General features: G+C 40.3%; 111 protein-coding genes and 1 pseudogene (2 of these 112 only partly in view). 61 read left to right on the plus strand and 51 right to left on the minus strand.

What is annotated here, in order from left to right; all coding sequences use genetic code 11:
* On the plus strand, nucleotides 1-56 hold the final stretch of the coding sequence (locus tag ACXAFE_RS20580) for a glutathione S-transferase family protein (protein WP_475157347.1). 553 nt of this gene lie to the left of the window's left edge; 56 of the gene's 609 nt are visible here — the last part of the coding sequence; its start codon lies off the left edge, out of view; its stop codon occupies nucleotides 54-56.
* A 44-nt stretch (nucleotides 57-100) separates the two neighbouring features.
* On the opposite strand, the gene ACXAFE_RS20585 is transcribed toward ACXAFE_RS20580, so the two are convergent.
* From ACXAFE_RS20585 to ACXAFE_RS20600, 4 genes are all read right to left on the minus strand, one after another.
* The gene (locus ACXAFE_RS20585; RefSeq protein WP_475157349.1) at nucleotides 101-1150 is read right to left on the minus strand and encodes a hypothetical protein; all 1050 of its coding nucleotides are present in this window, start codon (nucleotides 1148-1150) and stop codon (nucleotides 101-103) included.
* A gap of 54 nt (nucleotides 1151-1204) precedes the next feature.
* Nucleotides 1205-1507 carry a hypothetical protein gene (locus ACXAFE_RS20590; RefSeq protein WP_475157353.1) on the minus strand — a complete coding sequence of 101 codons (303 nt, stop codon included), beginning with the start codon at nucleotides 1505-1507 and terminating at the stop codon, nucleotides 1205-1207.
* A gap of 63 nt (nucleotides 1508-1570) precedes the next feature.
* Entirely contained in the window at nucleotides 1571-2059 is a 489-nt protein-coding gene (locus ACXAFE_RS20595) for a hypothetical protein (RefSeq protein WP_475157358.1), read from the minus strand.
* A 144-nt stretch (nucleotides 2060-2203) separates the two neighbouring features.
* Nucleotides 2204-3247, minus strand: coding sequence for a ChaN family lipoprotein (locus ACXAFE_RS20600; protein WP_475157361.1), 1044 nt, complete (start codon nucleotides 3245-3247; stop codon nucleotides 2204-2206).
* Nucleotides 3248-3445: 198 nt separating this feature from the next.
* Between ACXAFE_RS20600 and ACXAFE_RS20605 the strand changes: the two genes are divergently transcribed.
* Nucleotides 3446-5398, plus strand: a complete 1953-nt coding sequence (locus ACXAFE_RS20605) for a hypothetical protein (protein WP_475157363.1) — start codon at nucleotides 3446-3448, stop codon at nucleotides 5396-5398.
* A gap of 52 nt (nucleotides 5399-5450) precedes the next feature.
* Here the strand turns inward: ACXAFE_RS20605 and ACXAFE_RS20610 are convergent, their stop codons facing one another.
* The 3 genes from ACXAFE_RS20610 to ACXAFE_RS20620 all read right to left on the minus strand — a co-directional run bounded on the left by ACXAFE_RS20610 (nucleotide 5451) and on the right by ACXAFE_RS20620 (nucleotide 7808).
* A complete protein-coding gene (locus ACXAFE_RS20610) occupies nucleotides 5451-6059 on the minus strand; it encodes a superoxide dismutase (protein WP_475157366.1) in 609 nt (202 codons plus the stop codon).
* 31 nt (nucleotides 6060-6090) lie between these two features.
* Nucleotides 6091-6585 carry a hypothetical protein gene (locus ACXAFE_RS20615; RefSeq protein ID WP_475157369.1) on the minus strand — a complete coding sequence of 165 codons (495 nt, stop codon included), beginning with the start codon at nucleotides 6583-6585 and terminating at the stop codon, nucleotides 6091-6093.
* A gap of 290 nt (nucleotides 6586-6875) precedes the next feature.
* Entirely contained in the window at nucleotides 6876-7808 is a 933-nt protein-coding gene (locus ACXAFE_RS20620; protein ID WP_475157373.1) for a LysR family transcriptional regulator, read from the minus strand.
* Nucleotides 7809-7932: 124 nt separating this feature from the next.
* Between ACXAFE_RS20620 and ACXAFE_RS20625 the strand changes: the two genes are divergently transcribed.
* Nucleotides 7933-8151, plus strand: coding sequence for a hypothetical protein (locus ACXAFE_RS20625; RefSeq protein ID WP_475157375.1), 219 nt, complete (start codon nucleotides 7933-7935; stop codon nucleotides 8149-8151).
* A gap of 3 nt (nucleotides 8152-8154) precedes the next feature.
* Complete coding sequence (locus tag ACXAFE_RS20630; protein ID WP_475157380.1) at nucleotides 8155-9090, plus strand: sodium-dependent bicarbonate transport family permease; 936 nt, start codon at nucleotides 8155-8157, stop codon at nucleotides 9088-9090.
* Nucleotides 9091-9144: 54 nt separating this feature from the next.
* Here the strand turns inward: ACXAFE_RS20630 and ACXAFE_RS20635 are convergent, their stop codons facing one another.
* From ACXAFE_RS20635 to ACXAFE_RS20655, 5 genes are all read right to left on the minus strand, one after another.
* The gene (locus tag ACXAFE_RS20635; protein WP_475157383.1) at nucleotides 9145-10254 is read right to left on the minus strand and encodes an OmpA family protein; all 1110 of its coding nucleotides are present in this window, start codon (nucleotides 10252-10254) and stop codon (nucleotides 9145-9147) included.
* Between the two features lie 418 nt (nucleotides 10255-10672).
* Nucleotides 10673-11431 (minus strand): DsbC family protein, encoded by a 759-nt coding sequence (locus ACXAFE_RS20640; protein WP_475157385.1) that lies wholly within the window; start codon nucleotides 11429-11431, stop codon nucleotides 10673-10675.
* Between the two features lie 139 nt (nucleotides 11432-11570).
* Entirely contained in the window at nucleotides 11571-12593 is a 1023-nt protein-coding gene (locus ACXAFE_RS20645) for a winged helix-turn-helix domain-containing protein (protein ID WP_475157387.1), read from the minus strand.
* An 82-nt stretch (nucleotides 12594-12675) separates the two neighbouring features.
* Nucleotides 12676-13425 (minus strand): DUF805 domain-containing protein, encoded by a 750-nt coding sequence (locus ACXAFE_RS20650; RefSeq protein ID WP_475157390.1) that lies wholly within the window; start codon nucleotides 13423-13425, stop codon nucleotides 12676-12678.
* Nucleotides 13426-13508: 83 nt separating this feature from the next.
* Nucleotides 13509-14249 carry a transporter substrate-binding domain-containing protein gene (locus tag ACXAFE_RS20655; RefSeq protein ID WP_475157395.1) on the minus strand — a complete coding sequence of 247 codons (741 nt, stop codon included), beginning with the start codon at nucleotides 14247-14249 and terminating at the stop codon, nucleotides 13509-13511.
* A 1132-nt stretch (nucleotides 14250-15381) separates the two neighbouring features.
* Between ACXAFE_RS20655 and ACXAFE_RS20660 the strand changes: the two are divergent.
* Nucleotides 15382-16541: pseudogene (locus ACXAFE_RS20660) on the plus strand (LTA synthase family protein).
* On the opposite strand, the gene ACXAFE_RS20665 reads toward ACXAFE_RS20660, so the two are convergent.
* The 3 genes from ACXAFE_RS20665 to yiaY form a co-directional block, all read right to left on the minus strand.
* Entirely contained in the window at nucleotides 16538-17434 is an 897-nt protein-coding gene (locus ACXAFE_RS20665) for a hypothetical protein (RefSeq protein ID WP_475157397.1), read from the minus strand. The pseudogene ACXAFE_RS20660 and the gene ACXAFE_RS20665 overlap by 4 nt on opposite strands.
* Nucleotides 17435-17583: 149 nt before the next feature.
* Nucleotides 17584-17817 carry a phage tail tube assembly chaperone gene (locus tag ACXAFE_RS20670; RefSeq protein WP_010558784.1) on the minus strand — a complete coding sequence of 78 codons (234 nt, stop codon included), beginning with the start codon at nucleotides 17815-17817 and terminating at the stop codon, nucleotides 17584-17586.
* A gap of 202 nt (nucleotides 17818-18019) precedes the next feature.
* Nucleotides 18020-19168, minus strand: coding sequence for an L-threonine dehydrogenase (gene yiaY / locus ACXAFE_RS20675; protein ID WP_475157402.1), 1149 nt, complete (start codon nucleotides 19166-19168; stop codon nucleotides 18020-18022).
* A 335-nt stretch (nucleotides 19169-19503) separates the two neighbouring features.
* Here yiaY and ACXAFE_RS20680 point away from each other — a divergent pair, with 335 nt between their 5' ends.
* The 6 genes from ACXAFE_RS20680 to ACXAFE_RS20705 all read left to right on the plus strand — a co-directional run bounded on the left by ACXAFE_RS20680 (nucleotide 19504) and on the right by ACXAFE_RS20705 (nucleotide 23576).
* Nucleotides 19504-19683 carry an alpha/beta fold hydrolase gene (locus tag ACXAFE_RS20680; protein WP_475157409.1) on the plus strand — a complete coding sequence of 60 codons (180 nt, stop codon included), beginning with the start codon at nucleotides 19504-19506 and terminating at the stop codon, nucleotides 19681-19683.
* A gap of 240 nt (nucleotides 19684-19923) precedes the next feature.
* Entirely contained in the window at nucleotides 19924-20835 is a 912-nt protein-coding gene (locus ACXAFE_RS20685) for a hypothetical protein (protein WP_475157414.1), read from the plus strand.
* A gap of 383 nt (nucleotides 20836-21218) precedes the next feature.
* Nucleotides 21219-22022: a DUF2071 domain-containing protein gene (locus ACXAFE_RS20690; protein ID WP_475157417.1), complete on the plus strand. Its 804-nt coding sequence runs from the start codon at nucleotides 21219-21221 to the stop codon at nucleotides 22020-22022.
* Between the two features lie 42 nt (nucleotides 22023-22064).
* On the plus strand, nucleotides 22065-22301 hold the full coding sequence (locus ACXAFE_RS20695) for a helix-hairpin-helix domain-containing protein (RefSeq protein ID WP_475157422.1): 237 nt from the start codon (nucleotides 22065-22067) through the stop codon (nucleotides 22299-22301).
* 25 nt (nucleotides 22302-22326) lie between these two features.
* Nucleotides 22327-22824 carry a P-loop nucleotide/nucleoside kinase family protein gene (locus ACXAFE_RS20700; RefSeq protein WP_475157428.1) on the plus strand — a complete coding sequence of 166 codons (498 nt, stop codon included), beginning with the start codon at nucleotides 22327-22329 and terminating at the stop codon, nucleotides 22822-22824.
* A gap of 119 nt (nucleotides 22825-22943) precedes the next feature.
* The gene (locus tag ACXAFE_RS20705; protein WP_475157430.1) at nucleotides 22944-23576 is read left to right on the plus strand and encodes a LysE family translocator; all 633 of its coding nucleotides are present in this window, start codon (nucleotides 22944-22946) and stop codon (nucleotides 23574-23576) included.
* A 62-nt stretch (nucleotides 23577-23638) separates the two neighbouring features.
* On the opposite strand, the gene ACXAFE_RS20710 is transcribed toward ACXAFE_RS20705, so the two are convergent.
* The 3 genes from ACXAFE_RS20710 to ACXAFE_RS20720 are packed head-to-tail and all read right to left on the minus strand — an operon-like array spanning nucleotide 23639 to nucleotide 25761.
* Nucleotides 23639-24877, minus strand: a complete 1239-nt coding sequence (locus ACXAFE_RS20710; protein WP_475157433.1) for a serine hydrolase domain-containing protein — start codon at nucleotides 24875-24877, stop codon at nucleotides 23639-23641.
* A 36-nt stretch (nucleotides 24878-24913) separates the two neighbouring features.
* Nucleotides 24914-25516, minus strand: a complete 603-nt coding sequence (locus ACXAFE_RS20715; protein ID WP_475157438.1) for a hypothetical protein — start codon at nucleotides 25514-25516, stop codon at nucleotides 24914-24916.
* Nucleotides 25517-25530: 14 nt separating this feature from the next.
* Nucleotides 25531-25761 (minus strand): helix-turn-helix domain-containing protein, encoded by a 231-nt coding sequence (locus tag ACXAFE_RS20720; protein WP_475157443.1) that lies wholly within the window; start codon nucleotides 25759-25761, stop codon nucleotides 25531-25533.
* A gap of 429 nt (nucleotides 25762-26190) precedes the next feature.
* Here ACXAFE_RS20720 and ACXAFE_RS20725 point away from each other — a divergent pair, with 429 nt between their 5' ends.
* Nucleotides 26191-28443, plus strand: coding sequence for a carboxypeptidase-like regulatory domain-containing protein (locus ACXAFE_RS20725; RefSeq protein WP_475157447.1), 2253 nt, complete (start codon nucleotides 26191-26193; stop codon nucleotides 28441-28443).
* Nucleotides 28444-28491: 48 nt separating this feature from the next.
* Here ACXAFE_RS20725 and ACXAFE_RS20730 read toward each other — a convergent pair whose 3' ends face one another.
* The 3 genes from ACXAFE_RS20730 to ACXAFE_RS20740 all read right to left on the minus strand — a co-directional run bounded on the left by ACXAFE_RS20730 (nucleotide 28492) and on the right by ACXAFE_RS20740 (nucleotide 32370).
* Nucleotides 28492-30918, minus strand: coding sequence for a TonB-dependent receptor (locus ACXAFE_RS20730; protein ID WP_475157449.1), 2427 nt, complete (start codon nucleotides 30916-30918; stop codon nucleotides 28492-28494).
* A gap of 68 nt (nucleotides 30919-30986) precedes the next feature.
* The gene (locus ACXAFE_RS20735; RefSeq protein ID WP_475157452.1) at nucleotides 30987-31874 is read right to left on the minus strand and encodes a FecR family protein; all 888 of its coding nucleotides are present in this window, start codon (nucleotides 31872-31874) and stop codon (nucleotides 30987-30989) included.
* A complete protein-coding gene (locus ACXAFE_RS20740; RefSeq protein ID WP_475157456.1) occupies nucleotides 31867-32370 on the minus strand; it encodes an RNA polymerase sigma factor in 504 nt (167 codons plus the stop codon). Before ACXAFE_RS20740 ends, ACXAFE_RS20735 begins: the two co-directional genes overlap by 8 nt.
* Nucleotides 32371-32615: 245 nt before the next feature.
* On the opposite strand from ACXAFE_RS20740, the gene sdhC reads away from it, so the two are divergent.
* The 5 genes from sdhC (at nucleotide 32616) to ACXAFE_RS20765 (ending at nucleotide 35230) form a co-directional block, all read left to right on the plus strand.
* Nucleotides 32616-32999, plus strand: coding sequence for a succinate dehydrogenase, cytochrome b556 subunit (sdhC, locus tag ACXAFE_RS20745; protein ID WP_100915526.1), 384 nt, complete (start codon nucleotides 32616-32618; stop codon nucleotides 32997-32999).
* On the plus strand, nucleotides 32987-33325 hold the full coding sequence (gene sdhD / locus ACXAFE_RS20750; protein WP_475157459.1) for a succinate dehydrogenase, hydrophobic membrane anchor protein: 339 nt from the start codon (nucleotides 32987-32989) through the stop codon (nucleotides 33323-33325). Before sdhC ends, sdhD begins: the two co-directional genes overlap by 13 nt.
* Nucleotides 33326-33633: 308 nt before the next feature.
* Nucleotides 33634-33801, plus strand: coding sequence for a hypothetical protein (locus ACXAFE_RS20755; protein ID WP_475157465.1), 168 nt, complete (start codon nucleotides 33634-33636; stop codon nucleotides 33799-33801).
* 128 nt (nucleotides 33802-33929) lie between these two features.
* Entirely contained in the window at nucleotides 33930-34529 is a 600-nt protein-coding gene (locus tag ACXAFE_RS20760) for a Crp/Fnr family transcriptional regulator (RefSeq protein ID WP_475157470.1), read from the plus strand.
* A gap of 41 nt (nucleotides 34530-34570) precedes the next feature.
* Nucleotides 34571-35230 carry a cysteine hydrolase family protein gene (locus ACXAFE_RS20765; protein ID WP_475157472.1) on the plus strand — a complete coding sequence of 220 codons (660 nt, stop codon included), beginning with the start codon at nucleotides 34571-34573 and terminating at the stop codon, nucleotides 35228-35230.
* Between the two features lie 115 nt (nucleotides 35231-35345).
* On the opposite strand, the gene ACXAFE_RS20770 is transcribed toward ACXAFE_RS20765, so the two are convergent.
* Nucleotides 35346-36638 (minus strand): hypothetical protein, encoded by a 1293-nt coding sequence (locus ACXAFE_RS20770; RefSeq protein WP_475157474.1) that lies wholly within the window; start codon nucleotides 36636-36638, stop codon nucleotides 35346-35348.
* Nucleotides 36639-37035: 397 nt separating this feature from the next.
* On the opposite strand from ACXAFE_RS20770, the gene maoP reads away from it, so the two are divergent.
* On the plus strand, nucleotides 37036-37374 hold the full coding sequence (maoP, locus tag ACXAFE_RS20775) for a DUF413 domain-containing protein (RefSeq protein WP_475157477.1): 339 nt from the start codon (nucleotides 37036-37038) through the stop codon (nucleotides 37372-37374).
* Nucleotides 37364-37507, plus strand: a complete 144-nt coding sequence (locus ACXAFE_RS20780) for a hypothetical protein (protein WP_475157479.1) — start codon at nucleotides 37364-37366, stop codon at nucleotides 37505-37507. The genes maoP and ACXAFE_RS20780 overlap by 11 nt, the downstream gene beginning before the upstream one ends.
* Before the next feature lie 267 nt (nucleotides 37508-37774).
* Here ACXAFE_RS20780 and ACXAFE_RS20785 read toward each other — a convergent pair whose 3' ends face one another.
* From ACXAFE_RS20785 to ACXAFE_RS20810, 6 genes are all read right to left on the minus strand, one after another.
* A complete protein-coding gene (locus tag ACXAFE_RS20785) occupies nucleotides 37775-38173 on the minus strand; it encodes a hypothetical protein (protein ID WP_475157482.1) in 399 nt (132 codons plus the stop codon).
* Between the two features lie 140 nt (nucleotides 38174-38313).
* Nucleotides 38314-40011: a DUF2326 domain-containing protein gene (locus tag ACXAFE_RS20790; protein WP_475157484.1), complete on the minus strand. Its 1698-nt coding sequence runs from the start codon at nucleotides 40009-40011 to the stop codon at nucleotides 38314-38316.
* Nucleotides 39998-40231 carry an ABC-three component system middle component 6 gene (locus ACXAFE_RS20795; RefSeq protein WP_475157487.1) on the minus strand — a complete coding sequence of 78 codons (234 nt, stop codon included), beginning with the start codon at nucleotides 40229-40231 and terminating at the stop codon, nucleotides 39998-40000. Before ACXAFE_RS20795 ends, ACXAFE_RS20790 begins: the two co-directional genes overlap by 14 nt.
* Complete coding sequence (locus ACXAFE_RS20800) at nucleotides 40218-40766, minus strand: hypothetical protein (protein WP_475157491.1); 549 nt, start codon at nucleotides 40764-40766, stop codon at nucleotides 40218-40220. The genes ACXAFE_RS20795 and ACXAFE_RS20800 overlap by 14 nt, the downstream gene beginning before the upstream one ends.
* 2 nt (nucleotides 40767-40768) lie before the next feature.
* Entirely contained in the window at nucleotides 40769-41053 is a 285-nt protein-coding gene (locus ACXAFE_RS20805) for a hypothetical protein (RefSeq protein ID WP_475157496.1), read from the minus strand.
* A 900-nt stretch (nucleotides 41054-41953) separates the two neighbouring features.
* Nucleotides 41954-42835, minus strand: a complete 882-nt coding sequence (locus tag ACXAFE_RS20810) for a class II glutamine amidotransferase (protein WP_475157498.1) — start codon at nucleotides 42833-42835, stop codon at nucleotides 41954-41956.
* Nucleotides 42836-43088: 253 nt separating this feature from the next.
* On the opposite strand from ACXAFE_RS20810, the gene ACXAFE_RS20815 reads away from it, so the two are divergent.
* The 8 genes from ACXAFE_RS20815 to ACXAFE_RS20850 all read left to right on the plus strand — a co-directional run bounded on the left by ACXAFE_RS20815 (nucleotide 43089) and on the right by ACXAFE_RS20850 (nucleotide 47923).
* The gene (locus ACXAFE_RS20815; protein WP_475157503.1) at nucleotides 43089-43883 is read left to right on the plus strand and encodes a polysaccharide deacetylase family protein; all 795 of its coding nucleotides are present in this window, start codon (nucleotides 43089-43091) and stop codon (nucleotides 43881-43883) included.
* A 187-nt stretch (nucleotides 43884-44070) separates the two neighbouring features.
* On the plus strand, nucleotides 44071-44385 hold the full coding sequence (locus ACXAFE_RS20820) for a hypothetical protein (protein ID WP_475157507.1): 315 nt from the start codon (nucleotides 44071-44073) through the stop codon (nucleotides 44383-44385).
* Nucleotides 44386-44490: 105 nt separating this feature from the next.
* Complete coding sequence (locus ACXAFE_RS20825; protein ID WP_475157510.1) at nucleotides 44491-45051, plus strand: GNAT family N-acetyltransferase; 561 nt, start codon at nucleotides 44491-44493, stop codon at nucleotides 45049-45051.
* The gene (locus ACXAFE_RS20830; RefSeq protein WP_336436042.1) at nucleotides 45052-45405 is read left to right on the plus strand and encodes a 2OG-Fe(II) oxygenase; all 354 of its coding nucleotides are present in this window, start codon (nucleotides 45052-45054) and stop codon (nucleotides 45403-45405) included.
* Nucleotides 45406-45724: 319 nt separating this feature from the next.
* Nucleotides 45725-46582 carry an alpha/beta fold hydrolase gene (locus ACXAFE_RS20835; protein ID WP_475157516.1) on the plus strand — a complete coding sequence of 286 codons (858 nt, stop codon included), beginning with the start codon at nucleotides 45725-45727 and terminating at the stop codon, nucleotides 46580-46582.
* A 38-nt stretch (nucleotides 46583-46620) separates the two neighbouring features.
* Nucleotides 46621-46890: a hypothetical protein gene (locus ACXAFE_RS20840; protein WP_475157521.1), complete on the plus strand. Its 270-nt coding sequence runs from the start codon at nucleotides 46621-46623 to the stop codon at nucleotides 46888-46890.
* Nucleotides 46891-46912: 22 nt separating this feature from the next.
* Entirely contained in the window at nucleotides 46913-47251 is a 339-nt protein-coding gene (locus tag ACXAFE_RS20845; RefSeq protein ID WP_475157525.1) for a GNAT family N-acetyltransferase, read from the plus strand.
* Between the two features lie 66 nt (nucleotides 47252-47317).
* A complete protein-coding gene (locus tag ACXAFE_RS20850; protein ID WP_475157530.1) occupies nucleotides 47318-47923 on the plus strand; it encodes a DUF998 domain-containing protein in 606 nt (201 codons plus the stop codon).
* A gap of 73 nt (nucleotides 47924-47996) precedes the next feature.
* Here ACXAFE_RS20850 and ACXAFE_RS20855 read toward each other — a convergent pair whose 3' ends face one another.
* Complete coding sequence (locus ACXAFE_RS20855) at nucleotides 47997-48467, minus strand: nucleoside deaminase (RefSeq protein ID WP_475157533.1); 471 nt, start codon at nucleotides 48465-48467, stop codon at nucleotides 47997-47999.
* Nucleotides 48451-49146: an FMN-dependent NADH-azoreductase gene (locus ACXAFE_RS20860; RefSeq protein WP_475157538.1), complete on the minus strand. Its 696-nt coding sequence runs from the start codon at nucleotides 49144-49146 to the stop codon at nucleotides 48451-48453. The genes ACXAFE_RS20855 and ACXAFE_RS20860 overlap by 17 nt, the downstream gene beginning before the upstream one ends.
* A gap of 119 nt (nucleotides 49147-49265) precedes the next feature.
* On the opposite strand from ACXAFE_RS20860, the gene ACXAFE_RS20865 reads away from it, so the two are divergent.
* The 6 genes from ACXAFE_RS20865 (at nucleotide 49266) to ACXAFE_RS20890 (ending at nucleotide 55412) form a co-directional block, all read left to right on the plus strand.
* Nucleotides 49266-50114: a LysR family transcriptional regulator gene (locus tag ACXAFE_RS20865; RefSeq protein WP_475157541.1), complete on the plus strand. Its 849-nt coding sequence runs from the start codon at nucleotides 49266-49268 to the stop codon at nucleotides 50112-50114.
* A 402-nt stretch (nucleotides 50115-50516) separates the two neighbouring features.
* A complete protein-coding gene (locus ACXAFE_RS20870) occupies nucleotides 50517-51203 on the plus strand; it encodes a hypothetical protein (RefSeq protein WP_475157546.1) in 687 nt (228 codons plus the stop codon).
* Nucleotides 51203-51679 carry a hypothetical protein gene (locus ACXAFE_RS20875; RefSeq protein ID WP_475157549.1) on the plus strand — a complete coding sequence of 159 codons (477 nt, stop codon included), beginning with the start codon at nucleotides 51203-51205 and terminating at the stop codon, nucleotides 51677-51679. Before ACXAFE_RS20870 ends, ACXAFE_RS20875 begins: the two co-directional genes overlap by 1 nt.
* A gap of 71 nt (nucleotides 51680-51750) precedes the next feature.
* Nucleotides 51751-52761 carry a tetratricopeptide repeat protein gene (locus ACXAFE_RS20880; RefSeq protein WP_475157552.1) on the plus strand — a complete coding sequence of 337 codons (1011 nt, stop codon included), beginning with the start codon at nucleotides 51751-51753 and terminating at the stop codon, nucleotides 52759-52761.
* Between the two features lie 184 nt (nucleotides 52762-52945).
* A complete protein-coding gene (locus tag ACXAFE_RS20885; RefSeq protein WP_475157557.1) occupies nucleotides 52946-55063 on the plus strand; it encodes a methyl-accepting chemotaxis protein in 2118 nt (705 codons plus the stop codon).
* Nucleotides 55064-55250: 187 nt separating this feature from the next.
* Entirely contained in the window at nucleotides 55251-55412 is a 162-nt protein-coding gene (locus ACXAFE_RS20890) for a hypothetical protein (RefSeq protein ID WP_475157559.1), read from the plus strand.
* 68 nt (nucleotides 55413-55480) lie between these two features.
* Here ACXAFE_RS20890 and ACXAFE_RS20895 read toward each other — a convergent pair whose 3' ends face one another.
* On the minus strand, nucleotides 55481-56674 hold the full coding sequence (locus ACXAFE_RS20895) for an ROK family transcriptional regulator (RefSeq protein WP_475157563.1): 1194 nt from the start codon (nucleotides 56672-56674) through the stop codon (nucleotides 55481-55483).
* Between the two features lie 177 nt (nucleotides 56675-56851).
* Here ACXAFE_RS20895 and ACXAFE_RS20900 point away from each other — a divergent pair, with 177 nt between their 5' ends.
* From ACXAFE_RS20900 to ACXAFE_RS20930, 7 genes are all read left to right on the plus strand, one after another.
* A complete protein-coding gene (locus tag ACXAFE_RS20900) occupies nucleotides 56852-57946 on the plus strand; it encodes a substrate-binding domain-containing protein (protein WP_475157568.1) in 1095 nt (364 codons plus the stop codon).
* A gap of 9 nt (nucleotides 57947-57955) precedes the next feature.
* Nucleotides 57956-58948: an ABC transporter permease gene (locus ACXAFE_RS20905; RefSeq protein ID WP_475157575.1), complete on the plus strand. Its 993-nt coding sequence runs from the start codon at nucleotides 57956-57958 to the stop codon at nucleotides 58946-58948.
* Nucleotides 58941-59738 (plus strand): ATP-binding cassette domain-containing protein, encoded by a 798-nt coding sequence (locus ACXAFE_RS20910; protein WP_475157580.1) that lies wholly within the window; start codon nucleotides 58941-58943, stop codon nucleotides 59736-59738. The genes ACXAFE_RS20905 and ACXAFE_RS20910 overlap by 8 nt, the downstream gene beginning before the upstream one ends.
* A 124-nt stretch (nucleotides 59739-59862) precedes the next feature.
* Nucleotides 59863-61461 carry a glycoside hydrolase family 3 protein gene (locus tag ACXAFE_RS20915; RefSeq protein ID WP_475157587.1) on the plus strand — a complete coding sequence of 533 codons (1599 nt, stop codon included), beginning with the start codon at nucleotides 59863-59865 and terminating at the stop codon, nucleotides 61459-61461.
* 235 nt (nucleotides 61462-61696) lie between these two features.
* The gene (locus ACXAFE_RS20920) at nucleotides 61697-64282 is read left to right on the plus strand and encodes a TonB-dependent receptor (RefSeq protein ID WP_475157590.1); all 2586 of its coding nucleotides are present in this window, start codon (nucleotides 61697-61699) and stop codon (nucleotides 64280-64282) included.
* Between the two features lie 395 nt (nucleotides 64283-64677).
* Nucleotides 64678-66855, plus strand: a complete 2178-nt coding sequence (locus ACXAFE_RS20925; RefSeq protein ID WP_475157594.1) for a carbohydrate-binding protein — start codon at nucleotides 64678-64680, stop codon at nucleotides 66853-66855.
* Between the two features lie 379 nt (nucleotides 66856-67234).
* A complete protein-coding gene (locus tag ACXAFE_RS20930) occupies nucleotides 67235-68701 on the plus strand; it encodes a DUF1254 domain-containing protein (protein WP_475157597.1) in 1467 nt (488 codons plus the stop codon).
* 99 nt (nucleotides 68702-68800) lie between these two features.
* Here ACXAFE_RS20930 and ACXAFE_RS20935 read toward each other — a convergent pair whose 3' ends face one another.
* Nucleotides 68801-69247, minus strand: a complete 447-nt coding sequence (locus ACXAFE_RS20935; protein WP_475157600.1) for a hypothetical protein — start codon at nucleotides 69245-69247, stop codon at nucleotides 68801-68803.
* 220 nt (nucleotides 69248-69467) lie between these two features.
* Between ACXAFE_RS20935 and ACXAFE_RS20940 the strand changes: the two genes are divergently transcribed.
* On the plus strand, nucleotides 69468-70307 hold the full coding sequence (locus ACXAFE_RS20940) for a GNAT family N-acetyltransferase (RefSeq protein WP_475157604.1): 840 nt from the start codon (nucleotides 69468-69470) through the stop codon (nucleotides 70305-70307).
* A 284-nt stretch (nucleotides 70308-70591) separates the two neighbouring features.
* Here the strand turns inward: ACXAFE_RS20940 and ACXAFE_RS20945 are convergent, their stop codons facing one another.
* The 3 genes from ACXAFE_RS20945 to ACXAFE_RS20955 are packed head-to-tail and all read right to left on the minus strand — an operon-like array spanning nucleotide 70592 to nucleotide 75252.
* Nucleotides 70592-73138 carry a family 20 glycosylhydrolase gene (locus tag ACXAFE_RS20945; RefSeq protein WP_475157606.1) on the minus strand — a complete coding sequence of 849 codons (2547 nt, stop codon included), beginning with the start codon at nucleotides 73136-73138 and terminating at the stop codon, nucleotides 70592-70594.
* Nucleotides 73131-73997, minus strand: a complete 867-nt coding sequence (locus ACXAFE_RS20950) for an ROK family protein (RefSeq protein WP_475157608.1) — start codon at nucleotides 73995-73997, stop codon at nucleotides 73131-73133. Before ACXAFE_RS20950 ends, ACXAFE_RS20945 begins: the two co-directional genes overlap by 8 nt.
* A 10-nt stretch (nucleotides 73998-74007) precedes the next feature.
* Entirely contained in the window at nucleotides 74008-75252 is a 1245-nt protein-coding gene (locus tag ACXAFE_RS20955; RefSeq protein ID WP_475157611.1) for an MFS transporter, read from the minus strand.
* Between the two features lie 646 nt (nucleotides 75253-75898).
* Here ACXAFE_RS20955 and ACXAFE_RS20960 point away from each other — a divergent pair.
* Nucleotides 75899-76771 carry an AraC family transcriptional regulator gene (locus ACXAFE_RS20960; RefSeq protein WP_475157613.1) on the plus strand — a complete coding sequence of 291 codons (873 nt, stop codon included), beginning with the start codon at nucleotides 75899-75901 and terminating at the stop codon, nucleotides 76769-76771.
* Nucleotides 76772-77163: 392 nt separating this feature from the next.
* Complete coding sequence (locus ACXAFE_RS20965; RefSeq protein WP_475157614.1) at nucleotides 77164-77685, plus strand: GrpB family protein; 522 nt, start codon at nucleotides 77164-77166, stop codon at nucleotides 77683-77685.
* Between the two features lie 163 nt (nucleotides 77686-77848).
* Here ACXAFE_RS20965 and ACXAFE_RS20970 read toward each other — a convergent pair whose 3' ends face one another.
* Both ACXAFE_RS20970 and ACXAFE_RS20975 read right to left on the minus strand, forming a co-directional pair.
* Nucleotides 77849-79138: a hypothetical protein gene (locus ACXAFE_RS20970; RefSeq protein ID WP_475157617.1), complete on the minus strand. Its 1290-nt coding sequence runs from the start codon at nucleotides 79136-79138 to the stop codon at nucleotides 77849-77851.
* Between the two features lie 523 nt (nucleotides 79139-79661).
* On the minus strand, nucleotides 79662-80978 hold the full coding sequence (locus tag ACXAFE_RS20975; protein ID WP_475157619.1) for a Na+/H+ antiporter NhaC family protein: 1317 nt from the start codon (nucleotides 80976-80978) through the stop codon (nucleotides 79662-79664).
* 339 nt (nucleotides 80979-81317) lie between these two features.
* On the opposite strand from ACXAFE_RS20975, the gene dapB reads away from it, so the two are divergent.
* From dapB to ACXAFE_RS21005, 6 genes are all read left to right on the plus strand, one after another.
* Entirely contained in the window at nucleotides 81318-82118 is an 801-nt protein-coding gene (gene dapB, locus ACXAFE_RS20980) for a 4-hydroxy-tetrahydrodipicolinate reductase (protein WP_475157622.1), read from the plus strand.
* 217 nt (nucleotides 82119-82335) lie between these two features.
* Nucleotides 82336-83466 carry a glutamine-hydrolyzing carbamoyl-phosphate synthase small subunit gene (gene carA / locus ACXAFE_RS20985; RefSeq protein WP_475157624.1) on the plus strand — a complete coding sequence of 377 codons (1131 nt, stop codon included), beginning with the start codon at nucleotides 82336-82338 and terminating at the stop codon, nucleotides 83464-83466.
* Between the two features lie 17 nt (nucleotides 83467-83483).
* Nucleotides 83484-86702, plus strand: coding sequence for a carbamoyl-phosphate synthase large subunit (carB, locus tag ACXAFE_RS20990; protein ID WP_475157628.1), 3219 nt, complete (start codon nucleotides 83484-83486; stop codon nucleotides 86700-86702).
* A gap of 105 nt (nucleotides 86703-86807) precedes the next feature.
* Nucleotides 86808-87284 (plus strand): transcription elongation factor GreA, encoded by a 477-nt coding sequence (greA, locus tag ACXAFE_RS20995; RefSeq protein WP_010558849.1) that lies wholly within the window; start codon nucleotides 86808-86810, stop codon nucleotides 87282-87284.
* 89 nt (nucleotides 87285-87373) lie between these two features.
* Entirely contained in the window at nucleotides 87374-88489 is a 1116-nt protein-coding gene (locus tag ACXAFE_RS21000; RefSeq protein ID WP_475157633.1) for a tetratricopeptide repeat protein, read from the plus strand.
* 53 nt (nucleotides 88490-88542) lie between these two features.
* Nucleotides 88543-89235, plus strand: coding sequence for a potassium channel family protein (locus tag ACXAFE_RS21005; protein WP_475157635.1), 693 nt, complete (start codon nucleotides 88543-88545; stop codon nucleotides 89233-89235).
* On the opposite strand, the gene ACXAFE_RS21010 is transcribed toward ACXAFE_RS21005, so the two are convergent.
* The 3 genes from ACXAFE_RS21010 to ACXAFE_RS21020 all read right to left on the minus strand — a co-directional run bounded on the left by ACXAFE_RS21010 (nucleotide 89232) and on the right by ACXAFE_RS21020 (nucleotide 95629).
* On the minus strand, nucleotides 89232-91016 hold the full coding sequence (locus ACXAFE_RS21010; RefSeq protein WP_475157637.1) for a hypothetical protein: 1785 nt from the start codon (nucleotides 91014-91016) through the stop codon (nucleotides 89232-89234). The genes ACXAFE_RS21005 and ACXAFE_RS21010 overlap by 4 nt on opposite strands.
* 251 nt (nucleotides 91017-91267) lie before the next feature.
* Nucleotides 91268-94426 (minus strand): efflux RND transporter permease subunit, encoded by a 3159-nt coding sequence (locus tag ACXAFE_RS21015; RefSeq protein WP_475157640.1) that lies wholly within the window; start codon nucleotides 94424-94426, stop codon nucleotides 91268-91270.
* Between the two features lie 3 nt (nucleotides 94427-94429).
* Nucleotides 94430-95629 (minus strand): efflux RND transporter periplasmic adaptor subunit, encoded by a 1200-nt coding sequence (locus tag ACXAFE_RS21020; RefSeq protein ID WP_475157642.1) that lies wholly within the window; start codon nucleotides 95627-95629, stop codon nucleotides 94430-94432.
* A gap of 278 nt (nucleotides 95630-95907) precedes the next feature.
* Between ACXAFE_RS21020 and ACXAFE_RS21025 the strand changes: the two genes are divergently transcribed.
* A complete protein-coding gene (locus ACXAFE_RS21025) occupies nucleotides 95908-96156 on the plus strand; it encodes a YkgJ family cysteine cluster protein (RefSeq protein ID WP_040642593.1) in 249 nt (82 codons plus the stop codon).
* Between the two features lie 75 nt (nucleotides 96157-96231).
* Here ACXAFE_RS21025 and ACXAFE_RS21030 read toward each other — a convergent pair whose 3' ends face one another.
* The gene (locus ACXAFE_RS21030; protein WP_475157645.1) at nucleotides 96232-96795 is read right to left on the minus strand and encodes a DUF4136 domain-containing protein; all 564 of its coding nucleotides are present in this window, start codon (nucleotides 96793-96795) and stop codon (nucleotides 96232-96234) included.
* Nucleotides 96796-96927: 132 nt separating this feature from the next.
* Between ACXAFE_RS21030 and ACXAFE_RS21035 the strand changes: the two genes are divergently transcribed.
* The 3 genes from ACXAFE_RS21035 to ACXAFE_RS21045 all read left to right on the plus strand — a co-directional run bounded on the left by ACXAFE_RS21035 (nucleotide 96928) and on the right by ACXAFE_RS21045 (nucleotide 99879).
* Nucleotides 96928-97971: a PLP-dependent cysteine synthase family protein gene (locus ACXAFE_RS21035; RefSeq protein WP_475157647.1), complete on the plus strand. Its 1044-nt coding sequence runs from the start codon at nucleotides 96928-96930 to the stop codon at nucleotides 97969-97971.
* Between the two features lie 67 nt (nucleotides 97972-98038).
* Complete coding sequence (locus tag ACXAFE_RS21040; RefSeq protein WP_475157649.1) at nucleotides 98039-99397, plus strand: Na+/H+ antiporter NhaC family protein; 1359 nt, start codon at nucleotides 98039-98041, stop codon at nucleotides 99395-99397.
* Between the two features lie 131 nt (nucleotides 99398-99528).
* On the plus strand, nucleotides 99529-99879 hold the full coding sequence (locus tag ACXAFE_RS21045; protein WP_475157652.1) for a VOC family protein: 351 nt from the start codon (nucleotides 99529-99531) through the stop codon (nucleotides 99877-99879).
* Nucleotides 99880-99947: 68 nt separating this feature from the next.
* Here ACXAFE_RS21045 and ACXAFE_RS21050 read toward each other — a convergent pair whose 3' ends face one another.
* The 7 genes from ACXAFE_RS21050 to ACXAFE_RS21080 all read right to left on the minus strand — a co-directional run bounded on the left by ACXAFE_RS21050 (nucleotide 99948) and on the right by ACXAFE_RS21080 (nucleotide 104234).
* A complete protein-coding gene (locus ACXAFE_RS21050; protein ID WP_475157654.1) occupies nucleotides 99948-100247 on the minus strand; it encodes a DUF3088 family protein in 300 nt (99 codons plus the stop codon).
* Between the two features lie 25 nt (nucleotides 100248-100272).
* Complete coding sequence (fos, locus tag ACXAFE_RS21055; RefSeq protein ID WP_475157657.1) at nucleotides 100273-100671, minus strand: fosfomycin resistance glutathione transferase; 399 nt, start codon at nucleotides 100669-100671, stop codon at nucleotides 100273-100275.
* Between the two features lie 54 nt (nucleotides 100672-100725).
* Nucleotides 100726-101514, minus strand: coding sequence for a motility protein A (locus ACXAFE_RS21060; RefSeq protein WP_475157660.1), 789 nt, complete (start codon nucleotides 101512-101514; stop codon nucleotides 100726-100728).
* Between the two features lie 8 nt (nucleotides 101515-101522).
* Entirely contained in the window at nucleotides 101523-102347 is an 825-nt protein-coding gene (locus ACXAFE_RS21065; RefSeq protein WP_475157664.1) for a flagellar motor protein MotB, read from the minus strand.
* Nucleotides 102348-102367: 20 nt separating this feature from the next.
* Nucleotides 102368-103102, minus strand: a complete 735-nt coding sequence (locus tag ACXAFE_RS21070) for a hypothetical protein (RefSeq protein WP_475157666.1) — start codon at nucleotides 103100-103102, stop codon at nucleotides 102368-102370.
* 12 nt (nucleotides 103103-103114) lie between these two features.
* On the minus strand, nucleotides 103115-103450 hold the full coding sequence (locus ACXAFE_RS21075; protein WP_475157668.1) for a PadR family transcriptional regulator: 336 nt from the start codon (nucleotides 103448-103450) through the stop codon (nucleotides 103115-103117).
* A gap of 262 nt (nucleotides 103451-103712) precedes the next feature.
* Nucleotides 103713-104234, minus strand: a complete 522-nt coding sequence (locus tag ACXAFE_RS21080) for an NADPH-dependent FMN reductase (RefSeq protein ID WP_475157671.1) — start codon at nucleotides 104232-104234, stop codon at nucleotides 103713-103715.
* Nucleotides 104235-104346: 112 nt separating this feature from the next.
* Between ACXAFE_RS21080 and ACXAFE_RS21085 the strand changes: the two genes are divergently transcribed.
* Nucleotides 104347-105240 (plus strand): LysR family transcriptional regulator, encoded by an 894-nt coding sequence (locus ACXAFE_RS21085; protein WP_475157675.1) that lies wholly within the window; start codon nucleotides 104347-104349, stop codon nucleotides 105238-105240.
* A 144-nt stretch (nucleotides 105241-105384) separates the two neighbouring features.
* On the plus strand, nucleotides 105385-107127 hold the full coding sequence (locus tag ACXAFE_RS21090) for an amidohydrolase (RefSeq protein ID WP_475157677.1): 1743 nt from the start codon (nucleotides 105385-105387) through the stop codon (nucleotides 107125-107127).
* A gap of 81 nt (nucleotides 107128-107208) precedes the next feature.
* Here ACXAFE_RS21090 and ACXAFE_RS21095 read toward each other — a convergent pair whose 3' ends face one another.
* Together ACXAFE_RS21095 and ACXAFE_RS21100 are read right to left on the minus strand one after the other, a co-directional pair.
* Complete coding sequence (locus ACXAFE_RS21095; protein WP_475157679.1) at nucleotides 107209-108267, minus strand: hypothetical protein; 1059 nt, start codon at nucleotides 108265-108267, stop codon at nucleotides 107209-107211.
* Between the two features lie 55 nt (nucleotides 108268-108322).
* On the minus strand, nucleotides 108323-109387 hold the full coding sequence (locus ACXAFE_RS21100; protein ID WP_475157791.1) for a hypothetical protein: 1065 nt from the start codon (nucleotides 109385-109387) through the stop codon (nucleotides 108323-108325).
* 622 nt (nucleotides 109388-110009) lie between these two features.
* On the opposite strand from ACXAFE_RS21100, the gene ACXAFE_RS21105 reads away from it, so the two are divergent.
* Both ACXAFE_RS21105 and ACXAFE_RS21110 read left to right on the plus strand, forming a co-directional pair.
* On the plus strand, nucleotides 110010-110891 hold the full coding sequence (locus ACXAFE_RS21105) for a LysR family transcriptional regulator (RefSeq protein WP_475157680.1): 882 nt from the start codon (nucleotides 110010-110012) through the stop codon (nucleotides 110889-110891).
* 187 nt (nucleotides 110892-111078) lie between these two features.
* On the plus strand, nucleotides 111079-112539 hold the full coding sequence (locus ACXAFE_RS21110) for an aerolysin family beta-barrel pore-forming toxin (RefSeq protein ID WP_475157682.1): 1461 nt from the start codon (nucleotides 111079-111081) through the stop codon (nucleotides 112537-112539).
* Nucleotides 112540-112728: 189 nt separating this feature from the next.
* Here the strand turns inward: ACXAFE_RS21110 and ACXAFE_RS21115 are convergent, their stop codons facing one another.
* Nucleotides 112729-112869 (minus strand): hypothetical protein, encoded by a 141-nt coding sequence (locus ACXAFE_RS21115; protein WP_475157684.1) that lies wholly within the window; start codon nucleotides 112867-112869, stop codon nucleotides 112729-112731.
* Nucleotides 112870-113149: 280 nt separating this feature from the next.
* On the opposite strand from ACXAFE_RS21115, the gene ACXAFE_RS21120 reads away from it, so the two are divergent.
* The 4 genes from ACXAFE_RS21120 to ACXAFE_RS21135 form a co-directional block, all read left to right on the plus strand.
* The gene (locus ACXAFE_RS21120) at nucleotides 113150-113791 is read left to right on the plus strand and encodes a TonB family protein (protein ID WP_475157686.1); all 642 of its coding nucleotides are present in this window, start codon (nucleotides 113150-113152) and stop codon (nucleotides 113789-113791) included.
* Between the two features lie 155 nt (nucleotides 113792-113946).
* Entirely contained in the window at nucleotides 113947-114504 is a 558-nt protein-coding gene (locus tag ACXAFE_RS21125; protein WP_475157687.1) for a sigma-70 family RNA polymerase sigma factor, read from the plus strand.
* Nucleotides 114497-115117 carry a hypothetical protein gene (locus tag ACXAFE_RS21130; protein WP_475157689.1) on the plus strand — a complete coding sequence of 207 codons (621 nt, stop codon included), beginning with the start codon at nucleotides 114497-114499 and terminating at the stop codon, nucleotides 115115-115117. The genes ACXAFE_RS21125 and ACXAFE_RS21130 overlap by 8 nt, the downstream gene beginning before the upstream one ends.
* 9 nt (nucleotides 115118-115126) lie before the next feature.
* Nucleotides 115127-115343, plus strand: partial view of a DsbA family protein gene (locus ACXAFE_RS21135; protein WP_475157690.1) — the 5' end (the start) only. The gene runs 395 nt beyond the window's last position; only the first 217 of its 612 coding nucleotides appear in the window; its start codon is at nucleotides 115127-115129; the stop codon falls past the right edge of the window.

A 115343-nucleotide genomic window follows, 5' to 3' on the forward strand; every position in this document is an offset into this window, starting at 1 on the left:
ATAAACAGCGATTACAAACGACTTTCCCACAATCAGAAACCTTACAAAATATTTAAGTTACCACCGTACTAACAACACATGCTTAGTACGGTGTAACTCGCTACTTGATGTGATTATCGGTAAGTAACGAATTAAAGCGGGTTTCGAGTTTGCCACCTATAATCGCAACACGCTTTTTCATTTCTGTTATCCATTTTTCATCGCTCATCACATCTTTTGAAAATGTCATATCGCGTTTAGTATGACCCACATACAGCAAGGCATCGGCAAGTGATTGAAGTGTCGCATCTTTACTGTTTATTTTACTAAGCATAGGTCGCGCTTTTGGCATTATGTCGCGAAATGGGATATCGGCGAGGACGGAATTATCGTCTAGCTTAATAATTTTTGCCGTGCCTGAATTAGGCAACACGTCATACAACACGTTTTGAATAACAGGCCACACAGTAAATACTGAGTTAGGTTTAGCCATCTCGATACGGGAAACCAGCGATAAATCGTGCTGATTAACCGTTTCCGGATGCGTTGCTTTTAATAAGTGAAAACCGCCAAACACTAAAATAGCTTTTTGGTTAGACTGAATAATCGGTTTGAGTGTATCGTAAAAGCCACCTACTTTGCTCGATGCAGCACGCTGCCACGACTCGGCGGTGGCATTTTCCCAGTTAAAGTGTTTTTCTGCTAACAGTACCGTTAGTTTTTTGTCATCGGGTAATGTTTGGTTTATGGCTCTTATCGATTGCAATAACTCCTTATACCCGTCGCCAAGCCATGCGGTGAAATAGAGGGTTTCGCGCAGTACGTGTTTTAGCTGTGACTCATCAACAGCATCACCTTTAATATACTGATTTATATATTTTTGGTAATTTTGATTGCCAAATTCCAACACAATAATTGGCTGCTGCGATACAACTTTTGGTGAGGTAATAATGTTACTTATTGCCGGCATAAAACCAGGATAGTAATGGGCATCACCAAGTGCAACAAATTGATAGGTTGAGAGTGCATCGGCGACAACCTGTTCGCTTGGCTGTAGCTGTGTTTGTAATTGGCTAATTTGCTCTGGCGATAGATTTAGCGTCGCATTTTTCGGTAAGTAGTCGCATGCAGCTAAGCAGGCAGCAATTAATATAATAGCAAAGTACTTCATGATAATCCTTGAGAAAATAGGGAAACGTAAGATTTTGATTAGGCGTTTGTTGATTTAGTCTGATTCATCTGGTTCGAGTGTAAAGAGCAGATCGAGCGCTGGCAGAAACACGCTGACGGTAAATAGTGCCGCCGCGAGAGCGTATAAATAATTTAAGCTGGTGGTATTTTTAATTAGCCATGAAATGCTCATACTTAGCCAAAATACGTTAAACAAAGTGATGTTTACATTTGGTTTAAGCGGCTTAGCGCAATACTTACAGTTGAGTGGCTCGCGATTTAATAATTCAAGGCGGTCACTTAGTTTAAGCGGCTTGTTGCAGCATGGGCACGAGCGAGTAATGAATTCGTTTAACATGGCTTAATATTAAATTGCAATTGATAATCATTATTATTTAATGTTAAGCCATATGTAAATAAATTAAAAGGACTTTATAAGGGCTTTTAATGCCTTGCTACTGTCCACTATATTAACTTGCGTTATGTTGCCGTTATTGAGTGTTAATACAGTAACGTGATCATCTTTTTTGGGAATAGCATTTAGTGCGTTGCCCTCTTTATCCATAATTACCGGATAAGTGAGCTTCTTCATTTTAGGAATAGCAATAAAACGGCTAATAAGTGACGGCATGGCGCTAATATCGGCGTAGTATTGAACATTTGCAGCCAATAAATCATCACTTTTTTTATTCTCAAATGCCGCTTTAACAAGCTTGCTACTATCCATATCGTGACTGAGTACCAGCCACTTTGTACTAGGTAAAAGTACCTGTTTTTTATCAAATTGGTCATTAAGCTCGGGTAACGAGAGTGTTTGACCCACGGTTAATGTTGGTTTTGCAGTTTCGGCAACACTAACCCATGAGGTTAAAAGTAGCGAAAAAACAGCGAAAATTTTTAGAAATCTCATAATATGCTTTAAATCCTGCGTTATTTAAACGTGGCGTAATAATTTAAACTAAGTTCTGGGCAATCAGTGTGCCTGCAACGTATTTACGCTCCACAACTATTTACCCTTTAATTTGTACGTTTTATCTAACAGCTTAGATTAGGCTTATTTAGTGCCGAAAGTACAGTCTTGTTCGGAGCGTTTAAATACGGTTTGCATCCAAATACGTCGGTTTTCTTGAGTTTTAACTTGCTCTGGCAGCGGGTGAATTAACAATAGGTAATCGCCTTTGTTCATATCATCAACTGAAAATGAGGGAGCGCTGGGGTTATCTACTAAAATAGGTTGTATCACCGCGACTTTTCGCTTTTTTCGCTGTATTACCCGCTCAACGGTACCGAGGTGCGATGCAGAGTGAAAATGGCCATTTAAGTGCACTAGCTTGTGATTTGGGTGATTTTCTAATGCATTATGGATTGATTCAGCCATGGTATCGTCACGAACAACTTGGGCAAAATAGCGATTTAACGTACTTGGTTTAATTGTTTCCTGACTGTGCCCCATATTGGCAGTAAACTTGTTAAAGTAAGCCCCCTCGGTTGGTGTATAAAACGACTGTGCCACTTGATGTTTTCGTTTTTCTGGTAAGTTGTCTAGTATCTCTAAGCCATGTCTTCCAGTACATACCACAGTATCTTTCGGTGCGTTAGCAGCAATAACAGGTAAACCATGTGCTTTTGCCATTTCAACAAGGGGGCGATAACTGCTTTGGTAATTATCCCATGCACGGCCAAAGTGGCGTAATGACCACTCACCAATTTCACCATTTAAATACGCATTTAGGTATGTTTGCGTATCTCGCTCAAATTGTTCTAACGAAAGGATGATTTTAGGGTTAGTTTTCAGTAGCGCTTGATAAATGTTTGCCTGTGCTAAATGATTACCTGGATGGCGATGATTTTCACCAATAAATATCACGTCATAATCGCTCAACCCGCCAACGTCTTTTGCTAAATCAACAGCCTTAGGCTGCCCTGAACGCACATCGATCAGTTGATAATCATACAAGCTTGTTAGCGGTGAAGCTAAGTGCCATTGGTTGCTTTTCATGGGAATTAAGTTCGAATTGGTTTGTGAAAGTTTGATAGATTCACATGCGCTGACAAGCAGCGAGATAAGTAAAATGATGATTTTTTGTTTTTTATTCAAACGGAAATCCTTAAATATTTTATTAAAATCTAGCTTCTGGGATGAAACATATATCTTAACTCGTAGTGAGAATTATTTCTATTTGGTTTAGTGATATTTTCATTCTATTTAATGTAAATTAACTCAATGATTATCCTGTAAAAATAAGGCTTTTTTTGATAGGATTCGTCTGATTTTAGACAAGGATTAAGGAATAAAATGTTTAAGAAATCAGCGATAGTGTTGGCCGTAACTGCCGCATTACCATTATCTGGCTGCTTAAAAGTCGAAGACAGTGATTCAAAAGAGACGATAGTCATAGAGCAAAGTGAACAAACTCCAGCAACGGTGCAAGTAGTGCTAGAGCTAGTTGACCATGCATCCGGTACAATGGTTCAAAACGTGAGCGCTCGTTATAAAGTCGGTACGCAATGGTCTGATGAATTAACAGTAGCAAATGGACAAATTGTTATAGATGATTTGCCAGGCAATAGCGATGTCTTAATTGATGTAACATCTGACGATGGTAAATATGTAAAACGTATTTTCTCATTTAAAACGTCCACGGTAACACAAGGCCAAAGCAGTGTACAAAGCTTGGGGCAGCAATATTTATACCAAGCTTCTGTTGCTCAATTTAGTATTCTGGACAGCCAAAATCAATCAGTTAAAGACGTAGCTGTTAGCTATCCTATAGTTACTTACCTAACTAATTATTATCCTGAACAGAAAATCGATAACAGAATTGTGGCAACATACAATGAGGAAACAGGATTATATTCATTACCTTTAGCTGCTCAAATTAATTATCAAATTGATTTTGACGGTGATATAGATAATGACGGAGTAAGCGATTACTTATTTGGGTACTCAAGCTTTACAAGTAAAATTTATTCACAAGAACTTAGTGATGCGGATGTTGTTTATGCAAAGAAAACAGCGGAAAGTTATGAGTTCCCGGTTAACATAACGCTATTGAATAATAAAAACGAGCCTGTTATTGATAATGAAGCGCTTTTTGTTACGTCCAAGTATAAGCTTCCTCAAGCGTTAATGTTTGATGCACAGAAAAACGCATATAGATATACATACAAAGGATCGTCTGAAATTAAAATTAACTTTTCGGATATTAAGTCTAATGACGTGAACTATAAAGCTGGTTATGTAAAGGTAATACCAAATCAAAATGACATTGATGTTAATTTTCAAAATTCGAAAAACAGCAGTAGAGATTATAGCTTAGATGAACTTGGAGAACTTAATTTAGTAATTTTGTTAGATGAAATTGATGTGGGTTCAAATTACTATTTTCAATCTCTTAGTAATTTTATTAACTCTGAAGACGATTCGTTAAATTTATTTTTGTCTCATCCAGTGCAATTGAGCGAAGATTCAATTGAGTTAGTAAATAAGGAAGTTATCACCATTACGCGAGGTAATGCTAGTGACAATGATATGGTTCCACCAGGGACTACGCTTATAAAGCGTTCAAATGTTGAACAAGAAGTGAACGCTGAATTGTTGTATGGCAATAATTTACTGGTTGTTACACCGAAACAGCCATTAACTGGTGGTAGCTATAAGTATACTGTGAGAAACCTTAAATCTGCCGAGGATGGCACATTGTATTCAAGATCTTTTTCAAATGATTTTGAAATAGTTAAGTATGATGATGAATTTAGTATTGATGCTGTTAAAGTTGATAATAACAACGGTTTTAGTCAAGGTCAGCGTTTGGTAGAAAGTAATTCAGCGGGTATTGTTGATAACAGTGCGGTTAGTGCTCAACGCGCAAGGCTTTTCTTACCTTTGAACATGAAATCTTTAGATTATTTAGATATTTCAGTAATTAAATCTGTGATTAATAATCAAGAATCAGAGCTATTTTATCGATATAGACTTGTTAAGGATGGCGAAATACAAGTGAGTAAGCATTTTGCGACATCGCTAGCAATGAATGAAAATATCTCTAATGAAGGGTATGCATCAAACCTTAAGTTATATACAACGTTGGAGGAAGGCCAATATTATGTAGTTGAGCTAGACAATGTTAATTATAGGTTTGATGACCATACTGAGCAAAATAAGAATAGCATTACATTTAACTATGAATATCGTCTTAAAGGCGGCACTGAAGTTGTTTCAGGTACTAAAACGCTAAATGTGTTATAGATAATCACTTGCTTTAAAAAGGCTTACCATTTGGTAAGCCTTTTTATCGAGATTAGATTAAAGCTAAATAGCGGCGCTCTACTTCTTGCCAGTTTATTACATTGAAAAATGCACTAATGTATTCTGGACGACGGTTTTGGTATTTTAAGTAATAGGCGTGCTCCCACACATCTAAACCTAAAATTGGTGTTTCGTTATTCATTAGGGGGCTATCTTGGTTTGCAGAGCTCGTCACTGCTAGTTCACCCTTGGCATTCACAACAAGCCATGCCCATCCACTACCAAAGCGAGTTAATGCTGCTTTAACAAACAGATCATGGAACGCATCAAATGAGCCAAATGTTGCAGTAATCGCATTGTTAAGTTCCCCCGTTTGAAGCTCACCACCAGTGGGTGACATCACTTGCCAAAATAAGCTGTGGTTATGATGACCACCTACATGATCTCTTACAGCCCCCTGCAATGAGTGAGGTAAAGCAGCAATATTAGCCAGCAACCATTCATCACTTTTTTGCTCAAACTCAGAACCTGCTAGCGCTTCGTTAGCTTTATTCACATAAGTTTGGTGATGCAAAGTGTGATGTATTTCCATTGTTTTTGCATCAATGTGCGGCTCTAATGCATCATATGCATAGTCGAGGTTCGGTAGTGTAAATGCCATATTTTTTTCCTTTATAATTTAGCGTTATCCGCTAGTGAATCGTGTTGTTTTGAGCACTGATTGTGTTCATGATGGTATTTAACTTGCTGACGATATTCGTATCGTCGCCATATTGCTTTAGTAAAACAAAGCAATGGTGCTTTAGTTGTGAGAGATGCTTTAATACGATGAGCTGATGCGAAGACTGGGTTGAAGTAAAAATATGCGCGGCGCATTTGCATACGCTTTTGTAGCCTTCAACTAACAGATCGCAGGCGTTGTTAATATTTTGCTGTGCGATATTGGAATCTACTAAGTTTAAATACGACACCACTACAGCGGGAATATACTGATCTACTATCCATGCTTCTGGTGGAGGTGAATCAGATTCGATTTCTGCCTCTATTTGCTCTAACGCAATTAAACAATCGGCATAAAAGAGATTAGCGTAAGAAAACTGGCAGCTATCGAAAGCTTGGTTGCCTTTTGATACATGCTGTTGCCAAATTTGCATCACGTTATGAATACAGGTTTTAGTATCGGGCATCTCAAACAGTTAACTCAAATAAAAACCATTATCATTAATATTTAAATTATTTCAAGCGGTAATTTGATTTTAGCTATGGGATGAAGTAGTAAGATTGGTAGCAGATTGCGTTAATTGTCGGACTTTCATGTGTTTTGAACGAATAGTAGCGTAAGATTTGGTGGTTTGAAAAATGTCTCACGTAACGTTAGCACTTGCTCCATATTGGTATTTGCTTATGTGTATTTGTGCTGGTAATTATGGAGTGGCGTGCTTTAACAAGTGCATTGCAATGTATGCTTTGCGTTTGCCTACAAGCGAATGGCTTTTGTCATCATCTCTTTACCTTCAGTTTCCACGTAATCTAAAAATACCTTGGCAATGGGCGAAAGCTGCTGCGATTTGGCCCAAGAGAAAGACCACTTGGATTGAATAGGTAATGACGATACGTTAATCACTTTTACATTATAGCTGTCGCCAAATGCTAATGTATGAGCTGATAAAATGGCTACGCCCATGCCAGAAAGCACTGAGTGGATAATCGCCTCGTTACTGGCAATCGTCATACGAACATTAGGTTTTATTTGGTGCTCTTTAAAAAACTGCTCGGTAACGTAGCGTGTACCTGAGCCTTCTTCACGAATAATAAAGTTTTCCGCTGCAAACTCTTCTAATGAAACCTGTTTGCGTTTTGCAAACGGGTGATCCGCATTGGCTATTGCCACAAGGTCGTTTGACATAAACTCAATAACTTCAAGGTCAAGCTCTTGCGGCACGTAACTGAATACATAAAAGTCATCTACCCCTTGTTCAAATCGCTCAATGACTTGCTGTCTGTTAGCAACGGTAAATTGAATGTCGATTCCCGGATAACGCTTACAAAAAGGGCCCAATAAGTGTGGAATAAAGTATTTTGCTGTGGTGGCACAGGCGATACGAAGCGTACCCGACTTAAGTCCTCGCAAGTTAGATAAATGCATATCAAGCGCTTCGCATTGCTGCATTATTTGACGACTTGTTGCCACTGTTGCCAATCCCGCATCGGTGAATTTAAGTTGCCGTCCTACTTGTTGATAAAGCGGTAAGCCAATGGCTTCACTTAATTTTTTAAGTTGCATGGAGACCGTAGGCTGGGTCAAAAATAATGATTCTGCTGCAGCTTTAATGCTGCCACCTTCAAATACGGCTAGTAGAATTTCAAGTTGACGAAAGGTGCCTATGTGCGCGTGTAATCGTGATGCCATACTCATTCCAAAACATTTGGTTAGATAAAAATATAATCTAAACATAGTTAATATCTATTTTTATCTAATTAAAACGGTGTGTAAACTTTTTTCTGTCGCTTAATTTAATAGATGGGAAAGTAAAATGAAGAACCGAAGTTTTATATTGTCTCTCGTTACCTGTGCAATGCTGCTGGTGTTTTACGCGCTAAGCAGTCAAATTGGTCAGCCTCAGTTGGCATTTGTTATTGTTGCAGCGTTATTGTTTAGCTTTTCACTTTATTCACAGTTAGTCGCACGCAACAAGCTAGGCTTGTCTCGACCTGCCGCAGAGCACTATATGCAACGCGTGGGAGAAAAATAAACCATGATTATTGATGCCGTTGTCGCTTTTTTTATTCTGGGTATCGTTAGTCAGTTATTAGGTGCCAAAATAGGATTTCCTGATGGGCTGTATAAGTCACTAAGCATGTTTTTGATGATTGCGATTGGCTTAAAAGGCGGCCTTGCACTGCAAAAACATATCGACCCCGCGTTACTTACAATGTCACTGGCAGTAGTTGCTTTTGGCCTTATTCTACCGTTAATCGCATACCCAATTTTGCGTTATTTCGGACAGCTCGATAAAATTAATGCTGGCGCAATTGCTGCACATTATGGCTCGGTGAGTGTGGCCACGTATGCTGTTGCAATTGCTATTCTTGAAGCGAACAATATTTCGTATGAGGCATACTTCCCGCTGTTTGTTGTTCTATTAGAAATGCCAGCAATTATTGTAGGCTTAGTATTAGCAAAAGGCAGCTTGAAAATCATCAACGGTGAATTTGTTAAAAAAGAGCTTGTGGCGAATCCAAGCATTCTTCTCATGCTCGGGAGCTTAATTATTGGTTATTTGGGTGGTGAAAGTGTTGCTAAATTATCGCCTTTCTTTATTGAACTTTTTTCGGGCATTCTTGCGCTGTTTTTATTCAAAATGGGGCTAATCGCAGGCAAACAGCTTGTGTCGGTTAAAAAGAACAGTGTGTTCTTAATTAGCTTTGCCGTACTTATGCCAATGATTGGTGGCCTTGCGGGTACAGGGCTCGGGTTAATGCTTGGGCTAAGTAGCGGTGGTATTGCATTAATGGCGGTGCTTGGCGCAAGTGCGTCTTATATTGCGGTGCCTGCTGCCATGAAACAAAGCCTGCCAGAAGCCAATGCTGGTATGTCGATTACCGCATCTTTAGGTATTACCTTTCCATTTAACGTACTGATTGGTGTGCCATTTTTTATCACGTTTGCAGAATATCTTGCGGCAAAATAATCGTAAAATAAAAACGGCGAACCTAAGTTCGCCGTTTTTTAATTTTTACTAGTGTTAACGCGTAACTTTTACACGCTTTTCAACCATCAATTTTGCTTCAATGCGACGGTTTTCACTGTGTGCTTCAGCTGTGTTTGCGTCGTTTAATAAACGCGTTTCACCGTAACCTACAGCGCTAATACGTGATTCATCAATGCCGTATGTGTCAATTAACACCTGCTTAATTGCTTTGGCACGTTTTTCTGACAGTTTCAGGTTATAAACCGCGTTACCTGGTGCAGAGCTGTGGCCTTCAATTTGTACATTTTGCTCTGGGTATTTTTTCATAAAGTCAGCAAAACGGCGTAAGTCAGTGCTGTTTGGATCAAGTACTTCGCTTGAGTTGTTATCAAACTGTACCGCTAATTTAATGCTGTCTTGCATGTCTTTAAACAGTGTACACCCTTGTGCGTCTGTTTTATCTGTCGTTGGTGTATTTGGACATCTGTCTTCGTTGTCGTTTACACCGTCGTTATCGCTATCAAGTACAATAGCGCAGCCAGTGCTGTCGACACGTACACCTTGTTTTGTGTTCGGGCATTGATCGTTTGCATCAATAACTCCGTCGTTGTCGCTGTCAATTACCGGCGCTGCTTTAGGCGCTTCGGTTGCAGGCGCACTGTTACCGCCAAACTGATAAAGCAGACCAAGTTTACCACTGTAATCTTTATGATTTTCACCAAAGTCATGGTAAGCCGCCACTTCTGTGATCACTTTCCATTTGTCGGCTACTGGCCAATGCATACCTACACCTAAATTACCCAGGTTATAACCCGTATCAAGTGATTCGTGTTTTAAACCTGCAAATACGTATGAATTGCCTTGGAATGGGAAGAACATCGCATCTAAACCGTAGCGATGACCGTCAATACTTTCTTGACCCGGATATGCTTCTAAGTCGATGCGTGCATATTCAAAACGACCACCCCATGACGGAGTGAAACGTTCGCCAAGTTCTAAGCCCCAACCCCAATCAATGCGATCTTTTGGCATAGCTTGGAATTTATCTTTGTCTGCATAGTAATATTCGGCAAAGCCACCAAGCCAGATTTCCTTATCTTCAGCAAGTGATGGCATGCTTGTTATAGCTGCCAAAATAGATAGCGCAAGAGTGTGTTTTTTCATTTAATGATCTCCGTTTTCTCATGTAAACGTCATTTAGTTTAGTAGATTGCTGCAGTGGCGAAGTAAATATGTTCGTTCTGCTTTTTACGAACTGGCTTACAAATTTTATGCCTATTATTTTTCATTTATATTTCAATGGATTAATAAGGCTTCTTAGTTTTTTAATACTAACTGTGTAAAGAGTTACTCGGTAAAAAAGTTGCAATTTGTAAGTTTTACATTGCTCAATGGTACACAGGGGATATTGTAAATCGGTACAAGCTTGGTTTGAAAGCAAAAAACAGCACTATGTTGTGGTTTTATGATTAGATAATGGTATTACACACAATGTGTTTATAAACCGAACGGCAATGGGGAAAGAGGGTTCAACAGACCCTCAATTTATAATTTGGTAAAGTAATATAACAAAGGGAAAATGCTAAATACTTGCTAATCGCTGTAGTAACTCATCGGTTTTGATTAACCCCGAAATAGCTTCACCATTTTGTAGCAAAATAGTAGGTGTTGCACTAAAACCAAATCGCTGTGCCAGCTGTTGCTGTGTAACTAAGTTATTCTCGCAGACGTTTGTAACATTACCTTGGTAACGACCTACTTGCATTGCTTGGTTCATTGCTTCTTGTGGATTGCGGGCACACAGTGCTGCGGCGGTTTTTTCAAATGCGCTGCTGCGGACTTTGCCTCGTGGGATCATTACATAGTCAACCGTAACGCCTTGACGATTGAGTTCCTCTATTTTTCCATGCAACTTACGACAAAACGGGCAATCGATATCGGTAAAAACCGTGATGACATGCTGTTCGTTACTCGCTTTGTAGCTAAGCAGAGCATCTCTTGGCAAGGTTTTGATAAGTGCTACACGTTGCTGCTGTTTTACTAATTCAGTTAGGTCTATTTTGCTTTCGGTGTCGATAACTTGTCCTAAATACAAATATTTACCATCGGGACTGGCGAAAAACGTATGGTTTTGTGTCGTGACCAAGTGGAGATCATTGTTATAGGGCTCGACGGAAAACTGTGTATTTTCATCGAGTAAATCAAGCAGCTTTTGTTTTATCGCTGCAAGAGTCGAGTGATTATTTTCGAGCGGTTGCACTGTTTGTGAGTGCACAAACGCAGCGCAAAAAAAGAGTGAAAGTGTGAATAATAACGCGATAATTCGATTAACTGATTGCATATAACTAGCCTATTAAAATTGGATTAAGCCAACTTACTAGGTAGCAGCGTTTGACGCATTTAAAACTATCTATAATCATCTATAAATAACTATAATTCATTTACTATTAATGGCTTACAGTTATTTGGGTAAGGTTTTTTTAGGTGCGCATAGTGCGTTGTCGTGAGCCAAAAATATCATTATGCAAGGTGCTATTTGTGAAATTAAAACTAGTTGGCTGATTTAGTTGGTGGCAAAGCGCCAGGTGCTCAGCATTTTGTTCTGTGTTGGCTTGCTGCTTGTTATTTGTCACTATTGTTGCAATAAGAGATTCTCTGTTAACCGGGTTGTGCTGAGCTGTGCTTGCAGTTGCTGGTTTGTTGGTGATAATTGTCACAATACGCTGGTTTACTACTTCACTACTGCACACTGCTATACTTGGGTTAAGTAGCGCTTTACTTTCAATTGCATAGTTGAGTGCATCATTTATTTCACTGTTTTCTAATGATATACGGCTTAATAGGTCGAGTGCTTGCGTACGATAATAATCTGAAGTTGGCGTTTGATTAATAATCTTAAACGCTAGCTGATTTGCTTTATTTAGCTCTTTTTTGTGTAATTTCACTTCAGCGAGTAATAGTTGCGCCTCTATGGAGTGGGGATTTTCTTGCAAACTAAAGTTAAGCCATTTTTCGGCAACCTCCAAATCACTTTTTTGAAAAGCGATTAGCGCATTTGAATAGCTGCTCATTGCTGGCAATAAATTTGTTGTAGGCGGTGTATCGCTGTGTGATACCCACATAGCACTGGTAATTGTAGATACCATTAAGGTTAGGCCAGCAGCAATGGCGCGCCAAGGCAGCTGTGCTCTTTGAACCGGCGTTACCTGTGTTACTGTGGCTTGCCAAATATAACCTTGATTAGGTTGGGTGCGAATAAGGGGATGCTCTGGTGCAAGTTTACGCAATTCACTGATCACTTGGAAAAGGCGGTAGTCTTGCACGTCTTCACTTTGCCACAGTGCCTTAAACAATGCGTGTTTTGATATCAATTGCTCTGGCTGTGTTAAAAAAAACAGCAGTGCCTGTGCAGTTTTAGGGCGAATTGGCTTTTCTTTACCTGATTGCGTTAAGGCAAATGTTGTTGCGCAAAACGTGAAATCGAGAAATTGATAAATAGCCATAAATTGTCCTTAACAGCATCTGTTTGCTTTTTCTTTAGTGTTATAAAGATAAAACAAGGTTAAGGCAACTGCTGCTTTATTTTTACCCGTTATTTATTTCGTTAGGTACGGGGTTATTGGTAACGCTGGCACTTATTGAAACTGGCTGACCATATTTATTTTCTGAACCGCCTCCTTTGGCAAAACCTAGGTATAACATACAACCGATAGGACCAATCACAGGGATCAGACTCAAAAACATCATCCAACCCGACTGATTACAATCGTGCCAACGCTTTATGTGAATCATTAAGGTCATCCAGGAAATCACACACAGGGTGAAAAAGAATACTAAGAAAAAAATCGCTTCAGCGTAAACGGGCAGGCTAGAGTTTGATTTAAAGAAATTATTTAATACGTTAAATAACCCTAAGCATAAAACTATGTAAAGCAGCGATATACCCCAAAACATGCTTCGAGTAGCACGTCCTCGCCACGAAAAGAACAAGGTATGAATTGGTATGTTTAGATTTTTCAGAGCCCATAAATTAAGTAAAAAGCAGGGCAGTAAAATATTAAATTTTAATAAATTTAGTACGTTCATCGTGTCGTTATAATGTTTGTATAAATAAAGTAAATCGCCCCATAATGTATATTGCGCAATTTGAATAGCAGAATAAAACACGCTCGAAAATAACGACAGCACAGCAAAACTAATTAGCCAAGGGCGACCTGGGATATTGCGTAGCATAAAAGCAAGAATTACGATGCCACTAGCAAAGATTGGATTTGAAAGTAAGTAAGCAATTTGAAGGAAGTCTTCTACACAATAAAGCACATGAGAGCAGTTCATTACAGTCCTTGTAGTGATTTTAGATAAAATGTGGCGTTAGGCTACGCGTTAAAGAGATTTTGTCAATTAAATCAATTGTTAAATTAGTCTTTGTAATTAGATTGCAAGGCATCTAACTGGCCTGACGAAAGCAGTGTTTGAAGCGCTGAATTAAGTTTGTCGAGCAGTACTTTGTTGCCTTTTTTAACGGCAATGGCAACGGGGGTACCACGATAATTCGATTGCACAATTTTAACGTTAACACCGTACTGTTTAGCGAGGTACAGCCCCACCGAACGCGGCATAATAGCTGCGGTGGTTTCACCGTTGGCGAGCATTAACATAGCTTGCTCTTTTGACTCTGTTTGGATTAAACGAAAGTTATCTTTTATGTGCTTCTCTTGCCATATGGTTTCGGTGATCGAGTGTTTGTCGCCGCTAATTTTTTTTCCGTAAAGGTCGTGCACAACTTCAATGTCTTTACTGTCTTCTTTTACGAACACTGTGGTGTAGCGAAAATAATAGGGTAGGGTGAAATCAAAGTACTTTTCTCGCAGCGGATTGATTTCCATTCCAGTCACGCAATCAAGCTCGGAAAAACGTAAGTGGTTTACTACTTCATCCCATGTATCTGCAACTAAATACAGTTCTTGATTAACTTGCTGTAACACACGCGTAAGTACATCGTAATCAAAGCCAGTTGGTTGGTTATTCTCGATAAACTGAAAGGGCGGATAGCCTGTTGCCATACCACATTTAATACTATTCCCCGTTTGTGCAGTTGCGGTGTGGGTAAAAACCGTTAATAAAAAAAACATAGCCAAGCGGAAAAGAAACGTAGTCATTATATAAAGCCGGTATTGAAAAAGATGCAGCGCAAAGAAAAAGCGCGAATAAAAGGTATTTAGCGACACAAATTATAGTTTAATGCGCGCTAAAAATTAACAGCGTTTGCGTTTAAGAATTAGCGCTAAATCAAAGAAATTGCATTTAATAGCGATATTGAGCAGCTTTTACACAGCTAATTGCCTTTGTCTTACCTTAGCAAGGTTGTTTTCACACTAAACTACAGCAAAGCGTTTCTTAAGCTTTTCTTAAGTATTGCCGTTTAAGGTCTAACAAATAGAACGCGCTAGGTAGTCACAGCTGAGAATAATAATGCTGACAGATCTTAAAAAACATCTAATGCCGTATTTGGTATTAACTTTGTGTGTGCTAGGTGTGCTTAGCACTTTTCGCTTGGGCTTTAGCCTTTGGCAGTATTAACACGTTTCAACCCCCAATGCCTTGTTAAATTTATTAATTGGTGGATTACGCATTGATTTAAGTACATTGGACTATTTACTGCTTATTCCTGTACTTATCTCACCGCTTGCATTAATTATTAAATCGTTAAAACCAATATGGCTAGCATGTCTTAAAAGTTACTTGGTGCTAATTCTAACAATCTTGGTGTTTTTAGAAATGGCCACACCCATGTTTATTGAAGAGTATGGCTTGCGACCAAATCGTTTGTTTGTGGAATATTTGGTGTATCCAAAAGAAGTGTTTTCAATGTTGATGAGCGGGCATTTTGTTGCCGTTTTTGTAACACTTATTTTATTGGCCGCTGCGATTAAGTTAATTGTGTTGCCGCTAGTAAATTATTTTGTGTTTAAAACGACTGGGCAAACTCACGCTACAGCAAAGGTTAAACTCGTCGCTATTTTACTGGTGCTCGCTACACTTATACTACTTGCCCGTGGCACATTTGGACACAGACCTATTAATCCTGCGTATGTGTTTTTTTCAAATGATGCGCGAGTGAATTCGCTAACGCTTAATTCTACCTATTGTGTGATACATGCAGTTAAAGCGCTGCTAAATGAAAAAAATGCGAGCAAACTATATGGCACGATGCCTGAGCGCGAGGTTATAAACATTGTTCGCCAAGAAACAGGCTTACCAATATCGGCTTTTACTTTACCGATCAATCCAATGTTTAACATACAGCAGCCTAGCTACCATGGTGCAAAAAAGAATTTGGTGATCATTTTAGAAGAGAGCCTCGGCGCCCAGTATGTTAAACGTTTAAACGGCTTGCCACTAACACCTAATATCGACAGTTTGTATCAAAAGGGGTGGGAGTTTAACAAGCTTTATGCAACGGGCACGCGCTCTGTACGTGGTATTGAGGCCGTTGTTACAGGCTTTACGCCGACGCCTGCAAGGGCGGTTGTTAAGTTAGACAAGTCACAAAAAGGTTTTTTTACACTTGCAAGTTTGTTGCAGTCTGAAGGTTACAACACCCAGTTTATTTATGGCGGTGAAAGCCACTTTGATAATATGAAAAGTTTTTTCTTGGCAACGGTTTTCAGACAATTGTGGATTTTGACGATATTGATAAGCCAAATTTTGTTGGCTCTCGGGGCGCTAGTGACCAAGATGTATTCAAACAAGCGAATACAGAGCTTAATAAGCTGGCTTTGCAAGAAAAACCGTTCTTTAGCCTGATTTTCACTTCAAGCAATCATGATCCTTTTGAGATTCCAAATGGGATGATAAAGCCGCTTGATTATACAGCATCTCAGCTTGCTCAGTATGATGATAAAGAGCGCGCAAGACATAAAGCAATTCAATATGCAGACTTTGCCTTAGGTGAGTTTATTAATACAGCAAAAACACAATCGTATTGGCAAAATACGGTGTTTTTGATTGTTGCCGACCATGATGCACGTGTGTTAGGTCAGCATTTGGTGCCAGTAAACAATTTTCATATTCCAGCTATTATTCTAAACAGTGAGTTTGATAATCAGAATTATAAAGCCATTGCTAGTCAAATTGATTTGGCGCCAACGGTGCTGTCATTAATGGGGGTAACCAATCAATCGCCTATGATTGGGCGCGATTTAACAAAAAGTGCCACAACTGGTAGGGCATTAATGCAGTATGCTGATAATTTTGCCTACTACAGTGACAAAGGTGTCACTATTTTACAGCCAGGGAAAAAACCGAAAATGTTCGATTTTAATAGCGCAGATAATTATATGAGTGAAAAACCACTCGATCATAATGAGGCGAAAGTGGCGTTGGCACATGCGCTTTGGGGCAGTTTAGCGTATCAAATTGGCATGCCAGCCACTAGCAATATTTTTTAAAACGTAATTGCGTATTTTTCTTTGATAAGGGGAATAAGCCTTTTTGATACCGCTAGTACTTCAGGCTTGTCTTTGCGTAAATAAATTTCACCATTTTGGTATGCCTGCCACTGGGCATTTTCAAATATTGCTTTGCCGTAGGTGTTGCTAAGTGATTGAGCCACACGTGCTTGCTCAGTGCTTGCTGTTAAAATCCAAGCGAGTTCTAGGTGGTTATCACCGAATACGGCTTCAATTTTGCGCGGGAAACCAAATGCTGAAAAATTAAAACAGTTAACTTGTTTTTGTGCATTAGGCTTGGTTAACAACCAGGGTTTAGTGTCTTGAATCACAAGCGGTTGGCAGTGTTTTTTAAATATGGGCATAAGTTCATCAATTGACGCGCCAAATTTAAGTAAGGTATTTAACGTAACTTCACTTTGCTGGTTATTGTTGATATGTGGGTTAGACCAAACAAATAAATTTGGGTGAAGCGCATCCTGCCCGATTAAGGTAGCACTGTTGGTGTGTGTATTTAACCACAATAAATGATTGCTGTGTGCTTGATACGTTAAGTACTCAGCATATTTTTCGCTTAAGCCGGTAATGGCACTTTCACTGATATTATTTGTGTTAATGTGCGCCGCCTTACCATCTGCGATTACAATAGCAGCCTTTCCGCCGTGTTTTACACTGTCACATACTAAATGTTGCTCTGTGTGTTTTGCTAGTGGAAAACGCACTGGTAAGTTAGACACAACGCGCACGTTTGTTTGGCAATTTTCTTGCAATTTAGTTAGAGATGAATCAAATGATTCGCTTATCGAAATATCAAAAATGCTGGCTGGTACTGCGTTAGCGTTTGCTGAAAGGGTAATAGCGAGTGTACAAAGTGCGAGCAAAAATTTGTTCATAGTTGTTTGTTTATCTGTTGTTTTTAACTAAGTCGCAAATTGTTTTTAAAAGGTTACAATATTTTTGACGAAACAAAAGCTTAAAAAACAAAAAGGCCAGCAAGTGCTGGCCTTTATTCGTCTGTATCAAGTGTGTTAGCGTTTAACGCTTAATCTGCTTTAATAAAGCTTTTGATTGCTTGTAATGAATCAAACCCTTTGTAACCAAGAGATTTTAATTCATCGTTTACACAAAATAGCACGGCGCTGTCTTTATTCTCTTCTTCTTCAGCCATATCTAGGCAGAATTCATAAGAATCTTTCACTGTTTCTACGCTCGCTTGTTCTTCGCTTGCCCAAACTACAGTGCTTGCTAATGCCAATACCATTAAAAAAATCTTCATATTTACCCTTTTTCAATTAACTGGATTGATATTTTTAACACCGACAAATTAGGGTTATTTTTGTTTTAAGTAAAACGATAAATAATTGTCGTAAAGGTAAAATTTATTTTGTGTTTATTTCGAGTGACGTTTGTTATTAAGGCAAAAAAAAAGGTTAGCTACTATCGCTAACCTTTTTTTTTAAGAAGTTATTGCGTTAATACTACATTGCAGCGCGGAATATCTCTGCAATTTCTTCAGAAGTAGCCTGTATTGGGTTAGTAAATCCGCAGGCATCTTTTAGCGCATTTTCAGTGAGTGTTGGAATATCGTCAGCTTTTGCGCCTAACTGCTCAATACCTGATGGAATACCAACATCACTGGCTAAGCTAACAATTGCGTCAATTGCTGCATCTGCACCTTGTTGTTCGCTTAAATTGCTCACATCAACGCCCATTGCTTTTGCAACATCACGTAAGCGACCTGGAACCGCTTTAGCGTTAAAACGTTGTACGTATGGTAATAAGATTGCGTTACATACACCGTGAGGCAGATCGTAAAAACCGCCAAGCTGGTGCGCCATAGCGTGTACATAACCAAGCGATGCATTGTTAAATGCCATGCCTGCCATAAATTGCGCATAGGCCATTTGTTCACGTGCTTCTATGTTCTTGCCATTATTCACCGCTTCGCGCAAATGTGTTTGAATAAGTTCGATCGCTTTAATTGCAACAGCATCAGTGATTGGCGTTGCAGCAATTGATACATACGCTTCAATTGCATGGGTAAGCGCATCCATACCGGTTGCGGCAGTAAGCGAGGCAGGTTTTGCCAGCATTAGCTCAGGGTCGTTAACCGATACTAACGGCGTGGTGTGTTTATCAACAATGGCCATTTTAATGTGGCGCTCTTCATCGGTAATAATACAAAAACGCGTCATTTCTGAAGCCGTACCGGCTGTTGTATTAATTGCGACAAGCGGTAGCATTGGTTTTGCTGATTGGTCGACCCCTTCATAGTCGCCAATTTTGCCGCCATTTGCAGCAACAAGCGCAATGCCTTTTGCGCAATCATGTGGCGAACCGCCACCAAGTGAAATTACAAAGTCGCAATCATTGTCTTTTAAAATACTTAGGCCATCGTTTACATTGCTAACGGTAGGGTTTGGCTGGGTACCGTCAAAAACCGCCGTTGCGACATCGCGCTCGTTAAGCAGCGACTGAACTTTTTCTACAACACCAATTTGGTTCAGGATTTTATCGGTTACGATAAGCCCTTTTTTAAATCCTTTTGCTTGAATATTATCAGCGGCATCTTTTAAACAACCTGCACCCATTAAATTAACGGTAGGAATATAAAATGCAGTAGTCATAATGATTTGTCCTTTATTTAGTGAGAGTTACTTTATTGCGACGGTGATTGTCACATGCGAAACCTTTCGTCTTTTTGATTTAAAACAAATACCACGCTTAGAACATTTAGACTTTAATCTAATGCGCTTTTATCGGCGCTTATTTGAGGCATTTAGAGTGGCAGTGAAAACAACAAATGACAGAGAAAATAATCAAAAATTCAGCATGTTATGACACGTTTTATTACATTTAACGATTCAATCCCATTTACGTTTTGTTTTATCGTATTTGGCTTGTTTATTAAAATTGGGTGGCGTTTAAATAGTGCATAACAATAAAAAGGGATTACATAATAATGGCAAACAACATTCAGCAAGGAACGTCACGACGCCAGTTTATAAAAAGCGCTGCAGCAAGACAATTACCGGGTTGTGAAACCTTAGTCGTGGCAGAAGCTGGACATGCATTGCAATGGGAGCAGCCAAATGTATTCAATCACGCTGTAATTTCGTTTCTGAACAAAGTAACTGCGTAACAGACACTTAGTGACGAACTAGAGCGAGTTGATCTTTGTGGTCTAAATTCTGTTCAAATCCAAATCTTTTTGATCGCGGCGTCGCTTTGTAGGCTTAGCTGTCTAAGTCAAGAAGTAACAACAAAACACTCTGCGGTCAACAGGCGCTAATGATAGATGCAAATTTAACGGTTAAGGCTTTATTTTACCGACTGATTTTTATACTATCAAAACGCATGTGCAAGTTATCAAGGAGTGATAATGAAAATTAAGCTACTGATTGTTACCGTACTTATTATGTTTGTGACTAAGGTGCAGTCGTCACAGGCGACCCTAGTGCAAAAGTCAGCTGAGTTTGCTAAAGCAAGCGAAGGTTTTCAGTTACATTTACGCGAAAAATTTTTCAAATCTGAGTCTATTCCGTTTCAATCTAACCAAATACACCTAGAATTTGGTAGCCAAGTACCCTTTAAAGATTATGTGCTTGAAATAAAAAAAGGTAATAAAACCTGGTCAAGTGATCTGGTTTTATTTAACCAACAAGACAATGTGATTGATTTTAATGCCTTGTTATTTGGCTTACTTATTGACCATAGAGATATTCTTCATTTAACTGGGCAAGCTGGTTATGATTTTTACTTAGATTTGGAAAACAACCTAGCGGAAGATTTTAAAAAATTTCACAACCAATACCAAAAAAGCCTAGAAAGCTATTTGAATTTTGTTGCTTACTCACGTGATTTCACGGTGTATCAAAATCGCATTATGCCGCCGTCGGATAAGCTAAAAGCCTTAGCAACAAAGGTAAAAGTTGTACCGCCTGTTGAGCATCAGCAGTTAATTAGCCAATTTATTGATGCGATTAATAGCCAAAATACTGCATTTTTGATGGCGCAGCACATTCCCAATGCAAGCCAACGAGAAATTGATATCTATTCACGAGGCTTAAATGTGCTTTACGAATATTTTGCCAAGATAGGTAATCCGAGCGATTTCAAAATAGTGCAATCGAGCGATCTTAAAACCTATTCTGGCCCCAAAAAAACCTTTTATGTAATCGAGCTACTCAACCATCAAGGCAGGCACAAAGTCGAAATGGAGTTTTTCTTTGCTGATATGTACGGTGAGCGATACATTGGCGAATATGACATCACCGGAGTGCATTTTAGCTAATAGCTGCAATAATACCAATTCACTTAAATAGCTGATCATCCTAGCGGGCTAAATATCATGCTAACTGCGTTAGAATTTATCAATGTAGAACAACTACATAAGAAAAATTCCGCCTTGTTACCATTTCATTTATCCAGCGCTATCTGTGATCACATACTTAACAGAATTGGTATAAAATAAGCAAAATGGCTGCACCGTTTTGCTTATTTTTGGTTGCTCTTTTTAAGAAAATGCTAGTTTGTGACCGCGTTTCTTATACCAATTCGATTGTTTAACATCATAACACAATCCCTTTAAACCAAACTCTTAGCCGCTTTTACATTGCAGTGACACACGTGTAATTAACGTGTTATAAATCGAGGTAAGAATTTCAAGGAGGTAGCGTGCAAAGTTCACGTAAATTTAAGGATTATCTGACCGCTCGACCTAAACCCACTGGCATTGATGTGTTATGCAGCTTAAAGCATTTTGCCATCATAACGTATGCGGTGCCGACAGAGCGATTTGCAGGGTTGTTTCCGAAGCGCTTTTTACTCGACACCATTGAATTAAATGGCGAGAAGATGGCGTTAATCTCGGTAGTGCCCTTTATTGATGTTGACTTTACCTCGGCAGTGTTTCCGTTTGCCAAATTCACTATGGGGCAAACTAATTACCGAATCTATATTATTGATAGTGAAACGGGTGAGCGTTGTGTGTGGTTCTTAGGCACCACACTTGATTCATGGACCTTAGCGGTACCGCGTTATCTGTGGAATTTGCCATGGCATGCGGGCAATATTCGGTTTGATTGTATTTTTGATGAGTCGACAGGCTTGTACCAGCAGTATCGTATGGAAACACGTTCCCAATGGGCTGCGGCATCGGTTGAGCTAAGCCAATCTGATAGCGATAGTCTACATTTTCCCGGCTTTCCAGATACAGAATCAGCGCTGGTTTATTTAACCCATCCGCTTGCGGGTTTTTATTATCGTCGAGATAAAAAACTTGGCACGTATCGGGTATGGCATGACGAATTGCGTGTAAAACCCGGTCAGCTTAAATCTGCAAGCTTTAAGCTGTTATCGGATTTAAACTTGGTAAATAACCAAGAGCAACAGTCGCCGTACAGTGTTTTAATTGAACCTATCAACGAATTTACAATTTATCTGGCGCCAACGGTGATAAACGATTTGAACACGGGTTAATTACCTTTTAATAAGTTATTTCGATAAACACAAGGAGTTGTAATGGCATTTTCAAGCCAAGAAAATGAGGCATTGCTTGCCGTTAAAGGGGTTGGGCCAACCGTGATAAAGCGCTTTGAAGAAATAGGCATTCATTCATTTGCTGACTTAACCCAATACAGTGTTGATGATATTGCCGAAATGGTCGCCTCAATGTTAAGAACGAGCTGTTGGAAAAACAGCCCGCAGGCTAAAATGGCCATTGCAGCAGCAATTGAACGCGCAAAATTAACGCTTTAATCGCACGTTTCTTACAGGATGTTTTATGAAAAATCTTGGTAATTTAACCTTTTTTTGCGGCAAGATGGGAGCGGGCAAGTCAACCCAAGCAAGGCTTATAGCGAAGCAAACGCACACCGTTTTGATTTCTGAAGATGAATGGTTAAGTGCGCACTTTCCCGAGCAAATTAAGTCGTTTGATGACTATATTCATTATGCAAATCTGATTAAACCGTTTGTGAAAACGCATGTGCAGCGTATGTTAACAACGGGTACTCATGTAGTAATGGATTTTCCTGCGAATACCGTAAAACAACGCGCTTGGTTGCGTTCATTGAGCGATGAAATTAATGGCCAACATAAAGTTATCTACCTAGATGTGAGTAATGCAACATGCCTTGCACAAATCGCCAAGCGTCGTGTTTCAGAACCTGAGCGATCGCATTTTGACACAGAAGCAATGTTTCATCATGTGACACAATATTTCGAGCCCCCGCAAGAGAATGAAGGACTTAATATAGTTCTAAACAAAAGTGCACAATAACATACTAAATTTAAAGCATAGTTTTACGTTAACCTTGAAAAAAAGGAAAGTTAATTTAAGCGCCCGAGTATAGATTAACCTAACATTACATCGCTTAAGAAACGTGAATAGGAAAATATATGGATTTTAACGTATTACTTATATTCGTTATTGCTTGCTTGGCAATTAATTTAATTCCCGGACCCGATGTGATATACATCGTATCAAACACAATGAAAGGCAAAATGGCAACGGGATTAAAAGCGGCAATGGGGCTGGGCGCTGGCTATTTTGCACATACTTTGGCTGCATGTCTTGGTTTGTCGGCGATAATTTTAAGCTCTGCACTGGCATTTACCCTAGTTAAGATGTTGGGGGCCGCGTATTTATGTTACCTCGGAATTAAATCACTTTATGCAATGTGGTGTGGTGAAAGTCAGGTCGTGCTAAACGATAAATCACGCGCTTCTGGCAATGTATTTTTGCAAGGAATAATCGTAAGCGTTTTAAATCCAAAAGTGGCGCTGTTTTTTCTGTCGTTCTTGCCGCAATTTATCGACACATCGTCTGCTGATGTAGCATTTCAGCTGCTGTTATTGGGCTGTGTTTTTAGTCTATTGGCAACGGCATGTAATTTACTCTACGCAGTTTTAGGAAGTTGGCTGTTTAAAAGAGCAAACTCAGCGCGGTTTACTCGTGTTTTAGATGGCATTTCCGGCGTGCTACTGGTGGGCTTAGCCAGTAAAGTGCTGGTCAGTGACGTCACCAAGTAATCGTTTTAATACGTTTTACGTGCCAGCCATGCTCTATGCTGTCAAGCATTCTACTCGTCACTTTACGTTGAGATAACCCGTTGACGGTAAACGAGTGCAAGAGCGAGCAAAATTGCGACGATGCCTAAACCTATGGGTATAAAGGCACTGCGAATGGCGCGTTCGAAGTTTAAAAAGTCGGGAATGCCTGCTTGCCAAAAGGTCCATTCAGATGCGATAGCGGTTGCAATATTTTCTCCGCCAGAGGTTAACACAATGATTGCATCGTGATTAATTGGATTGAGGCGAAGTGCGCTGTTAATTGCGGGCTCATTTGCGCCATCATGACCGAGAATAAATTTACCATTCGGTAGCGGGGCATATAGCATCGCACCCATGCCCCAAATTGGCGCCCCAAGTTTATGACCAAGTGGTTGACTTAATGTGTTGATGGCATTTTTAGTGTGTTTATCCGTTTGCTGTAAGGCCAATACAAACTGAGTAAGGTCATTAGTGCTAGCCAGTAAGCCTGTTGCAGCAGGGCTTACATATTGATAAAAAGGCGCCTTGTTGCCGGCCGAATCATAAGCGTGTGCCACATTGCTGTGCGTTTCGATAAATGCATAATTGGTGCGATGCATCGAAATCGGTTCGAAAACGGTTTTTGCCATAAAATCTTCAAATGACATCTTAGTCACATTCTCGATGATATGTTCTGCAATGAGGTAACCGCCGCCTGAATATTGCCACTGAGTTGCTGGTTCGTATCCGATTTCAAGTTTAACGTCACCGCGTGCGCCTTTAGGGTGGTTTAATGACTCAATTAAACTAGGCATTGGCTGGCTTTTACTAATGTCGGCAAAGCCTAAGCCATCGGTTAACCCCGAGGTGTGTGACAGTAAGCGGCGTAAGGTGACTTCACTAAGGTCGAAGCTGGATGCGGGTAATTGCCATGCCGCTGTTAGGTAATTAGCAATAGGTGCATCTAAATCAATGTCGCCTTGTTGCGCTAATTGATACACACCATATGCGGTAAATAACTTGCTCATTGACGCCACAGGGAAGAGGGTGTCGCCATTCACCGAATTTATTGATGGTGTGAATTGCTCTGACACAACTCGCCCATCTTCAATAATAACCATGGCAAAATTTCCTTTTGCCTCGTTCAAAAAGCGCTGTTGGGTCTTAGCAATAAATGCGGCCGTATCGTCTTGTTTGGCAAGCGGTGTTAACCACCAACCATTTAATGCGCCGTAAAGGCAAACGCAACTCCAACTCACAGTGAGTACAATAAAGCTTATAAGTACTTTAACTAAACGCATAACATATCCTTGTTTTGTCTTATTACCTTGTATGGCTTAAATTACTTCCAGTTCTTCTTTGTCTTTCACAAAGTAAATAGACAGTACAAGCAGTGCAGCAGGGAATAGGAATACATTGGTGAAAGACAAAACAAGGGTCATTTGTAGAATGCTCATTAACAACATTAACACCGAAAACACTTTGAGCAGTGGCGGCAAATGTTTGTTAATTAAACATACAATTGAAAATACAGCCGCGAATAATGTGTATAGCCCCAGAGAACCAAACGCTATTACCATCGCGACCAAGCCTGTACTTTCTGAAAGCGTATTTTGGTTAGTTAAGGCTAAATAAATATCAAATAACACAGTTGAGTGAAATATGGCGACGATTGCGGCCATAGTACACAGCAAAATACGAGCGGAGCGGGCATTAAAGTGAGATTTTAGGTGATTGCTTAAGCTTAAATAAACACACACTTCTAACGCGCCAATCAATACAAACAGTAAATCACGCCAATTGAATGTGAGTAGATCTTGTTTAAGAGCGGCTTCAAAGCCATCAAAGGTTTGGCCCAAAAACGTGATCCAGTAAAATGGAAATAACACTGCTAGCAAAGCAGCCGCCCCAGCGGATATAAAATTATCGCGAGAAGTCATAATACGTCCTTTCGTTATGTATCCAGATCAGTGTCTGAATGATCGTGTTCATATTGCAAAATATCGCCCGGCTGACAATTAAGCGCCGAACAAATTGCTTCTAATGTTGAGAACCGAATGGCTTTCACTTTGCCATTTTTAAGCAGTGATAAATTGGTCATTGAAATACTGATATCTTGCGATAATTGTTTCAATGACATTTTATTTTTTGCCAGTTCTATATCTAGGTTGATTCGTATACTCATGCTTATAAATTAATCGCGAAATTTATGTTTGTCAAATAAAATTTTATGATAAACGTAAAATGATTGATGTTTAACGTTTGTTTGAGGGTAGTGTAAAAAACACGTTTTTTGCGACGGTTTGGGCTTTTAAAACGTGAAACTATTGCAATAATTTGATCAATCAACAAACAGTTGTTAGGCTGAATGAAGCATTGAGCAGTAGGGATGCATTTGTTTTTAAGTGGTACTTAATAAACTAAATAACCTCAGTTTTGGATGAGAGCGTTTTTACTGCTTTTGCGTTAATCACACACTAACTTGTTTAAGTTGGTGTCACCTTTCTTGCATCAGTAAGCGACTAAAAAACGCGTGTTCAGTTGCGACAAATCTCAACTGCCTACCAACGTCTAATCTAACTCTGAGGACAACAACTCAGATTTAGGAAAAGCAATGATTAAACAGTTAGTTATGGTGGCGTTACTGAGCGCCGCTGCAATCTCACCAGCGAGTTGGGCGGGCTCACAGTCGGTTGAAATCGACAGTGTATCGGTTAACAACAAGCAAACTTGGCTCAAAGTTAAAGGTAAACTAAAAGGCTTTGGTAAAAATACGTCGTTAACCTTACGAGATGCCGACAACCTAGAGGTTGTTTTTCATTCAGAAACCGTGAAAAACAAACGCTTTAATGCGAAAGTGCAAATTGAAGATCTCATTTATGTGCCGTGTAAAATTGCCGCTGTTGCGAATAACAATACCACTTTAATTGATAGCGCAGATGTGACCGATGTTAGTAGTTGCGGCGGTTACAGTGCGACATTATCGGGTTTAGTGACTGATGAACCTATTCCATATGCCAGCGTTAGTGTTACCGTAAATGGTAATACCTTTACGACTACAGCTGATGAAAACGGCGCTTATTCGCTGACGATTTTAACCACTACACTCGAAACACTTGTGAAAATAGAATCGTCGGCCTTTGATGCGCAAACTGGCGATGAAATTAACTTCGTTAATTTGTTAGGGTCGTTTGAAAAAGTATTAGAAGATGACTCTCATAATGTTACTAACGTAACAACTGCGAGTTACGTATTAACGCTTGCGGCAAATGGCTTTCAAGAACCCACTAATATTTCTGAATTACAGCAAGCTGAAACCGCAGTTGATGCATCGCAGTTAATTGAATTAGCGGCGGTCATAAAATTGATTGTTGATGATGTGAATTACCAATTGCCCGATGGTTACAACAGTATTATTGAATTTGTGTCATCGCAAGGTGCGGTTGAGAGTTTTATTGAGAACACGCCCGAAGCAGACCTAATCGCCGCGCAAAACGCGATTTTAGCCGACACTGACTTGGTGGCAGGGTTCGATGAAAGTGATATTCCAAGTTTTTACTACGCCATTGATACTGCCGAACCTGGGTATTTATCACGCAGTGGCTCAGCACTTAAATTTGACGCGACAGGTACTGGAAGCAAGCTTAGTTTTACTTCATGGAATGGGCAAGCAATTAACGCGGGCTATTCGTGGCACGTTGCCAATGGTCGAATCGAAACAACCTATACCACCCCTATCGAGCAAGAATTACTCACTTACAATATTGAATCGCTTACCGATGATCAAGCTGAAATCGACGCATTTTATGCAGGCGGTGGGGTAGACGACCAAATCGTGTTTTATCAATCAACGCTTTCGCAAAATTACACACGTGTTGTTGATGGTGCGTTAGTTGATATGATTAATGTTGAAACGCGTGTTGAAAAGCGCACGCCACCGATTCAATTAACGAATGGCGATACCTTAACGCTGCAAAATAACAAAATTGAAATTAGCAGTAGTCAGCAAACTTTTCGATCTAGGCTTGATATTGAGCCGATTGCGTTTCAAGCGGACTGTAACAATGGCGTCGCATGTGTGCTTGGTTTGTGGGGCGGGCAATACAATTATTCGGAAGGTAAACGCGCTTATGATGATTATATTTATCCTACCACCTCGTATGCCGATGTAATTATGTTTGATTCAAATGGCGTGGCAAACGGCAAAATATCTAATATTAGCGCAAACTGGCAGGTAAATAATGCGGGCCAGTTAGTGATCCAATATCCAAATGGCGCTGTGCAAACGAGCGAAATCATTGATCAACTTGGATTAGAATACGGTGTGTTTTCTCAGTTCAGTACGCCAGAAGGGGAATTTGCTACCTATGATATTTGGGTAAAAGGACAAACTAACTTTGTACTCGATAGTGCTTATTTGCAGCCAACAAGCAGCAATCATTACTGGAATGGTGAAATTAATTCGTGGATCCCGGGTTCGTTTGATAGCAATGGTTTGCTTATTCCAGAACGCTTATGGGGCTGGTTGTTTACCAGTCACACAGTGCAAAATATCGATGGCGTTGCTTGGCAGGGACCAGACCAAAACGGATTAAGCAGCATTAATTTTGTGCTAAGTGATGCGGTGAGTTATCAAGTGGGCACACAGAATATTGAAATTAACCGCCTACCTTTTGCCAAACGTTTTTGGTACCCCATTGCAAGTACCATTATTAACGGTGATAGAGTATTTTACATTGTTGAACGTGAAGAGCGTGATGCGCAATTGTGGTTTGGCGGGCAGCCGGGTTACAACACCTTTATCCCATCGCGCATTAATATTGAGCGAGAAGTAGACCGGGCAAATTACACCAATGCAGCGCGCTAAAAGGTTAAGGGCATATGCCCTTAACGCTTAATAAATTGAGGTGTTAATTTACCAGTTATAGCGATAAGTGAGTTTCACCATCGCACCTTTCGCAGGAATATGGCTGGTATTAGCGTTAGAGCGTAATAATTGACTATAAAGCGGGTAATACTCGCGGTTAGTGGCGTTTTCTATACCAATATTTACAACGCTTTGGTCTAGTTCAATGCTTGCGAATAAGTCGAGTGTGGTATACGAATCTGTTTGGTGGCGACCAAACCCAGTGTTGCCATTTAAGCGGTAATCGTGGCCGTCTACATAGTTTAATTGCGCTTGCAGATTGATGTTATCGTACTGATATTGGGTTGCGAATGTTGCTTTTAATGGCGCTATTCTAAAACCATTCATTTCGCGCCATTTGTCGGTGCCTTCAGGTTTTTCATCACCGTTTATTTTACTCACTAACGCCATCATGCTTAGGGTGTCAGTGAGGTAATAGTTTACGTCCAGCTCGATACCTGAAATACGTTCTTTATCGCGGCGCAAATCTAAACCAAAGCCGCTACTTTTAACGCGTCCACGGTCTGACGTTGAATTAAAGAGCGCACCATTAACGCTAACGTTATCCGATTGATAGTTAAAACCAATTTCAAAGTTATCTGAGGTCACGGGTTCTAACTTACTGCTTTTGATGTCAAAATCACTTGATGCGTAGCGAAGTAGCAGACCAATATCAGGTAATTCGTACCCTTGGTCAAATGCGATATAGGTTTTTACATTGTCGGTTAGACTATAGTTTACGCTGGCGTTTAGCATAGTGCCGTCGTAGCTTTTGCTGCCACCATCAACAGCATTACCTTGGCCAAGGGTTGTAAAATCATCGAACGAAACACGAATATGTTCAAAACGTGCACCGGCGTCTACATCAAGACCCCAATCTGTGTGGTACTTGTATTGCGCAAATGCGGCAATGTTATTGGTGTCGGTTTCTGGCATAAAGGTTTTATCTTCGAGTTTGACAAACTCTAAGCCGTTACTGTTATCAAATACTTCTGGGTCATATGCTGTGATCGGCATTTTAGTTGACTCAAAATTACCATCTAGGCCATAAATAACGGTGTGATTGCTAATTGGCAGGCTAAATGCGCTTCTAAAACCAAGCACTTGCGCGTTAAGGTAAACTTGCCCTAAATGATTCCAAGAGGCGAATGGGCGACCGTCAAACGGATAAAAACGGGTTTCGTAGTCGCGATAATAAAGCTGGCCAGAAAACTGCTGAGACCATAAGTCGTTATCAACATAATGAAGATTAAACATTAAGTTGTCGGCACTATTTTGTTCAGCTAATACCAGGCCTTTGCGCGGTTTTGCACTTACGCTATGTAATGGCAGCGAGTTAACACTTGGATCTGACGCGAATTCCGTGTCTTGGCTTGAATCAAACCACATTACACTGGCAAATAGCTCTGCATTTTTATCAAACTGATACCCGACCTTGCCGTGAAGGCTAAATTGAGTGCTGTCAAACAGATCTCCTTGGCTTGGCTCGGGTGCAATTCTGTCACCATTTGCATCAAAATAGCCACCGGTCGATGCGATATCAAAGTCCACTGCAAACGACAGCTTATCGCGTTGATCAGCAATACTTTGACCCAGTTTATAGGTGGTGGCATCGCTTGAAACTTCAGTTAAGCTAGTGCTTAATTCTGCACGTGTTTGGGTGCTTGATTGCTTAGCTGTTTTAGTGGTGATGTACATCACACCGCCGCTTGCGCCTGAACCGTAAATGGCGTTACCACCACGTACAATTTCAATTGAATAGATCAGTGATGGATCAAGATTAAATAGGTCGCGCGACACATTACGGTTAGTGCTCATTGGCACACCATCAATCAATACCAGTAAATTGCGCCCACGTAATGTTAAACCAAAATTCGTCATGGTTTGACTGGCAGGCGATACTCCGGGCACTAGTTTGCCAATTACCTGAGCTAAGTTTGCATTCGCGGCCATTGCATTAGTGATATCGGCTGCTGAAAAATAGCTGGTTTGACGTGCAACACTGGTCAACCCTTGTTGCATACGAGAGCCATTTACTTGCACTACTTCAATGTTATCTAATGGTGCAGCTGTTGATGGTTTGCTCGTCGTTTGCGAATTTTGATTTTGCGGTGCTTTTGCTTTTAGCACTACACCTTGCGGTGATTTCCACTCAGCGTATAAATTTGATTGGTTGAGCAAATACGTAAGGCCTTGAGCCGCAGTAAATTGGCCTTTAAGCGGCGCATTTTGTTGTTCGTTTAATAGCGCATCGTTTACAAATAATTGAATGCCAGTAACGCGCGTAAATTCAGCTAAACCTTGGCGTAGCGAGGATGCATTAATATCAAACTGAACTAGCTGATTAACACTTTGCGTATTGGCAAACACAACAGGTGAATACATCGTAGAAAGAGAGGCTGCTGAAATAGCTAATGCAAGTGGGAGGGTTTTCATTTTTAACCTTAATAAAAATAATTCTTACTATCTATAACGCGTTAAAAATGAAAAACCGTAAATTATTTTTAATAAATTATGAGATCGTTACTGGCGTTGCGCATTTGCTTTAAATTTAAGCTTTCCAATAACAAAGAAAGCGCAAACTCAGGCGATTGTGTATTCACATTACCCGTTACTTTTAAATTTAGGTGTTGCTGATTAACGACGCTGATTTTGTAATCCACAAAAGGTTGTAACTGCTTAATTGCATCGCCAAGCGGAGTTGCATTAAAAATAAGTTTGCCATCACGCCATGCCAGCGCCGCATTAATTTCGTTTGCGTGCATTTTCAGCCAATGTTTATCTGATAAAATTAACCCTTCACCTTGTGCTAGTTGCCGCGTTTGCTTGGTTTGGGTGTTGGTAACACTGACTTTATGCTCGGTTACAACCACTTTTGCCACGCCTAACGTATTTATCAAAAAAGACGTACCCAGCGCGGTGACTTGCTTATTATTAAACTCTACGCGAAATGGCCGATTAGCGTCGCTTGCCACATCAAACCAGGCATCTCCTTCAAGCAATTTGATTATGCGTTCGTTTTGACTGTAAGCAACGGCAATTTTAGTGGCTTTTTTTAACTCAATAACGGAACCGTCGCTCAAGGTTACAGGGCTTTGCTCGGCACTAAAGTACACCAATGATGGCGCTATTTTGCTGGTGTTGGGCGTTTTGAAAAGCCAAATTGTTAGCACACATGCCACTAACGATAAAAACGCCAATGAATGACCTAAACGAGTCGCTTTATTACTGTTCAGTAATATGTCGCGCTCAGCAAAGTAGGTATCTTGATGTTGTTTAGACTTTTTGCACCAAGTGACAAAAGCGCGCTGTTGCGCGTAAGTTACATTATCAGCGCGCATTTTTGTTAACCAGCGCTTGGCTTGTAAGCGAATTAACCAGCGTTTAATCATTATGCTGCGACCCCAAAATAAGCTGACGGCATTTACTTTGCAAAGTCGCCAATGACTTTTCAACCCAACTCAGTGAGCGCCCTTTATCACACGCGATATTGCGACAGCTATCGCCATTGATTTTAGCGCGCCAAATTAAATCTTTCATTTCGGGCTTTTGTTTGTCGAGCAGTTGCTGGATTTTTTCAATGGCCAGGTGCTGGCCAACATGTAGTTCTGGACAAGTATCGGCTTTAAGTGAATCCAGATCGACATCATCAACTAACTCTTTACTACTTTTGCGATAAAAATCAATTATTAAGTTGTTCAGCATGGTTGTGACATAGGCATTAATATTGCCAATGCTATGCCAGTTTTCAACTAGCATAAGTTTGAGATAAAGCTCTTGCGAAAGATCTTTTCTGGTTTCGCTACATGCTACTTTTTTGGCGAGGTGTTGCTGCATTAACGGCATGCAATGTTGATAAATTCGCTCGGCAGTATAGGGAGGCTGCATTGAAATCATTAAAACAGTCAATTTGTCGCTAATGCTAATGATAGCTATTATCAAAATCAAGCTTTATGTGGTCGGTGCACTGTGTTTATTAAATCCATTCTTTTCAACTTCATATAAAAACGTGTCGAACCTTGCCTGATTAATCATCAACACAGTGAGATTAGGTGTTAATTTAAATGTATCAGATTGATAATGATTATCGTTAGTGTTAATTTGTTTTCACTCTATAATTTTGGTTTTATGTTATGAAAAATAAGCGGCCAGTTAATTTGGCAATTCATACCATGGCGTTACCGATTACGGCCTACGCATCAATTTTGCATCGAATTTGTGCAGTGATCATTTGGTTTTATTCAGTGGCTTTAATCCCTGTAATTTATTATGCGAGTCGAACGCAACAGCAGTTTGACGAAGTGAAGTCCTATTTCAATGACGTATTTTTTATCCAATTTTTAGTTTGGGGTGGGTTAACCGCATTGGCGTATTATTGCCTTGCAAGTGTTAAACACTTTATTCAGGAATTTGGTTATTTTGAAGAGTTATCAGGCGGCATTGCGATTTCTCGCGTTACGATTGGCTTAGCGTTGGTATTAAGCATTATTGCAGGGGGCTGGGTTTGGTTAGTTTAAATGTTAATCGTCACGGTACAAAACAGTGGATTTTTCAGCGGTTCGCTAATTTATTAATTGTGCTACTTAGTCTGTGTTTTGTTTTTGTGTTTGCTACTTTTCCTGTCGACAATTATGCATCGTTAATCGGGTTGCTAGACGCTAATTGGTTTAAAGTAGTCGCCAGTATAAGCCTTATTATTTTATCGCTTAATAGCATGCTGGCTGGTTGGCAAATCGCAGGCGATTACGTAAAGGGAGGTTTCGTTAACTATTTATTCAATACATTGTGTATTGTGGTAAGTGTAATGATTGCGGCACTTGGTAACTACATTATTTGGTTTTAACCCGTGTTTAACTTTGCCAATGCACAAATATGTATGTGAAAAATAAAGCCTGTATAAAAACAGGCTTTATTGTTTAATAGCATGCCTTGTCCTGAAATGTGTTTACACATTTAGATGTAGACATACTATCCAACATTTGTGCTTCAACATGAATCTTTTAAGCAAATCTAACCAAGAATAACGCTATTTTCTAGTTAAGGTATTTGTTCATTTATTCAAATACAAAAGCGACAGTTATGTGTTGGTAAGTGATTTTAAAACAATACGTTATGATATGTTGTTTTGTTTTTTAAACGGACCTTAAAACCATGAAGTTAAATAATGGCGTGTGTGCCTTACCTCTCTTTCTATTATCGCTTTCCCTTTATGCCAATACCGAAAAGTCACTCGAACATATAGAAGTATTGGGCACACGTGCTGCTGGCGTTGCTAGCACCTTTTTTATAGGGTTTTTCGTCTGTATTTTTGGTGAGTAGGTAGTGTTTTTTAAGCGCTAAACATTCGGTGGTTTAGCAAAAATTGGATATAACTTGTAATGTGTTACTGCATTGTTGGTTGTTTGCGAATAGTATATTTGCCAAAACAAGTTGTTTAGGTATCGCAAATGGATATGCCACTTTCCGTATTTTTAGAGTTCAAAGGTATTAGTACAGCAAAAGCGGCTTTACTTGCTAAAGAATTAAAGCCCGTAACCTTTAAATTTAACACGCCGTTGTTAGCTCAAGGTGAACACTGGCAAGATTTTTACATTATCTCACACGGACTTGTGCGCCTGTACTACCTCGACTCAGAGGGTAAAGAATCAAATAAAGGTTTTTTTGGCGAAGGTGACATATTGGCACCAATTGCGCCTTCAGCAATAACGGGTCCATCGAATTTCTATGTTGAAACTCTGACTGAGGTACATGGCTACCATATTGCTTACGCAAAAGTGGTTGAGCTATTAAAAGATTGCAGCATGAGTCAGTGTTTGTTTCATCGCTTAACAGCGCAATTGCTCGAAGACAAAATAGAGCGCGAACTAATGTTTTTGCAGCAGGACGCTAAAAAACGCTACGCTTACTTTTCAAATAAATACCCAGCACTTTGTCAGCAAATACCGCTTAAACACATCGCTTCATATCTTGGTATGACAGACGTTACCTTATCTCGAGTAAAAACAAAAATTAATGCCTTATCAAATGTTAAGGCAAATGCAGGTTAATCAAATCACACTATTGCTACATTTACTTTGTAGGAATAGTTATGAAAAATTTACTCATCTGCCAAATAGTTATCTGCTGCTTACTTTTTAGTTGCCATGTATTGGCAAAGCAACACGTAAACCCAAGCGCGTTAGTGTTAATTGAATACCAAAATGAATGGGTATCGCCAAAAGGCACACTAAGAAACTTATTGGTTAAAGATAAAAAAGCATTTGCACAGGCTATTAACCAGTCTCAGCAATTATTAGCAAAAGCCCGTCAGAATCAAATGCATATTGTACACGTTACATTAAAACCCGATGCTAATTATCAAATTTTTGGCGACGCGCAATTCGGGTTGCGTGCCGCTATTAAAAAAGCCAAAACATGGCAAGGTGATATGGCAAATATCCACCCCGATTTTCAGCCAAAAGTAGGTGAGTTTGTTATTTCAGAACGCTCGGGTGCGTCGGCGTTTGCTGGTAGCAATTTAGATAGTTACCTAAGAAATAATGATATTACAACACTATACCTTGCTGGCTTTGCAACGCATGTGTGTGTTGAATCTACGCTCAGAGAAGCGCATGACAAAGGTTACACAACGTATGTTGTAACTGACGCAACAGGGGCATTTACTCAGCAACAGCAAAATTATTTTGAAGACGAGATTTTGCATCACTTTGGAAAAGGAATTTTAGTTGAAGAATTCGATGCACTTTAGCACTATCTAGTACGGCATTACACGCAACCTAGTGTTGTGTGTAATGCCTCTTATGTTATCAGCTTCCTGATTATATTAAGGCCGCAGTATAGTTATTTTTAATACTTAATGTACGTTACTCGTTTGTGGTAAATGGAATCACTTTTCCGCTAAAAATAGCTTCATCATAAATCTCGAATGTTCCTTGCCAGTTTGGGGTTTCAAGCATTGCCTGTCGCCACTCAATTTTGGCTCCTAGCGAAACAAGTGAAGTAACTTTCTGACCATACTTAACTTTTCCAAAAGACCAAGGTTTAAAAGCGCTAACCAAGGTGTTTATAACGTTAGTCTCGGTTTGACTTGCAGAGATCACATCTAATAGTTCAATGTGTTTCAATTTGTTGTCAGTGGATAAAACGAATTTTTGTAAACAACCCGACAGTAAAGCAGGACTGTTATCTACATCAACAAAATATATTAAAGCGTTTATATTTGTACTTATAAATTGATTGAAAGAGTTTGTTCCATCAAAGCATGGTAGTTGAGCGTAGTTATCTATTGCTATTGGTTCCCCCACACTTAGGCTCTTTATGCGTTCTGCCGTTCTTTGGCCATCAACCCGCATCTGTTGAAAAACAACTGAAGAAAATGTCTTTGTTAACTCGTGTTTTTGCTCGTTAGAAAGCAAATCTTTCAAATTAATTTCTGAGCTTTGTAGCTTAATACTATTATTTGTTGCAGTAAGTTCTAGCTGATTTGCCAAAGATGTTGGCAGGAGTTGACTATGATATTGATAGTGCCTGAATCTATTATTTTCAAACAAAAACATATGATTGCGACCAATTAATGTAAGCTTGAGTGAGTCACTTACAGGCCACACTAAGGTAAATCGCCCCAATTTGTTAACGGCAGTTTCAAAACTGTCACCAATTGATATCCCAAAAATAGACTGAGTTGATATGTGCCCCTGTGTTTGAATCGGAGTTAACTTTTTTGGTTGGTGGGTGGGTAACTTGTGTTCGGTTTTTAGTTTTATTGTTGGAAACTGATTTTTAGCTATTATCACACTTAATAGCTTTAGGTTATTTTGAGTTATTTTATACGTTTTACCGTTACAACTTTTAATTTGCTTTAAGGCGACGATGCCAGTTATTTGCTGATGTTGAATGTTTTTTTTAAAAATTACTGTTTGCTCAATTAACCCGTTTGAATATTTAGGTAGATTTTTTTGGATACGTGCAAACAACTTTTTTCGAACCAACTCTAGTTGCTCTTCCTCTGAACTATTTTTTTTATAATTTACGGTTGCACTAAATTCAGCTCCTTTCCTTTGTAAATCGGGAATACATTCACTCATTCTACTGTACAGGGTATGAGCAAAACTAATGTGACTAAAGAAAAATAGAAAACAGATGAAAATGAAACGCATGCGTGCACCTAACTTAAAATTATCCATTTGATATTAAATGAAATTGTTGCTTATAGAAACGTGTAATAGCATGTATGGGCTTAAAAGCATGTTTTTAAATCTATGTGGTATAAATTGTTTAATAATGTTTCAAAAATTTACGTTGATAAGAGGTAATTTCACTGGTTCGCTACATAGCAACTCAAAAAGTACTTGTTTGTAATCTAAATATTATGGCCGTTAATTAAGCGTAAATCGGGCTGTTTTTTTCGCTCTTTTTTATCACCATTAATTTTTATCTTCACGATAATAATTTTTTGATTTTCTTCTTTGAAAAATTTAACTATTTTTCACTTGCGAGCGCATCAATAGTTGATGCGGGCAAGGTTTAATTTACTAACATGTTGAGATTAAAAATATGGCAGCTGAAATTAGATTAGGTGGTCGAAAATTTTATGACGATGAACACTTTCCTGGTGGCATCGATAGGGCTGGCTTTTTCACTATTCCTGAGGCAAATTTTTTAATTAATTATGGCTATACGTTAAACGGCTTGTATTGTGGCGAATTGGCACCGAGTAACGAGGCGGAGCAAAACTTTGTTGATAACATCAATGTGGATGATGAGTCTGGATTATACGAGGTACGCTTATGGCGCAAGTACTTAAAAGCGCTATATAAAGTGAGCCACAGAGCGAGTGCAAATAGTTCTCGCAATGAAGTAACACGGTCGTATGAGAGTTTCGATGAAGCATGAGCAAAATCAAGGTAGTTATCTTGAGAAGAACAAAGCACACAAGAAAGCAAAAAAGGAAAAACCGAAAGCTAAATTAAGTCACAAATCTAAACGCAAAAAATTTGATGACGATGATGACTGGAATGACGAGTAGTACTCACGTCTTCATCTACACAAAAACCATAGGGCTTGTTTATTCTTGTTGATAGTTCAATTAGGAAAAACCAGCCCTAATGGTATGTAAAAGCCCAGTTATTTACTCTAGTGAGTCCTTAGTTTTGTGTTATTTATCTAACCTAACTAAATCAAGAATGACAGACGCAAAGGTGCCAGAAGCAGGCGTTGGGAAAGGGTCAAATCAACGACTTTGCCCCCATTGATTTCTGCGTTAACTTATCGTTTTATGTTTTTGTTATACGATTTAGTGAACACATATTTCGCTAAATTGCTTTTTAAATTTTGCCCAATCACTTGAATGACAGATCCGCTCTACTAACCTTTTTTGTACCTTGTTATATTTCGGATTTTCGTTGAGCAAAGTCATTAACTTATTACCATAAAGCAATGCGTCTTTAGGTGTATTCAAAATGTAGCTAAGCTCAAGAAGTTTATTAAGAGTATTAACTTTCTGACTGTATGACACGTTGTGCTCGCTACTCAGCAAGTCGAGATATATTTGTTTAGCGCCAGCAAAATCTTTAGTAACGATTTTTTGAGTGCTTAAAACCAGCATATCGTCAATTTCATCTTTTGAGCTACCAAAAGAGTTAATGGAAATTAAGCTAAATATAATTAGTACAGCTATCTTGAGTTTATGCACATTACATCCAAATTTTATAACGCTTGCAGCAGCGGTGAGCGGCATTGGCGAGCTTTTTGCCCGCGTAGCGGATTAGAGAAAAGCTCGCCAATGTTGCGAATCCGGCTGACTGCACTTGTTATAACCCGCCTATATTTATCTTAAATTTTGAAGAATTTGTTAGTTTCAGATAACTCCAAAATCACCGAGTTCTTTTTGAATAAACTAAACTCTTCTCCGTCAATTTTATCACTTAGCATTGCGACAATATATTGGCCGTTGACTTTGCTTGCATGTTGGAAAATATCAAAAACTTGATTAACATCAACATCTTCAATGCTATCATGAATCACAAACGTAGGTCGTTTAAGTTTTGTAGAATTGACAAAGTTAATATAAGCCAAATCAAATGCACTTAACTCACCTTTTTTCTTTCCTCCTGTCGAGTTTGGTGAAATGCAGGCAATATCAAAGTCACACTTTTCTTTTTCGAGGTTAAAGTTCAGGTCAAAAATATACCTTTCATCATAAAAGGATTTACTTAAGTCTCCGAAATATTGATTAAATAATTCTGTATTACTATCTAAATCAGCTGTATTTCGGTCTATTTCCCCAACGATTTTCGATTTGTTTTCTTCAAACGAATTTATTATTTCTTTAGTATCTTCAATTTTTTCTAACAGAGCTGTAGTGCTCGCTATTTTTTCTCTTATTTTTGAGAGGTCATTATACATTTGCCCAATTGATTTTAATGTGTCTGGCTCATTAATATCTTTAAAAACACTGGTCTCTTTAGTTTGTAATTCATTAATAGAATTGTGTAACCTTTCTGACTTAGAACTGGCTACATGCATTTCAGATTCTATTAAAGAAACTTTATTCGACAAGATTCTGTTGTGAAAAACGACTAACTCTTCGTATGTTCTTTTTAAATCACCACTTATTGCCACTCCAGCTTCAGAGTATATTTCAGTAAGCTCTCTTCCATTAACACTAGTGGCACTATTTTTTAGCTTCTCTATAGATTTTCTTAAATAGCCAATCTTATTTTCTACTTCTGTGTAGTTTAAGGTTAAATCAGATATTTCACCTTGTATCCTAACCAACTCCTTTACATTTGTTTCCTGATTATCCTTAAAGTCAAATTTAGATATCCTTTGCTTTAACAACGCAGCTTCGGCCTCTAAAGGCTTGATCATTTTGATTAATGAGCTCTCTTTATGAGGATTTCTATATGCTGCTAAATGTTTCTTTTTAGTAGAAATCTGGTTGTTGATGTAAGCCTTTTCCTTAAGAAGATTAAGTCCATTAAAACCAAAAAGAAAAAGATAAACTTGATCATATACATCAGGTTTTGAATTTAGGTGCAAAAACCTTGTCGTATTTTGCATCTTATAATTTGTATTTCTTATGAATTTATGACTCAAATTTCTTACAGAAGGCTTATCACCTTTTTGCCCAAATATCTGTAAAGAAATTAGTTCCTTATATTCCTTAGCATCTACAGCTTCTCTATTAATATAAAATATCCCATCCTTAGGGTTAGTTTTTAACTCCCTTGCTATTCTATAGGCCTTTTTGTCAAACCCTGTAAATTCAAGTTCAACAACTACATTGTTTATATTTAAAAAATTAACAACTTCTGGTATTCCCTTCTTATGCTCAGGCTCTGTATAAATATCTTCACCAGAGGAAAGAAACAAGTAGTCAATTAATCTCGATGGTGTTGACTTACCAACACTATTACCACTTTTTGCATTTTTAGAGTCTGAATTTAAGATTAAATTGAGCCCACTCTTAAATTCGACTACCCGTAGTGTTTCACTATTTTTTAAAACAATTAGTTTATTTAACTGCATACGTTATTAGACCATCTTCGTTGAGATCAATTGCCCCTATGATATAAAGCCAATCTAAAGCAAATGCGAATACTTCATATGAAGTATCAAAGGTACGTTTTATACTTGAATACAGATTCTCGATTTCAATCTCTGTAAAATCGCTTTCATTTAACACGTTCAAAATTGAAGCGCCAATATATATTGGATTTAGCTTTGGATCTGAATCAATTGTGATCATTTGGGTTTTCCAAAACAATACACTCAATAATTGAGTAACTCGTAATAAGTGCTATTCCAAAGTTAATATCTTCGTCAAAATAACCCTCTTTTAAATCTGAAGAGCCTCTTACTAGCTCACTTGCCGAACTAATAACTTTTTCAACAATATTGTCAGAGTGTTTTTTTAATTTATTTAGATCTAAAGGAAAAGAACAAATACCAAACTCAGCGAGAGCATTTTTGTAAAATAATTTCATCTGCCTTTTAAGTTTGGTACTTCCATTGTTAATCTGTTTATTAAGTTGAGTGATAGAGCTATCTACCAAAACGGAGTTATCAATATATTCACTTACCAACCAACGGTGTGTGACCAAGTCATTGAAATTTATTTTTTCTAAAATTTCAGCAGGATCTCTATCTAAATTTACTGATTCAGTATTTGATGTGGCTATTATTTCAACTAATCGACCTAATATACTGGAACGAGAGATTTTGTTCTCGTTACTTATTTTTACCGGTCCATAGTTGTCTTTAAATGTTACACCTTGACTCATGCTTAGCCTCGGTTATCTATCTTTACTGGACCAGAGTTATCTTGGAAATATTGAGATTTATCTCCTTGATTAACATTGTTTTTGTTTTCATTTCTATTGATAGATAACTTTAAGTTAGTGTTCTCTTCTTTAACGGTTGATATTTCAACTTTGAGTTCTTGTACTAGCTTCTGAGCGTTCTTTTTCCCTAAGGCTTGAAGAATAGCAATAACTGCGGCGACAAAAGATAAGACATAACCAATCGCTGCTACAATAGGATTGGCTAATAATGTAGCTAAATATTCCATTTTATTCTTCTTCTCCTAGATACAATGTTGCTGGATGTGTAAAGGGTTATAACAGTTTATTAAGAGGCAAGTTGCCTCTTTTTCTACCGCAACATCGCCTGTTTACATTCTACAGCAGTTTATAACACTAATAATTAGTTGTTACTAGTCAAATAGTTATTTGAAAATTAACATTTTGTAAGTTGCAGAAAACAGGCAAATTGCCTGTTAATAAATATTAAGGGGGGGAAATAATCAATAAGAAATGGAATGTATTATTTTTTTATTGATAACAGTGGCAAACTTTATATGCCAGTTGATTAATTTATTAAATGACCGTTACTCGCTCAATTGCAACCTTGAAGAATGGCAATCCGAGTAGGCCTTACATTTTGACCTTTGACACACGATGCTTTTATATCATTTTTTGAAGTGCTAGTGGTGTTAATGATTCGTCCTTGAATCTTGGTTCCATCGGTCATCCCTGGCCTCACTTCTTCAAGCTGCGAAGCATAGATGATTCTAGGCTTCCTGCCTTTCACCCTTCGGACCAGCTCCGCTGTTCAAAAATATTCCATATATTTTTGTCGGTCTTTCGTCACCCCTTTAATCAAACCTGAAAGCATCATTAAAATGAATAATGCGAAACAGGGGGAAAGCGGTGGAGCAAGCTATGCTAAGGCATGGATGCCGCTTCATAGCGTTTATGTTCACATTTAAATGATGTTTGAAGATTAGTTTGATTTAGGGGCACGTTTTTTGGTTCGTTTTTGTCGTGTAACAAAAATGAACAAGAGCGCATCATGGATGATGTGAGATAAAATTCAGGGACGAATGTGCTTATCGCTACTTTTTGACTTTAATATCAATAAACTCACGAGATAGCTATAAGTGACTACAGCTATCTCAGTATTTACTTAGCTATGTTTGGTAATCGATTGGAATTGCTTGGGTGACAACCTGATTGAGTGCGTCAACAATCACCGCGTGATTACGCGCTACTTTAATCCAATCGCTTTTATTACTTGTAAGCAGTTCACTCGTTAAAGGCTCTGAGCTAATGATTACCGTATTTTGCGCTGAATTTCCGTTTAAACTAAAGTCTTTGCCTGCTACAATTGCCAATTTACCTTGACCATAAAACAATGAAGCGGGTTGGCTCTCGCGGTCGGTTGCAAAACGCGTGGCGACCATAGAGGTGCTATCACTCACTGCTAAGTTAATAAATGCATTGGTGTTTGCATCTGCTTCGCGTCTTATTTGAATAATTTTCTCAATGACATGATTTAGCGCCTGAGTTAGATCATCAGTCGACAAACTATCAGCAAATTCAATGGTGTCGAGAAAGAGGGCAAAAATGCACTCAGAATCGGTGTTTCCCTTCACTAAATCAAATGCGCGATTTGATAACTGATTAAGTAAATTGCGCCTAAATTTTGCGAATTGGTCGAGGCGGCCATTATGCATAAAGGTGTATTTTTGATAATTGAATGGGTGGCAATTTGCTTGCGAGACAGGCATACCAACAGATGCGTCACGAACATGGGCAAAAAAGCACTGGCTGCGCACTTTGCTCGCAATTTGTTGCAAGTTTTGATTGCTCCACGCAGGCTCAATGCTGACAAATCGCGCAGGAAAAGGATCGTTGTGAGTTGGGTACCAACTTAAGCCAAATCCATCGCCATTGAGCGGCTTTCTACGCTTTTTCGCGTCTTTACTTTGTTCAATAAGCGAATTCGTTGGCGAAATAACAATATCGTTTAAAGTGACTTCTTCACCTTTATACGCAATAAAACGACACATAAATTTATCCAAAAAAATTTTTTACACTATAGGCGATTTTTAAAAATTTCATACAAAAATATGCACGGTTAACCACTGATTATCTGTTATTTACAGTAAACGTGACGGGAAAAGGCTAAAAGATTGTTTTTACGGTGTTTAAGGGCATTAAAATATGGTGTTTAAAACTCAGTTTATACAAATTTTTTTCACTTGTATTTACTAAAATGGCTGGTTAGTTTGTGTCTAACTTATTCGTTTTATAGTGTGTTTTATGCGACTTATTTCTTCTTTTGCAATTTGTGTAACGTTATCGAGTTTCGCGTCAGTTGCTGATGATTTTTACCCCAATAACTCGCAGCATGCGATTAGTTTGAGCTTTGACGATGCGCGCCGCTCCCAAGCTGATGTTGGGCTGCCAATTTTAGATAAACATAACGTTAAGGGCACGTTTTACTTGATGCCAGTGCAAATGAAAGGCAAAGAAGCTAAGTGGCAAGCCGCCGCTAAAGCGGGGCATGAAATTGCGAATCACAGTGCTAGCCATTTATGTACGGGCAATTTTCGCTGGTTACGGGAAAAGAACAAAGGGCTAGAACAAGTCGATTTGCCATTTATCGAAAAAGATATTCAAACAGCGCAACAGCAAATTGAGCAAATTACAGGTGCGGCGCCTGTGGGTTATGCCTATCCGTGTGGTCATAAATTTGTCGGTCGCGGTGAATCGGTACAAAGCTATGTGCCGCTGATCGCTAAGTCATTTGAATATGGCAGAACGTGGAATGATGAAACGGCAAATGACCCGCATTATTATGATGCTGCACAAATCCGCGCGTTTGATATTGATAATAAATCGTTTGAAGAAATAAAGGCGATTATCGAGCGGGCGAAATTTGATGACGCGTGGATAGTACTTGCCGGTCACGAAGTTGGTGATAGAGCGCTTTACACTATCGATAGCAAGGCATTAGATCAGTTAATCGTATATTTAAAAGATCCTAAAAACGGCTTTTGGTTAGCACCCGTTGCTGAGGTAAATCAGTATATTCAGCAAAAACGTACTCGATAATTGTTACTTTAAACCTAATAGCGCTTGAGTCCTCTTTTCAAGCGCATAACGTAACCTTGGTGAATCGATAGTAAATACGTTTTTTTCTTGTTAAAGTTCTAAAAAAATTAGCAAAAATAGGTCTTTAGGTAATTACTTTTAGCTCTTTTGCTAATGACCTGTAGTTTTTAGTGAGACAAGGATAAATATGGATATTGAAGTTTTCCGACCTAAACAGTTCCAAGACATGGCGCGAGATTACAAACTATTTGCCGATGGTAAACAAGTTGCTGTGATTAAACGAGGTAAAACTCAAACCGTGTCGCTGCCTGCGAATACCCAAGTTATTCAAGCAAAAATCGATTGGTGTAGCAGCGCTGAGGTGAAACTGAGTGAATTAAGTGGCACAAAAATCACTGTAAAAAACACATTTGCTAACAATATTATTGAAGCAATGTTTTTCGCTTGGTATTACATTTCATTCGGTAAAAACAAGTATTTAACCATCGAAAGCAGCAATTAATTAGTTGAATAAAAGTCATCTTTCAAAAAACAATTGTTTTGCTGTTGTGAGTATTGTCATAACAAAGTGCAATAAGGCAGCAGATGCGCGGTAGTAAGGTGATTTATGAAATTTGAAACCCTTCATAGCAGTCATAGTAAGCAGTTACTCGACTTTGAACTAGAAAACAAAGCGTGGTTTGAATCATTTATTGCACCAAGAGACGCCGATTTTTATTCCAATCTTGGCGTTTCAAAACATATTGCTGCGCTTGAAGCTACAATGCGCGCTAAGCACGGCTATTCTGCTGTATTAATACAAAACGATGCCATTGTGGCGCGAGCTAATTTAAAAGATGTAACAGGTGGCACAGCGTACATCGGCTATCGCGTTGCAAAAAACATGACCTCGCAAGGTATTGCCAGTTTATGTGTAGCGCAGCTAATAAAAGTTGCTGCGCAGCAATTTAATTTAACTACATTGCGTGCACAGGTACTTAATAATAACCCCGCGTCAGAGCGCGTATTGCAGAAGTTTGCTTTTCGAGCTGTAAGTACGCAACCAGATTTTTTACGCTTGAATGGACAAAGTTTGGCGTGCACTGAGTTTAGTGTGTGCCTTAGTGAATTAAATCAGCAGGCGTTTGAGGCAACATCGTCCCTAGTTAACAGCAAGGTTGGTTGTTAAATGCCGTTTACAACACGGCTTTTTCGTTGGCAACGTGGGCGGCAAAATAGTGGCTACGATAAAATGCTGTTATGTGGGGCTGTATGGCCAATTAAATTTGATGTTTATCTATTGAAATTCCCAACTGGCAGTGAAATACCCGCGCATACCGATAACGTTGCGTCGGGCAAACATTATCGATTGAATATCGTGCTTAAAAAAGCGCAACAAGGCGGTGAGTTTATATGTGCATCACCGATTTACGACAGTGAGCGTATTAAATTTTTTCGCCCCGATGCATGTGAACATCGAGTTTCTAAAGTAATTAAAGGTAATCGTTACATATTAAGTATTGGTTGGATAAGAAATACGTAGTGCTCACGTGAGCCTAGAGCGTGTTGATCTTTGTGGTCTAAATTCTGTTCAAATCCAAAGCTTTTTGATCGAGGCGTTGCTTTGTAGGCCTAGCGGGCTAAGTCAAGAAGCGACAACAAAGAACAAAACGCTTTGGGTTGAACCTATTAGGCAGCGCTTGTTTGGCGTTTATACTGTGTTATCGCTCATTTATGTAAACTAACTACACCGCAATCGCTCTGCCTCGTCTAAATGCCAAACAAACTGCTGCAGAAATAGACAGCAAAGGTCAACACGCTCTAATAAAAATATACTAAAACATGTTATTTAGGGAACTTACATGAAGATTATTGGCGGGTTATTTGCCCTTGCGATGAGTGCTACTGCCATAGCGCAAGAGCTGAAACCAACAAAATCAGGATTATTTGATGTTGGTGGATTTAAGCTGTATTTGACCTGTTATGAAAACGATAAACCGACACTCATAATTGAACAAGGTTTTGGTCGTCCAGGCTCTGATGGTGTTTGGCTCGACAATGTAAAACGCTTGCACAGCGATTTTAGTATTTGTTTGTACGACCGTGCAGGGTTAGGTAAAAGTGAAAAAGGCCCAGTACCGTTTACTGTTGATGATATGGCGACACGCCTTAACACGCTGCTGCACAATGCCAATGTTAAACCACCATACTATTTTGCTGGTGGTTCGTACGCCTCTTATATTATCACAGCGTTTAATAACCAATATGCAGACAAGGTGAAAGGCGCGGTATTTATCGACCCTCCGCCATTTGGTTACTTTTATACAATGGCAACACGCTGGCCGAAAAGCTTTAAAACAGACGATGAAAACTTAGCGCGTTACTATCAATTTGAGCAAAGTGTGCGTGATCCAATGTATAAAAAAGTGCCGGAAAATGTCGACCATATCGCAAGCTATCAATCGCTGGTTAAGTCAGGCGGTTTTGCAAATAAACCGATTATCGTGTTACGCGCTAAGGCATCGGATGAACGCTACGATCCGCCTTTTATACCAGATGAAATTGCGCTAAAAATGGATACGCTTTACGCAGGCGCTGAACACGACTTTTTGAGGCTTTCGAGTCAAAGCGCAATCGTGTACTCAAAGTCAAACAAGCATCACCTTCATATCGCCGATGCCGACCTTGTTGTGAAAAGTATCAAGCAGCTACTTGAGTAATTATTGTTTTATGCGGTTAAACACAAAAGGGATGATTGGTGTTTAAGAAAATAACGTTTGAAACAGCAACACAAAGTGATGCCAGTAGTCTGGCGGCATTGGTGCTTGATGTATCTCAACAATCGATTTTGCCGTATTTAGAATCCAACGGACAAAACGCGTATGTTGCTAGCATTCAATCAGACATTAATACTGTGCTCAATCGCAGTGAGTATCAAAGCGTTAAAGCGTCTATTAACAATAAACTCATTGGTTTTGCTGCAATGCGAAAGGGCAACTACATAATACCAATTCACTTAAGTAGCTGATCATCCTAGCGGACTATATCTCATGCTAACTGCGTTAGAATTTATCGATGTAGAACAACTACATAAGAAAAATTCCGCCTTGTTATCATTTCATTTATCCAGCGCTATCCCTGAACTCATACTTAACAGAATTGGTATAACGCACTTGTTTGTCCATAACCAGTATCAGGCATTTGGCGTAGGTAAAGCATTACTTGCACGGCTAATGGCAACGTCACACGCAGACGAAGTAAGTTTAAAAGCATCGTTAAATGCGGTTTCTTTTTATGAGTCTCAAGGTTTTGTGGTAACAGGCTCTGAAATGAGTGTAAATGGAATTCGTTTTGTGCCAATGGTTTGGCAAAATACGCATAGCAAATAACGCTTTTTAAAAACGACATTAGAAAGTGTAAATAAATGGAACTGAAATAACACAGGAAGGTGATTTATGTTTGAAAAAGTGGCAGTTTATTCAGGGCTTATTGCAACGGTCTGGATTGTGTTAGGTGTGTTTATTGCAGGGCGATATTATGCGGGTTATAACCATGCTAAGCAGTTCTGCAGTGAGCTTGGTGCTGCGGGGTGTCCAACAGAAAAACTATCACCTCGTATCAATAATTACCCATTGGGTTTACTTTTTTGCGTTTTTGGCTGGTACTTAACTCAGTTACCAAATGTACCTTTGCTAGTCACGGGTGCTGGCTGGTGTGTTATTGCACATGGCCTCGCGACTTGGGTTGCGGGTTATTTCCCGATGGATGCTGACCCTTTTACTGAAAATCCTTCTTTTAACTGCAAAATACACACAGTTGCAGGCATTGTAATGTTGTTGTCGTTACTTGTGGCGCCAATACTGGTGGCACTTAGCCCAACCAGTGATGTTATTTCACATCATTTTAAGGTGTTTTCTTGGATTATGGTCGTCGCAGCCGTTGTATTTTTGTTGACTATGACGCGTGCAATTAATCAGCAAACAAACCCAGGCATTCATCAGCGATTATCTTATGGTGCGCAATTAATTTGGCTAACTGGGTTGTCACTGCAGCTTGGGTAATGTGAATTTAGGTGAAATCATCACGATAACTCTTGTAAAGTTGCAGTGAAATAAGGCGCGTAATGCGCCTTATTTAACCTTGATTTAGTGTCTTTCGATATTGCTCGAATGGGCGTATTGCATCACTGTTTTGCAAGTAGGTTATGGAAAAATTATCGAGTAATTGTGCATTGATGTTGTCGTAACTCGCGAGATAGTTAAACCCATATGCGCTTGCTTGATGGCGATCGGTTAAAATTACGATATGCGATATTTTTGCCACATGCATCGCTAAGTAACAAAGTGCGCATGGTTCACCCGAGGCAATTAATGTGGTGCCTTCAAGACTCAAGCGGCGACATTTTTTCGTTGTACCTCGAATGGCTTGAATTTCCGCGTGAGCAGTGCAGTCGTAACATTCTGACTCCTGGTTCACACCAGTACTTAATATTTCACCTTTGTCATCAAGGATCATGGCTGAAAAAGGTAAGCCAGCTTGTGCCACATTTTTCTCTGCGAGCGAAATTATTGCACTTATGTGACTTTGATTAAACTGCGCCGGCATGCTGTATTTCTTGTTGTTGCGTACTTAATGTCTTTGCCAGCTTGGCTGCATCGTGATGCGCTTTGGTAACGGAATCTTGGTGCCTTTTATCATTGAATTCTTGATACTCAGAGGCAATTTCAAACATTACTTTTACCCCTAAATATTTCGATAAAGTTTGAATATGTGGTGTGAGATGTGAGTGCGCTTCGTTTACCTCGCCTTTACCAAAACCAAACTCGCCACACGAGGTGATCAGCACTAAGGTTTTTCCTCTGAGTAAAGGCCTAAGTGGTTGGTCGCCACGGGCTAAATCAAAATCAAAGGTTTTATTGATGCGAATGATTTGGTCGAACCATGCTTTTAACTGTGCTGGCATGCCGTAATTGTACATAGGCGTTGACATTAAAATGATATCGGCGCGCGTTAGCTCATCAATTAGGGTATCTGATAGTTGTAATTGTTGATGTTGCGCTGCAGTTCTTTTTTCACTTGGCGTAAACACGGCGCCAATCCAATCTTGCGAAATAAAGTGAGGCGGATTTACACCTACATCACGGTAAATATATTCATCTATTGTGTTGTGCTCTCGCCAGCCGTTTAAAAATGTTTTAGCAATATTTTTAGACAGTGAGTTGTGTAATGGATTATCGTTGTCTACTGCTCTAACGCTTGAATCTATGTGTAGTATTGTGGTCATGATGTTTCCTTTAGTAAAAGTGTGCGTTGAATAATGCGTTTCTAGGTGGCTTTGGACAAACGATTTGATATCATTTATAGATGAGTAAAACTTATCTATAGAAAGAGTGGGATTAGGCTTTGCAAGTATCGTTACAAGCGTTAAAAGCATTTGATGCGGCGGCGCGTCATGGCAGTTTCAAACTAGCAGCAAGTGAGCTTGCATTAACGCCAACCGCAATTTCGCATCATGTAAGTAAGCTAGAAGCGCGTTTAAATACCCAATTATTTGTGCGTAAAACGCGAAAAATAGAATTAACCGAATTAGGAAAACGTTTAGCACAGGCCACCAATTCAGGTTTTCAAACAATTGCACAGGCGTTAGATGAAATCACCCATATTGGTAAGCTGGTTAATGTAAATACTACATCGTCATTTGCGGCCTCTGTGTTGTTACCGTCGCTCGCAGAGTTCAACGCAAAGCACAGTGATATTGAGGTTGCGATTTCAACGGGAGAGAACGTTGAGCATAATCAATATGCTGTGGCTATTCGTTTAGGCGATAAACGCGTTGTGAATAGCCAAGATATTTTGCAGTGTGATGTATTTAATGTGTATCGCGCCAAGTCGCTAGGCGAGCAATGCAACTTAGCCTCGTTAAGCCATATTTATACCTGTAAATGGAAAAATCCCGATTTACCGCCTGTGCCATTAAATGAATGGTGCAAGCAAAATGGTGTAACGCAAACCTTAGCATTAACCCAATACGATCAAGAGCTTTTTGCTCTGCAACAGGCCATAGCTCATGGCGGGTATGTGTTTTGCTCACAGACATTAGCCAAAAGTTATGTGGCACGTGGAGAATTGTGTGAGCTTACTACTTTGCCTGTCAGGTCTGACCTTTGTTATTACATTCCCAATAAAAGTGCGTTGGCGATGCTTCCGGCCCGTTTGTTTAGTGAGTGGTTAAGTAACCTGATCTCGAGATAGTAAACTACTGTCTACCAGCTACTTTTACCTATTACTGCGTTAAATTTTTTGCAATAGGCTCGCTATTGACGCACAAATTTGCCTTGTACCAAGAAAAACTATCAAGCTAGAAGGTATGAAACAACATAGCTCATATATTTCAAATGTTTAGTTAACTTTTTAACCCGAATTCAGGTTAAGTGACTTGATGTCGGCATAACATTGTACTTTTTTCGCTGCCATTTTTAGTTATTACCGCGCTAGTTAAGAATTTAACGTATGTTTTTGTAGGGTAGTTTAATTTCGCTTAGTAACTTTTTAGCCAGTTAACGCACTGTTTGTGATAACCTTTGTCGGTATTAAGCTTGGCTCTGTTTCTCTTTGTGACTAGGGTCTACAGTCTCAATTGTAATGGTTGAAATAATGGATTATCAAACTCTGCCCAAATTGGTTAGACGCTTGCTAAAAATAACGGCAAATGGCAATGCTGGTTTGCCATCAAGACGTCAAATGACCTCCAAATTGTTTGCATTGGTTGCGCTTGTGCCCGGTATTGCGAGTGTGGTGATGGCAATCGCATTGCATCAAACAAGCACAATCGCTTTTATCATTTCGGCTATTTTCTTTTTAAGCATTTCATTGCTGCTATTTGGTCGAAAACGATTATTGGAGTTTGATAGCGCCACCGAACAAGTTTATTTATCAACATCACTTTGGCATTTTTTTCAAAAACGAAGTGTGATAGCACCTTTTAGTGCTCTAACATGCGAATTAACAAGCCTTGGAACTAAAGGACCGTATCAAATAACCATTGCAGAGCAAAACTATGTGTTTGGTGACTATCAAGATGCCTACGCTTTGTTGGCGTTTTTGTCTTCGCACTATAAGTTTCCAGTAACAGAAAACATCTCAAATTGGCCTAACAAAACCCCGCTTAGCTTTGACAATAGGCAGACTGCTGATATTACGCCACTTGACCAAACTGAAACACTCAGTAATGAAAGCGATGTGTATATTGAAATATGGGATCGTAAATCAATCATTAGGTTGTCACTGCCGTTTTTCTTTTTTACCGTGCTCGCTGGTTTGATTAAATACGGGGTGCTTTGATGTACTTTAAAAAGCTATCACATGACGAAGCAGTTTATCGTGTCACCGGTATTGCTAAGCTATTATTAAAACTTCTGAGTTTGCTTTTATTACTCGTTGGTATCTTAAGTGTTTTAGGTTCTGACTCAACTAGGTCTTTACCAATCTGGGTATCTGGCTTTTTTTGTTGGCTGGGCTGGATTGGTGTTTTTGGCGGCTATGTTTGTCGTATAAATTTAAGCTCACAAACAATTCAACTTAAGGCGAGCAACCTATACACCGTTTTTAACCGTGTTTATCATCTCACAGAAATAAAGGGTTTTAGAGCTATGACTGCTCAAGCTGCAACTCAGAGATACCGTGTTTACATGGTTTTAAACGATGGCACCCATATTGCGGTGGCAAACCCCAAAGAACGAGGTGTAGCGGTAAACGTGTGTAAAAATATGGCAGAATTTACTGGTAAACCTTATGAAAATAATTTGCCAGAGTTATAAGGTTTATTGATGCTATGTGTTATACCTAAATAGGTTGATGTAATTTTCGCAATACTGTTTGGAGTCTTCGATTGCGCATAGTCTGTTTGCTGTTTTTATTTTTTTCACCTTTTTTATTTGCTGATTCAATAGATGAGCGATTAAAAGAGGCTGAGGATTATTTAACTGTAAAACCGTCAGAAAGCTATCGCATTCTTCAACAAATAGCACACAGTGACAAGCTAACTGAAAAGCAACAAATCGAATGGCATTTGTTACAAATGAGAGCGTCTTTGCCGCTAGGAAAGCTCGAGAACTTGATTTCATCTGTCGAAGCTATTTTTAAGTATAAAAATACTAACGGCTTTGCTGATCATGTTACAACAGTAACCAGTGCCTTAGGTATTTGGCTTAGAAGAAACAACTACTTACGCGATGCTGAAATAAGCTTTAAATGCTCCTATGAAAATGCAAAAAATGACCGACTGCGTTTAATCTTAAATAACAGCCTCGCTTTACTCGCGCGCCAAGCAAATGACTTGCCTCGGGCAAAATCATTATTTGAATATTCTGCTCGTTTAGCAAAAGCGACAAAAAATACCAATATGATGGCGGTGATAAGTAACAACCAAGGTCTAATCGCACTTGATGAAGGGAAAATAATAGAGGCAGAACAGCGGTTTAGAATCGCTTTAGAATATTATCAATCTATAAACAAACGAGCGGGTAATGTTAGAGCTGGTACATATTTACTTTTTACCTTTGTCATTCAAAAAGAGTTAACGAATTATCAGCGATTATACTTACCAACCTATCAGCAGGCAGAAGCATTTCCGAACCCTGCGTTAAACGCGCTATTAGAATGGGTAAATGCCTACTATCTTTTTATTAATAATAATGAGCTGAGTGAAGAGATGCGAAATTCACTCGAAGAGCAGTTTTTACAGGTTAAAGATCGGCGAGAAAAAACATTAATCATAAAGCATTTGGCTGCGCCAATGGGAATATCTCTTGATCTGCCGCCAGAGCCAAATAATACCGCGCGTTTTGAGGCCCCATGGTTTGTTGAAGTTAAAAACTGCAACTTTAACGCTGCTGGTTAATAACGCGATATATAAAAATCAATTCAAATTGTTGCAATTGGATAAGCATAGCTTTATTAACCTTATTGCTATGTAAGTTATGGTAGTTTAAAGAAAAACATGATAATAATTGACTATTGTCATCATATTTTCTCGTAATTTGACTATATTTAACTGAGTATAAAAACAAAGAGTCGCTACATCTATGCATCACCTCTCAATTAAAACAAAATTAATAGCGTTTATCTCAATAACTTTGGCTTTGCTGGTTATTACTTTGGTTGCTATTAGTTGGTCTCAATTAAACACCAACAATGATACGCAAAGCGCTAAAGTACAGGATGTCTTACTTGCCGAAATAAACGATAAATTAATGGCTAAAACACAATTTTATGCCACCGAGATTGCGGGTTACATCAATACAGAATACAAAATTCCATTAACTTTGTCGGGTGGCTTAGCAAACACCGCTGAAAATTCACCGTTATCACGTGATAGCGTCTATCAAATGACACGTGGCGCCCTTGCTAGAAACCCTGATATTTCGTCTATTTATGCGCAATTTGAAGCGAATGGTTATGACCAACGTGATAGTGAATTTACCACCGGGTTTACGCACTCAGTACCAGGTTCGGGGACGCTTGAAATATACATTACGCGAGAAAACGACGGCAGTTTACTGCAACACCAAGTTGAAGACGCTGCCGAAAAATACTTACATGCTAAAAATGAGTTCGGTTTTCGCGAAAGTGAGTGGTACTTGTGTGCCATGGATACGCGCAAGCCATGCATTATGGAGCCGTATCTTTATGAAATTGAACCCGGTAAATCGGAATTGATGACCTCGCTGACTGTGCCAATCATTAGTAATAACAAATTTATTGGTTTGGTAGGCAGTGATATTAATTTACCTAAATTCCAATCACTTACCGAGAGCATTTCGCAAAGCCTCTACAATGGGCAAGCCAAAGTGACTATTTTAAGTGATATTGGTTTAGTTGTGGGCTCAAGTCATTATAAAAAGCTGGCGCGCCCGTTAAGCGAATCCCTCACCAATGGCGATGCAACAAACATTATGGCAATACGCAAGCGCCAAGATAACATTGAGATTGGTGAGAATTTGGTTTTTTCTATGCCAATCAATATTAAAGCGGCTAACACTACTTGGAGCTTAATTTTAGAATTACCTAAAAACGTCGCACTTGCCAATGCGGTAGCACTAGCAGAAAGTCAGGCTGAGGCAACCGCGTCTGTGGGCCGCACTATGATGTTTATTGGTATTTTGGTATCGGTAATTGCAATTGCGATTTCAATCGTCATTTTACGCACTATTATCCAGCCAATTACCGATATAAAACAACGCATTGAAAACTTAGCAAGCAGTGAAGGTGATTTAACCGTGAACTTAACGGTTACGCAACACGAAGAACTAATCTCGCTGGCGGCTGGCTTTAATATGTTTACGCAAAAACTGCGAACCATGGTTGATGGCTTAAAAGAGTTGGCGGATAGCTCATTTAGTCAATCAGCGAACACATCACAGGCTGCGCAGGAAATAAAAGCCAAAGTAAATATGCAACATATGGAAATAGATAGTGTTGTTACCGCGATTAATGAATTGAGTGCGACTGCAAGCGAAGTCGCTCGCTCATCAGAGAGTGCTGCGATGACCACAAACAATACCAATTTAAAGGTAAAAGAGAGCGAACAAGGTATTGTTGCGGCATCTCACTCGGTTGAAACCATGACTGAATATGTTAGCAGTGCAAAAGAATCAATTGTTGCGGTGGCTCAGCGCAGTAATGATATTACGCATATTCTTGATGTGATCCGCTCGATCGCTGAGCAAACCAACTTACTGGCGCTAAATGCGGCGATTGAAGCTGCGCGTGCCGGTGAACAGGGGCGTGGCTTTGCGGTTGTTGCAGATGAAGTTCGCTCGCTTGCATCAAAAACACAAGAATCAACTAACGAAATTAGTCAATTGATCGATAACTTACAAAGTGAGGTTGGCACATCTGAATCAATTATCGAAAAATCAGTATCGCAAGCCAGCGATGCGATGGCGCACTGTGCTAAAGCAGCATCACAAATGGGAGAAATGGTTGATGAGCTTGCCCTAATTTCTAATGAGGTAACGCAGATTGCTACAGCAGCGGAAGAGCAAAGTGCGGTAACTGAAGATTTAAGTGCTAATATGACCGGTATTTCAGATGCTGCAGCGGAACTGTCGCAGTTGGCCGATACTGTTGAACAAGCGGCGCAACAACTAACACATTTAGTTGAAGAGAAACACAAACAACTTGGACAATTAAAAACTTAACACGCTTTGGTATTTGAGTGAAAAGGCGTTAATGAATAAATTAGCGCCTTTTTTATTTTTAACCCTATACAACGCTTTATCCTCTGCATTTACCAATTATCACTTAAATTTACCGCTAAGCACAAAGCCAATTTTCAGTTCACATATCTGCCTATATTAAACCCATCAACACAACAGGATTAAGACCATGACAACATTCGATTTTGACGTTTCACACCTTGTAGAGGGTGGTATCGCAATTTTTGCATTAGGCCTAACCATTGGCACATTAGTGAGTGCAGGTATGGCAAGTGCAGTAGTTATCGGCTCAGTTGCAGCATTAGCGACATACTTAATTCGTCATAAATAACATTTATAATTTTACAGTTACAGTATCTCAACCATAAAAGCACTTGCCTTCAACCAGCAAGTGTTTTTTTATGCGTCTAATGCGTAAATAAGCGCCTGCAAAGGCGTTGCTTGAAGAGCCGTTGGGCAGTAAAGAATATGATGGTTCTCAAAGCCTAATGCTGCATAAAGTGGTAACGTAGCGATGCCTTTTTGCGTTATTTGGCTAACTTCTGGGGTTTTAATTAAGCGGATAACTTGACGCTCGCCATATTGTGCAATGCTTGGAATGTAAGGGCGAAGCTGCTTGATTAAGGTATCGAGTAACCATTCGTTTATATCGCCGCCTAAAATAATCGTTTGGCTATTAAAAATAGACTCTATTGTATGAATAGCGATGCGCATTGGTTCTTCCGCACGATTAACCCAACTTTCAAGAAGCTTATTATCGGCAGTTAAATTCGCCAAAAAATCATCGTGCTTTTGATTATCAATATTGAGCGCCGCTTTTAGCGAATTAAGCGATGAAAAGTCATTTAAACGGCCGAGTTCGCCAGTATCGTTATCCGTTTCGGGAGTAACAAATATATCGCCTAGCGCACCTGTTAGGCCGTTTTGACCAAGCAGTATGTCGCGGTTATAAACAACAGATGATTCAACTCGATTGCCTATATGTACATAAACAAAACTTTGTAGCGTTTGAGCTTCACCAAACAACATTTGGTATGCGGCACACGCCGATGCGGTACTTTCTAACGCAACGGGCAAATTTAGGCTTTCGGCAAGGGCTTTTTGCGTTTCTTTTGCTACTTTGTGCGCATCTAGGGCAAAGTTATTGCTATCTTGCATGGCAAGACCTACAGCAAGCACCTTGCTACTATCGATATTTTCAATATTAACTAAGGTGTTAACTAAATAAGTGGCTTTACTTACCAGCTCATCAGGTAAAAATAGTGTAGTTAAGCTATTGATGCAGTCGCCATTGAGTTTAAACATGCCAACAAACAACTCATTTTCCATAATGCGAATGGCAATCGAATACGCTGCTTTCTCATTAAAACAGAGCATTTTTGAGGGTTTGCCGGCACCTTCGGCTTTTTTTATGCCAACCTCAGACACCAGATCATGTTCCAATAAGGTTTCGACCATATTGGTAATTGTTTGCTTGGTTAAATTAGTGTTTCGAGCGATCTCAACGCGGGATATTGGACCCAAAGCAACAATTTGGGACAGGGCTAAGCGTAAATTAAGCGCTTTATTTTGCTTTGCGTTTGATCCTTTCAAAAGAAATGTCCTGCTTTTATCCCAAAATTCAGAAGTTTAAACGATGATATATTGAGTAATGATGGATGTGCAATTATTAACTGGTATTTTTCGCCAGAATTAATTAGTCAAAACATTTGACATAATTAACCGTTTGCATAAATATAACACAATCCATTGTATAAAAAGAATTCAAAAATGAAAGAGCAAGGACAGCCAATTTGGCGAAATATTAGGAAATTACAAAAACTAATCCCAATAACAGCAGGATTACTCATCTCTTTCGCCATGCCAACTTATGCTGCTGAACAAAATATCGATTGGCAACAGGCTAAACAAGCAAAATCAATTACGATAAGCAAACAGCAAGCCCAAGAGATTAAACAAAAATCGCTAACAGCTGCAATGGCTTGGCATGGTGCAAGCCCTTGGATAAGCGCAGTGTCGCGCGGTGCAAGCGATACCTTTGAAGCGCTTGGCATTAAAGTGGTTGCCAGTACTGATGCACAGTTTGATCCGGCGAAACAAGTTGCTGACCTTGAAAATATCACCGCGTTAAAACCTAACATTTTGTTATCACTTAGTGTTGATGGCACAAGCACCAAGCAAAGTTATCAAAAAGCCATCAATGCTGGCGCGGAGTTAGTACTGTTAAGCAACCCAATACCAGGGTTTCGTCACGGCAAAGAGTATGTTGGCATTGTTACCGACGATATGTTTGGCATGGGCAAAGCCGCAGCAACAAGTATTCAAAACGCATTTGGTGAGAACGCCAAAATAGGCATGATTTTTCACGATGCAAAGTACTTTATTACCAATAATCGCGATAGCGCATTTCGTAAACAAGTTGCAAACTTACCGGGTCATAAAATCGTGGTAGAAAAAGGCTTCGTTAAAGAGCATGAAACAAGTGCCATCGCCGCGGCAATGATTTTGCAACATCCTGATCTAGATGTGATTTATGTATCTTGGGATGCCGCAGCAGAAGGTGTAATTGAAGCACTGCGTTCATTTGGTAATCGCGATATTAAAGTAGTAACACACGACCTTGGCGTTAATAATTTGCTCGATATGGCGATGCAGCGCAACATGCTCGCAACCATATCCGATAGGCCTTATGTTATTGGCGCAACGATGGCTAAGTTAGGTGCATTAGCAACATTAGACCTACCTGCACCGCACTTTACTTTGGTGCCATATGACGCTGTTACGAAAGACAATATTGCTAATATTTGGCAACAAGCATTTAAAGCGCCATTGCCTAAAATGCTTGACCTTGCACTAAAACAATAAGGAAAAATAATGAGTGCCAGTGACTTAACTACCATAGAGACAAAATCGCGCATTGCCGAATTTTTCGCTAAATACGCCTTTAAGCGTGAACTATTTATCTACTATATTTTCGTCGCGGTGTTATTGCTTTTCGCCGTAGTATTGCATGACACAGCATTTTTTAGTTTGACTAATTTTATGAATATTATTCGTCAAACAGCACCGATTACCGTGATGGCTGTTGGCTTAACATTTGCGCTTGCTGTGGGTCATATCGATTTATCTATTGGCGCCGTGGTTGCATTATCAGCCTTAGTCGGTGCGGTTTTGTTGCAGTATACCGGTATACCATTGGCGGTACTTGGTGCGCTTTGCGTAGGTTTGTTTGTCGGTTTAGTGAACGGCTTCTTAATAGAGCGATTACAGGTTTCGTCTTTATTAATCACGCTTGGCACAATGGGCGTTATCACTGGGCTCGCGCGTCAGTTTACCAATTTAGAATCGGTACCCATTATTAATAGTAGCTTCACCGGATTTTTTGGCGCAGGCGAACTATTTGGCATTCCATCGTTATTAATATGGACGGTTATTATTGCAGCTATCGGCTATGTTGCATTAACCAAACTGGCCTTTGGCAGACATCTTTTGGCGGTTGGCGGTAGCCCTAAAGCGGCGCTTGCTATGGGCATTAAGGTAACGCGTATTCGTATTTATGCCTTAGTCATTTCATCAATGGCAGCTGCGCTCGCTGGGCTTTTATATGCGGGTCGCTTACATGGCGCGCGTTACACATTAGGCGAGGCAGATTTGCTTACCGTGATTGCTGCAGTTGCCATTGGTGGCACCAGTTTATTTGGCGGGCGCGCTTGTATTATAGGCGCGGTACTTGGCTCTTGGTTAATGGGCTTAATTAATAACGGTTTGATTTTATCTGGCTTTTCGACCAATGAACAAATGATAGCGCGAGGCCTAATACTAATTGTTGCCGTGGCGATAGGTGTTAAGGAGATTAAAAATGGTTAGAACAGCATTAGATCAAGTTGCACTGGAATTAAAAGACATTCAAAAGAGCTTTGGCGCGGTAACTGCGCTTAAAAATGTCAGCTTTAAAATCAACAAAGGTGAAGTAGTGGGTTTGCTAGGTGATAACGGCGCAGGTAAATCAACATTGGTGCGCTGTATTTCAGGTATTCACGCGCCCGACAGCGGCAGTATTTTGGTAAATGATAAAGCCGTACAGATAACCAACCCAGAGCAAGCGCGTGATGCGGGTATTGAAACGGTGTTTCAAGATCTCGCCATGGTGCCAGAGTTTAATATTGCCGATAACCTATTTTTGAATCGTGAAATAAAGCATAAAAACCCGCTATTACGTGCGCTTGGTTGGCTTGATAAAAAAGCCATGGAAAAGCGCGCCAAAAAAGCGATTAATCGCTTAAATAGTCGTATTCCAAGTTTTCAGGCGCAAATTCAATCACTCTCAGGGGGGCAAAGGCAAGCGGTTGCTATTGCTAGAGCGGTCAATTGGGGTGCTGACATTGTGATTATGGATGAACCGACCGCGGCCCTAGGTGTTGAGCAAAGTGCTCAGGTAAATGAACTCATTAATGTGATTAGCTCGCAAGGGGTGGCAGTGCTTCTGATTAGTCACAATATGCAGCATGTGATTGATACCTGCGATAGGGCAGTAGTGCTATATCAAGGGCAATCTGTCGCTGATGTATCTGTTTCAGATGTCACGAAAGAAGACTTAGTCAGTTTAATCACGGGCGCAAAAACAGCACTCGACGTTACTACGTCTAAGGTTGCTTAGCGTGTTTTGGCTTTTGCGCGCATTTTAGCACAAAGCCAAATAGCAAAAGTTTCACTTAACCAATGTTTTTACTTTTATGTTAATTCATAAAAGCGGTCTCTTGCGGCCTAAATTTGGAGAAATCATGAATAATAACAATAAAGTAACTCAGTTAATTAGCACTATGACGTTAGCTGAAAAAGTTGGGCAGCTCTTTGTATTGGCATTTGCTGGGCCCGATATTGATTATGCAAAACAGTTGGTGAAATCACATCATGTGGGTGGTTTTTATATTACCGATGACAACGCTGCCACACCTAAAGATGCGAAAACATTAGCTGACGAACTGCAACACCAAGCCCAGTTACGTGCGTGCGATGCCCCCTTATTGCTGTGTGTTGACCAAGAAGGCTCGTGGGGTATTTTAGCCAAGCACACGGATTTAGGGCCGGGTAATTTGGCGCTTGGCAGAGCCAATAAACCAGAGCTAACTGAGCAAATGTATCAGGTATTTGCTGAGCAAATGCATGAAATTGGTTACAACACACTGCTGTCGCCTTGCTCTGACGTTAACACCAATCCAAATAACCCGATTATCGGTTTGCGTTCATTTGGAGAAACGCCCAAACAGGTCGCAACACATGTTGCTGCAGCTGTTAAAGGAATTAAACGTGGTGGCAATTTGGCAACGGCAAAACACTTTCCAGGCCATGGTGATACGCATAGTGACTCTCATCAATGTTTGCCAACCGTCAACAAAACGTTGAGCGAATTGCAACAGGGTGATTTGTTGCCATTTCAAGCGGCGATTAATGCTGGTGTGTCGCTGATTATGACAAGCCATATTTGCTTTCCACAGCTTGATGATACTTACCCCGCAACATTGTCATCAAAAATTTTAACTGATTTGCTACAGCAGCAAATGGGCTTTAATGGACTGATCATAACCGACAGTATGAATATGTGGGCGATGCGCAAAAACTACCAACCTGCTGAAGCTGCGATTCTAGCGTTAAAAGCAGGTGCACATTTAGTGATGCTTAGCGAAGAGCACTATGAAAACAGTGCAACTGATTATAAAGCGCTGCAACTTGCTACGTTAAGTGGGGTGATCCACGCAGTAGAATCAGGGCAACTTGATGAAGCCGTGATAAACGAACGGTTACACCATGTGTTGTCGTTTAAATACGACAAGCTCGGTGTAGCAAAAAGTCCAGAGCACTTAACTGCAGACGATATTGAAGCGTTAATTGAAACAGTGGTTAGTAGTGGCGTTTCGGTGTTGCGTAATGAGGTGGGTAATTGGCCACTTACGGGTCGTGAGTTTACTCTGACCTTTGCCGCGCATCCGAAAAAATATGACAGTTTAGTAAATAGTCGAGGTATTGGGCCAAACGATCCTCGATCTGCAAAAGATACAATCATTCAGGGCCTACAACAGCGCACAAGTAAAGTTAACTTATTACCTTTTGATGAGTTTTTAACGTTGCTTGAAGGTTGTGATGAGACAATTTCAACACCGCTTGTAATAGTTACCGAAGATTATCCGCTACCCGGAGAAAGCTTTGATGTAGCGGAGCAAAAGCAATTAGTACAACGCGCGCTAAAGCGCTTTGGCAAGCAAGTAGTGGTGATTGCAATGCGCTCTGATTACGAACTAACGGACTATGCAGAACTGGCGACTTACATTTGTGCTTACTCAAGCCGTGTCTGCGCTGCAAAATACATTGCGTCACTTTTATAGAAATTAAACAAAAAGAATGAGAATTGCTTGACAATTAGTCAAAATGATTTAATAAATAATTAATCAAAATAATTTACTAATATAAATAAACTAAAGTGGCAATTGCATGCGTCTGGGGAGAAGGCAGTGCTTTGACGGAGCGAGTTGACTGAGAATGCAAAGATATTTCAGTTGGTTAGCGGCAGTGATGCCACATAATATTTGAAAACTTATAAATAATAATAAGGACAACAAGATGAAGACTAACCAACCTGTTGCGGTAACACTAAAAGCAACGCGCCTGTCATTGTGTATTGGTGCAGCGCTTTGTGCCATGACATTTAATTTGTCAGCAGAAGAAAGCAAACAACTGGCTGAAAATGACAACATTGAGACCATTGAAGTGCGTGGTATTCGCAGAAGTTTAACCAAAGCGCTCAATACAAAGCGCTTTGCCAATGCGGTTGTCGACTCAATTTCAGCTGAAGATATTGGTAAGTTTCCCGATAAAAACATTGGTGATGCACTACAGCGTATCCCAGGTGTGACAGTTGTTAGAACATTTGGTGAAGTGAATGGAGTTACCATTCGTGGTACGGCACCTGAGCACAGTATGGTGCTATTAAACGGTCAAAATGTGGCAAGCGTTGGTTGGTTTGACTTAGGCGGTATGAACCGTAGCTTTAACTTTGAAATGTTAGCGTCGGAGCAGATTGCTGGCATGGATGTGTATAAATCCGTTGAATCTAATATTAATGAAGGCGCGATGGGCGGCACGGTCAATCTTAAAACCCGTAAACCGCTCGATATGGATGCAGGAACTGTATTTGCATCGGTTGAAGGCATGTATCACAACAATGCTGAAGACTGGTCGCCTGCGTATTCAGCGTTAGGCAGCTGGAAAAACGACAGCGAAACGTTTGGTGTGCTACTCGCGTATTCTAACGAAGAGTCAAAAGTCTACCGTGAAACCTTGTCGAATTTTGGCCCCGCTGGAAACGCCACATTTACTGATTCTAATGGTGTAGAGCGTAGCTCTTATGGCGCTATGTCATCTATTTTATTCGATGAAGATCGCGAGCGAGCAAGCTCTCAACTGACATTGCAATACGCGCCAAGCGATAATTTATCGTTTAACTTAAATTACAATTTATTTGAATTGAAGAACGATCACGTCAATTCAGCGATGTTTGCCATTGTTGGTTTTGGCCAAATGCAAGGTGATTCGGTTGTTGAAAATGCAAATGGCATTGTTACTGCAGCAACATCGCTTGCATCAGGTGCTGGACTTGCGCCACTTTTTAATAATGCAGTATTGCGTAAACCTGATATGCAAACAGATGCGCTTAACTTTACCGTTGAATATGAGGCGGATACATGGTCTGCTGATTTTGTAATTGGTAAATCGGATGCCAAAGGTGAAACGTTGCAGTCGAGTACGTGGTGGGGGGATATCACGAACACTGAAAATTCAAGTTTTAGTTTTGATGTTGCTGGTCCACTGGAACTCATCCCAACTAATCCAGCTTATCTTGATTCACACAGTAACTTTGATTTATTTCAAGAGTTTACTTATATCAATTACATTCGTGAAAACGAAATTGATTACGCCCAGGCTGATTTTACTTTCTTGCTAGAGAGCGAATTAGTAACGTCAATTCAAGCAGGTTTAAAATATCAACAACAAGCGTTTTCATCACAAGGTAATTACCAAGACCTTGACCTAGCAGCGGCAATGGCTGATGGTCTTTCGTTAGCTGATTTTAATGGCGGTTTTGTATCTGGCTTACACTCAGCAGAAGGGCGTGCGGGAAGTATGTCATCGTTTCCAGTAGCGAGTCGCGATATTTGGAGCTATGCCGAGGCAAACAAGCCAAGTAGCATTTCTGTACGTGACGCTTTTTCAATAGAAGAAGACATTACCGCGGCCTATGTAAAAGCTAATTTTTCAGGTGAAGGCTTTCGCGGTAACGTAGGCTTGCGTATCGTCGATACCGATATTCTTTCAGTGGGCGAAATAAACGGTGTAGCGGGTGAAGTTGAAAAGTCTTATACCAATTACCTGCCAAGTGTGAATGTGGCAATGGACCTGTCAGACGACCTTATTTTCCGTGTTGCAGCAGGCTCGACGGTTTCGCGCCCTGACTATGACGACATGAAAGTAGCCGACATTATCTCTGAAAGTTTTCAAACAGCTAATGTGGGCAGTCCCGAATTAAACCCATACAAATCAGATCAATACGATATGGGCTTAGAGTACTATTTTAATCCGTCATCGATTGTAGGTGCGACTTTCTTTATAAAGAATATTAGTGATTACATTGAGCAAACCACAGCAAAAGAAAACTATGCTGGGTGTGGTCCTGAATGTTTAGTGACACGTTCTCGAAATGTAGGTACCGCGGACGTGCAAGGTATTGAATTACAATACCAACACGACTTTGGTAACGGTTTTGGTGCCCAGTTTAATTACACTTATACCGACAGTGCACGTACCAACTCAGCCGGTGAAGAAGTACCAATTGAAGAAGTGTCTAAAAATTCATTTAACTTATCAGGTTACTTCGAAAACGAAATGTTTAGTGTACGTTTAGCTTATAACTACCGTGATGACTGGGTACGTCAGTACAATGGTAGTAGCTTAGACAGCTTAAATGATGCGTATGATCAGTTAGATGCATCGGTTATATGGCACGTTACAGAAAATATAGATATGTCATTTGAAGCGGTGAATTTGCTCAACGAAGCATTGGTACTACGTCAACCTAAGGCGGGCAATATTGTTCACAGTGTGGATGAGTTCGGTACCCGTTACTTTGTTGGCGCCAGCATTCGCTTTTAAATGAAAGGTTTGAGGCTAATGTGCCTCAAACCGCTATATTCCAAGTTGTTGAATACAAAAGTATTACCAATACCACATCAGCAACGTTTATCCGTCTAACACAGATGGGCCTAATTATGTTGTTTAGATTAGTGGCTCGTGTTCCCCTAAGGCAAGCTGCCCAGTTTGCCTTATCTTTATCTCACAGTTATCACCATTTCAAAATGTAAATAAAAAGTTAAATTAATAAGTAAATTATATTGACTAAATTTTAGTCAAGCGTTAGTGTGGATTGTGTTAGACCATTAGATTTAGCGCAGTTCTGGTTTAACCACGACAATGCGATTGTTTAAGCATACTTAAATTAACTTTTGCAAAATTAGTAATTTGTAAACAATTTTAAGAAGGACACCCTAATGCGTCACGCTAAAATGACTACTTGCGCACTGGCTGTATTAATTAGCTGTAATGTCAATGCAGGTACTGGTATTCAAGACTTTTTAGATTCATTACGAAACTTTGAATCGGGTATAAACCCAAATCTCGCTGATTTTTATCTCGAAAACCTCAATAATCCTGTTTATAACTATGCGCGGGTAAGTGCACCCGGTCGTATGGTACGTGATTGCTCTACTGGTAGCATGATCCCCGAGCCAACTACTATCAATGAGTTTTTCACTAAACTGGGGATCGATCATTTTTACAACACGCAAACCCCTAACGATCCAGAAATGTTTAAGAGCATGCAATACAACTCAATGAATGCGTGGGGCTTTGTTGGTTATCAGCTAGGCGAAGCAGTATTAATCGATGCAGGGTATTACAGTCCAAAAGTGGTTACAGTAGACGGTGTTGAATACGACAGTTTTTATGTCTTTGTCGACGATTCAACGTGGATTGGTTGCGAAACTGAAGCGTTAGTCGAAATCGTCGGCTCTGGTGGCAATAAAATCTTAGCAACGGATGTTAATAACTGGCAGGGCACGTTTGTTGGCAAAAACGGTGTTAACTCATTTGCCGACTTAATAAAGCCAGAAAAACAAGAATTGGTTATTCGCGATGCCATGCATTTTAATTACGGTGTGATGACGCAATTGTTAAGTGATGCCAATATGACATGGGCAGAAGCACTTACAAAAAGCTGGCCGGGTGTTGATGACAATGGCAATCCAGTGCAAGTTCAAGCCACTATGTCGGGGTTGTTAGCCGCAGCACATTTACGCGGCGCGTGGGGCACAGCACGTTTATTAACAAAGGATGAAATTACGTGTGACGAATTAGGCACTTGTATCACTAAATATGTACATAAATTTGGCGGTTATAATACCATTTTCGATACGCCTTTTGACGATGTAATTGAAGGCTCAAGCTACGCAGAAACATTATCCGCAGGTTGGGGTAATGATCTTGTGATATTAGGTGGCGGAGTGGATACGCTCGCGTTACATCAAAATGACAGCGCTATCACTACGGTGCGCGGTTTCACCCTTGCAGAAGATTTTATTGTGCTAAGAGATTGGACAGCATCAGCGCCACTGGCAAATTTACAGATAGCTGATGTCGCTGCAGGTGCAGAGCTTAGCTTTTCTAATCAACGTGTGGTGATTGAAGGGGTGAGCGCCGCTGAAATTAGCGCAAACCCAAGTGCCGTGATTGCAGAATCAAAAATTTATGAAATTGCCTGGTCGGGTTCGCAAACGGTTAATAACTTTAATCCTCGCTTAGATAAAATTCGTGGCACCGCAGGGATTGGTTTTAAACATTTAAAAGCGTACGAAACGGATAATGCGCTGGTGGTTGGTGTGCAAGCAGCAGATGGTGGTATTTATAGTTCGGTTGAGTTGGTGGGGTTAACCATCGCCGATTTAACACCTGACATGTTTGATAATGTAACTGGTGGCTATGACCGTTTAGGCTTTATTGTTCCACTCAATAGTCAAAACTGGGGCTGGAATATGACCTTGTCAGTTAATAGTTTTGATGCAGCAAAAACAGTGATTAGTATGCCACTGTTTAATTACAGTTTTTCGATGCTAGTGTTAACGCAACAAGGTGCGGATACGGTTATTACACTAGATGCAGCGGCATCGCAAGGCGATCAAAAACGGCTAGTGCTTAAAAATACCGATGTTACAACACTAAGTGCAGCAAACTTTTCATTTGTTAATGGTAACTTTAGTGACGCAACAATCGATATTCCAGTGTATTACACGATAACAGCGGCAGTGGTGGGTAATGGTGGCAGTATTTCACCACTACCTAATGCAAATGGCGAGCTAAGTGCAAAAGGTAACACTGACTTCACACTTAATTTTGTTGCAGACAGTGGTTATCGCGTGGCAAACATTACAGTTGATGGGGTAACAGTCAGCGCAGCAAATGCTTATACTTTTAATGCTATCAGTAGTAATCACACTATTTCAGTGAGCTTTGAACAAGGGGTTTCTTGTCCAAATGCATGGCTTGCGTCAGAGGTTTACACGGGCGGCATGCAAGTGACTTATCAAGGCAAAATATACGAGGCCAAATGGTGGTCGCAAAATAATGAGCCTACTGCGGGTGATCCATGGAAGTTTGTAAGTGACTGCCAGTAAAAATTAAATTACTTAGGCTCAGTTAGAGTTGTTGGCTCGCAATTTGAGGTGCATGGACTTTTTTAAAGCGACTAACATAAACTCAGGTTAAATTAGTGTGATGTGATAGGCATCACACTAATTTTTACTATTGCTCTATTGCTCTATTGCTCTATTGCTCTATTGCTCTATTGCTCTATTGCACCAACTGTAGCCAACGAAGTATGCAAGATGGTTATACAAAAATTCTTTTGCCAACATGCAAAGCGCGTTTAAAACGATAAATTTGGCATGTTTTATTACTAATTGTCACTTTACTTGTGCCAATAAGTAGATCTCAATATAGTTGTCACAGCGTTTTTTAATCCAAATCTTAAACTCACTAACTAAGGAATAGTTGATGAAACACAATTATGTAAACGCCATTTTAGCAACTGTATTGCTACTTTTTAGCATTGGGAAAGGTACCGCAAAAACAGTAACTGAACCGCTCGGCGGCCAACCACCTCCCAACACTCAAGCATCGGTAAATGACTTTGAATATCAAGTAAAATATCAAAGAGCGTTTGAAGCAGTACTTTGGGGCATGCCGGCTGTAGCAATTTATCGATTCAGAGCTGCTGCGATGGAAGATCTTGGTATGAAGGATAATGACATTATTACTTATTCTGAGATAGCAAAGCCAAATTTAGAAGCAATTACAGCCAATAGCAGTACGCCCTATATAGCGGCCTACTCTGACCTACAAAATGGACCCGTTGTATTAGAAGTTCCGCAAGCAGGTAGTGATGGGAGCCTTTATGGGCAAGTTGTGGACGCGTGGCAATATACCATTGCAGATGTAGGGCCTAAAGGATTAGACCAAGGAAAAGCAAGCAAGTATTTGTTTACGCCCCCTGGATATACAGGCGATATTCCGAAAGAGTACATTCACGTGGCTTCTCCTAACTATCGAATTGCTCTTGCATTCAGGTCTATCGTTGCACCTGGGAAAACTCAAAAAGATGCGTTTAACTATGCTCAAAGACTTCGACTATATTATCTAAAAGATGCTAAAAATCCACCTAAGCAAAAATTTGTAGATCCAGTAAACGAGCGCTATGCGACTTTGCCTTTTTTTGACGAACGACATTTTGATGACATTTATAGCATTGTTAGTGTTGAGCCTGTACGCGATATAGACAAGCATATGACTGGGTTATTAGCGTCACTGGGAATTGAAAAAGGTAAACCATTTAATCCTGACGAAACAACAAAAAAAGCAATGCGTAATGCGGCAATTGACGCATGGCATTATTTGCAGGGCAAATTTGATTCTTTACCGAAAGAAAAAAGATTTTGGCAAGATCGCCACTATTTCCCATTAATGTTAGCAGATGATAATAATAAGTTTACTTATGAATATGATGACCTCATAGATATTGATTCGCGAGCTATGCAATATTTGTGGTGTACTTATGTGCCGAAAGTACTTTCAGAAAATCCAGCTACACAATATGCGGTGGCTTTAGGCGACAACCAAGGTAATTTGTTACAGGCTGGAAAGTTATACAAGGTAAATGTACCTAAAAACATGCCGGTAGAGCAGTTTTGGGCTCTCACTGTGTATGATCATGCGACATTTGGATTTATTTATACGGACTCAGAACGTACCACGTTGTCGAGCTACGATTTAGCTGATCTCAAAAAGAATAATGACGGTTCAGTTACGTTATATGTTGGCCCGATTGCGCCCAAAGGTTTTGAAGAAAATTGGATCCCTACGGCAGGAAAGCGTCCTATGCCGACATTTCGATTTTATGGGCCAAAAAAATCATTAAACGATCGAACTTTTGTGATGCCTGATTTTGAATTAGTTAAGGAGTAGCCGAAAAGGTAGTTGGAGGAACTTTTGACGGAGGCGAATCTGAACTTGTGATTGGAGTCGTCTCCGTGTGAAGTTTTTACTTTTTTAAAGTAGTACTCATCACATCATCAAGTCCGTGATAATACTAACGTCTTCAATACCGGCCTCTTTCATCGCATCTTGCAGTGCTTGAATTGCATCAAAACGAGCAACCTCTAGAGAGTTTAAATAGCTTTGATGGCTATCTAATGTTGTTTGTTTTGCTTCTTCACTTTCATAATCTGCACTTTTGGCCTCAATTAGCGTTTGTTCTGCTACTTTAATTTGTTCAACGATGCGCTCAATTGCTTTGATCATTTGTTGAATATGTTCAGGTAATTCAGATTTTTTATCACTTTCAGGGTTGTTACTTTCTTTTAATTTTTTAAATGCTTCTGGTGAGATTGATACCTTGTCATTAGTTTTTTCTTCGTCAGCTTGTTTGTTTTCAACACCATCAATGTTGTTAGTCGGGTTTGTCTTTTGTGGGGGAGTAGTATAAATACTACTGATGCTAGAGATGCTCATTACTGTCCTTGGTTAACTAATAAAGCAAAGCAAAGAAATTTACGCCATACGCGATAGATGTCGGCTGATTTTTAAATTAGTTAAGTATTTTTATCTCCAAGGTGAACAACAATACACTATTTTATTTTTAATCCGTTTAATTTACAGGTGATGGCATACAAGTTAGGCTGTAAAGAACAACACTCAATAATTTGATTTTCAACTATAAAGAGCGAACTTAATGTCAGAATTTACAATTCGTCCAATGTTGGCCGATGAGCTCAAAATCGCCATTGATTGGGCTGCAAGGGAAGGTTGGAACCCAGGTTTAAACGATGCTGAACTGTTTCATTTGGCGGATCCGAATGGCTTTTTTGTTGGAGAGTTAAACGGTGAAATTGTCGCAGTCGGCAGTGCGGTCACTTATGATGAAACTTATGCGTTTTGTGGGTTGTATATTGTTGCACCTAAGCATCGTGGTAATGGTTATGGTTTAACCCTGACCAACCATCGCTTGGCGTATTGCGGCGAACGAAATGTTGGCATTGATGGTGTGCTGGAAAATGTCGAGATATACAAGCGCATCGGTTATGTGCCTTATTATCAGAATAAACGCTTTCAAAAATTTGCCAATGCGACAGCACTTTCGGCACAGGTCATTGATGTTACAAAAGAGTATATTCCCCATATTTTAGCTTACGATAAGCCATGTTTTGGTGCCGCCCGTGAGCAATTTCTAGCTGCGTGGTTATCACAACCTCAGGGTAAGTCTGTATGTTTTTTACAAAACGGTGAAATTAAGGGCTATGCCGTCAGGCGCAAGTGTCAGGAGGGCTATAAAGTAGGTCCGCTTTTTGCCGATTCGCCAGATATTGCATTATCGCTTTTTCAGGCGTTGCAGGTGGATATTCAAGGCGAACAGATTATTTTAGATGTGCCCGAAAACAACCCTCAGGCTATCTCTTTAGCTGAATCGGAACGTATGGAAGTGGTGTTTGCCACAATGCGCATGTATCAAAAAACAATGCCCGCTACCGCCAGCAATAAAATTTATGGCATTACCACCTTTGAGTTGGGTTAACATGCAAAAAACAAATAAGCTTTTTATCATGAAATGGTTGTTTGCTATTTAAATAGTGTCACTGGTCTATTTGGAAACTAATACCTTCATCCATAATCATTAGAGGGTTATCCCCAGAAAAGGTGTGTAAAGCTGTTTAAAAGTGTTATTTTATCATTTAAATCATGATACTAGGTGAGCTAATACTTTTGTTATAAATAACCAAAAGTTACGCCTTTGTAGCAAATCGGTATATATTATTTGCGCCGCTTTAGGCTACCGTAAACCAAAGCGGCGCACACTTTCTATTTTAGCGAAAGACTTCTGCCAACGCGTGTGCCACTGCGCGCACGAATATAGCGAACATCGTTTGCATCTTTGATGTGGTCAATTGCATGCCAAGTTCCCTGTTTATCTTGCACCTCAATTGCAAAGCCTGGATAAGGCGTAAATGCATCTAGCTTGCCGTTATTAACCGCTGCTGCAACGGTTGGTACGCGATAAAATACCCCTTGCTGTTCTAACTTTGCAATTTCTTTTAAGCCAACCAAAGCGGCGAAGCGCTGCCAATCAGTATCTCTCTCGGCTTGTTTTTGCGCTGTAAACACACCGCTTTGCTTATCATAGATACGCCCTTTTTCAGCGTAGCTAAGTTGCCAATCTGCTTTATGCCAAGCGCGTTCAGCTAGCGCCAATAAGCGCGGATAAAGCATGTATTCGGCTTGGTTATCTGAACGTAACATTTCGCTCCATAAATGGCCTTGCAAGCCTTTAAATTGAATACCTTGGTTTAGACGCTCTTGGTTATCATCAGCGTGATATGCGAGATGTTCTTTGGTTTGCCAAATTTCTGCGTGAGCAGGTAAGTTTTCAGGCATAAAACCAAACACTTTATAACCGTCAATGGCACGTGCCGCCCAATGATTGCCGCGTTCTTCAGGGTGGCTTTGGTAAGGGAAATCAAAGTAGGTAACTTCGGGGGGCGAGAGAACCATATCCCAGCCTAAATTCGCTTGCTGGTGTACTTCTTTGTAGCCGCCCTCGGTGATCATCGACCAGCCGTTCGACTGTACCTTTGATGGCATATTCTGTGGATTAGTATCACCTAAACCATCATTCCAAGCCGCTACTTTTATCCCTTTGCTGGCAACTAATTGCGATACTTTTTCAATAAAGTAACCATTAAATGAGGTTAGCTCAGAAGTGCTGGCTTTAAGGGCGTTACATGCCGGGCTATTCAGCCACGCACCGGCCGTTTCGTCCGCACCAATGTGATAGGTGGTAAGCTCTACACCTACTTCATGGTGCATTGCGATAAGTTCATCAATTACTTTTTCAATAAAAGTATAAGTGCTTGGCAAACATACATTGAGGGTGTTGTCGTTATAATGCTGAATTGATGAGTATTGGGTGGCGTCGCTTGCTTCACTTAACCAGTACTGCTCGGCTTTTTGTTGCTCGCCCGCTTGCATGTATTTTTTGTAACGCGCATCCATGGCTTTTACCGCAGCGCGCGAGTGTCCTGGCATATCCAGCGAAGGAATGACTTCAATATGATTAAGCGCGGCAAATTTTAAAATCTCTTGGTAGTCTGCTTTGCTATAAAAGCCGTTAACTGGACTCGATTTATCGATACCTGCGCCTAATTGTGGCAATAAACATTCGCTTTCAGTTAAGTCAAAACAGCGATATGCGCCGACCTCGGTAAGCACCGGTAAGTCGTTAATGGCTAATCGCCATCCTTCATCGTCGGCTAAATGGAGGTGCAATTTATTGAGTTTGTAGGCCGCCATTTGTGACAAGGTATCTAAGATAAACTGTTTGCTACGGAAATTTCGCGCCACATCAATGTGTAAACCTCTAAATTCAAAATGCGGTTCATCAATAATGGTAAGGCTTGGCACGCTTAAATCATCGAGGCTGACTAAGCCCGCAATCGACATCAGTGCGTAAAATACACCAGTGTTGCTGCTCGCTGTGATGGTAATGGCATTGGGCTCTAAGGTTAACTGATAGGCCTCATTGGCGAGTGTATTATCAATGTTAAGTTGCGTTGGAATGCCTGTTTTGGAATGGCCAATACCGAACAGTTCAAGGCGCGTTAGCGCCGCAGACAGGGCATTATTGTTGGCAATTTCGGGCGCTAGGTTTAGCCCTTTGCTGAGCTTTACAAGATTATCGGTTGAGTTAATGTTAAGGCGAGTTGGTTTCGGAATTAAGCTCACCGGCGCCTTGTTAAGGCTCGGTTTTAATTGTGTTTGATAAAGGTATTGCGGCGACATCCACGGCGTTTGGTCTTGTTTGCTGACGCGTAATTGTTCAAGTGAAGTAAATGGTGCAAGGTAGGGCTGTTGCTCAAGGCCAGTTTCAGGATCTATGCGAGTATGGGTGCTTTTAATGGTGCGTGCAGTTACCTTATCGCTCGCAGCGCTATCGCTAATAATGTAGTTTGGCATAAATTCGGAGCGGGTAATTTGCGAATCTTTGCTGTAAAAACGGATCACCTCTGGGGTATTTTTACTAAAACCTTTAAAGTGTTTGTTTGCGGAAATTTTGTGAACGTCACCGTTGATATGGCTAATATCAAAGTGCGTAGATTCAACAGCATAAATCGGCATTAGTTGGCTAAAAAATATGGCAAAGTTGGTGTCTTTAAGGTCACTTGGGTTGGTTAGTGTTAACTCAGCTAAGTAACACTTTTTTTCATCGCCTGGGCAACTCTTAGGGCTGGCACTAATTAAGCGATAGTTAACATCAAGCTCGTTGGCAAGCGTATCAATGGTGTGTTGATTGGCATTGACAAGCTTAGGTGTTACTAAACATAAAACAGAAAGGGCTAATAACTTATTCACCTGTTGCTACCTCGTCTAAGAAAAGCTGATAAGCGCCAAACAGCGCAGTATTTGTATCTTGGGTGTAATGAATTTGCAGTGCGCTATAAACGCTTTGCGGCAGTTGCTTAAGTAATGTTTGCTGTAACGCATCAATAAACAGTGGGGCACTTTTGGCAATTGCACCGCCAAATACCACTTTTTCCGGGTTAAACGCTTGCACTACTTGTACCAGTGCATGGCCTAAATGTTTACCGAGCTCAGAAAATAACGCCAGTGCGTGGCTATCGCCTGCTTGTGCTTGCTGATAAGTGGCTGCACCATCTAAACCTTGTTTTTTAAAGAATTGGCTTGAACAATAGTCTTCAATAATGCCGTCTAAATAGGGGAAACTACCAAACTCGCCAGCGGCAGATTGTTTGCCGGTATAAAGGCGGCCATTTAAGATTAAGCCCGCGCCAAGGCCTGTGCCCAAGGTGACACCGACTAAATTTTCATAACTTTTATAGTCTTTGCTTTTATAAATGCCATAGGTAAAACAATTAGCATCGTTATGCACTAAAACAGGCCGATTAAAACGCGCTTCAAGCAGCGTTTTAAGCGCCACATTTTGCCAATGTTTAATATTGATCACCTCAATGACAAAGCCGCTATCACTCTCGACTAAGCCTGGCACACCAATGCAAATGCCACGGCACGCCTTTGTTACAAAGGGGGTTAAATTGTTAAATAAAAACGCGTTAAAGTCGTCTTTACTTAAACTCGCATCGATTGGCACGGTATGCGATTTGATAATCTCGCCATTTGCAATGTTTGCAATGGCAAGTTTAGTGCCGCCTAAGTCAACACAGGTAATAAACGGGGTATTGCAATTAGTCATTACAGCTCTCTTAATCTACTGCGATACGTTTTTTATTAAATTGAATGGTGTGATTTTTAATCAGCGGCTTAGCCCAAATGCTAACGCTAAAAATAAAGCCCAGTGGAATAAACAACACTAACAGTGCAACACGCAAATCGCCTGAAAGCTCTGCGATAAAGCCAATAATCGGCGATGCCAACGCACCACCAATAATGCCTGTACATAAAATACCAGACACCGCACTGTGACCGTTTGCAACCGAATTTAGCGCAAGTGAAAACAGTACGGACCACATTATTGATAAAAAGAAACCTGCTGCTGGAAACGCCACAAGCGCAACTTGCTTGCTGCCAAAAATAGCGCAAGCAAGTGACGCTGTAGCACCCAGAGAAAACAGTTTTAGCACTAATTTAGCGTCGAGCACTTTTAACAGCACTAACCCTAATACACAGCCAATGGTTAAAAATAACCAAAACTGACTGACCACTTCAGTGCCTTGGGTGTTGGGATCAAGTCCGTGGTAAGTCTCTAAAAAGACCGAAATCGAATTTGCAATGCCTTGCTCTAAACCGACATAACAGGCAATTGCAATAAAAAACAGTAATACTGTTTTGTCTTTAAAAAGTGCTAACGAATCGGCAAGGTTGGTATTCTGTTGTTGCTGAGGCTCGCGCGCGATTGGAGTAATAAAAGTAATGGCCAACATCACTAAGCTAATAACCGCAAATAGCGCATACATAATTAGCCACGCTTTATTTGGTTCAGTGAAGGTCGCCAGTAGTTGCCCAGTTGGTGTACCATTTTCAATGTGGCTAACCAGAGTGCTGTACACTAATGGTGATAATGCCGCTGCTGCACCAAATAATAACTGAGCCGATACAGAATAAGCGGCAAAGTTTTGCTCACCACCGGCGCGTCGAAGCAGCGGATTAATCGCTACTTGGAGTAGTGCCATCGCACTGCCAATGGTAAACAGTGCAAACATTGCCATAGCAAAATTAGGCAGTAATACAAATAATATGGCGCCGAGTGCTGCCAGCGCAAACGCTAGTAAAATAACAAATTTTTCCCCTTTTTTTTGTGCGATTAGTCCCGCTGGGATTGACATTAAGCCGTATGCGGCAAAAAAGGCAAAGGGGAAAAATCCAGCTAACATCAGACCAATTTGATAGCTTTCAATCAGTGCGGGAAAAATAGGGCCGAGTAGGTTTGAAACAAACGAAATCACAAAAAAAGTGATTAAGACTAAGAGCACGACGGGATAGGCTTTCATGATTATTTCCTGTTTATTATTGGTTTTATTCGTTTATTAGTATTTTTCGTTCGCCGAGAGCGTATGGGTGAGGCTGCGACAAAAATTAATTTTTGACGGGCAGACAAAAACAAGGGGATTGCCACAGCCTCGCGCTTACATGTCCTGTGAGGTGATTTCTTAGGGGGAAATACCGAGTAGACTGTAAACGTTATCTAGTGTGCCAAGATAAAGAATTAGATAGCGGTATTTTTCTATTTATTAATAATACTTTTCAATCAAGCTAACAGCAGTTTTCGATCATTTCAGGCGTGATTTTGACTTTGGATGGAGCGTTAATTGAGTGCGCCAATCACCGCTGAAATGTTGTAAGTTTTGAGAGTTTTTTGAGATAAGCAGATCTACTTATTGTAAATATCGAAGCAAATTACTCCAAACAAAACAGGAGCTGAAGCCGGTATCACAGCATTTAGGTTATTTTAAACCACTTTAATAAGTAACCTGTTAATTTTATAGGTACATACTTGTTCGACGTTTAGCGAATAGTCTGAAATACAGCTTAACGATAAAATTGAAAAGTATCGTTACTTGATAGAATAGTATCTTTTGTTATGCGCGATTCTGTTGAAATGGTTTGTAGTAAATGAATTAAGTTAGTTATTAAATTATGCGTGCATTTTGTGAAAAAGTGATAACGCCTACCGATGCGTCATGGCGGTATCACAAATACCTGATGCCTTATTTGCCTTTTAGCTGGCATTATCATCCGGAATATGAAATTTGCCTAACATTAAACAGTAAAGGTATGCGCCATATTGGCGATCATATTGAGGAATATGGTGAGCTAGACTTGGTGTTTGTCGGGCCTAATTTACCGCATACATGGCAATCTGAAGCAAACCAAGATGGCTCAGAGCAAATCGTGTATGTGGCGCAAATTCCCGTAAAATGGCTCGATAAGTTAGCGCGTGACCATAAAGAGTTGCAAGGCTTACTACCAATGTTAGCGCGTTCGCTAAAAGGCATTAAGTATTCAAAAGAATGTGCAATTGAAGCGAAAACGTTGTTTGAAGCTATGGATAATGCGGGAGCAACTCAGCGTTTGTTCTTATTACTCGATTTGCTAGATAAAATGCAGCACGATGTAGAGCAAGTTACTTTATCAACACCAATGTTCGCATTTGGTAAGCAGATGGAACAAGATAACGGTAAACTTAATCAAGTGATTGAGTTTATATATCAGCACTACACAGACAATTTATACGCCGATCAACTTGCAGAACTGGCGCATATGTCAACCAACCACTTTCATCGCTATTTTAAACAGCGCACCGAATGCACGCTCACTGAGTTTATTAATCGCTTACGTATTGGTAAAGCGTGCAAGCTGTTGGTGACCAGTTCATCACCCATTTCGGTGATAAGCGACCAGTGCGGTTTTAATAACGTGTCTAACTTTAATCGTCGTTTTCTGGCGTTTAAAGGATGTACGCCGCGTAAATTTCGTCAACAACTCATTAACCACAACTTAATTAATTGAGATTGTTAGTTTGTGTGATAGAGCATGCATTTGAAAGATAAAAGGGCACGTGCGTGCCCTTTGGTTTGTTAACTTAGTGGAATAAGGCTGAATTACAGCCCATCGTTACTAAAAACCAGGGGAGGTGTGTAAATACAGGTACCGCAAAAAGCACTTCACCGAAATCACGAATTGTTAGCACATTAGGTGTTTAGCAATATAACTGCGCTAACTGAGTTGGCATTATTTTAGATAAATACCCTGTATCACATTGATATTTATTTTAAGTGAATTGATAATTATTCTCAATAAAATTTATTAATCTGCAACAATTAAACCTCATCTAACCAGAAACTATTTATCGCTAACTAACAAAACGTTATATTAAACAAAATTTTTTTTAAGACATTTCAATGATTGAATTTTGTAGTTATAAATTAGTGCCAGCTAGTTTTAATCCTTGGCGAGAAGAATTCTTAACCGTCGCAAGGCATATTATGCAACGCCTTGCCGATCCTCGTTTTACCTTTTTACATTTTGGCTCGTCATCATTTTATGTTGCCGGCAAGGGCATCATTGATATTTCTATTTTATATCAACCAGGTGAATTGGAATCTGCAGTCGAATACATCAAGCAGTTTGGCTTTTTAGATCAACACAGTAATAAACCTTTTCCAGCAACACGCCCGCGTAAAGACGTAGGCGTTAAATATAATGGCGAAGTGTTTAATGTGCATTTACATGTTATTGAACACAATAGCGAAGAGCATTTAAAGCAAGTCGCTTACAAACAACATATGCTCGAAAATCCAGAAGATAGAGCTGCTTATGAAGCAAAAAAGAAAGCGGTATTAGCTGAAGGCAATACCGTTCAAGATGACTACGGCAAAGCAAAGTCACCTTTTGTGAAAGACGTATTGGCACGTCTAGCGTAAATCAGTAATTTTCATCTAACTGTTTGTAATTTAGTAGGAAATTTTAGATAAAAAATGCCGGCAATGTAGCCTTGCCGGCATTAAGATCACTTTAATGGGAAACCAAAGTGAAAGCGTTAAACCGATAAGCGTATTTTTTATTTAAATATAAAATCTGCGCTTATTAGTGGTCGTGTTCGTGCTCTTCTTCTTCAAACGCACCTAACCAAGTTAGGTTGCCAATGCCATCTTCAAATGTTGTAATTTCAGCGACTGTTTGCTGTTCAATATCAATTTGATACACGGTATTGCCGTACGCTAGATAAACGTGATTATTTGCTTTATTCGCAATAAGCTTAGCGCTTTTTTCTGCATCTAGTTCAGTTATCGCGGCGAAACGAGCGACACTTTGCCACTGTGATTCTTGGTTATACACGTTAATATAGCCAGCTTCGTCTAATACGACGATTGATTCTTCATCACCACTAACACCGTAAGCTAGGTAGCTAGTAATACCTTCAGCTTGCCATTGGAATGGGCTAATTTCATCGGTTGTTAAATCTACAGTAAATACGCCCCCACGAGATAAGCCGATAATCGTGTTGTTTTCTTTGCTACCAATAAACTTACCAATGCGCACTCCTGCTGGTAATTCTTCTGGGTTAGCAATTTTGCTAGAAGTGAATAACTCACCTTCTTGTTTTACTTTTACAACACCGTCACTACACGCAAACGCAATATAGTCCTCAGTTTGGAAGCTACCATGAAGATCAGGGCACGCGTGTTCAAATGTCTGTTCTTGGTGGAAGTGATCGTTATGTACTTCAAACAAACCAATTGTTTCAGGTAACGATGTTTCACTGTTTACATCACGAATAGTCGCAAGTACGAAGCCGTCACGAATTTGCCCTGTACCGTGTTGATAGGTTTCATAATGGTGTTCAGCAACAATGCGGCTTTCAGTAATACTTTCGTCAGAAATAATTGCAAACCCGGCATCTGCAGATGCGTCTTTATCACCGTCAAAAAATACCAGAGCTTGCTCACCAACAGGCACGTAGTGGGTTGGTTTTACATCGAGTAATTCAAAGGAATTAGCAGCAGGGGCATCTTCATGTAGGTCATGATGATCGCCGTGTTCTTCTAAATAAATACCGCCATCAATAAATTCAACTAGGTTATTGTTACGCTGAATCGCTACCGCGTAACGACCATTAGGGCTAGCATAAAGTGCAGATACAGTATTAGTAACAGAAAATGTATCAATTATTTGATTGCTGGTTAAATCATAAATACTAACTTGATTTGAATCGGGAGAGTTAATCGCTAAGCGACCCGCAGGTAATTCAAGTTCTGGATGAGGCTCAGAAGGTTGAACTACAACCGGCGTATTGTCAATTACGGTGTGCTTGTCTGAACCGCAGGCGCTCAGTAGGGAAACCAAAATAGCACTTGCAAGCGCTTTACGTATCATTTTTTTGTCCTTGTAATGTTATATAGTAACGATTACATTATGTTATACTATAACAATTGATTGCAAGTGTTATTTGGCAGCAGATCTGAATAAGAGATAGTACGACTGTCTAAATTTAATAGTAGAAGGGTATGTATATAGTTATAGGGCGCAGGAATTACAGACTTTAAGGCGAATTTTCTTATTACATTTTTAATGCAGAGAAAATTAACGCTGATATCAGTAATGATAATTGATAGCAGTGCTTAGTTATCCAAAGCTGAGTCGGTTTACTTCGTAATATAGCGAGACAGACAATATGTAATTTAAGGAAAAGAGAGTTCAAACTAAACGATATGCTTATGAAAAAAGAGGGAATAGCGGAGGGTGTGTCACCTTAAAATAGCCTAGGTTTTCCTTTTAACTCGGAAGTAAGTAATAGCGTTTTTACTTAGAGGTTGCGCCTCTTGACCAACAAGTACATTTAAAAGATTAAAAAAAGGCGCTCATTTGAGCGCCAAACACGGAAATTGTAAAAGCGACACTAGGCTTCGTTGCGTTTATAAAAAGCAATGATTGCTAGCGCAACAAACGCTAAAATAAAGCAATAGTAAGAGCTGGTTGCAACATCCCAAGGCGTAATATGGAAAGTTGCGCCAAGTAACAGTGCTTGTGCACCGTATGGCAAACTGCCTTGCATTACACAGGCGAAAATATCGAGCAAACTTGCCGAGCGTTTAGCCGGAATATTGCCGTCTTCAGCAAGTTTTTTCGCAATTGGGCCCGCGACAATAATTGATACTGTGTTGTTTGCAATACATAAATTAGAAGTAAGTACTAACGCAGCAATACCAAATTGGTCGGCTACTTTACGATTCCATTTGGCAATTACAGCAGTGCCTTTTTGAATTTTGTGGGCGATATAATCAAGGCCACCATTGACACGAATAAATTCAGATAGGCCGCCAATAAACATCGACAACAAGAAAATTTCTTGCATGCCTTTAAAGCCTTCGTAAATGTCTTTTACAAATTGACCACCTTGGTAGTCACCAGTAAAGCCCATTAATCCGGCAAACACAATGCCACTAAACAGCACGACAAACACATTCAAGCCAGCGACCGCAAGTACCAAAATAAATGCATAAGGTAATACTAATAATAAGTCGTAGTCCTTTACATCAATGATTTCAGGTTCAGGCGTTAAAAATGCTAACAGTAATACCGTTAACACTGCCGCAGGTAACGCAATTTTTAAATTCTCGCGGAATTTATCTTTCATTTCACAGCCTTGCGTACGCGTAGCGGCAATCGTGGTATCAGAAATAATTGATAAGTTGTCACCAAACATTGCACCTGACACCACAGTACCGGCAACAAGTGCTGGATCAAGGCCAGTTTTAACAGAAAGAGCATACGCAATAGGGCCAATAGCACCAATTGTACCCATTGAGGTACCCATCGCCGTTGACACCACTGCTGAGATTAAAAATAAACCTGGCAATAAAAACGCGGGTGGCACAAGATCAAGTCCTGCGTTTACTACAGCATCAACACCACCAGTCGCGCCTGCAACTGTTGAAAACGCGCCAGCAAGTAGGTAAATCAAACACATAGTGATGATATTGTTGTGACCTGCACCTTTTATAAAGGTGTCCACCGATTCGTTAATGGTTTTCTTATTGAGTAAAAACGCCAGTAAAATTGCAGGCAAAATCGCAACGGGCGCCGGCAATTGATAAAACGCATAATCAACGCCTTGCGACTGCAAATATAAACCCGCCCCTAAAAATAGGCCGACAAATGTAAGTAACGGCAGCAACGACAGTTTTGCTGCGGTTTTGTTAATGTGCGTATCCATAAAAACCTCAAACGGAAACTTTGTAAGTTATTGCTAACAACCGGCAATAACTGAAATTTCTTCTTCTTATTCAGTTCTATTTGTTCCATGTTTTGCGCGTGAGCGCAAGTTTTAAGCGATATTGGCAAACAAACAGAGTGAATAAAAATGGATGTGCGAATGTATAGATGTCTAGATGTTTTGTCAAATTGAACTTGTTATAATTGGCAAAGGAATAAAACTAATAGCTAAAAAATGCTAAGGTCGGCTTTCTTTAAAGGGTAATATCAAACAAACTTTATCCGAAATTATGAAAGCGTCAGGTTTAACGCATTTAACCGAACAAAAGTAGAGAAAATTATGACAAACATCGCAGTGTTTGGGGCGAATGGTCGAATGGGCCGCGCACTTTGTGAAGCAAGCATCAACAACGAGTCAACAGAATTAGTAAGTGCCGCAGTGCGCGCTAACAATGAATTACTTGGACAAGCCGTTAAGCATTTTATTAACCAAGGCGACAGCACAGTTACCTTTAGTGATGAAACGAGTGTAAGCGCTGACACTGACGTAATTATTGATTTCACGTTACCTGTAGGCATGAAAAAACACTTAGCCTACGCGGTGGCACATAACATTCCAATGGTAATTGGCACGACCGGTTTAAGTGCGGATGATATGGCGGAGCTTGAATCTGCTGCAAAATCGATCCCAATTGTTTTTTCTCGCAATTACTCAGTAGGAATCAATTTACTTGAGAACCTGGTTAAAACTGCGGCAAAAACGTTGGCAGACGATATTGATATCGAAATTTTCGAACTGCACCACAAACATAAAATTGATGCGCCGTCTGGCACGGCATTAATGATTGGTGAAGCCATTGCTGAGGCAAAAGGCTGGCAACACGATGAAGTCGCAGTTTTTGACCGCTCAAAAAATGAGCAGGCGAAAAGTCAAAAAGAAATTGGCTATTCTGTGATGCGTGGCGGCGATATAGTTGGTGAACATACGGCTTATTTTGCGGCTGACGGCGAAAGACTCGAACTTACTCACAAAGCAAGCTCGCGAATGACCTTTGCTAAAGGCGCTGTAAGGGCTGCGGCTTGGTTACATAATAAACCAGTTGGACTTTATACCATGCAAGATGTGCTTGGTTTTAGGTAGATAACTGAAATTTTTGGCAGGTTAAAGTAAATTTTCTGTTAAACACGTTATTTTTAATTTTTTCTGATTTTTTATTAGACCTTTTTTCAGATTTCATCTAAAATACTTGGAATTTGCCAAAATTTTATAATCTAGCGCTTTCTCTAGGGCGTTAGGTCGATTGGACGGGTTGAATTTTACGCAAATTTTGCCCGTTTTTTACTGTTAGGAGGTCAACTTGTCTAAATCCGCTCTGTTAGTCCTTGAAGACGGCACGGTATTTCGCGGTACTGCCATTGGTGCTGAGGGTATCTCAGTTGGTGAAGTAGTTTTTAATACTTCAATGACTGGATATCAAGAAATTTTAACTGATCCATCTTACGCTGAACAAATTGTTACTTTAACTTACCCACATATCGGTAACACAGGTACCAACAGCGAAGATGAAGAAGCTTCAAAAATTTGGGCTAAAGGCCTAGTTATTCGCGACCTTCCGCTGCTTGCAAGCAACTTCCGTAATGAGCAATCATTAGACGAGTATCTTAAATCACGCAACATCCTAGGTATTGCTGATATTGATACGCGTAAGCTAACACGTATTTTACGTGATAAAGGCGCACAAAACGGCTGTATTATCGCAGGTGATGTTGATGAAGCAAAAGCACTTGAAGCGGCGAAAGCATTCCCAGGCCTTAAAGGTATGGACCTTGCTAAAGTAGTGTGTACAAAAGAACAGTACACTTGGAACGAAACAAGTTGGACGTTAGGCAAAGGGTTTAAAACTCTGAGCGATGAAGATGCAAAATTCCACGTTGTGGCATATGACTTCGGTGTAAAACGTAACATTTTACGTATGCTCGTTGACCGCGGTTGTAAGTTAACTGTTGTACCAGCACAAACCCCTGCAGCTGATGTACTTGCACTTAACCCAGATGGTATCTTTTTATCAAATGGCCCAGGTGACCCAGCGCCGTGTACTTATGCAATTGAAGCAATTAAAACTTTCCTTGAAACAGACACGCCAATCTTTGGTATTTGTTTAGGTCACCAGTTACTGGCGCTTGCGTCAGGTGCTCAGACAGTAAAAATGAAATTTGGTCACCACGGTGGTAACCACCCGGTTAAAGACCTAGACCGCGATGTGGTAATGATCACTGCGCAAAACCACGGTTTCGCAGCAGACCAAGAAACACTTCCTGAAAATTTACGTGCAACGCACGTTTCATTATTCGACGGCACATTACAAGGTATTCACCGCACTGATAAGCCTGCGTTTAGCTTCCAGGGTCACCCTGAAGCAAGCCCTGGTCCTCACGATGCGGCACCGTTATTTGACCACTTCATCGACTTAATGCAAGAACGTAAATAATTAGGACTGAGACTAAAATGCCAAAACGTAATGACATAAAAAGTATTTTAATTTTAGGTGCAGGCCCGATTGTTATCGGTCAGGCATGTGAATTCGATTATTCAGGCGCACAGGCGTGTAAAGCACTAAGAGAAGAAGGTTACCGCGTAATCTTAGTTAACTCTAACCCTGCTACTATCATGACTGACCCAGAAATGGCTGATGCAACTTACATCGAGCCAATTCACTGGGAAGTGGTTGAGCGCATCATTGAAAAAGAACAGCCAGATGCAGTACTACCGACTATGGGTGGTCAAACTGCACTTAACTGTGCACTCGATTTAGACAAGCACGGCGTACTTGCAAAGCACGGCGTTGAGCTAATTGGTGCAACAGCTGATGCAATCGACAAAGCAGAAAACCGTGAGCGTTTTGATGCAGCGATGAAGGCGATTGGCCTTGAGTGTCCTCGCGCAGAAATCGCACACTCAATGGATGAAGCACGTGACACGTTAACGCGTATTGGCTTCCCATGTATTATTCGTCCTTCTTTCACTATGGGTGGTACCGGTGGTGGTGTTGCTTACAACATGGAAGAATTCGAAGAAATCTGTACCCGTGGTCTTGACCTTTCACCTACAAGCGAACTTTTAATCGATGAAAGCTTACTAGGTTGGAAAGAATACGAGATGGAAGTTGTTCGTGACAAAAACGACAACTGTATCATCGTATGTTCAATCGAGAACTTCGACCCAATGGGTGTTCATACAGGTGACTCGATCACAGTAGCACCAGCACAAACACTCACTGACAAAGAATACCAGCTAATGCGTAATGCATCGATGGCAGTACTTCGTGAAATTGGTGTTGAAACAGGTGGTTCAAACGTACAGTTTGGTGTAAACCCAGCTGACGGTCGTATGGTTATCATTGAGATGAACCCACGTGTATCGCGTTCATCTGCACTTGCGTCAAAAGCAACAGGTTTCCCAATTGCGAAAATCGCTGCAAAACTAGCAGTAGGTTATACGCTTGATGAGCTTCAAAACGACATCACAGGTGGCGCAACACCTGCATCGTTCGAGCCGTCAATCGACTATGTTGTTACTAAGATCCCGCGTTTCAACTTCGAAAAATTTGCAGGTTCTAACGACCGTTTGACAACACAGATGAAGTCTGTTGGTGAAGTAATGGCAATTGGCCGTAACCAGCAAGAATCACTGCACAAAGCTCTTCGCGGCTTAGAAGTAGGCGCAACGGGTTTCAACCCTGTTGTAGCACTGGACGACCCTAACGCGAATGAAAAAATCGTTCGTGAATTACGCGAACCAGGTGCCGAGCGTATTTGGTATGTTGCAGATGCAATGCGTCACGGTATGAGCGTTGAAGATGTATTTGAGCTGACTAAGATTGACCGTTGGTACTTAGTACAAATCGAAGACATCATCAAAGACGAAGCGAAAATCGCTGAAGGCGGTATGGCTGGTCTTAACAAAGACTTCCTACGCAGCTTAAAGCGTAAAGGTTTTGCGGATGCACGTATTGCTGAATTACTTGGTGTTAGCGAAGCTGAAGTTCGTAAAAAGCGTCACACGCTAGAGGTACTGCCAGTTTACAAGCGCGTAGATACCTGTGCGGCAGAGTTCAGTTCAGACACTGCTTACATGTACTCATCATACGATGAAGAGTGTGAAGCGAACCCATCTGACAAAGACAAGATCATGGTTATTGGCGGTGGTCCTAACCGTATCGGTCAAGGTATTGAATTCGATTACTGTTGTGTACACGCAGCCCTTGCGATGCGTGAAGATGGTTACGAAACGATTATGGTTAACTGTAACCCTGAAACAGTTTCTACTGACTACGACACATCAGACCGTTTATTCTTCGAGCCAATCACGCTAGAAGACGTACTAGAAATCGTTCGTGTTGAAAAGCCTAAAGGCGTTATCGTGCAGTATGGTGGTCAAACACCACTTAAACTAGCCCGTGAACTTGAAGCGAATGGCGTGCCAATCATTGGTACTTCTCCAGATGCAATCGACCGTGCAGAAGACCGTGAGCGTTTCCAGCAAATGGTTGAGCGTTTAGACCTTCTTCAGCCTGAGAATGCAACGGTTACTTCACTAGAAGAAGCAATTGCTAAATCTGCTGAAATCGGCTTCCCACTGGTTGTACGCCCTTCATACGTACTTGGTGGTCGTGCGATGGAAATCGTATATGACGAAGATGATTTACGTCGTTACATGACAGAAGCGGTACAAGCGTCAAACGAAGCGCCTGTACTACTTGACCGCTTCCTAGATGATGCAATCGAAATCGACGTAGATGCAATCTGCGACGGTGAGCAAGTGATCATCGGTGGTATCATGGAGCATATCGAGCAAGCAGGTGTTCACTCAGGTGACTCAGCATGTTCATTGCCAGCATACTCACTAAGCCCTGAAATCCAAGACCGTATGCGTGACCAAGTAACACGCATGGCATTAGAGCTTGGTGTAGTTGGCTTAATGAATACTCAGTTTGCTGTTAAAGATGGTGAAGTGTACTTAATCGAAGTAAACCCACGTGCAGCGCGTACTGTTCCTTTCGTGTCAAAGGCAACAGGTGTAGCACTTGCAAAAGTAGCTGCTCGTTGTATGGCGGGTCAGTCTCTTGAAAGCCAAGGCGTAACGAAAGAAATCATTCCTCCATACTACAGCGTTAAAGAAGTGGTACTTCCGTTCGCTAAGTTCCCTGGCGTTGACCCAATGCGTGGTCCTGAAATGCGCTCAACAGGTGAAGTTATGGGTGTGGGTGACACGTTCGCTGACGCATTTGCTAAAGCACAGCTTGGTGCAGGTAACGTAATGCCACGTGGTGGTCGTGCACTGCTTTCTGTTCGTAACAGCGATAAAAAGCGTATTGTTGAACTTGCGCGTACCATGCGTGATTTAGGCTTTGAGCTTGACGCAACTGGCGGCACAGCTAAAGCACTTGAAGAAGCTGGCATTGAATCACGTCGTGTAAACAAGGTTTACGAAGGTCGTCCTCATATTCTTGACCGTATCAAGAATGGCGAGTACAGCTACATTGTAAACACTACTGAAGGTCGTCAAGCGATTGAAGATTCTAAAGTACTTCGTCGTGGTGCACTGCAAGGTAAAGTAAACTACACAACAACGCTTAATGCGGCGTTTGCTAACTGTAAAGCGCACGCAGCTGATGACCGTTCAACGGTATCGTCGGTACAAGAGTTACACAAGCGTGTAAATTAATTGCCCCGTCTCTATTTTTTGATATAGACTAAGACAATTAAAATAGAAATGATAAAAAGCCCGGTTAATCCGGGCTTTTATTGTGAAAGAGTTCTAGGAAGAATAATGCAACAAACACCAATGACAGTACGTGGTGAACAATTACTGCGTGACGAGTTAAATGAATTAAAAACGGTACGCCGTCCTAAAATTGTCGCTGATATTGCAGAAGCGCGTGAACACGGTGACTTAAAAGAAAATGCTGAATACCACGCAGCGCGTGAGGAGCAAGGTTTTTGTGAAGGCCGTATTCAAGAGATTGAAGCAAAACTATCAACGGTTCAAATCATTGACGTTACTAAAATGCAAAATAACGGCAAAGTGATTTTCGGCGCAACTGTTACTATCGTTAACGTTGATACCGACGAAGAAACGACTTATCGCATCGTAGGTGACGATGAAGCAGACATTAAAAATAATCTGATTTCATTTAACTCGCCAATTGCTCGTGGTTTAATCGGTAAAGAAATCGATGATGCAGTAACAATCAAAACCCCAAATGGTGCGGTTGAGTACGAAATCACAGAAGTAGAATACATCTAACTTATAAAAGCTCGGTTATTGCCGAGCTTTTTTGTTTTTGCATTATGAAAATACATTTCCTGTTTTGCTTGTTACTTTTAACGCCATTTATGGCTGTTAAAGCCCAGTACACGCCACAATTTGATAATGAATGCACCCGTGCGTTTAGTGATGCGGATTATATCAATGCGCGCTATAAATGTGCCGAATTAGCAGCAGATGATAACGCAGAAGCAAATTTTATCTTGGCAACCTTGTTCGCTAAAGGACAAGGGGTTGTTAAAAATAAACAAAAAGCACTCGAATATTTAACTCTTGCCGATGAACTGGGTCACGCAGAGGCAACGTTTAATTTAGCCCTCACTTTTGAACTTGGTAAAGTTGTTGGCGTAGATGTTGAAAAGCGTAAGCGCTTGGCGTTTGACTATTATTTAAAAGCAGCGCGTAATGGCTCAGTTAATGCGCAGCGTAAATTAGCGAGTCGCTATAGCAATGAGACGAGTGTTGTTTATCAACCAGATAAAGCAGCTGAGTGGTTAGGTACTGCTGTTGAGCAAGATGATAATAAAGCCAAATTAGAATTAGGCGCGCTGTATTTGAAAGGTGAGGGCGTTTCTAAAGATCAAGCTCGGGGTTTAGCACTTATCAAAGAATCTGCTGATGCAGGATATGATAAAGCGCAATTTATTTATGCCACACTGATTTTTAAAACTGAGCCACAAGCAAGCATTGGTTATTACCAAAGTGCCGCCAATCAAGGCAATGGTTTTGCAGCGCATAACTTGGCGTCGTTACACTTTAATGGCGAATACTTAGCGCAAGATAAAAACAAAGCCCATGAATACGCGCTAATGGCCCTTAAGCAAGGTGTTCCTCAAGCGGAAATGTTCCTTATTAACGAGCAAAGTGACCAAGCTGTTGCAGTACATCAAACCAGCACTCGTTCGCACGATGCATTAACCTTTGAGCCACCACAACTGAGTCAAAATTTAAGTGGGTTTGTTTTACAGTTTGGTAAATATGCGGAACGTGAAAATGCGTTAAGAGTGGCGCAACAGCTTAATTGTAAGGTTGTTGAAATGGCGGGTTTTTATTATGCAATTAACTTTGATTTTGAGACATATGCCGCGGCTAAAAAACGCGCTCAGCAGTTAGTAGAAACATATAATATTTCGATGCCTTATATTCGTGTTGCAAGTGACTTTAATTTTGCAGCAAAACTCTAGTTAAACAACGCGCCTATATACCGTTTACTGTATCAACGCTCAAAGGAATTAATATGAGCCAACGAGATAACTTTCTTTATCTAACCATTGCTTTAACTTTGCTATTGTTTGGTACAGCGCTGTGTCACCAATTTTTTAGCAGTAAAATGCAGCATATGATGCAATCGTGCACCATGTTCACCTTGTTGATTTCGGTGTGGGGCGTTGATTCAAGCAATCAGTTATTTAAATATAAGATGTTGTTTCCGTTTGTGATTATCGCATTCTCTTGGCTGACTTTGTTTATTGATAATGTGATGGGCGATAATGTCACATTGGGCTTAATGCTTGTTTTCTTTACCTTTACCGCAATTAAAACGGCAAAGCAGGTGCTGTTTTCAGGCGTTGTAGACGGCAACAAAATCCTTGGCGCAATCTGCCTCTATTTTATGATGGGTATTATTTGGGCGATTATTTATAGCCTTATCCATATTAACTTTATGCCTGCGTTTAATAACGTACCCTCGACCATCAAATGGTTCGCGTTATTTCCAGAGTTTATTTATTTCTCGTTTGTTACGTTAACCACGCTAGGTTTTGGCGATATTGCCCCTAATATTCCAATTTCTAGGGTGTTTGTGTATTTTGAAGCAGTGGTAGGGCAGTTATACCTGACAATATTAGTTGCCAGTTTAGTTGGCTCACGACTAAATATAATGCATCAAAATCACCTTTCGATGACAAAAAAACACGATAATGACGCTTAGTGTGCGTCGCTTACGCCCTGACATTGTATTACTTTGAGTGAACTTGCTTTTTCAGTAGCTAATTCAGGATGTAACTCTATTAACTTTTGGTAAATTTCCGGTAAGGTCAGCTTAATGCGGTACATTTCGTCTAGGTGGCGCGCTTTTAGTTTTGCACCGTTGTTAATAAGCGCATCCACAACGCTAATCCATTGATCTGATGCTCGGTTTTCTTTTAAAAAATGTAACATTTTCAGTAGCGGATCTGGATGGCGTTCGCTGTGTTGCTGCACGTAACCACGATTTATTAATTCGACGGTTAGACTTGGATTGATAAACATCAGGTTATACACCACACTTTCACCGCGTTGATTTGGCTTATCGATATTACCCATGCGATCAAGCATTCGCAGTGCATCTTCGCTGCTAAGGCGCTGAATTACTGCAACGGCATTGGCATCTTTCGGATAAAGCCCTTGCGTGACTAGCGCATCAATGATTGCGACACGTTGACTATGCATCGGCCTTGAGTAAATTAATAAATACGCAAGTTCACGCTCAAACTCAGGTTTTTTAGCAAGGTATTCATGGATCAAAGTAAGATCTGCTCGTTTTACCTGCTCAGCATTATTTAGATTACTAAGGTCGATACCCGCCGCTAAAAACTGAGCTGATAATTCAGAAAATAACGCCAGCATGCCAATCTCTTTAGCTTGTTCTGACAGCAAACGGTCGCAACTCGGGTGGTCGTAATCAAGGGTCGATGCATCCACATAAGTAACGTTTATTTGGCTGTCGATTTCGGCGACATCGTAAAGCTGACAAACATTTTGTTCACTAAGACTCAGTTTTTCTTTTTCGATAATATTTGCGATACGGGTTTTTAATTCATCACTTTCAACAATTGGTTTTGCGCTAACTGTTGCACCTTTGATTATTTGGGCGAACTGCTTATTAATACCGCCAATACGCGCTAGCACAATGGACTTTGTTTCCTCACTGTCTAATTGTTCAATCAGTAATAAACGAGATAGTACTTTATTGGCAGCATCAGGCGCTAACCCGTTTAGCAAATAAGGCAGTTGATGTGACGTAAGCAGTTTGTTTTGCACAGGGTTAAGTGAGTAATAACTATCGTAAAGTAGTAATAATTGGTCCAAATCGGGCTTGGGGTTATCAATATTAATTGCTTGTAAAAACGCCTGTTGCAGAATATCGGCTGCGATATCTGGGTAACGCTCTGCTTGTTCTCGATAGCTTTCAATAAAGTCGTTTTTAATCGCGTGCTGACGCCATTTTAAAAAGTGTAAACGGTGTTTATTTTTCGCGTAATCATTAAAAGTTAACTCATTGAGGTATTGTTGGCTTTTACTCTGATTACTTTCGTTAAACGATGAGACCAGTTTTAAGTCGCGCTTAAAACGCTGTGCGGCGTCTTTTGATACTGTTGTTTCAAGTGCATGAATTATGGTGTGTGGGTTTTGCCCTTGTAGTTTCCAAGCGACAGCAAGCGTACTTAAATAGCCTTTTTTATCGCGCTCAAATTTGGCGATGTAACGTGTTTGGTCTTTGCAATAACTATTTTTAGCTGAATCTTGTGCTATCGCGGTTTTCGTTTGTGTCTGTGCTTTTTCAGGGACGGCGCCGGTGTTTACCTGCTCCAGTATTATTTCATCGGTAATCTGTGTGTTAGGTAAAGCATGATCAATTTCTGGTGTAGGCAGTGAATAAAAATTGGCAAACCATATAAGTGCGCAAAGTAGCACAATAATTAAGGTTATTATGCTGTATTTTTTTACCACATTCGCTTCCATAAATCGTTAACTTTGATTCTCACTATTACGCTACGTAAAAGCACATCTATTAGTATCGTCCAGATTTCCCTGCGTTTACCGACAGTATAAGGAATATTTTTATTATTTAAACTGTTATGAGCTGTTGAGCGTTCTAAATGCGCTTAACAAAATTAGAGCGTGTTTAAAAACATCACTTGGAAAAGAAACAAATAAAAAGCCCACAACAATGTGTGGGCTTTGGTTGGTTAGACAAGTAATCAGATTTTTACAGTAGCGTCGTCATCAATGTCTGATCGAGAAACGTCCTTTTTCTCTTTGTCTCGTCTAAAAAGACCTTTTATATCTTCAAGTGCAACGTATTGGCATGGGATCAGCACCAGGGTGATCACCGTTGCGAATAACACACCAAATGCGAGTGATACAGCCATTGGCACCACAAGTTGTGCCTGTAAGCTGGTTTCACTCAAAATTGGAATAAGACCAATAAATGTCGTTGCTGAAGTCAGTAAGATAGCGCGGAAGCGTTTACAACCAGCGTCAACCACCGCATCTTTAATAGCAACACCTTGCTTACGAGCATTGTTAACAAAGTCCACCATAACCAGCGAGTCATTAACTACCACACCTGCTGCGGCAATAATACCAAACATCGACAGCGCACTCATGGTCATACCAAGTACCATATGGCCGAACATTGCGCCAATGATGCCAAATGGAATAACCGACATAATTAACAGCGGCTGCGAGTAAGAGCGCAGAGGAATTGCCAGTAAGCTGTAAATTACCATTAATGAAATAATGAAGTTCTTAATTTGCTCCATTATTGAGTCCATTTCCTCTTGCACGCGACCTGTTAAGTTGGTGCTAATGCCTGGGAACTTCTCAAGTAACGTTGGAATGTACTCTTCACGAATATCTTCTGCGACTTTAAACGGTTCAACCTGCTCTGCATCAATTCTGGCCCATACATTAATTGTACGGCGCGCATTTTCACGGCGAATACGGCTTACACCTTCAACCAGTTTTACTTCAGCCACTTCTGATAGCAGTACCTCTGCACCTTGTGGCGTGATAATGCGTACATCGTGAATACGGCTGATTGCGTTACGCTCTTGCTCTGGGTAGCGGATCATTACGCGTACCTCTTCGCCGTCACGTAAAATACGTTGTGCTTCTAAGCCGTAAAAACTAAAGCTTACTTGAGACGCAACATCCGCTAAGGTTAAACCTAAGCTGTAGGCAACTGGTTTTAGTTCAAACTGCACTTCATCGGTCGCTGTTTGCATTGAATCATTTACATCACCTACACCTTTAATGGTATTTAGATGTGTTTTTAACTCTGCAGCAGCTAAACGCAGTTCTTCCATATCTTTGCCTTCAAGGCGGAAACTAATATCGCCGTCGTCACGTTGGTTACCACCAATACTGTCGCGAATATTTAGGTTTTTTACCGCGGCAAAGTCAGGCATTTTACTACGCCAGCGATCGGCAAGTTCAAAGGTATCCATTGGGCGCAGTTCAGGGTCAACTAGTTTTGCCATAACCTCGGCATTGGTACGGCCTTCTAAGCGTACTGAGATTGCTTCAATCATTTTCTGACCGTGCTCTTGCTCAATCAGCTTGTCTTCGTTCAAAATTAATTGCTCAATTTTTAACGCCGTATCAAGTGTTGTGCGCTCGGCAGTAGCTTGTTCCATCTCAATGTTGATATTAGCGAAATCGTGCGGCACTTTAGGATTGGCAACAAACTTAACAAAGCCACCGGCAAATAGGCCACCACTAATAATCATTAAGCCAACGAAAGCGAAAATAACTGGGTAGCGGAACTCGATAAACTTAACAATCATAGGACGGTAGCTGTTATCGATAAAGCGTTTTAAACCACCATCTAACCCCTCACGCATACGGTGTAGTGGATTTTTAGGGTTATGTGGCTTTAATTTCATTTTTGCTAAGTGAGCAGGCAAAATCAGCTTTGATTCAATTAGTGAAAAGATTAAGCATAAAATGATTACACCACCAATGGATTTTGATACCGCAGCTTCTGGGCCGCTATCTAGCATCATTGGTAAGAATGCCGCAATCGTGGTGAGTACACCGAAGGTTGCAGGCACAGCCACGCGTTTTACGCCGCGAATGACGTTATCGGTTGAGTGACCGTGTTTTTCAATTTCACTGTGTGCTGATTCCCCGATGACAATGGCGTCATCCACTACTATGCCGAGTACCAGAATAAAGGCAAACAGCGACATAATATTAATGGTGATATCAAGGCCGCCAAGTGGCATAACTAATAATGCACCTAAGAACGACACAGGTAATCCCATCATTACCCAAAACGCCAGTTTAATGCGAAGGAATAATGCTAAGCTCAGGATAACCAACAAGCCACCCCATGCCATATTTTCAATCATCATGTTTAAACGACCTTCAAGGTAATAGGTCATATCAACAAATGATTCTAAGGTTACGCCTTCAGGTAGCTCTTTCGCTTTCTTTTCTAAGTAAGTGTTAATTGTTGCAGCAACTTTAGTTATGTCTTGATCTTCTGACGCACCAATAAAGAAGGTACGTGAATTGTCGCCATTAAATTTAGAAAATTGAATGCCTTCTTGAAAGCCATCGTTAACTGTTGCAACGTCACCAAGTAAAATCTGGCTGCCGTCGGCTAAGCTAACGAGCGGGAGTTTTTCAAACTCTTTGCCACGATAGGCCTGGTTTTCAACACGCATTGAAATGTAGCCGTTTTCAGCACGAATTTGACCTGCCGACATATTAGCTGATGATGCACGCACAGCATTGGCAACATCTCTAAACGTTAGGCCGTATTCACGCAGTTTGTCAGGGCTAATTTCTATGCCAATTTCATAGTTTAAGCCACTATAGTACTCGGCAATATTAATGCCAGGTAATGCTAATAGTTCATCATGAATTTTGTAGCCTAAATCTTTTAGTTCGCGTTGCGAAAGCGGGCCATGTAGTGATAAAAACATCACTTCTTGACGGTACTTTTCTTTTGCAACAATAGGGCGTTCCATACCATCTGGGAAGGTTGAGATGGAGTCAATTTGCATCTTAACTTCATCAAGTACTTCTTTGGCATCGTAACTTTCGTCAATTCGGATCCACGATTGTGAGAAGCCGCGATTCGAGTAGGTGATAAGGCGTTCTATGCCTTGCATTCCCTCTAATGCTTCTTCAATTTTCATGGTTATGCCTTCTTCTACCTCTTGGGCGGCAGCGCCAGGGTAGGCAACTTGAACTGACATCCAGTTAATTTCAAATTGCGGAAACATTTGTTTACGAATGGTCATAGCGGTAAATAAACCACCGACCAAAATAATGATCATTAGCAGGTTTGCAGCAACAGGGTTGCGAGTAAACCATGCAATGATACCTTTATTTGTATCAATCATGGTTTAGTCCTCGTTTTTCATCGCAAGTTCTGCAACAGGCTTTGCAGGCTTGATATCGCTTGCCAGTGCTGCGTTGGCAAGTTTCATCCCTACTTTAGGGCGCTTAATATTAGACGCAATAATTTGTTCGTTATCGCCTAAGTCGCCTTTAACAATTAGATCACGGCCTTCTTCACGCAGTACTTCAACGCTGCGATATGCCAGCACTCCGTCTTCTAACACCGCAACTTTACCATCTTTAACAAGGTGTGACTTAACACGGCTTACGCCTTCAATTGATAAGCCTGAAATTGCCGCATTTACATAAGAGCCATAACGCAGTGGCGTATTGTTAGAATCTAAGCCATATGGATCTTTAATTTCTGCGACTAAATAAGACATTCGGCTTTTGTTATCCACTTGGCCTTCGCTGCGTACAATTTTTGCTTGCCAATGGTGCAGTTTGCCTTGGTAATTTGTTACAAGGTCAACTTCAGCGTTTAAACCGCCTTGCATTAAGAATTGTAATTCTTTATCCGCTACAGGCAGACGCACTTCGGCAAAATCGGTGCTACTTAATTCGCCAATCGGGCTTCCTGAATTTACGACTGAGCCAAGGGCCACTGAGCGCTCGGTAATTATCGCATCGTAAGGCGCTTTGATATAGGTACGCTCAAGGTTGCGTTTTGCACGTTTTACACCGGCTTCTGCCGCACGGTAGCGCGCTACTTTTTCAGCAAGTTGTGGTTTACGCAGATAAAGTTCGGTTGGCACAAATTCGTTTTTGGCACTTTCTTTAATACGTTCCCATTCGGATTCGGCAACGCGTTTTTGTGCTCGTTCTAATTCAAGTGCTGCGCGCGCCTGCGCGAGACTTGCTTCTGCTTCTGTCAGCGCCGCTTCGTAATCGTTTGGATCGATACGGGCAATCACTTCGCCTTGCTGAACAAAGCCACCTTTAACAAAGGCATTTGAAATTTCAGTTACTTGGCCGGTTACTTGCGCAGTAAGTGAGGTTTGATACTTAGGGTTAACTAACCCGTAAGAATTAACGTTTAGTGTGATGGTTTCAACACTGCTATCTTCAACGACAACAACTGGAATTGAATCTTTTTCTTCTTTTTTTTCCGGTGGCTTTTTCATTGCACCTAAACCTGCTGCAACGCCAACTGACCCTAGCAAAACAGCTAGGGTGATCCCGGTGAGTTTTAATTTGCTCGCCATTGTAAATCCCTACATTTTTCTATTGATGACGACGTTACTATAGAGAAGAGAATGTTTACGAAGATGAGCTAGATGTAACAAACTATGTGTGACTTTTGATAATGATTTTTAATACGCTCATAACTATATGAAATACCGAGTTTCTAAATGTTGTCTAAAGGTAACCTAATAACATATTTTGTTACACTTAATCAGGCCGTCGGCACTTGAAGTCACGCTATCGCAAGCCATGGCAGAATGTTTTATAATGCGAGCCGAGAAACAAAAGGGGTTTAAACGTGGAGTGTCGATTAGGATGCGGTGCGTGCTGCATTGCGCCAAGTATTTCATCATCAATTCCGGGTATGCCAATGGGTAAACCTGCGGGCGTGCGTTGTGTACAACTGGACGAAAATAACTTATGTCGACTATTTGGAGATAAAACCCGCCCTAAAGTCTGTTTAGACTTTAAGCCGACACATGATGTGTGTGGTGACACCAATGACGATGCAATGAAAATTATTAGTTATCTTGAAGGGGCAACCTAATTTAGCTTTCACCAATTGAACATGCCCTTAATAACAAAAAAGCCATCATTGATGGCTTTTTTGTATCCGCTTACCCTACATTAATTCAGGCGGGAAGTTGGATAAAATTTCAGCAATCAGTTCGTTGGCAACCTTGGTACGCTCTTCAGGTGATTGATTCTTCTTAAGTTTACCACCTTTTGCACCGCGCCAAACAAGGGCTTTTTCGTTGCGGTCAATAACATCTAACACCAGCGTTCCTACTTCATATTCGCGAGTTGATGTATGGGTTTCCATTCCTACACCCCAGTAACCCCAGCGCGCACTGTACGGGTAACCCATACCGGTATTGTATGAAATGGTGTCGGTACTGATTTTCTTTTCGACAGATGCGTGATAATTAATTAGTACGTCAGCTGAGTCGGTTGACGCTTGCGTAAAACCTTTGGCTTTCAATTCGCGAGAAACAGCTGCACGTACGCGCTGCTCCATGAGCGGACTAATTTGGTAATTAGTGGTGTTTTTAGCAAGATCGGCGTTATCAACAAAAGCAAACGTTTTATAGTTTGCAAAATTTGCTGTGCGGTCATAATCCCAATCAGGGGTTTTTGCACAGGCAGCTAACAATAACACGCCACATGCGATTAGTAGGTTTTTCATAATCAAGCTCCTTGGCCAGCTAACAAAGTTGTGTTTTGCTCATGAAAGATAACATAGATTTCTTAAACTGTAATCTCTATGCTAATGGTAAGACTACAGTTTTTATCTTAATAGACAATGAATAGGGATAAAATGAATAACAATTGGACAAAACACGCATTTGCTAAAATTGCCGCCGATTATACTCGCTCAGCGGATACCCATTTGATCCCGTTCAATTTAATGGCATTTCCCAATATTGAGTTTTATCTTAAAGATGAAAGTACACACCCAACGGGCTCACTAAAGCATCGTTTAGCACGTTCATTGTTTTTGTATGCGCTTAGCAATGGTTGGATCAATGAAAATACGCCGGTAATTGAATCCTCAAGCGGCTCAACGGCGGTTTCTGAGGCTTATTTCGCAAAATTACTAGGCTTACCCTTTATTGCGGTTATGGCAAAAACCACGGCGAAAGAGAAAATAAAGCAAATCGAGTTTTATGGTGGAAAATGCCATTTAGTTGAAAATACCACACAGATTTATGCCGAGTCACAACGTTTAGCTGATGAGCTTGGTGGCCATTATATGGACCAATTTACTTATGCTGAGCGGGCAACCGATTGGCGTGGTAATAACAATATTGCTGAGAGTATTTTTTCGCAAATGGCTAAAGAGCCAAACCCAATTCCGCGCTGGATTGTGATGAGTCCAGGTACCGGCGGTACATCGGCAACAATTGGTCGATACGTGCGCTATCAAGGTGTTGATACACAGTTGTTGGTAGTAGACCCAGATAACTCGGTATTTTATGACTTTTATAAAAATGGTGATAACACGCTGACAAATCAAACGGGTAGCCGTATTGAAGGCATTGGTCGCCCGCGAGTAGAGCCCTCATTTATACCGGGTGTGATTGACGAAATGCTGAAAGTGCCGGATGGACAAAGTATTGCAGCCATGTTCTGGTTGTCAGAAAAGTTGGGACGCAAAGTCGGCCCATCAACTGGCACTAACCTTGTTGGTATGTTACACCTAGCAAAACAAATGCAAAAGCAGGGTGTCAACGGCTCTATTGTCAGTCTGATTTGTGATAGTGGCGAGCGCTATTTAAATACCTATTACGATAACGATTGGCAACAAGCGCATATTCCGATAGATGCTGACTATCAAAATTGGCTCAGTACCTTGGTTTAGTGCATTTTTTTGCAATTATGTATTTAACTGTTCAAAATAAGCCGCTTATTGCGTGCTGAGAATAATAATGAACGATTCAATTTATACCATTATCCCGCCGATTGTGGCGATATTAGTTGCCATTTGGCGCAAAAGTGCCATTCAAGCCTTAGTAGTTGGGTTAGTACTTACATACTTTATGTCATCAAATTTTGCGCCAATAACAAGTGTAAGCGCGATAACTACAGGGGTGATTGATGTCGCAACATCCACCTATAACCAACGTATTATTATATTTAGTTTATTGATTGGTGCGGTGCTTGCGCTGGTAAATGCCAGTGGTGGTGTGGCTGGCTTTATTAATGCGCTGAATAAAAAGCATTGGGTTGATAACGATAGAAAAGCCGCGATGGTTCCGACTTTGATCGGGTCGTCCATCTTTACCGATACTAATTTAAGTATGTTTACCGCGGGTCTTGCGTCACAAAGTATTTTTGATAAATATAAATTATCGCGTGCGCGCCTTGCCTTTATTCTCGATTCTACCTGTTCGCCAATTAGTATTTTATTGCTGATTAATGGCTGGGGCGCATATATCTTAGGCTTGCTTGATGGATATAATTTATCGGACGAAGTGGGCGTTTTGCTAAGTACCATAGGTTATAACTTTTATCCCATTATTGTAATTTGTGTGGTGTATTACACGGCGTTAAGCGGGCGCGTGTTTGGCCCTTTAAAAGCAGCCAGCAGCAAGGTCGAATCAAAATTTGAGCAAAATGATACGATTGGCAAAGCGCGATACCTTGTTATTCCGATGCTTGGCATTATTTTTATTACCTTGGGTTTACTTTATTACACTGGTGATGGTGACTTACGCCGCGGCAGTGGTTCGTTCTCGGTGCTTTGGGCCGTGGTGACGAGTTACCTTGTACTTGTGTTGATGTTGTTACTTGATAAGGTATTTTCAATCAAACATGTGGTATCGCACAGCCTAAAAGGCATTAAAAATTTAATGCCAGCGGTGGCGGTGCTCGTACTGTCGTTTGCTTTTGGTGATGCGGTAAAAGCGTTTGGTACAGGTACTTATGTTAGCGGTCTTATGAGCTCTGAAGTTTCAATGCTTTGGATTGCACCGTTACTATTTATTACCGCTGGTATTATGGCATTTGCCACGGGCACATCGTGGGGAACCTTTGCTATTTTATTCCCAATTGCCCTACCTATTGCGTTACAAACAGGCATTGAACCGGCGTTTTTATTAGCAGCCGTTTTGGGCGGCGGGGTATTTGGCGATCACGCTTCACCAATTTCAGATTCGACCATCGTGGCGTCTATCGCCAGTGGGTGCGACCATATTGAGCACGTGAAAACCCAGTTACCGTATTGTTTGGTGATTGCCGCAATCAGTTTATTACTGTACGTTGTGGTAGGCAGTTTTATAATTTAATCTGGACTTGGTACAACAAATTATCAAGCGAGAAGGTTTAAACAACAAAATCTATCTATGACAAATTGGTAGTTAACTTATTAACCTAAGTTCAGATTATTTAGTATTTTTAGCGAAGACACGGAGGCCGTATGCAACACGAAAAAATAAATTATCTTGAGTTTCCAGCCAGCGACTTATCACAGGTAAAAGCGTTTTTTAATGTGGTTTTTGCCTTTGAGTTTACCGACTACGGTCCAGAATATACCGCGTTTAATAATGCCGGTATTGATGGTGGCTTTTATTTAAGTGACAACGCTATGACGGTAGCTAAAGGCTCAGCATTAGTGGTGTTTTACAGTGCAAATTTGGCTGAAACTCAAGACAAAATTACCGCAGCTGGCGGCAAAATTGTAGTGGAAACATTTGAGTTTCCAGGCGGAAAACGTTTTCACTTTAGCGATCCTTGTGGCAACGAATTTGCTGTGTGGAGCGACAAATAATACACTCACTCTACAAATAACGAGGCATACTTAAATCAAATAAAGTGTGCCTCGTTTTTGTATCTTATTTATGGATGCGCCGCAGCGCCACCAAACTCGCTCGCTAGATGGTTGATAATAGCTACTGGGTCGGTGATGGTGTGCTTGTTTTCGAGAATAAGTACTGGCAACCACTGATTTTCTTCGCCAAGTAATTCAACCACTTGCTGTCTTGGTTTAGCAAAATCAATGCGGCGAATATCTAGGTGTTCTTGCCAATGCGGATTAAACTGCAGTGCACCTTCTATCATTGCACAATGAGAGCATACCCACATTTTTCCGGGTCCATCTTCAAATGGCATAGTTAAAATAAATAAAATTGGTTTCAATGTTTACTTCATTAAATCTGAACGTTTATAACCATTCAAGGTTATCGTAAGGGCGTAGTTTGAGTGCTTGCAGGCGCGTGTTTAACGAGCCAACATGCACTTCTAATTGGTGACCATCGGGGTCTAAAAAGTAAAGCGAGTCGCCTTCGCTTTTATTATTCTTCCAAAGAGGAATATTGTGCTCTTCTATTCGCGTTTTAAAGTTATCAAAGTCCGCTTTAGCAATATCAAATGCAATGTGTGAATAGTCAGTTCGGGTTGAAGGTGTATCAACACTTAGGCAAAACCATAAATCGCCTACAGATAAGCATGCGCCGTGTTGCCATTTCACATGCCCTTTGAAACCGAGTACATCGATGTAAAATTCAAGGGAGCGAGCTAAATCGCTCACCGCAATAGTGATATGATTTAAGCCTAAAATCATTGTTGGCCAACCTATAATTGGTTTTGTTATCAGCCATTTACTATAACAAAATGATTATTGGCTGGCGCTAGTATTTTTATCAACAAAGTTTGCATTAGATGTTAAATCTTCACCTAAGTAGCCAGCTAACAAATTCATCATGGTTTTTGGGTTATCCCCTTTGGCAATATGCATCACACCATCACGCACTAAGCACATATGATGCTTTATCTCTTCTGCGCGCTCGCCCAGCTTATTAGCAAAAGGGCCTGTAATGCCATTGGCAATCAGTGCGCCATAAAGGGTCGTTAACAACGCGACTGACATTTGCGGCCCGATGGTTTTTGGGTCGTCCATAGCGATTAGCATCGCGACTAAGCCAATCAATGTACCTATCATGCCCATAGCAGGTGCAAGTTCGGTAAAACTGTTCATTACTTTAATGGCATCGTTATTATTTTGGCGCGTATGCAAAATATCTCGATTCATTGTAAATTCAATGGCTTCAGGGTTATGACCATCGACCAATAAGTTAATAGCTTTAGCCATAAACGGGTCGTTTATCGGTTTTTCTTCTAACCCTAAAAAGCCACTTTTACGGGCAACTTCAGCTAGTTCAACGAGTTCATCCATGGTGTTGAAGAGATCTGGCGTGGTTTTAGAAAATACCCATTTAATGTGTTTTATAGCAGCGATAAATTTAGATAAGCGATAACTTAGCATTACCGCACCTAAAGTGCCGCCAAGCACAATGCAAATAGACGATAGATTTGCGTATGCTTCCGGAGCTGCGCCGCTGGCAAAAATGCCAAAAATCAGTGCTAAAATGATGATTGAAAGGCCAAAGCCACTTGCTGAATCCATGGGTTTTCCTAAAAAGACTGAGAAGGTTTAAGTTCGACCGCGTTGCCTTGTGAAATTGCAATTTCAACGCGGCGATTTTTAGCTCTATTTTGTTGCGATGTGTTGGGCAGTAAAGGCTTAGTATCGGCGTAAGCCGCTATATGCAAGCGGTTACTGCTAAGCTGATTTGAAACGAGTAAGGTTTGCAGCACGGCATTCGCCCGCTTTGATGATAACTCCCAGTTATTGGCATGCAGTTCATTACTTACGTGCAAGTCATCACTGTGCCCAGATACGGAAATTTGCCCCGGAATACGCGCGAGTTGCTCAGCTATAGTCGTTAAAACGGGTTTGAATCGCGGTTGCAAAAAGCTTGAACCAGACGGAAAACTGCCGCGCTCGTTTAATCGAATAATCAGTTGCTGCCCAAGCATTTCAAGTTCAATTAGTTCGTTGTCAATCTCGCTTTGAAGTAAGTGCTCTAAGGTTTCTTTTAACTTTAGATTGATTTTAGCTACATCACTTTCAGCTTTTTGCGTTTGTAAGTCACGTTGTTCATTTTCAGTTGTAAGCTGTTGCACAGATTTTATTGGTGTGGGTTCTGGTTTTCCAGGCGAAAACTCGGTAGCGATAACCGACGTGCCTTTAGGTATATCCTCTAACATTACTTCTGATTGCACACCAAAGGCTTTTTTCATTGAGCCCGCAATGTGTTTAAACTTTTCGACATCCATCACTGAATAAGATAACAGTAATACAAAAAAGCACATCAGAAGCGACATTAAATCAGCAAACGTCGTCATCCAATTAGGCGCACCTTTGGCTTTCTCATCTACAAATTCGTGGTTTTCCATTGCGATACTTCTTGCGTTATTTAACTGTTGGATTGCCACACTTTGCTGCGTTCGACGCGTAAGCGTTTCGCAATAAAATAACAGCTTGGCAGCACCAAGTAGAACACGTTGAGCAACATACAAGCCAGTACAGGACCAGTTTGCGTTGCCGCGTAATCATGGTTGCTAAGTAAATAAAAACCGTACAAGTAGGGCACACACACCATTAATAAAGACGCGATGCAAAGTAGTCTGATTGATGCGGTTTTACTTAAATAGCGCATCGCAAAGAGGGATGCCGTCGCCATCATCACAGCCGGAACATCAATAAATAATTTTATAAACGACCAAACGCCATCATCGACACTTTTCATCACATATTCAGGTGTGCCAGACCAAAATGCCCCTTCGAGTAAGGCGAGATGTATATTGCCATTTAACAGTGAGTGCCAAAAACCGTCACTAAAGCCGTCAACGTTATCCATGCTACTTAACCACATTACCAAGAGGGCGATAATTGTAAAAATACTAAGTCCGATACTAAAAATAACGCCTTTAATGACATTCGCATTAGTAAGAAGGCGATGAAATGCCGTTTGACCGGAAAGATAGGTTTGATGCCAAAACCAGCAATTTGCAATTGATGGGTTTTGCGTTTTAAGTAGAAAATACTCTTCGTACAAGTCACCTAAAAGGGCATTTTGATGGTGTTTTGGTGTAAAGCGCGCAATTAGCCAAGCAGCGAGCTTAGGTGGATTTGCATTGTTCTTAGCCATGATGTTCACCATTTATACTTCAAAAGGCTGATTTGGCGCGTGTTGCCAAAGGGTATCCATGGCATCTTTTGCCCGCTGTAACGCTTTTAATCCATCATTAGTTACTTTAAAAAAACGCTTCGGGCGACCGCCGCGTTCAGGCGTTGCCTCCCCTAGTTTTGATGAAACTAGTCCCTTTTTCTCTAGCCGTTCAAGGGTGGCGTAAAGTGCACCCAGAGCAACAGTGCGTTTAATTTGTTGGTCTAAAAGTTGACGAATAGCAGCGCCATAAGCGTTTTCTTTTAGTTGTAATAAGGCGAGTAATACCATTTGCTCAAACTCACCTAAAAATTTATCACTTTTACCCACAAACCACCTATGGACACTATCAAGGCTTAATTTACTACAAAATAGTTTTTTAAAACGAAAGATGCAAATGGTTTTTACTATTTTGTAGTAAAAAATGGCAAGCAAGATAAAAACGTGGTTTTAAAAGTAACGTCAAGTTTGGGGGAGTGCTTTAAAAAGTACTGTTAATTATCAAACGCTCAGCATAAAAAACAGGTGCTAAGCACCTGTTGAAGGGGAGGGTGTTTAAACCTCACAGTAAAACGCAAGCGTTACGTTTTAATTAACCAAGCTGCGCCATAATGGTTGATAACTTGTCGGCCAGTTCACTGTTGGTAATTTTGCCTTTTTCTACATCAAAGTTGTCGAAAAAGCTTGGCAGTGAAAAACTGCCTTTAATGTCCATCGCAAAGAAACCTGCAGAGCCTGTTGCTGCGCCTAATACACTTTGTGCACCGCCTGGGCCTGGTGATGATGCCATTAATACAACTGGCTTATCTTGGTACACTTTCATATTAATGCGTGATGTCCAATCGAATAAGTTTTTATAAGCCGCTGTGTAAGAGCCGTTATGCTCAGCAAATGAAATTACAACGGCATCTGCATCACCGATTTTTTTGTAAAAGGTTTGTGCTTGTTCTGGAATGCCACCTTGCTGTTCACGATCTTGGCTGTAAATTGGCATTTCAAAGTCGTTTAAATCTAAAACCTCAACTTCTGCATCTACTAGTGATGATGCGTATTGCACTAGTTGCTTGTTAATTGACTGACTATTGTTTGTTGCTGCGAATGCTAATAATTTCATAATGCTCTCCGACACGAATTCTAATTAAGTTGTTACCTTGACTTGTTGAATATAAGGTTATATTAATTCCTTTACGATATTAATACTTATAAAATTAAAATACTGTTTCCATATGGCTAATAATATATTTGATGGTATTCCCATCTTTGTGCAAGTGGTAAAACTGGGTGGTTTTGCTTCGGCTGCTGAGGCGATGAATCACTCAAACTCCCATGTTAGTAAAGTAATCAGTAAGTTAGAAGAGCGAGTAGGCGTGCGCCTATTAAATCGAACCACACGCTCTATTTCACTTACGCCTGAGGGGCAAGTGTTTTTTAATCACTGCGAGCAGCTGGTGAATGATACTGAGCAGGCACTGCAATCGATCTCGCCAAGTGATGAAAAACCCAAAGGCAGTTTAAAAGTGAGTTGTCCGCTTGGTTTAAGCAAAGGGTTATTACAGCCAGCATTGTCAGAGTATTTGTCGCTGTATCCCAACGTCAGTTTAGTATGGAATATCAGTGATGAGAAAGTCGATTTAATCAACGAAGGCTACGACCTAGCTATTCGTGCCACGCCCGCGCTCGATGATTCCACCTTAATTTGTAAACGGCTTACTAGTGTTCCAACGTATACGGTGATCAGTAAAAAATACATTGAACGTTATGGTAAACCGCATCACCCGCGTGAGCTGTCTAATCATCACTGCATTTGTTATAGCAACTTAAAAAAGGCCGATAAATGGGACTTTATTGATAAAAATGGCGGTGCGTTTACGGTCTCTGTTAAAGAACGTATTCGTAGTAATAACGGCCATATGGAATTAGCAATGGCGTTAGATGGGCATGGCATAGTGCGCTTGCCTGAATTTTTCTTAACTGAGGCGTTGCAGAATGATGATATTGAAGTATTGTTCGCCGATTTTCCAACGACTGAAGTCCATGTGTATGCGGTCTACCCAAGTCGTAAACATTTATCGCCCAAAGTCAGAAAGTTTGTCGAATTACTACAAAAAAAGTTAACTTGAGGGAACGACACACCCTAATCTTTGATCTGAAATAACAATCGCTTAAATAATTTGTTCCCTTTTTGAATGAGATGCGGTTTACTGGTTTTAGTGAGTGCTAATCGATTAAGCGAGTTCACAAACTTAAGTAAAGGAGAATACGTTATGAAATGGCATTGGGTGATAGCAGGCGCTGTGGGCCTTACACTAACAGGCTGTTTTTCAGAAAAACCAACACAAAGTGAGGCCGTGTCAAAACCGCTTGCAGTAACAGCGGCCGATAGAATTTACTTTGGTGGTGACATATTAACCATGGAAGGTGATGAACCTGAATATGCAGAAGCAATCGCGACCCTTGGCGAAAAAATCATTTTTGTCGGCGATAAAAAAAGTGCCATGGCGCATAAATTTGGTAAAACAACGCTGATTGATTTAAAAGGCAAGGCGTTGCTACCAGGATTTGTTGACCCGCACAGCCATGTTTATGGTGTTGGCTTACAAGCAGTCGTTGCTAATGTTTTACCGCCGCCTGATGGTAAAGCCAGTAAGGTAGATAGCATTATTGAAATATTAAAAGCATCAGCTGACACCCCTGATAACGCAGAGTTTATCGACAAAACAGGGTGGATATTAGGCTTTGGCTATGATGATGCGCAGCTTGATCGTTACCCAACCAAAGAAGATTTAGACAAGGTCAGCACCGAAAAGCCAGTAGTTATTATTCATACCTCTGGTCATTTAAGCGTGGCAAATAGTAAAGCACTCGAACTAAGCGGAATTAATGCAGATTCACCTAACCCAGAGGGTGGCGTTATTCGCCGTGTTGAAGGCAGTCAAGAGCCGAATGGCGTGCTTGAAGAAAATGCGCACTTTGCCGTGCTCTTTGCATTAACCAAATTAATTGACCAAGACTTACAAGATAAAATGTTGGCAGCATCACAAAAAATGTATGCGAAATTTGGCTACACTACAGCGCAAGAGGGCCGTGCTACTACCGATGGTTATGAAGCGCTCAAACGCGCATCAACAAAAGGGCAGTTGCTAATTGATGTCGTTGCGTACGCTGATATGGTATCGAGCAGAGACTTTATGACTTCGCTTTATAATGCGCCTACGTACACAAATCAATTCCGTATTGGTGGGGTTAAACTCAATTTTGATGGCTCACCACAGGGCAAAACTGCTTGGCTAACACAGCCCTATTTTCATCCGCCACATGGCCAGAATAAAGACTACGCAGGCTACCCAACATTTAAAGATGAAGTCGCCTATAACTATGTTGAAACTGCTTTTAAAAACGATTGGCAAGTATTAACCCATGCCAATGGTGATGCGGCAATTGAACAATTTATTACTGCTGTAGAAAAAGCCAACAGTAAACTTGGCAAAAAAGATCGTCGCCCAGTACTTATTCACGGTCAAACCATTCGACAAGACCAAATAGCACGCGTAAAAGATGCAGGTGTTTTCCCGGCGCTTTTCCCAATGCATACATTCTATTGGGGTGATTGGCATCGCGACTCGGTGTTAGGCGAACCGCGAGCTGATTTTATCTCTCCGACGAAAGCCATACTTGATGCAGGAATGATTTTCAGTAGCCATCACGATGCGCCTGTCGCATTACCAAGCTCTTTTAGAGTACTTGACGCTACAGTAAATCGCACTACACGCACAAATAAAGTACTTGGCCCAGATCAGCGAGTAGATGCCTACACAGGCTTAAAATCAATGACCCTTTGGCCTGCTTATCAACACTTTGAAGAGAATAGTAAAGGTAGTTTAAAAGTGGGTAAACAAGCGGATTTAATTATTTTGAACAAAAACCCGCTTAAAGTAGCACCTGAAACATTAAAAGATTTATACGTTGAGCAAACAATTAGTCGAGGAAAAACCGTTTATTCACGCTAAGTTGTTAGACAATTCAAAATAGATGTTTATTAAATCAAATGGGGATCGATGGTGATCCCTATTTTTATTTCATCTAATCGTTTAGCTGGATGAGTCTAAGCTTTTTAGAAACTGCAAACTTTGGCGTTCAGCATGTGTGGGGTGATATGGGGTTTTATTTAAACTATCAATTGGAAACTCACTAATCGTAAATGATTTAATTTCGCTATGACCAAAAACACTCGGCTCACCAGGTGCGGGTGACATTAATTCAATGACAAAACCATGCAAATGCATCGGTTGACCAGTGACTTTTAACACCGACCAATGGGCATCTAATGCGATAGTTTGGTTTCCAGTTTCTAGGCGTTCCCGCGAGACTAAATGCGCAATGGGTTGCTCACCGATATACAAGTTGGCTCTAATGCGGTACATACCTGCTTTGTGAACTTTTAGCTTGGCGGGAATGGTCATTTTATCGCTGTTAGGCCAAGCGTTATCAAACCCTGTCAACACGGCACTCGGATTCATATATTGTAGGTGCGCAACGATAGGTATTTGATTCGTATTAATTTGCGCCTCAGCTAAGATTTGTAAATTTCTCGGGTAATCTTCGCGAGCTGGGAATGAAAAGTCATAGTTTTGTTTAGCATTATTAACACGTTGTGATGCCAACACTTTTTTGCTGCCGACATCCATTAAACTCAACTTTACCGCGCCGATATTTTCGCCTTCTACACGCACAGCTATTGGCTCTGGGTATACAAAGCGATATTTACTTAAACTTAATACCAAGTAAGCGCCATCGTTGTTAATAGGTACGGCGACAGGGTTAAACTTGTTGGGTTCTAACCTGTCTATATCAAGCGAAGTCAGTGGTTGCGAATAAGGAGGAAAGCTCAGTGCGGCAGCATAGTGGTGGGATACCTGTTTTGCCGCAGATTTAATGGATTCATCAAAGTGCTTTTTTGCTTGTGCAATCGTCAAAGTTTGTTGGGTAACGTTTGAAGCTTTTGGTTGAACAGCTGTTGTTATAACAGATGCTTTTGCTGGAAGTGTTTTAAATGTATTAGGTTGTGCAACGCTTTTATCAGAGAAAAACAGCCATATTAAAAGACCAAATAGCGTAGTAAGTGCAAGTGCAATAATGGATTTTTTCATAAAATATCACATCTAGAAATAGCCCTGCCAACCGCAAGTTAACAGGGCCCAGGGGTTAAGGGATCGCGTTATAAATTAATTCTGATGCGCTCAGCTGATCAGATTGATTAACAAGGCGATACTCTTTTTTCCAAAACCACGCGCCGGTTGTTTTATCATAGCTATCAAATGACACTGTATTTGCAGTAATCCCAACACGATTAATCGCAACGGTGACTTCACCACGATGTCTGCCTTCACGAATATTGTTATGACTGTAGTTGTCAGACATTAACATTGGATAGTGATAAGGCATAAAACCTGATACCGCGTTGTTTTGAGTTTTAATTCGACCGTTTGTGTCAACATCTGTACTGCAGCTGCCATAAGCTGCAACACTACTTGCACCACAAGCTGAATGAGTGGCTACAACGCCATCATCATTGCCACGAATAAATAACGAGGTTGCGCCAAAAAAGTCATCACCATCGGCAACAAAGCGTAAGCGGGGAGCTCTGCTATCGGGCATGGGCGCAAGGTTGCGTGCGTTGTTTACTTTTAAGTCGTGTAATACACCCACAGCTTCATTAATATTATTGCCTAACCACCACTCGAGCGCTGCATCAACAAGTGGGTTCCACGAGGCAGCCCCTGATAATGCACTTACAGCAATATCTGCCAACTCGCTACCACCGCCGGCGCCAGCTATATCAAAGGTTGCAACAATATTCAGCGGCTTTAATCCGGCATTTTGCAGCCAATTTGCTTGGTTATCGATAATATAGCGAGCAACTAAGTCTCCCGTTGAGTGGGTGACAAAAACACAGCCAGCGTCACATAACCCTGATTGGGAGAATTGCTTTAGTTTGGGCCAAACCCAATCGGATGCAATTTTACCTTCAATACGCTCATAAGACGGCCAATCTATGCGTTCATCTGCCAGTTGATCCCAGTAAGATGACCAATAGTTAGCACCGTCAGCTGTAACATCCGTGCCTGCTGCATTAATTAATTGTACGGGTTGAAACCCATGGATCAGAATTGTTTTATATTCTTTACTTGCTGCTGCAAAGCTTGTTGAAAGCGCTACTGCGCATGCAAAGATACTGCTTAATGTGATACTGCTTTTATTTTTATTCATATCAACTTCCAAGCTAATTGTTGTCATTATGAGCCCCTCCCGAGTTGTCAGACCTCAGAGGTCAACTCAGTATTGTTACTAAAAATTAACAATTCAATGGTTTTTGTGCAAAAAATGACTTAAAAATAGCAACTGGGGGTGGTGAAATGTGATTTAAGAGTAATTATTTCAATTATTTCATTGTGATATGATTTTCCTTTAATTTGTTAATGGGTGTAAACAACGAGGTTTTACCGGGTGGAAAGCAGTAGTAAAACAGTTAAACCTGGTGTTATTTAAGAAGTAAGTAAATTAGTTTTAAAAGCTTGATACTTTTTAAGCAACGGTATCGTTCTATATTTAAAACCCTTATTTAGTCTGTTAGCTTGGTTCGTGAGCGAATTTTTTAATTTTTACAACGCATCACACCATTGTTTTCATTTGTTAACAAAGCCAAATTAGGTAGCTGCCATTGAAATATCTGGCTTGATAGCAATTCAACACATAGAATTAATAAAAATTCGTTGCCTAAATGGGTACGCTTAAGTAGTTTGAATAAATACTCGGTTGATAAATGCGCTAAGTAAGTCGTTTTTCCAAATATGGCTGAGCAGTTATCTTCAATTGTTACAGGAGGTATACCTTGCTAGATATAGTGGCACTGTTCATCAAAACAAATCAATTTAAAACCTTTCACGAAGCTTCGGTCAAACTTAATATCCCGTTGCCAACGTTACAAAGGCGCATTAAAAAACTTGAAGACGATTTATCATTAGCCTTGTTTTATCGAGAGCGAGGTAATTTACGATTAACCGAACCGGGTAAAAGTTTTTACGCGCATTGTTTGAATCATGTTGAAGATTTACAAAGTATTCTGTGTGATTTTAAAAATATTGGTGAAGACAAGGTGAGCACAATTAAATTGATTGCACCACAGAACTTTATTAAAAGTGTTTACTTTACAGGTTTGATTAACCGATTCAACACCTTACACCCTAATATTAAAATACATATGCTGCTCTCTGATGAGCGATTAGATTTAAAATCCACTGAGTTTGATTTGGCTATTAGAATTGGCCAGCTCGAAAATTCGCAGTATATGTGTAAGGTGATAAACCAAATGCATTTCGTTATGGCATGCTCTTCAACTCTTATTGTGAAGTATGGCAAGCCTGCAAACTTTGAAGACCTTGCTAATTTTCCACATATTTGTTGTTCACCTTTTGAAAATTGGGGTTTTATCACGCTAACAGGTGAACGCCATGTGTTCCAACCTCATCCAGATTTTGTATCAAATGACATCGAAATGTGCGCATTAGCCGCAGTTGAAGGGCGCGGTATTTATTACGGCCCTGCTTATTGTGTAAAACCATTCTTAAATGTCAATCGCCTAGTAAATGTACTTGACCATGTTAAGCCAATTAAGCGTGATATTAATCTAATTTGGCCTGATAAATTGATCCCAAAAAGCACTCGGTATTTAATCGACTTTTTGACCTGTTCGTTGAGTGGTATCGATATTTAGCACCGCCACCCGCGTTTGATTAGCCAACCAAAAAGCCAAAATACAACTAATATTTTTGAAAATTTAACTTTCATTGATACCTCTATTAATCTGCTTCAGCCATTTTTAGTATTTTGTTCAGTCCATGATTTCTGTTGTTGATTAATACATGGACTGAATTTATATATGACTAAAAAGGAAGTAGTAAATGAAAAAATTATTCGCGTTAATGCTCATTGGCCAAGCAGGCCTTAGCCATGCAAACTCTTCGGTGATTTATTTAGACCAAATTCACTATGAGGCATTAGGTGTTGGTGTTTGTTCTGCCCAAAATAGGTTGATCACCAAAAATGAAGCTGAAATTTACCGTAATGACATAGTTAAAAAAATGGGTAAATGGCAAATCACGGGCCTTGCCGATGGCTGGGTGATTATGGGACCGGGATATTCAGGTGAAATTAAACGCGGTTCAGCGTCAAACTCATGGTGTTACCCGAAAAATCCGATGACTGAAATCCCAACATTAAGCGCTATTAATGTTGCTCCTGGCAGCCAAAGCCAAATTGAGTGGCAATTAGTAAACCAAAAAGATGCCTTTATCAAACCGCTTTCCTATCTCGCTCATTATATGGGGTTTGCTTGGGTGGGTGGCAATCGCTCTAATTATGTGGGTGAGGATATGGAAGTCACGCGTACAGGTGATGGCTGGAATATCCGAGGCTATAATGGGGGCAGTTGTTCTGGTTATCGCTGTGGTGAGAAAAGTACCATTAATGTATCTAATTTCGAATACGTAATGGATACCGATTCTTATAAAATTACTGGTGATGTGACTGCGACTGAGAAAGAGTTAATAAGAACGGTCTCTGTGCCAGCAATTAACAACACCTCAGCAGACCAAATGTCGGTTGTAACCATTGAATACGATACGTCAACAAATTGGTCTAAGACTAATGACTACAGTATTTCAGAATCGGTAACACTATCAAACACATGGAAATCACCATCGGTGACAGGTGGTTCTGATACGTCGCTGTCGGTTACTATTTCGGCAAACCAAGCGTGGGGTGAAACTAATGGTGGGTCTGAAACTGAGCGTGTGGTTATACAGGCACGTACGAATATTCCTGCGTACACACGTCTAAATGCCAAAGTTGATCTTTTTAAATCCTCAATTTCATACCCTTATGAATTTGATGCTGACATTACCTATGACCTAACAATCAATGGGTTTATGCGTTGGAGCGGCAATGGTTTATTAACGCACCCTGATAACCGTCCAAATGAAACGGCTAACTTTGTTATTGGTCGATGGGCAGGGCAAGAGAAAAGCATTCCGTATCAGTGGGAGCACCGTAATATTCCAGGAGAGAACAAAAAGTGGGATTGGCCTTGGATGATAGAGCAAACAAGCTTAACAACTATGCAATACTGGTTAAGCCGTGTACTTAGACCAAAGAAAACCACGCTAACAGGGCACTTCTATGCGCAAAGCCAATTTGCCGGTAATGTTTATTTTGGTGATGAGGCACCGCTTAATAATGGCGCACGTACGTTTAATACATCGCGTGCTTACGATGCTAGCAGCCATCAGGCACTTTTAAAGCAGCAACTAGAAGAGGCGGGCTTTAAAAACGTAGTGGTTAAAATTGAAACGGTAGACATGTAATTGAAAGGTCTTTGGGAGTGGTATTAGCCAAGTTTCATTTATTAATTAAAACTTAATTCATCCCTTAGTAATACTTTTGAAAATTCTTAAATAAAAAAGGCACTCAGTTTTAAACTAAGTGCCTTTTTAATAACGTATACTTTTGTGCATAAGCAATTTCTTATTTGCTGAAAGTGTCATTTCATCTGGTTATTTAAGTAATAAGTATGTTGCACCAATTAATGAGCCTGTGACGAGTGCCATGCTCATACCAGCAGCTAATAAACTTGCTACAACAAATGTGGTTAAACCCGCTGTAAATAATAAATCAAACGCATTTGACGTGTTCATATCTCTATTCCTAATGTGTGTTAAGTAAAGCATTTAACGCTTTGGTTATTTAATAAGTCGTAGTTGGGCTTAAAAAGGTTTAAAAAGTTTTAGAAAGAAATGGGCGTTAACTTAACTATTTTTTTATTGATTTTATTGCACCAAAACGGGCCGTAATACGTTGATAACTGCTTATAATTTGAAAGGTTGAGGTTTAAACTCAAAATTATTAAAAAAATTTTACCCCTTTTAGTATGGCGCTGCGTTTTATAGGTAACTCAATTAAAAAAAGGGAAAGCCTATGTTATTGCAACCTGATATTTTCGAGTCACAAACTCCGATACTAAAACTAGCACTTTGCTTTATTGCTGCGTTGGCTGTGACATTTAGTTTGTTCGCGTTTATGCAGTTTTTAATAAAATCACCAAATCGAGTTGTTGATGCGCCCAAACCAATTATTGATATTGCTTTATATCAAGCGCGCGAAATTTCAGAGGTTAAGCAGAAAACTAAAATTCAACCACCACCAAAGTTAACAGAGCCCCCGAAACGTGTTATGGAAGCGCCAGCAAATGCGTCGAGCAATGTTCCGTTAACATTTGCACCCAACTTAAATGTGTCTATTGGTAGTATGCCAAGCAGTGCGCCTAGCCTTATGTCGCAAAGTGGGCAGGCAAGCCCAATTGTGCGTGTGCCACCTAAGTATCCTGTAGGTGCAGCTCGCGATGGCATTGAGGGATGGGTGGAGTTGACGTTTAGTATTGATAAAACCGGCCGTGTTATCGATGCGCAAGTGATTGCTGCTGAACCTAAACGTGTTTTTAATACTGCTGCACTTAAGGCGTTAAAACGCTGGAAGTATAAACCCTCGATTGATAACGGGGTGGCACATATTCAGACAAACCAGTCAGTGTTGCTTGAATTTAAATTAGCGCAAGAATAAAGTGCTGTCATGTTTAGGGGATTGTTTTTGCGAATGTAAATGATTTATTGTGTTTTTTTAAAAAACTTTATGGGCGTATTTTTTATAAATACGCTTAACCCCTAACACAGCGTCTACGCAAAAGTTGGATCAACGAGCAAAAGGAGTCGTTATAGATGTTGTTAACTTTGACTACTTGGCTTAGTGCAGACCTCAGCGCAGAGGAAATCATGGTGCGTTACCGTGATTCTGGGAAAAAGCGGTATTTAAATCAATTGGTAGATACTTATTATGATGATTTGTATCATTTTTTGGTAAGTCAGTCAGATCAAGTGCTTGCGCAAGATATTAGTCAAAAAACATGGCTTAAAGTGATTGAAAAGAAAGCGTTGTTTAAAACATCAATTTCGTTTAAATCTTGGTTGTTTATGATTGCAAGGCGTTTACTGATTGATGAATTTCGTAGCCAAAACAAACTCACCCAGCTAGATGATGTGCAGCTAGTATGCGGCCAATCACAAGAAGTGAGCGGCGATGACATGTTGGCAGTGCTTGATAGTGCGCTTAACGCACTCAACTTTTACCAACGAGAAGCGTTTATTCTACAAAAAGAAGGGTTTTCGGTTGATGAAATTGCACATATTACAGGGTGCGAGTTTGAGACAATTAAATCACGACTACGCTACGCAAAACAAAATTTACGCAATATGTTGAAAGGGTACGTAGATGAGTAATAAAGCAGACGAACTAATTGATTCGCTCTATAAAAAGCGCAAACAACAACTGCACTCAAGCGTAAAGCAGAGGCGTGAATTTAGCGATAACATTATTGCTCAGTCGATAAAAAAACCAAAATCTAAACTTTTTTATCGCCTTCAATTTGCCATGAGCATTGCAGCGTTAACGATGCTCGGATTTGTCGTGTTTAATCAAGTGCAGCGTGAGGCTACGCCTCAATATAGCCAGATTAATGAAGCAAATTACTATCAAGTGGCTGTAGTAGAACGTCAATCAGAAACACTAAGTTGGTCTATTACGACTCAAAAAAATGCGTTAGAAAATGACCGTAATGCGCAAATAGCGAATTTAAATCGACGCTTTAACAACGCATCAGATAATACAAATATAATGACCGTTAAGGTGCTTAATACGCAACTAGATTGGCATTTAGAGAGCTGTGATGGTTCTACTTTAATAAAAATAAAACGCGAGGTTGTTGCTGAATTAATGGCGTCTTCGAATTTATTTGATAGTACGCACACGGGTCAGTGGTTAGCGTTGGTATTAGATGAGCAGGGTGGTCCTTATGCGCTGCGTAAAGCAGGTAAAGCTAGTGTGTGTAGTTAAGGTGAAAATATGCGTTTTATTTATGTAATGGATCCAATGTGTGCTTGGTGTTACGGGTTTAAACCTGAACTAGAAGCGTTTTTGCAGGTACATTCAAATATCGATATTGAATGGGTAATGGGTGGACTTGCCCCTGATAATAACCAGCCGATGAGTAAGCAAATGCGCGAGACAATTGCCGCCTATTGGCTGCAAATTGAAGCGAAAACACAGGTGACATTTAACC

It is taken from the genome of Pseudoalteromonas sp. ABV4_021, assembly GCF_056159365.1.

What these genes read in the sequence shown, in the direction of transcription:
- ACXAFE_RS21095 (WP_475157679.1), bottom strand. Translation starts at nt 108,267, where the DNA reads ATGAAAAAATCCATTATTGCACTTGCACTTACTACGCTATTTGGTCTT.
- ACXAFE_RS20950 (WP_475157608.1), bottom strand. Translation starts at nt 73,997, where the DNA reads ATGACTAATTGCAATACCCCGTTTATTACCTGTGTTGACTTAGGCGGC.
- ACXAFE_RS20905 (WP_475157575.1), top strand. Translation starts at nt 57,956, where the DNA reads ATGAGTGCCAGTGACTTAACTACCATAGAGACAAAATCGCGCATTGCC.
- ACXAFE_RS20640 (WP_475157385.1), bottom strand. Translation starts at nt 11,431, where the DNA reads ATGCAATCAGTTAATCGAATTATCGCGTTATTATTCACACTTTCACTC.
- ACXAFE_RS20805 (WP_475157496.1), bottom strand. Translation starts at nt 41,053, where the DNA reads ATGGAATATTTAGCTACATTATTAGCCAATCCTATTGTAGCAGCGATT.
- ACXAFE_RS20920 (WP_475157590.1), top strand. Translation starts at nt 61,697, where the DNA reads ATGAAGACTAACCAACCTGTTGCGGTAACACTAAAAGCAACGCGCCTG.
- ACXAFE_RS21005 (WP_475157635.1), top strand. Translation starts at nt 88,543, where the DNA reads ATGAGCCAACGAGATAACTTTCTTTATCTAACCATTGCTTTAACTTTG.
- ACXAFE_RS20780 (WP_475157479.1), top strand. Translation starts at nt 37,364, where the DNA reads ATGAAGCATGAGCAAAATCAAGGTAGTTATCTTGAGAAGAACAAAGCA.
- ACXAFE_RS20845 (WP_475157525.1), top strand. Translation starts at nt 46,913, where the DNA reads ATGCTAACTGCGTTAGAATTTATCGATGTAGAACAACTACATAAGAAA.
- ACXAFE_RS20900 (WP_475157568.1), top strand. Translation starts at nt 56,852, where the DNA reads ATGAAAGAGCAAGGACAGCCAATTTGGCGAAATATTAGGAAATTACAA.
- ACXAFE_RS21115 (WP_475157684.1), bottom strand. Translation starts at nt 112,869, where the DNA reads ATGAACACGTCAAATGCGTTTGATTTATTATTTACAGCGGGTTTAACC.
- ACXAFE_RS21070 (WP_475157666.1), bottom strand. Translation starts at nt 103,102, where the DNA reads ATGGCTAAGAACAATGCAAATCCACCTAAGCTCGCTGCTTGGCTAATT.
- ACXAFE_RS20765 (WP_475157472.1), top strand. Translation starts at nt 34,571, where the DNA reads ATGAAAAATTTACTCATCTGCCAAATAGTTATCTGCTGCTTACTTTTT.
- ACXAFE_RS20635 (WP_475157383.1), bottom strand. Translation starts at nt 10,254, where the DNA reads ATGAAAAAACACACTCTTGCGCTATCTATTTTGGCAGCTATAACAAGC.
- ACXAFE_RS20695 (WP_475157422.1), top strand. Translation starts at nt 22,065, where the DNA reads ATGGCATTTTCAAGCCAAGAAAATGAGGCATTGCTTGCCGTTAAAGGG.
- ACXAFE_RS21110 (WP_475157682.1), top strand. Translation starts at nt 111,079, where the DNA reads ATGAAAAAATTATTCGCGTTAATGCTCATTGGCCAAGCAGGCCTTAGC.
- ACXAFE_RS20815 (WP_475157503.1), top strand. Translation starts at nt 43,089, where the DNA reads ATGCGACTTATTTCTTCTTTTGCAATTTGTGTAACGTTATCGAGTTTC.
- ACXAFE_RS21040 (WP_475157649.1), top strand. Translation starts at nt 98,039, where the DNA reads ATGAACGATTCAATTTATACCATTATCCCGCCGATTGTGGCGATATTA.
- ACXAFE_RS20835 (WP_475157516.1), top strand. Translation starts at nt 45,725, where the DNA reads ATGAAGATTATTGGCGGGTTATTTGCCCTTGCGATGAGTGCTACTGCC.
- ACXAFE_RS21080 (WP_475157671.1), bottom strand. Translation starts at nt 104,234, where the DNA reads ATGAAATTATTAGCATTCGCAGCAACAAACAATAGTCAGTCAATTAAC.
- ACXAFE_RS20760 (WP_475157470.1), top strand. Translation starts at nt 33,930, where the DNA reads ATGGATATGCCACTTTCCGTATTTTTAGAGTTCAAAGGTATTAGTACA.
- yiaY (WP_475157402.1), bottom strand. Translation starts at nt 19,168, where the DNA reads ATGACTACTGCATTTTATATTCCTACCGTTAATTTAATGGGTGCAGGT.
- ACXAFE_RS21120 (WP_475157686.1), top strand. Translation starts at nt 113,150, where the DNA reads ATGTTATTGCAACCTGATATTTTCGAGTCACAAACTCCGATACTAAAA.
- carB (WP_475157628.1), top strand. Translation starts at nt 83,484, where the DNA reads ATGCCAAAACGTAATGACATAAAAAGTATTTTAATTTTAGGTGCAGGC.
- ACXAFE_RS20725 (WP_475157447.1), top strand. Translation starts at nt 26,191, where the DNA reads ATGATTAAACAGTTAGTTATGGTGGCGTTACTGAGCGCCGCTGCAATC.
- ACXAFE_RS20665 (WP_475157397.1), bottom strand. Translation starts at nt 17,434, where the DNA reads ATGAACAAATTTTTGCTCGCACTTTGTACACTCGCTATTACCCTTTCA.
- ACXAFE_RS21085 (WP_475157675.1), top strand. Translation starts at nt 104,347, where the DNA reads ATGGCTAATAATATATTTGATGGTATTCCCATCTTTGTGCAAGTGGTA.
- fos (WP_475157657.1), bottom strand. Translation starts at nt 100,671, where the DNA reads ATGATTTTAGGCTTAAATCATATCACTATTGCGGTGAGCGATTTAGCT.
- dapB (WP_475157622.1), top strand. Translation starts at nt 81,318, where the DNA reads ATGACAAACATCGCAGTGTTTGGGGCGAATGGTCGAATGGGCCGCGCA.
- ACXAFE_RS20925 (WP_475157594.1), top strand. Translation starts at nt 64,678, where the DNA reads ATGCGTCACGCTAAAATGACTACTTGCGCACTGGCTGTATTAATTAGC.
- ACXAFE_RS20770 (WP_475157474.1), bottom strand. Translation starts at nt 36,638, where the DNA reads ATGCGTTTCATTTTCATCTGTTTTCTATTTTTCTTTAGTCACATTAGT.
- ACXAFE_RS21000 (WP_475157633.1), top strand. Translation starts at nt 87,374, where the DNA reads ATGGCTGTTAAAGCCCAGTACACGCCACAATTTGATAATGAATGCACC.
- ACXAFE_RS20940 (WP_475157604.1), top strand. Translation starts at nt 69,468, where the DNA reads ATGTCAGAATTTACAATTCGTCCAATGTTGGCCGATGAGCTCAAAATC.
- maoP (WP_475157477.1), top strand. Translation starts at nt 37,036, where the DNA reads ATGGCAGCTGAAATTAGATTAGGTGGTCGAAAATTTTATGACGATGAA.
- ACXAFE_RS20860 (WP_475157538.1), bottom strand. Translation starts at nt 49,146, where the DNA reads ATGACCACAATACTACACATAGATTCAAGCGTTAGAGCAGTAGACAAC.
- ACXAFE_RS20735 (WP_475157452.1), bottom strand. Translation starts at nt 31,874, where the DNA reads ATGATTAAACGCTGGTTAATTCGCTTACAAGCCAAGCGCTGGTTAACA.
- ACXAFE_RS20790 (WP_475157484.1), bottom strand. Translation starts at nt 40,011, where the DNA reads ATGCAGTTAAATAAACTAATTGTTTTAAAAAATAGTGAAACACTACGG.
- ACXAFE_RS20740 (WP_475157456.1), bottom strand. Translation starts at nt 32,370, where the DNA reads ATGCAGCCTCCCTATACTGCCGAGCGAATTTATCAACATTGCATGCCG.
- ACXAFE_RS21065 (WP_475157664.1), bottom strand. Translation starts at nt 102,347, where the DNA reads ATGGAAAACCACGAATTTGTAGATGAGAAAGCCAAAGGTGCGCCTAAT.
- ACXAFE_RS20595 (WP_475157358.1), bottom strand. Translation starts at nt 2,059, where the DNA reads ATGAGATTTCTAAAAATTTTCGCTGTTTTTTCGCTACTTTTAACCTCA.
- ACXAFE_RS20850 (WP_475157530.1), top strand. Translation starts at nt 47,318, where the DNA reads ATGTTTGAAAAAGTGGCAGTTTATTCAGGGCTTATTGCAACGGTCTGG.
- ACXAFE_RS20610 (WP_475157366.1), bottom strand. Translation starts at nt 6,059, where the DNA reads ATGGCATTTACACTACCGAACCTCGACTATGCATATGATGCATTAGAG.
- ACXAFE_RS20800 (WP_475157491.1), bottom strand. Translation starts at nt 40,766, where the DNA reads ATGAGTCAAGGTGTAACATTTAAAGACAACTATGGACCGGTAAAAATA.
- ACXAFE_RS20680 (WP_475157409.1), top strand. Translation starts at nt 19,504, where the DNA reads ATGGCAAACAACATTCAGCAAGGAACGTCACGACGCCAGTTTATAAAA.
- ACXAFE_RS20685 (WP_475157414.1), top strand. Translation starts at nt 19,924, where the DNA reads ATGAAAATTAAGCTACTGATTGTTACCGTACTTATTATGTTTGTGACT.
- ACXAFE_RS21035 (WP_475157647.1), top strand. Translation starts at nt 96,928, where the DNA reads ATGAATAACAATTGGACAAAACACGCATTTGCTAAAATTGCCGCCGAT.
- ACXAFE_RS20670 (WP_010558784.1), bottom strand. Translation starts at nt 17,817, where the DNA reads ATGAAGATTTTTTTAATGGTATTGGCATTAGCAAGCACTGTAGTTTGG.
- ACXAFE_RS20915 (WP_475157587.1), top strand. Translation starts at nt 59,863, where the DNA reads ATGAATAATAACAATAAAGTAACTCAGTTAATTAGCACTATGACGTTA.
- ACXAFE_RS21045 (WP_475157652.1), top strand. Translation starts at nt 99,529, where the DNA reads ATGCAACACGAAAAAATAAATTATCTTGAGTTTCCAGCCAGCGACTTA.
- ACXAFE_RS20700 (WP_475157428.1), top strand. Translation starts at nt 22,327, where the DNA reads ATGAAAAATCTTGGTAATTTAACCTTTTTTTGCGGCAAGATGGGAGCG.
- ACXAFE_RS21100 (WP_475157791.1), bottom strand. Translation starts at nt 109,387, where the DNA reads ATGAATAAAAATAAAAGCAGTATCACATTAAGCAGTATCTTTGCATGC.
- ACXAFE_RS20830 (WP_336436042.1), top strand. Translation starts at nt 45,052, where the DNA reads ATGCCGTTTACAACACGGCTTTTTCGTTGGCAACGTGGGCGGCAAAAT.
- ACXAFE_RS20820 (WP_475157507.1), top strand. Translation starts at nt 44,071, where the DNA reads ATGGATATTGAAGTTTTCCGACCTAAACAGTTCCAAGACATGGCGCGA.
- ACXAFE_RS20615 (WP_475157369.1), bottom strand. Translation starts at nt 6,585, where the DNA reads ATGCCCGATACTAAAACCTGTATTCATAACGTGATGCAAATTTGGCAA.
- ACXAFE_RS20710 (WP_475157433.1), bottom strand. Translation starts at nt 24,877, where the DNA reads ATGCGTTTAGTTAAAGTACTTATAAGCTTTATTGTACTCACTGTGAGT.
- ACXAFE_RS21130 (WP_475157689.1), top strand. Translation starts at nt 114,497, where the DNA reads ATGAGTAATAAAGCAGACGAACTAATTGATTCGCTCTATAAAAAGCGC.
- ACXAFE_RS20585 (WP_475157349.1), bottom strand. Translation starts at nt 1,150, where the DNA reads ATGAAGTACTTTGCTATTATATTAATTGCTGCCTGCTTAGCTGCATGC.
- ACXAFE_RS20810 (WP_475157498.1), bottom strand. Translation starts at nt 42,835, where the DNA reads ATGTGTCGTTTTATTGCGTATAAAGGTGAAGAAGTCACTTTAAACGAT.
- ACXAFE_RS20715 (WP_475157438.1), bottom strand. Translation starts at nt 25,516, where the DNA reads ATGACTTCTCGCGATAATTTTATATCCGCTGGGGCGGCTGCTTTGCTA.
- ACXAFE_RS20910 (WP_475157580.1), top strand. Translation starts at nt 58,941, where the DNA reads ATGGTTAGAACAGCATTAGATCAAGTTGCACTGGAATTAAAAGACATT.
- sdhC (WP_100915526.1), top strand. Translation starts at nt 32,616, where the DNA reads ATGAAAAATAAGCGGCCAGTTAATTTGGCAATTCATACCATGGCGTTA.
- ACXAFE_RS20885 (WP_475157557.1), top strand. Translation starts at nt 52,946, where the DNA reads ATGCATCACCTCTCAATTAAAACAAAATTAATAGCGTTTATCTCAATA.
- ACXAFE_RS21030 (WP_475157645.1), bottom strand. Translation starts at nt 96,795, where the DNA reads ATGAAAAACCTACTAATCGCATGTGGCGTGTTATTGTTAGCTGCCTGT.
- ACXAFE_RS20965 (WP_475157614.1), top strand. Translation starts at nt 77,164, where the DNA reads ATGATTGAATTTTGTAGTTATAAATTAGTGCCAGCTAGTTTTAATCCT.
- ACXAFE_RS20870 (WP_475157546.1), top strand. Translation starts at nt 50,517, where the DNA reads ATGGATTATCAAACTCTGCCCAAATTGGTTAGACGCTTGCTAAAAATA.
- ACXAFE_RS20590 (WP_475157353.1), bottom strand. Translation starts at nt 1,507, where the DNA reads ATGTTAAACGAATTCATTACTCGCTCGTGCCCATGCTGCAACAAGCCG.
- ACXAFE_RS21015 (WP_475157640.1), bottom strand. Translation starts at nt 94,426, where the DNA reads ATGATTGATACAAATAAAGGTATCATTGCATGGTTTACTCGCAACCCT.
- ACXAFE_RS20705 (WP_475157430.1), top strand. Translation starts at nt 22,944, where the DNA reads ATGGATTTTAACGTATTACTTATATTCGTTATTGCTTGCTTGGCAATT.
- ACXAFE_RS20755 (WP_475157465.1), top strand. Translation starts at nt 33,634, where the DNA reads ATGAAGTTAAATAATGGCGTGTGTGCCTTACCTCTCTTTCTATTATCG.
- ACXAFE_RS20955 (WP_475157611.1), bottom strand. Translation starts at nt 75,252, where the DNA reads ATGAAAGCCTATCCCGTCGTGCTCTTAGTCTTAATCACTTTTTTTGTG.
- ACXAFE_RS21125 (WP_475157687.1), top strand. Translation starts at nt 113,947, where the DNA reads ATGTTGTTAACTTTGACTACTTGGCTTAGTGCAGACCTCAGCGCAGAG.
- ACXAFE_RS20935 (WP_475157600.1), bottom strand. Translation starts at nt 69,247, where the DNA reads ATGAGCATCTCTAGCATCAGTAGTATTTATACTACTCCCCCACAAAAG.
- ACXAFE_RS20795 (WP_475157487.1), bottom strand. Translation starts at nt 40,231, where the DNA reads ATGATCACAATTGATTCAGATCCAAAGCTAAATCCAATATATATTGGC.
- ACXAFE_RS20645 (WP_475157387.1), bottom strand. Translation starts at nt 12,593, where the DNA reads ATGGCTATTTATCAATTTCTCGATTTCACGTTTTGCGCAACAACATTT.
- ACXAFE_RS20630 (WP_475157380.1), top strand. Translation starts at nt 8,155, where the DNA reads ATGATTATTGATGCCGTTGTCGCTTTTTTTATTCTGGGTATCGTTAGT.
- ACXAFE_RS20655 (WP_475157395.1), bottom strand. Translation starts at nt 14,249, where the DNA reads ATGACTACGTTTCTTTTCCGCTTGGCTATGTTTTTTTTATTAACGGTT.
- ACXAFE_RS20890 (WP_475157559.1), top strand. Translation starts at nt 55,251, where the DNA reads ATGACAACATTCGATTTTGACGTTTCACACCTTGTAGAGGGTGGTATC.
- ACXAFE_RS20720 (WP_475157443.1), bottom strand. Translation starts at nt 25,761, where the DNA reads ATGAGTATACGAATCAACCTAGATATAGAACTGGCAAAAAATAAAATG.
- ACXAFE_RS20970 (WP_475157617.1), bottom strand. Translation starts at nt 79,138, where the DNA reads ATGATACGTAAAGCGCTTGCAAGTGCTATTTTGGTTTCCCTACTGAGC.
- ACXAFE_RS20930 (WP_475157597.1), top strand. Translation starts at nt 67,235, where the DNA reads ATGAAACACAATTATGTAAACGCCATTTTAGCAACTGTATTGCTACTT.
- ACXAFE_RS20620 (WP_475157373.1), bottom strand. Translation starts at nt 7,808, where the DNA reads ATGGCATCACGATTACACGCGCACATAGGCACCTTTCGTCAACTTGAA.
- ACXAFE_RS20625 (WP_475157375.1), top strand. Translation starts at nt 7,933, where the DNA reads ATGAAGAACCGAAGTTTTATATTGTCTCTCGTTACCTGTGCAATGCTG.
- ACXAFE_RS20875 (WP_475157549.1), top strand. Translation starts at nt 51,203, where the DNA reads ATGTACTTTAAAAAGCTATCACATGACGAAGCAGTTTATCGTGTCACC.
- ACXAFE_RS21090 (WP_475157677.1), top strand. Translation starts at nt 105,385, where the DNA reads ATGAAATGGCATTGGGTGATAGCAGGCGCTGTGGGCCTTACACTAACA.
- ACXAFE_RS20975 (WP_475157619.1), bottom strand. Translation starts at nt 80,978, where the DNA reads ATGGATACGCACATTAACAAAACCGCAGCAAAACTGTCGTTGCTGCCG.
- ACXAFE_RS21020 (WP_475157642.1), bottom strand. Translation starts at nt 95,629, where the DNA reads ATGGCGAGCAAATTAAAACTCACCGGGATCACCCTAGCTGTTTTGCTA.
- ACXAFE_RS21060 (WP_475157660.1), bottom strand. Translation starts at nt 101,514, where the DNA reads ATGGATTCAGCAAGTGGCTTTGGCCTTTCAATCATCATTTTAGCACTG.
- ACXAFE_RS20650 (WP_475157390.1), bottom strand. Translation starts at nt 13,425, where the DNA reads ATGAACTGCTCTCATGTGCTTTATTGTGTAGAAGACTTCCTTCAAATT.
- greA (WP_010558849.1), top strand. Translation starts at nt 86,808, where the DNA reads ATGCAACAAACACCAATGACAGTACGTGGTGAACAATTACTGCGTGAC.
- ACXAFE_RS20855 (WP_475157533.1), bottom strand. Translation starts at nt 48,467, where the DNA reads ATGCCGGCGCAGTTTAATCAAAGTCACATAAGTGCAATAATTTCGCTC.
- ACXAFE_RS20960 (WP_475157613.1), top strand. Translation starts at nt 75,899, where the DNA reads ATGCGTGCATTTTGTGAAAAAGTGATAACGCCTACCGATGCGTCATGG.
- ACXAFE_RS20825 (WP_475157510.1), top strand. Translation starts at nt 44,491, where the DNA reads ATGAAATTTGAAACCCTTCATAGCAGTCATAGTAAGCAGTTACTCGAC.
- ACXAFE_RS20605 (WP_475157363.1), top strand. Translation starts at nt 3,446, where the DNA reads ATGTTTAAGAAATCAGCGATAGTGTTGGCCGTAACTGCCGCATTACCA.
- ACXAFE_RS20730 (WP_475157449.1), bottom strand. Translation starts at nt 30,918, where the DNA reads ATGAAAACCCTCCCACTTGCATTAGCTATTTCAGCAGCCTCTCTTTCT.